Source organism: Streptomyces pacificus (assembly GCF_011766325.1).
Taxonomy (GTDB): Bacteria; Actinomycetota; Actinomycetes; order Streptomycetales; family Streptomycetaceae; genus Streptomyces; species Streptomyces pacificus.
Genome location: NZ_BLLG01000008.1, coordinates 1 through 113941 on the forward strand (window position 1 = coordinate 1; position 113941 = coordinate 113941).

The 113941-nt window shown below is 72.7% G+C and carries 100 protein-coding genes and 5 pseudogenes (1 of these 105 cut by a window edge); 33 read left to right on the forward strand and 72 right to left on the reverse strand.

Annotated elements, in window-relative coordinates:
• The 9 genes and pseudogenes from SCWH03_RS28605 to SCWH03_RS15100 form a co-directional block, all read right to left on the reverse strand.
• Positions 1-2581: pseudogene (locus SCWH03_RS28605) on the reverse strand (nicotinate-nucleotide--dimethylbenzimidazole phosphoribosyltransferase); the annotation flags it as partial.
• Between the two features lie 384 nt (positions 2582-2965).
• Positions 2966-4177 carry a precorrin-6y C5,15-methyltransferase (decarboxylating) subunit CbiE gene (gene cbiE, locus SCWH03_RS15065; protein WP_173264759.1) on the reverse strand — a complete coding sequence of 404 codons (1212 nt, stop codon included), beginning with the start codon at positions 4175-4177 and terminating at the stop codon, positions 2966-2968.
• 232 nt (positions 4178-4409) lie between these two features.
• On the reverse strand, positions 4410-5048 hold the full coding sequence (locus tag SCWH03_RS15070; RefSeq protein ID WP_173264760.1) for a GNAT family N-acetyltransferase: 639 nt from the start codon (positions 5046-5048) through the stop codon (positions 4410-4412).
• Between the two features lie 178 nt (positions 5049-5226).
• Positions 5227-6168 carry a MetQ/NlpA family ABC transporter substrate-binding protein gene (locus SCWH03_RS15075; protein WP_254076770.1) on the reverse strand — a complete coding sequence of 314 codons (942 nt, stop codon included), beginning with the start codon at positions 6166-6168 and terminating at the stop codon, positions 5227-5229.
• A gap of 175 nt (positions 6169-6343) precedes the next feature.
• Positions 6344-7012, reverse strand: coding sequence for a methionine ABC transporter permease (locus SCWH03_RS15080; protein WP_173264761.1), 669 nt, complete (start codon positions 7010-7012; stop codon positions 6344-6346).
• The gene (locus SCWH03_RS15085; protein WP_173264762.1) at positions 7009-8085 is read right to left on the reverse strand and encodes a methionine ABC transporter ATP-binding protein; all 1077 of its coding nucleotides are present in this window, start codon (positions 8083-8085) and stop codon (positions 7009-7011) included. Before SCWH03_RS15085 ends, SCWH03_RS15080 begins: the two co-directional genes overlap by 4 nt.
• Positions 8086-8946: 861 nt before the next feature.
• Positions 8947-9099: a hypothetical protein gene (locus tag SCWH03_RS15090; protein ID WP_173264757.1), complete on the reverse strand. Its 153-nt coding sequence runs from the start codon at positions 9097-9099 to the stop codon at positions 8947-8949.
• Positions 9100-9122: 23 nt separating this feature from the next.
• Positions 9123-9350, reverse strand: a complete 228-nt coding sequence (locus SCWH03_RS15095; protein ID WP_173264763.1) for a hypothetical protein — start codon at positions 9348-9350, stop codon at positions 9123-9125.
• Positions 9347-9550 (reverse strand): hypothetical protein, encoded by a 204-nt coding sequence (locus SCWH03_RS15100; protein ID WP_173264764.1) that lies wholly within the window; start codon positions 9548-9550, stop codon positions 9347-9349. Before SCWH03_RS15100 ends, SCWH03_RS15095 begins: the two co-directional genes overlap by 4 nt.
• 172 nt (positions 9551-9722) lie before the next feature.
• On the opposite strand from SCWH03_RS15100, the gene SCWH03_RS15105 reads away from it, so the two are divergent.
• Together SCWH03_RS15105 and SCWH03_RS15110 are read left to right on the forward strand one after the other, a co-directional pair.
• A complete protein-coding gene (locus tag SCWH03_RS15105) occupies positions 9723-10457 on the forward strand; it encodes a DUF6879 family protein (protein ID WP_173264765.1) in 735 nt (244 codons plus the stop codon).
• A gap of 10 nt (positions 10458-10467) precedes the next feature.
• Positions 10468-11319, forward strand: a complete 852-nt coding sequence (locus SCWH03_RS15110; RefSeq protein WP_173264766.1) for a helix-turn-helix domain-containing protein — start codon at positions 10468-10470, stop codon at positions 11317-11319.
• 147 nt (positions 11320-11466) lie between these two features.
• On the opposite strand, the pseudogene SCWH03_RS15115 reads toward SCWH03_RS15110, so the two are convergent.
• Positions 11467-12117: pseudogene (locus SCWH03_RS15115) on the reverse strand (ISL3 family transposase); the annotation flags it as partial.
• 264 nt (positions 12118-12381) lie between these two features.
• Between SCWH03_RS15115 and SCWH03_RS15120 the strand changes: the two are divergent.
• Together SCWH03_RS15120 and SCWH03_RS15125 are read left to right on the forward strand one after the other, a co-directional pair.
• Positions 12382-12741 carry a hypothetical protein gene (locus tag SCWH03_RS15120; protein ID WP_173264768.1) on the forward strand — a complete coding sequence of 120 codons (360 nt, stop codon included), beginning with the start codon at positions 12382-12384 and terminating at the stop codon, positions 12739-12741.
• Positions 12742-12835: 94 nt separating this feature from the next.
• Positions 12836-13213, forward strand: coding sequence for a hypothetical protein (locus SCWH03_RS15125; RefSeq protein ID WP_173264945.1), 378 nt, complete (start codon positions 12836-12838; stop codon positions 13211-13213).
• 231 nt (positions 13214-13444) lie between these two features.
• On the opposite strand, the gene SCWH03_RS15130 is transcribed toward SCWH03_RS15125, so the two are convergent.
• Positions 13445-13969 carry a GNAT family N-acetyltransferase gene (locus SCWH03_RS15130; protein WP_173264769.1) on the reverse strand — a complete coding sequence of 175 codons (525 nt, stop codon included), beginning with the start codon at positions 13967-13969 and terminating at the stop codon, positions 13445-13447.
• Positions 13970-14917: 948 nt separating this feature from the next.
• The gene (locus SCWH03_RS15135; RefSeq protein WP_173264770.1) at positions 14918-16105 is read right to left on the reverse strand and encodes a glycerophosphodiester phosphodiesterase; all 1188 of its coding nucleotides are present in this window, start codon (positions 16103-16105) and stop codon (positions 14918-14920) included.
• A gap of 467 nt (positions 16106-16572) precedes the next feature.
• Here SCWH03_RS15135 and SCWH03_RS15140 point away from each other — a divergent pair, with 467 nt between their 5' ends.
• Entirely contained in the window at positions 16573-17235 is a 663-nt protein-coding gene (locus SCWH03_RS15140; protein WP_173264771.1) for a lysophospholipid acyltransferase family protein, read from the forward strand.
• A 199-nt stretch (positions 17236-17434) separates the two neighbouring features.
• On the opposite strand, the gene SCWH03_RS15145 is transcribed toward SCWH03_RS15140, so the two are convergent.
• From SCWH03_RS15145 to SCWH03_RS15160, 4 genes are all read right to left on the reverse strand, one after another.
• Positions 17435-18982, reverse strand: coding sequence for an MFS transporter (locus tag SCWH03_RS15145; RefSeq protein ID WP_173264772.1), 1548 nt, complete (start codon positions 18980-18982; stop codon positions 17435-17437).
• Positions 18979-19524, reverse strand: coding sequence for a TetR/AcrR family transcriptional regulator (locus SCWH03_RS15150; protein ID WP_173264773.1), 546 nt, complete (start codon positions 19522-19524; stop codon positions 18979-18981). The genes SCWH03_RS15145 and SCWH03_RS15150 overlap by 4 nt, the downstream gene beginning before the upstream one ends.
• A 218-nt stretch (positions 19525-19742) precedes the next feature.
• Positions 19743-21170, reverse strand: a complete 1428-nt coding sequence (gene argH / locus SCWH03_RS15155) for an argininosuccinate lyase (RefSeq protein ID WP_173264774.1) — start codon at positions 21168-21170, stop codon at positions 19743-19745.
• A gap of 140 nt (positions 21171-21310) precedes the next feature.
• On the reverse strand, positions 21311-22504 hold the full coding sequence (locus tag SCWH03_RS15160; protein ID WP_216854751.1) for an argininosuccinate synthase: 1194 nt from the start codon (positions 22502-22504) through the stop codon (positions 21311-21313).
• A 341-nt stretch (positions 22505-22845) separates the two neighbouring features.
• Here SCWH03_RS15160 and SCWH03_RS15165 point away from each other — a divergent pair, with 341 nt between their 5' ends.
• From SCWH03_RS15165 to SCWH03_RS15175, 3 genes are read left to right on the forward strand one after another with little or no spacing between them, the layout of a single operon-like run.
• Positions 22846-24213 carry a ferredoxin reductase family protein gene (locus tag SCWH03_RS15165; RefSeq protein WP_173264946.1) on the forward strand — a complete coding sequence of 456 codons (1368 nt, stop codon included), beginning with the start codon at positions 22846-22848 and terminating at the stop codon, positions 24211-24213.
• Positions 24214-24221: 8 nt separating this feature from the next.
• Positions 24222-25202: an FMN-binding protein gene (locus SCWH03_RS15170; RefSeq protein ID WP_308788874.1), complete on the forward strand. Its 981-nt coding sequence runs from the start codon at positions 24222-24224 to the stop codon at positions 25200-25202.
• A gap of 38 nt (positions 25203-25240) precedes the next feature.
• Positions 25241-25999, forward strand: coding sequence for an FAD:protein FMN transferase (locus SCWH03_RS15175; protein ID WP_173264948.1), 759 nt, complete (start codon positions 25241-25243; stop codon positions 25997-25999).
• Between the two features lie 29 nt (positions 26000-26028).
• Here SCWH03_RS15175 and SCWH03_RS15180 read toward each other — a convergent pair whose 3' ends face one another.
• The 7 genes from SCWH03_RS15180 to SCWH03_RS15210 all read right to left on the reverse strand — a co-directional run bounded on the left by SCWH03_RS15180 (position 26029) and on the right by SCWH03_RS15210 (position 32420).
• Positions 26029-26592, reverse strand: a complete 564-nt coding sequence (locus tag SCWH03_RS15180) for an arginine repressor (protein ID WP_173264776.1) — start codon at positions 26590-26592, stop codon at positions 26029-26031.
• Positions 26593-26599: 7 nt separating this feature from the next.
• On the reverse strand, positions 26600-27802 hold the full coding sequence (locus SCWH03_RS15185) for an acetylornithine transaminase (protein ID WP_173264777.1): 1203 nt from the start codon (positions 27800-27802) through the stop codon (positions 26600-26602).
• Positions 27799-28704, reverse strand: coding sequence for an acetylglutamate kinase (argB, locus tag SCWH03_RS15190; protein ID WP_173264778.1), 906 nt, complete (start codon positions 28702-28704; stop codon positions 27799-27801). Before argB ends, SCWH03_RS15185 begins: the two co-directional genes overlap by 4 nt.
• 195 nt (positions 28705-28899) lie before the next feature.
• A complete protein-coding gene (gene argJ / locus SCWH03_RS15195; protein ID WP_173264779.1) occupies positions 28900-30054 on the reverse strand; it encodes a bifunctional glutamate N-acetyltransferase/amino-acid acetyltransferase ArgJ in 1155 nt (384 codons plus the stop codon).
• Positions 30051-31079, reverse strand: a complete 1029-nt coding sequence (gene argC, locus SCWH03_RS15200) for an N-acetyl-gamma-glutamyl-phosphate reductase (RefSeq protein ID WP_173264780.1) — start codon at positions 31077-31079, stop codon at positions 30051-30053. Before argC ends, argJ begins: the two co-directional genes overlap by 4 nt.
• A gap of 272 nt (positions 31080-31351) precedes the next feature.
• Positions 31352-31927, reverse strand: coding sequence for a dienelactone hydrolase family protein (locus tag SCWH03_RS15205; RefSeq protein WP_173264781.1), 576 nt, complete (start codon positions 31925-31927; stop codon positions 31352-31354).
• A gap of 247 nt (positions 31928-32174) precedes the next feature.
• Entirely contained in the window at positions 32175-32420 is a 246-nt protein-coding gene (locus SCWH03_RS15210; protein ID WP_254076771.1) for a hypothetical protein, read from the reverse strand.
• Between the two features lie 163 nt (positions 32421-32583).
• Between SCWH03_RS15210 and SCWH03_RS15215 the strand changes: the two genes are divergently transcribed.
• Together SCWH03_RS15215 and SCWH03_RS15220 are read left to right on the forward strand one after the other, a co-directional pair.
• The gene (locus tag SCWH03_RS15215; RefSeq protein ID WP_173264782.1) at positions 32584-33459 is read left to right on the forward strand and encodes a helix-turn-helix domain-containing protein; all 876 of its coding nucleotides are present in this window, start codon (positions 32584-32586) and stop codon (positions 33457-33459) included.
• Positions 33456-33650: pseudogene (locus tag SCWH03_RS15220) on the forward strand (DUF397 domain-containing protein); the annotation flags it as partial. The gene SCWH03_RS15215 and the pseudogene SCWH03_RS15220, both read left to right, overlap by 4 nt.
• 2 nt (positions 33651-33652) lie before the next feature.
• On the opposite strand, the pseudogene SCWH03_RS15225 reads toward SCWH03_RS15220, so the two are convergent.
• Positions 33653-34081, reverse strand: a pseudogene (locus SCWH03_RS15225) (IS701 family transposase); the annotation flags it as partial.
• Between the two features lie 170 nt (positions 34082-34251).
• Between SCWH03_RS15225 and SCWH03_RS15230 the strand changes: the two are divergent.
• Complete coding sequence (locus SCWH03_RS15230) at positions 34252-34716, forward strand: GNAT family N-acetyltransferase (RefSeq protein WP_173264784.1); 465 nt, start codon at positions 34252-34254, stop codon at positions 34714-34716.
• Between the two features lie 173 nt (positions 34717-34889).
• On the opposite strand, the gene SCWH03_RS15235 is transcribed toward SCWH03_RS15230, so the two are convergent.
• Positions 34890-35411 carry a pyridoxamine 5'-phosphate oxidase family protein gene (locus SCWH03_RS15235; protein ID WP_173264785.1) on the reverse strand — a complete coding sequence of 174 codons (522 nt, stop codon included), beginning with the start codon at positions 35409-35411 and terminating at the stop codon, positions 34890-34892.
• Positions 35412-35696: 285 nt separating this feature from the next.
• On the opposite strand from SCWH03_RS15235, the pseudogene SCWH03_RS15240 reads away from it, so the two are divergent.
• A pseudogene (locus SCWH03_RS15240) lies at positions 35697-36100 on the forward strand (IS5/IS1182 family transposase); the annotation flags it as partial.
• A 22-nt stretch (positions 36101-36122) separates the two neighbouring features.
• Positions 36123-36305, forward strand: a complete 183-nt coding sequence (locus SCWH03_RS15245; RefSeq protein WP_254076793.1) for a hypothetical protein — start codon at positions 36123-36125, stop codon at positions 36303-36305.
• A 299-nt stretch (positions 36306-36604) separates the two neighbouring features.
• Here SCWH03_RS15245 and SCWH03_RS15250 read toward each other — a convergent pair whose 3' ends face one another.
• Complete coding sequence (locus tag SCWH03_RS15250) at positions 36605-37060, reverse strand: GNAT family N-acetyltransferase (RefSeq protein WP_371872680.1); 456 nt, start codon at positions 37058-37060, stop codon at positions 36605-36607.
• Positions 37061-37371: 311 nt separating this feature from the next.
• Complete coding sequence (locus SCWH03_RS15255) at positions 37372-38823, reverse strand: aminotransferase-like domain-containing protein (protein WP_173264786.1); 1452 nt, start codon at positions 38821-38823, stop codon at positions 37372-37374.
• Here SCWH03_RS15255 and SCWH03_RS15260 point away from each other — a divergent pair.
• Both SCWH03_RS15260 and SCWH03_RS15265 read left to right on the forward strand, forming a co-directional pair.
• Complete coding sequence (locus tag SCWH03_RS15260) at positions 38822-39817, forward strand: DMT family transporter (protein ID WP_173264787.1); 996 nt, start codon at positions 38822-38824, stop codon at positions 39815-39817. The genes SCWH03_RS15255 and SCWH03_RS15260 overlap by 2 nt on opposite strands.
• A 76-nt stretch (positions 39818-39893) precedes the next feature.
• Positions 39894-40088, forward strand: a complete 195-nt coding sequence (locus tag SCWH03_RS15265; protein WP_173264788.1) for a DUF1918 domain-containing protein — start codon at positions 39894-39896, stop codon at positions 40086-40088.
• A 9-nt stretch (positions 40089-40097) separates the two neighbouring features.
• On the opposite strand, the gene SCWH03_RS15270 is transcribed toward SCWH03_RS15265, so the two are convergent.
• On the reverse strand, positions 40098-41336 hold the full coding sequence (locus tag SCWH03_RS15270; protein ID WP_254076772.1) for a glycoside hydrolase family 10-like protein: 1239 nt from the start codon (positions 41334-41336) through the stop codon (positions 40098-40100).
• A 189-nt stretch (positions 41337-41525) separates the two neighbouring features.
• Here SCWH03_RS15270 and SCWH03_RS15275 point away from each other — a divergent pair, with 189 nt between their 5' ends.
• A complete protein-coding gene (locus SCWH03_RS15275; protein WP_216854755.1) occupies positions 41526-42386 on the forward strand; it encodes a 3-hydroxybutyryl-CoA dehydrogenase in 861 nt (286 codons plus the stop codon).
• Between the two features lie 347 nt (positions 42387-42733).
• The gene (locus tag SCWH03_RS15280; RefSeq protein ID WP_173264791.1) at positions 42734-42991 is read left to right on the forward strand and encodes a hypothetical protein; all 258 of its coding nucleotides are present in this window, start codon (positions 42734-42736) and stop codon (positions 42989-42991) included.
• A gap of 110 nt (positions 42992-43101) precedes the next feature.
• Here the strand turns inward: SCWH03_RS15280 and SCWH03_RS15285 are convergent, their stop codons facing one another.
• From SCWH03_RS15285 to SCWH03_RS15345, 13 genes are all read right to left on the reverse strand, one after another.
• Positions 43102-43632, reverse strand: coding sequence for an NUDIX hydrolase (locus tag SCWH03_RS15285; protein WP_173264792.1), 531 nt, complete (start codon positions 43630-43632; stop codon positions 43102-43104).
• Between the two features lie 86 nt (positions 43633-43718).
• Positions 43719-45059: an NsdA family TPR-like regulatory protein gene (locus SCWH03_RS15290; protein WP_173264793.1), complete on the reverse strand. Its 1341-nt coding sequence runs from the start codon at positions 45057-45059 to the stop codon at positions 43719-43721.
• 352 nt (positions 45060-45411) lie between these two features.
• Positions 45412-47946, reverse strand: coding sequence for a phenylalanine--tRNA ligase subunit beta (gene pheT / locus SCWH03_RS15295; protein ID WP_173264794.1), 2535 nt, complete (start codon positions 47944-47946; stop codon positions 45412-45414).
• Positions 47946-49082, reverse strand: coding sequence for a phenylalanine--tRNA ligase subunit alpha (pheS, locus tag SCWH03_RS15300; RefSeq protein ID WP_173264795.1), 1137 nt, complete (start codon positions 49080-49082; stop codon positions 47946-47948). The genes pheT and pheS overlap by 1 nt, the downstream gene beginning before the upstream one ends.
• Positions 49083-49208: 126 nt before the next feature.
• Positions 49209-50339, reverse strand: a complete 1131-nt coding sequence (locus SCWH03_RS15305; protein WP_173264796.1) for a sensor histidine kinase — start codon at positions 50337-50339, stop codon at positions 49209-49211.
• A gap of 396 nt (positions 50340-50735) precedes the next feature.
• Positions 50736-51593 (reverse strand): TrmH family RNA methyltransferase, encoded by an 858-nt coding sequence (locus SCWH03_RS15310; protein ID WP_173264797.1) that lies wholly within the window; start codon positions 51591-51593, stop codon positions 50736-50738.
• Positions 51594-51782: 189 nt separating this feature from the next.
• Positions 51783-52169 (reverse strand): 50S ribosomal protein L20, encoded by a 387-nt coding sequence (rplT, locus tag SCWH03_RS15315; RefSeq protein ID WP_017945472.1) that lies wholly within the window; start codon positions 52167-52169, stop codon positions 51783-51785.
• A gap of 106 nt (positions 52170-52275) precedes the next feature.
• Entirely contained in the window at positions 52276-52470 is a 195-nt protein-coding gene (rpmI, locus tag SCWH03_RS15320; protein ID WP_017945471.1) for a 50S ribosomal protein L35, read from the reverse strand.
• Positions 52471-52574: 104 nt separating this feature from the next.
• Complete coding sequence (gene infC, locus SCWH03_RS15325; RefSeq protein ID WP_173264949.1) at positions 52575-53198, reverse strand: translation initiation factor IF-3; 624 nt, start codon at positions 53196-53198, stop codon at positions 52575-52577.
• 553 nt (positions 53199-53751) lie between these two features.
• A complete protein-coding gene (locus SCWH03_RS15330) occupies positions 53752-54132 on the reverse strand; it encodes a DUF1844 domain-containing protein (protein ID WP_173264798.1) in 381 nt (126 codons plus the stop codon).
• Between the two features lie 152 nt (positions 54133-54284).
• Complete coding sequence (locus tag SCWH03_RS15335; RefSeq protein ID WP_173264799.1) at positions 54285-55019, reverse strand: SseB family protein; 735 nt, start codon at positions 55017-55019, stop codon at positions 54285-54287.
• Positions 55020-55324: 305 nt separating this feature from the next.
• On the reverse strand, positions 55325-56563 hold the full coding sequence (gene mycP / locus SCWH03_RS15340) for a type VII secretion-associated serine protease mycosin (RefSeq protein WP_254076773.1): 1239 nt from the start codon (positions 56561-56563) through the stop codon (positions 55325-55327).
• Positions 56560-57456 carry a hypothetical protein gene (locus tag SCWH03_RS15345; protein ID WP_173264800.1) on the reverse strand — a complete coding sequence of 299 codons (897 nt, stop codon included), beginning with the start codon at positions 57454-57456 and terminating at the stop codon, positions 56560-56562. The genes mycP and SCWH03_RS15345 overlap by 4 nt, the downstream gene beginning before the upstream one ends.
• Positions 57457-58911: 1455 nt before the next feature.
• Here SCWH03_RS15345 and SCWH03_RS15350 point away from each other — a divergent pair.
• On the forward strand, positions 58912-60114 hold the full coding sequence (locus tag SCWH03_RS15350) for an amino acid deaminase/aldolase (protein ID WP_173264801.1): 1203 nt from the start codon (positions 58912-58914) through the stop codon (positions 60112-60114).
• A gap of 351 nt (positions 60115-60465) precedes the next feature.
• Here the strand turns inward: SCWH03_RS15350 and SCWH03_RS15355 are convergent, their stop codons facing one another.
• From SCWH03_RS15355 to SCWH03_RS15365, 3 genes are read right to left on the reverse strand one after another with little or no spacing between them, the layout of a single operon-like run.
• On the reverse strand, positions 60466-61260 hold the full coding sequence (locus SCWH03_RS15355; RefSeq protein ID WP_173264802.1) for a 3-oxoacyl-ACP reductase: 795 nt from the start codon (positions 61258-61260) through the stop codon (positions 60466-60468).
• A gap of 6 nt (positions 61261-61266) precedes the next feature.
• Positions 61267-62637 (reverse strand): aldehyde dehydrogenase family protein, encoded by a 1371-nt coding sequence (locus SCWH03_RS15360; protein ID WP_173264803.1) that lies wholly within the window; start codon positions 62635-62637, stop codon positions 61267-61269.
• 8 nt (positions 62638-62645) lie between these two features.
• Positions 62646-64010 (reverse strand): glutamine synthetase family protein, encoded by a 1365-nt coding sequence (locus tag SCWH03_RS15365; RefSeq protein WP_173264804.1) that lies wholly within the window; start codon positions 64008-64010, stop codon positions 62646-62648.
• Between the two features lie 79 nt (positions 64011-64089).
• On the opposite strand from SCWH03_RS15365, the gene SCWH03_RS15370 reads away from it, so the two are divergent.
• From SCWH03_RS15370 to SCWH03_RS15380, 3 genes are all read left to right on the forward strand, one after another.
• Positions 64090-64818 (forward strand): FadR/GntR family transcriptional regulator, encoded by a 729-nt coding sequence (locus tag SCWH03_RS15370; protein ID WP_173264805.1) that lies wholly within the window; start codon positions 64090-64092, stop codon positions 64816-64818.
• A gap of 263 nt (positions 64819-65081) precedes the next feature.
• Complete coding sequence (gene eat / locus SCWH03_RS15375) at positions 65082-66533, forward strand: ethanolamine permease (protein WP_173264806.1); 1452 nt, start codon at positions 65082-65084, stop codon at positions 66531-66533.
• 349 nt (positions 66534-66882) lie between these two features.
• Positions 66883-67560 carry a gamma-glutamyl-gamma-aminobutyrate hydrolase family protein gene (locus SCWH03_RS15380; RefSeq protein WP_173264807.1) on the forward strand — a complete coding sequence of 226 codons (678 nt, stop codon included), beginning with the start codon at positions 66883-66885 and terminating at the stop codon, positions 67558-67560.
• A 79-nt stretch (positions 67561-67639) separates the two neighbouring features.
• On the opposite strand, the gene SCWH03_RS15385 is transcribed toward SCWH03_RS15380, so the two are convergent.
• Positions 67640-68563 (reverse strand): LysR family transcriptional regulator, encoded by a 924-nt coding sequence (locus SCWH03_RS15385; RefSeq protein ID WP_173264808.1) that lies wholly within the window; start codon positions 68561-68563, stop codon positions 67640-67642.
• Positions 68564-68633: 70 nt separating this feature from the next.
• Between SCWH03_RS15385 and SCWH03_RS15390 the strand changes: the two genes are divergently transcribed.
• Positions 68634-70004, forward strand: a complete 1371-nt coding sequence (locus tag SCWH03_RS15390) for an SLAC1 family transporter (protein WP_173264809.1) — start codon at positions 68634-68636, stop codon at positions 70002-70004.
• On the opposite strand, the gene SCWH03_RS15395 is transcribed toward SCWH03_RS15390, so the two are convergent.
• From SCWH03_RS15395 to SCWH03_RS15410, 4 genes are all read right to left on the reverse strand, one after another.
• The gene (locus SCWH03_RS15395) at positions 69925-70650 is read right to left on the reverse strand and encodes a helical backbone metal receptor (protein WP_173264810.1); all 726 of its coding nucleotides are present in this window, start codon (positions 70648-70650) and stop codon (positions 69925-69927) included. The genes SCWH03_RS15390 and SCWH03_RS15395 overlap by 80 nt on opposite strands.
• Positions 70647-71198 carry a helix-turn-helix domain-containing protein gene (locus tag SCWH03_RS15400; RefSeq protein WP_173264811.1) on the reverse strand — a complete coding sequence of 184 codons (552 nt, stop codon included), beginning with the start codon at positions 71196-71198 and terminating at the stop codon, positions 70647-70649. The genes SCWH03_RS15395 and SCWH03_RS15400 overlap by 4 nt, the downstream gene beginning before the upstream one ends.
• Before the next feature lie 146 nt (positions 71199-71344).
• The gene (locus SCWH03_RS15405; RefSeq protein ID WP_173264812.1) at positions 71345-73183 is read right to left on the reverse strand and encodes an ABC transporter permease/substrate binding protein; all 1839 of its coding nucleotides are present in this window, start codon (positions 73181-73183) and stop codon (positions 71345-71347) included.
• Complete coding sequence (locus SCWH03_RS15410) at positions 73176-74285, reverse strand: quaternary amine ABC transporter ATP-binding protein (RefSeq protein WP_173264813.1); 1110 nt, start codon at positions 74283-74285, stop codon at positions 73176-73178. Before SCWH03_RS15410 ends, SCWH03_RS15405 begins: the two co-directional genes overlap by 8 nt.
• Positions 74286-74685: 400 nt before the next feature.
• Between SCWH03_RS15410 and SCWH03_RS15415 the strand changes: the two genes are divergently transcribed.
• From SCWH03_RS15415 to SCWH03_RS15430, 4 genes are all read left to right on the forward strand, one after another.
• Positions 74686-75606, forward strand: a complete 921-nt coding sequence (locus tag SCWH03_RS15415) for a 5'-3' exonuclease (protein WP_173264951.1) — start codon at positions 74686-74688, stop codon at positions 75604-75606.
• 47 nt (positions 75607-75653) lie between these two features.
• Positions 75654-76490 (forward strand): siderophore-interacting protein, encoded by an 837-nt coding sequence (locus tag SCWH03_RS15420; RefSeq protein ID WP_173264814.1) that lies wholly within the window; start codon positions 75654-75656, stop codon positions 76488-76490.
• A 431-nt stretch (positions 76491-76921) separates the two neighbouring features.
• Positions 76922-77506 (forward strand): sigma-70 family RNA polymerase sigma factor, encoded by a 585-nt coding sequence (locus SCWH03_RS15425; protein ID WP_173264815.1) that lies wholly within the window; start codon positions 76922-76924, stop codon positions 77504-77506.
• A gap of 220 nt (positions 77507-77726) precedes the next feature.
• A complete protein-coding gene (locus SCWH03_RS15430) occupies positions 77727-78542 on the forward strand; it encodes an anti-sigma factor (protein WP_173264816.1) in 816 nt (271 codons plus the stop codon).
• Positions 78543-78750: 208 nt separating this feature from the next.
• Here the strand turns inward: SCWH03_RS15430 and SCWH03_RS15435 are convergent, their stop codons facing one another.
• The 11 genes from SCWH03_RS15435 to SCWH03_RS15485 form a co-directional block, all read right to left on the reverse strand.
• The gene (locus tag SCWH03_RS15435) at positions 78751-81579 is read right to left on the reverse strand and encodes a DEAD/DEAH box helicase (protein WP_173264817.1); all 2829 of its coding nucleotides are present in this window, start codon (positions 81577-81579) and stop codon (positions 78751-78753) included.
• 524 nt (positions 81580-82103) lie between these two features.
• Positions 82104-83051: a twin-arginine translocase subunit TatC gene (gene tatC / locus SCWH03_RS15440; RefSeq protein WP_173264818.1), complete on the reverse strand. Its 948-nt coding sequence runs from the start codon at positions 83049-83051 to the stop codon at positions 82104-82106.
• Between the two features lie 41 nt (positions 83052-83092).
• Positions 83093-83383 carry a Sec-independent protein translocase subunit TatA gene (gene tatA, locus SCWH03_RS15445; RefSeq protein ID WP_173264819.1) on the reverse strand — a complete coding sequence of 97 codons (291 nt, stop codon included), beginning with the start codon at positions 83381-83383 and terminating at the stop codon, positions 83093-83095.
• Between the two features lie 212 nt (positions 83384-83595).
• Entirely contained in the window at positions 83596-83793 is a 198-nt protein-coding gene (locus SCWH03_RS15450) for a hypothetical protein (protein ID WP_173264820.1), read from the reverse strand.
• A gap of 415 nt (positions 83794-84208) precedes the next feature.
• The gene (locus SCWH03_RS15455; protein ID WP_371872684.1) at positions 84209-84454 is read right to left on the reverse strand and encodes a CpXC domain-containing protein; all 246 of its coding nucleotides are present in this window, start codon (positions 84452-84454) and stop codon (positions 84209-84211) included.
• Between the two features lie 38 nt (positions 84455-84492).
• Positions 84493-85461 carry a helix-turn-helix transcriptional regulator gene (locus SCWH03_RS15460; RefSeq protein WP_173264821.1) on the reverse strand — a complete coding sequence of 323 codons (969 nt, stop codon included), beginning with the start codon at positions 85459-85461 and terminating at the stop codon, positions 84493-84495.
• A gap of 17 nt (positions 85462-85478) precedes the next feature.
• Entirely contained in the window at positions 85479-86435 is a 957-nt protein-coding gene (locus tag SCWH03_RS15465; protein WP_173264822.1) for a helix-turn-helix transcriptional regulator, read from the reverse strand.
• Between the two features lie 115 nt (positions 86436-86550).
• Positions 86551-86922, reverse strand: coding sequence for an FKBP-type peptidyl-prolyl cis-trans isomerase (locus SCWH03_RS15470; RefSeq protein WP_173264823.1), 372 nt, complete (start codon positions 86920-86922; stop codon positions 86551-86553).
• Positions 86923-86965: 43 nt separating this feature from the next.
• Complete coding sequence (locus tag SCWH03_RS15475) at positions 86966-87898, reverse strand: FKBP-type peptidyl-prolyl cis-trans isomerase (RefSeq protein WP_173264824.1); 933 nt, start codon at positions 87896-87898, stop codon at positions 86966-86968.
• A 130-nt stretch (positions 87899-88028) separates the two neighbouring features.
• On the reverse strand, positions 88029-89390 hold the full coding sequence (gene pafA / locus SCWH03_RS15480) for a Pup--protein ligase (protein ID WP_173264825.1): 1362 nt from the start codon (positions 89388-89390) through the stop codon (positions 88029-88031).
• A 9-nt stretch (positions 89391-89399) separates the two neighbouring features.
• A complete protein-coding gene (locus SCWH03_RS15485) occupies positions 89400-90668 on the reverse strand; it encodes an MFS transporter (RefSeq protein WP_173264953.1) in 1269 nt (422 codons plus the stop codon).
• Between the two features lie 141 nt (positions 90669-90809).
• Here SCWH03_RS15485 and SCWH03_RS15490 point away from each other — a divergent pair, with 141 nt between their 5' ends.
• Positions 90810-91838 carry a LacI family DNA-binding transcriptional regulator gene (locus SCWH03_RS15490; protein WP_173264826.1) on the forward strand — a complete coding sequence of 343 codons (1029 nt, stop codon included), beginning with the start codon at positions 90810-90812 and terminating at the stop codon, positions 91836-91838.
• Between the two features lie 434 nt (positions 91839-92272).
• On the opposite strand, the gene prcA is transcribed toward SCWH03_RS15490, so the two are convergent.
• From prcA to arc, 6 genes are all read right to left on the reverse strand, one after another.
• Positions 92273-93034 carry a proteasome subunit alpha gene (prcA, locus tag SCWH03_RS15495; RefSeq protein ID WP_173264827.1) on the reverse strand — a complete coding sequence of 254 codons (762 nt, stop codon included), beginning with the start codon at positions 93032-93034 and terminating at the stop codon, positions 92273-92275.
• A gap of 62 nt (positions 93035-93096) precedes the next feature.
• Entirely contained in the window at positions 93097-93942 is an 846-nt protein-coding gene (prcB, locus tag SCWH03_RS15500; protein ID WP_173264828.1) for a proteasome subunit beta, read from the reverse strand.
• Positions 93894-94568, reverse strand: a complete 675-nt coding sequence (locus SCWH03_RS15505; protein ID WP_308788875.1) for an endonuclease domain-containing protein — start codon at positions 94566-94568, stop codon at positions 93894-93896. Before SCWH03_RS15505 ends, prcB begins: the two co-directional genes overlap by 49 nt.
• A complete protein-coding gene (locus SCWH03_RS15510; RefSeq protein WP_173264954.1) occupies positions 94507-94725 on the reverse strand; it encodes a ubiquitin-like protein Pup in 219 nt (72 codons plus the stop codon). The genes SCWH03_RS15505 and SCWH03_RS15510 overlap by 62 nt, the downstream gene beginning before the upstream one ends.
• Positions 94726-94857: 132 nt before the next feature.
• A complete protein-coding gene (gene dop / locus SCWH03_RS15515) occupies positions 94858-96369 on the reverse strand; it encodes a depupylase/deamidase Dop (protein WP_371872682.1) in 1512 nt (503 codons plus the stop codon).
• Between the two features lie 274 nt (positions 96370-96643).
• A complete protein-coding gene (arc, locus tag SCWH03_RS15520) occupies positions 96644-98410 on the reverse strand; it encodes a proteasome ATPase (protein ID WP_173264829.1) in 1767 nt (588 codons plus the stop codon).
• 256 nt (positions 98411-98666) lie between these two features.
• Here arc and SCWH03_RS15525 point away from each other — a divergent pair, with 256 nt between their 5' ends.
• Positions 98667-98945, forward strand: a complete 279-nt coding sequence (locus tag SCWH03_RS15525) for a ferredoxin (RefSeq protein ID WP_173264830.1) — start codon at positions 98667-98669, stop codon at positions 98943-98945.
• An 82-nt stretch (positions 98946-99027) separates the two neighbouring features.
• On the opposite strand, the gene SCWH03_RS15530 is transcribed toward SCWH03_RS15525, so the two are convergent.
• The 3 genes from SCWH03_RS15530 to SCWH03_RS15540 form a co-directional block, all read right to left on the reverse strand.
• Positions 99028-99597, reverse strand: coding sequence for a hypothetical protein (locus SCWH03_RS15530; RefSeq protein WP_173264831.1), 570 nt, complete (start codon positions 99595-99597; stop codon positions 99028-99030).
• Between the two features lie 334 nt (positions 99598-99931).
• Complete coding sequence (locus tag SCWH03_RS15535) at positions 99932-100819, reverse strand: tRNA (adenine-N1)-methyltransferase (protein ID WP_173264832.1); 888 nt, start codon at positions 100817-100819, stop codon at positions 99932-99934.
• A 43-nt stretch (positions 100820-100862) separates the two neighbouring features.
• Positions 100863-102110, reverse strand: coding sequence for a site-2 protease family protein (locus SCWH03_RS15540; protein ID WP_173264833.1), 1248 nt, complete (start codon positions 102108-102110; stop codon positions 100863-100865).
• Positions 102111-102225: 115 nt separating this feature from the next.
• On the opposite strand from SCWH03_RS15540, the gene SCWH03_RS15545 reads away from it, so the two are divergent.
• Complete coding sequence (locus SCWH03_RS15545) at positions 102226-103263, forward strand: RecB family exonuclease (RefSeq protein ID WP_173264834.1); 1038 nt, start codon at positions 102226-102228, stop codon at positions 103261-103263.
• Positions 103264-103361: 98 nt separating this feature from the next.
• A complete protein-coding gene (locus SCWH03_RS15550) occupies positions 103362-104033 on the forward strand; it encodes a response regulator (RefSeq protein WP_173264835.1) in 672 nt (223 codons plus the stop codon).
• A gap of 422 nt (positions 104034-104455) precedes the next feature.
• Here SCWH03_RS15550 and SCWH03_RS15555 read toward each other — a convergent pair whose 3' ends face one another.
• From SCWH03_RS15555 to metH, 3 genes are all read right to left on the reverse strand, one after another.
• Positions 104456-106042 carry an ABC transporter substrate-binding protein gene (locus SCWH03_RS15555; protein ID WP_173264836.1) on the reverse strand — a complete coding sequence of 529 codons (1587 nt, stop codon included), beginning with the start codon at positions 106040-106042 and terminating at the stop codon, positions 104456-104458.
• Between the two features lie 895 nt (positions 106043-106937).
• A complete protein-coding gene (locus SCWH03_RS15560) occupies positions 106938-107639 on the reverse strand; it encodes an HAD family hydrolase (protein ID WP_173264837.1) in 702 nt (233 codons plus the stop codon).
• Positions 107640-107744: 105 nt separating this feature from the next.
• Positions 107745-111296 carry a methionine synthase gene (gene metH / locus SCWH03_RS15565; RefSeq protein ID WP_254076775.1) on the reverse strand — a complete coding sequence of 1184 codons (3552 nt, stop codon included), beginning with the start codon at positions 111294-111296 and terminating at the stop codon, positions 107745-107747.
• A 241-nt stretch (positions 111297-111537) separates the two neighbouring features.
• Between metH and SCWH03_RS15570 the strand changes: the two genes are divergently transcribed.
• The 3 genes from SCWH03_RS15570 to glpK form a co-directional block, all read left to right on the forward strand.
• Complete coding sequence (locus SCWH03_RS15570; protein WP_173264838.1) at positions 111538-112305, forward strand: IclR family transcriptional regulator; 768 nt, start codon at positions 111538-111540, stop codon at positions 112303-112305.
• Between the two features lie 466 nt (positions 112306-112771).
• Positions 112772-113557, forward strand: a complete 786-nt coding sequence (locus SCWH03_RS15575) for an MIP/aquaporin family protein (RefSeq protein WP_173264839.1) — start codon at positions 112772-112774, stop codon at positions 113555-113557.
• Positions 113558-113594: 37 nt separating this feature from the next.
• Positions 113595-113941: the 5' end (the start) of a glycerol kinase GlpK gene (glpK, locus tag SCWH03_RS15580; protein ID WP_173264840.1), read on the forward strand. It continues 1183 nt past the right edge of the window; only the first 347 of its 1530 coding nucleotides appear in the window; its start codon is at positions 113595-113597; its stop codon lies beyond the right edge, outside the window.

A 113941-nucleotide genomic window follows, 5' to 3' on the forward strand; every position in this document is an offset into this window, starting at 1 on the left:
CCGACAGGGGTCCTGCCTCGGGCTGCTCGACGGCAGGACCGGCGCCGGCCTCGGCCCCCGGCCGAACCGCGGCAGAAGGCCCGGCCGCGGACCCGGTCCGGGCAGCCGATTCCGGCCGAACCGCGGCAGGGGGCTGCTCGGCGACCAACTGCCCGACGGCAGAACCGGCGCCAGGACCGGCCTCAGCGGCGGACCCGGCCCCGGCCTCGCTCTCCACCGCCTGCCCCCCGCCGGAAGCCCCGGCCTCGGTGCCGGAACCGGCTTCGACGTCCGGCGGAGAACCGGCGACCGGCATAGCCTCGGCCCCGGGTTGCCCGACGGCAGCACCGGCCTCAGCGGCGGACCCGGCCCCGGCCGCCGACAGGGGTCCTGCCTCGGGCTGCTCGACGGCAGGACCGGCGCCGGCCTCGGCCCCCGGCCGAACCGCGGCAGAAGGCCCGGCCGCGGACCCGGTCCGGGCAGCCGATTCCGGCCGAACCGCGGCGGAGGGCTGCTCGGCGACCGACTGCCCGACGGCAGGACCGGCGCCAGGACCGACTTGGGGGGCGGTCGGCCCCGCCGGGTCCGGCATGGGCGCGGCGGCCGGGTTGTCGACGTGGGGCGGCACCCCGTGGGTTCCGGGGGCGGTGGAGGCCCCGGCCTCGGGCGCGTGATCGGTGGCCGCGGGGGTCCCGGGTGTGGCACCGCCCGTGGAGAGGTCCCCGGTCTGCGGTGCGGGGGTCCCGGCGGGCTGCGCACCGGCAACGGAGCCGCCCTTCTGCCCGGCAGGCTCGGGCGGTCCGGCAGACTCGGGCGGTCCGGCAGACTCGGGCGCAGCTCCCGCATCGCCCGCCGCCTCCCCCGTCCCGGGCGCCGTCACGGTGACCGCCTGAGCCGCCGCCGGCGGCTCCGAGGTGCCACCAGGGACATCCGCTGCGACGTGCTCCTGAGCGACCGCGGATCCTGCCGCCGCTCCGGCCACGGGTGCCGGTACGGACTCGGACGCGGCGGCGGGCGGCGCATCCGAGGGCGCGGGCTCCGGCTCGGCCCCGGCGGGAGCCTGGGCGGCGGTCCCGGCCGAGGGCGCGGCGGCCCGGGGGCCGGCTTGTTCCGCGTCGGACGCCGGTACCGCCGTCTCGGATGCCGGCACCCCCACCGATCTCGTGGCGCGCCCGGCGTGGAGCCCCGCGGGGGCGGCGCCTTCCGCGGGCACCAGCTGCTGGGTGGCCATGGGCTCAGGGGCCGGGTCGGCAGGCACCCCCGCCGGATAGGGCGGGTCGGGCACCGCTTCGGCGGTGCCGGCAGTCTCGGCGGTGCCGGCCGCCAAGTCGGCGGAGGGAAGCCCGGTCTGCGGAGGGACCGTTTCCTCGGGGGGCGGGACGACCGCCTTCGATGCCGCTCCCCCGGGCACCGTCATGCCGGTAGGGGCCTGAGCCTGCTGCGCGGCACCGGGGTGGCCGCCCGGCGGCGGAATCTCCTCCGGCTGCGGGCCGGGAGGCAGTTCGGTGTCGTCGTGAGGGGTGTCGAGGTACTCCAGACCGCCGGCCGACGAACCCGCGGCGGGTGCCGCCACGGCGCTCCGCAGGCGCACGGGGCCACTTCCGCGGTGTCCGGCGGGGCCGCGGTCCGCCAGAGAACGGACGACACCGCTGTTGGCCTCGGGAACCGGCGGGCCCAGGTGGAGGGGACGGCGGGCCTGAGCGGGGTTCTGAGCGGAGGCTTGAGCGGGGGCCTGAGCGGGGGCGGCCACCGGCTGCGCGCGCACGCCGCCGAGGTCGGGCGACCCGGAGTCCCGGCCGCCGGCCTCATGGGCACCGGCCTCGTGCACCGGCTGCTCGGCCGTGCCCTGGTGTGCCGCGGAGGACCGACCGTGGGAGGCCGCCCTGCCGCCCTGGGCCGCGGGCGGCGCCTGGGCCGACTGCGGGTCCTGGGCCGGCTGCGGGTCCTGGGCGGCGGCCTGTCCGGCCACCACGGCCTGGCCTGCCACGGCCTGCTCCGGCACGGGCGGCCGCGCGGGGACACCCTGGGCGGGGACACCCTGAGCGGCGGGCACGGGGGCGGACGCAACCTGCCCGGAGGGGTTCGGAGCGTGGGCGGTGTGCTGCGCGGCGGTCCGGGGAACCCGGGGCCCGTCCCCCGCGTACTGCTGCTCCTGCGCGACATGGGCGTGCGGCTGTCCGGGCACGGGAGCCGGGGCGGACGTGGGCACGGGCACGGGGGCGGGACCGGGGGCCGCTCCGGCCTCGGCGTACCCGGGCGCGCCCCCCGCCCCGGGAACCGGCTCGTGCTGGACCGCCGTGGCGTCCGGGGCCGGCGGCGCGGACGGGAACGGGCCTGCGCCCGGGGCCGCCGTCGGGACCGTCTCGGGTGCCGGGGCCGGGATCGGGGTCTGACCGGCGGCCTGCGGGGCGGCCTGCGGGTCGCTCCACGCCCCCTGCGCCCCCGGCATCAGCAGGAGGTCGTCGTCCTCGGGGACGGCTCCCGGGGCATCGCCGGAGTGGTCGAGGAAGGTGTACGTGCCGGGAGCGGGGACGCCCGGCTGCTCCACCATGCCTGCGTTCTCCGGCAGTCCCTCGCCCGGGACCTGGCCGGTGTCAGTCATGCGTACCCCTCGCCCATCGGTTGTGCTCCTTCAGACCTTCGCCCGGGGCGCCCGATCGGGGCACGCACCCGTGCCCCTCACTACAAGAACGAGCGTGTGCCCCACGCGGCACGAGAGCCCGCGGACACAAGCATTGTCGTGGGCCCTCGCGTCCATGGCAGCAGGATCCGCCACGGTCGGCTGTGGACTGCGCCACGTTGCGCGTCCCCCCGGTCGCGCCGTACCACAGCAGGGCCCCGGGCAACCCCTCTTCCTGACACCTACCGGGGGTCTCCCGGCGAAGCCAGGAGGAGGGACGGACCAACGGCCGGCTGCGGCACGACGATCCGCCAGCCTACCCCGCCGGGGTTCGGCAACCGGTCCAGGGGGGCGGAAGACGGCCGGTCAGAAGGCCGGGGCCCGACGTCGGCCGGCGAGCAGGAAGACGACCGACCGCTCGCGCTCCGACCAGTCGCCGGGATCGAGCTCCACGGACTGGAGCAGGGCGCATTCGACGGCGTAGCCGCCCGCCGCGAGCGCCGTGCCGATCGACTCCGCCTCGTCCCTGGTGGAGGCGTGGGTGACGATGCGCTCGGGCCTGCGGTCCGCGCATGCGGTGACGACGGGGACGCCGCCACCGCCGATGCGCACCACGTCGGGTTCCGGGAGCCGTTCCAGGACATGCGGTGCCCGGCCGTGCACGGTCTGCAGCAGGACGCCTTGGCGGCGCGCGGCCGCCTCCGTCCTGGTACAGGCGGCCCGGTCGCCGTCGACGGCGATCACCGCGGCGCCGAAGCGGGCCGCGTCGGCGGCCAGTTCCCCGCTGCCGCAGCCGATGTCCCACACCAGGTCGCCGAGGCGGGGCCCGAGCCGGGCGAGTTGGGCGGCGCGCAGGTGCGGCGACTCGCTCTCGGCGGGAGGCGGGTCCTCACCGCCGGGCAGGGCCCAGCCGCGCACCCGCGCGGGGTGGCCGGGTTCCCGGCCGGCCACCCAGCCCGCGCCGCCCCGGGTGCCGGTACCGCCGACGACGATGACCACGTTCGGATCGCGCCAGCTGTGGTCGGCGACCTTGTCGGAGGTCAGCACGGTGACCCGCTCACGCGCGGTGCCGAGTTCCTCGCAGATCACGAAGGTGCGGTGGACGCCTTCGAGGAGCAGGGCGAGTTCGGCGGGGCCCGCACCCGGGCAGGTCAGGACCGCGACCTTGGGATGGGAACGGCAGACGTTGACCGCGCGGCGGAGCGTGCGGCTGTGGGCGACGACGACCTGGGCGTCGTCCCACGGCATCCCCGCACGCGCGAAGGCGGCGGCGACGGCTGAGACGGCGGGGACGACCTCCACCTCCAGCCCGTGCTGCGGGGCGCGGAGGGTGCGTACGACACCGAAGAAGCCCGGGTCGCCGTCGGCGAGGACGACGGGGCTGCCCCGGTGGCCCGCGATCCTGCGTGCGGCGAGATCGACACTGCCGAGGCGGATGAGCTCGGCGCCCGGCGGCACTTCGGGCAGGGCCAGGTGATGGGCCGCCCCGGCGACGAGCGTGGCGGCGGACAGGGCGGACCTGGCGGCCGCGGTCAGCGGCGAGCCGTCCCAGCCGATCACCGTGACCCGGTCGGCCATCGTCGTCGTTCTCCTGGTGTCGTCGCAGGTGAGGACCCGTGCCCACGAGGCCCGGGGCAGGCAGGGCCGAGGGTACCCGGTGACGGTGACAGGCGGTGGCGCCGCCTGTCCGGCGGCCGACCGGCCGGGGCCTGTCCGATGCGGCCTGCCTGATGCCGCGGGGCCGGCCCGCCGTGCCGGTCCACTCGTTCGGTGAGGTACGCGGTGGGGCAGGCCTGCGGACGCCTGCGGTTCAGTTCCAGTCGGCGTAGGCGGCGAACCAGCCCGCCTCGGCCAGCTGGTCGGCGCTGCCGTCGAGGTCGTCGGGAAGGAGGCTCCAGACGATCAGGTCGGTGCGCAGATCGGCCCAGTCCCCGCTCTGGGTGCGGGTGCGGGCTATGCAGGCCCCGCGCAGGACACCCTCGCTGATGCAGCCGATCCGCTGGGCGACCTGCTGGGCGGCCGTGTTGTCGGCGGCCGTGCGCAGTTCGACCCGCTCGAACCGCTGGTCGCGCAGGAGCCATTGGGCGGTGGCGAGGGCCGCCTCGGAGGCATAACCCTCGCCCCGGGCCCAGGGGGCGACGATGTAGGACATCTCGGTGGAGCGCACCCGCCAGTCGGTCCTGCCCAGCCCGACCACACCGACCAGGCGCTGGGTGAGGAACTCGGTGACGGCCAGGTCCATGCCCGCGCCCGAGGCGCGTTCGGCGGGCGCGTGGTCGCTGATCCAGCGGTGCGCGGCGGACTCGTCGTAGGGCTGGGGCACGGCCGTCCAGGCGGCGGTCTGCTCGTCGTTCATCATCTCGGCCAGGGCCGGGGCGTCGGCGGGTTCGAGCGCGCGCAGCACCAGCCGCTCCGTGCTGATGGAGATGTCCGGAAACGTGGTAGTCATACGCAGCTCCATGCCGAAGACCGTCGTAAGGGCCGTAGGGGCACAGCATGCAGCATCAGGTCGGCGCTGTGCTCGGCCGGGTCGCGGGGCTCACCCTACGCCGAGGGCTCCGCGCACCAACGCCGGTGTGCACGGAGCCCCGTCCTTCGACGCGTCCTCAGAAGGCTTGCGTACAGGCTCAGTTGGCCGGAATTCCGAACGCCGGGATGACGGAGCCGTTGTAGGTGTCCTCGATGTACTTCCTCACCTCGGCTGAGTTGAGGAGCTTCGCCAGCTTCTCGACGCGCACGTCCTTCTCGTTGCCCTTCTTGACGGCGAGGAAGTTGGCGTACGGGTTGCCCTCCGCCTTCTCCAGGGCGAGTGCGTCCCGGGCGGGCCTGAGGTCGGCCTCGATCGCGTAGTTGCCGTTGACGACGGCGGCGTCGACGTCGTCCAAGGCGCGCGGGACGGTGGCGGCCTCCAGTTCCTTGAACTCCAGTCCCTTCCGGTCGGCGATGTCGGAGAGGGTGGCGCCGGTGCCGACGCCCGGCTTGAGGGTGATGAGGCCGTTCTCGGCGAGGAGCTGGAGCGCACGGCCCTCGTTGGTGGTGTCGTTGGGGACGGCGACGGTCTGACCGGGCTTGATGTCCTTGACCGACGTGGCCTTCTTCGAGTACAGGCCGAGCGGTTCGAGGTGGACGTCGACCACCGGGACGATGGTGGTGCCGTTCTTCTCGTTGAAGTCGTCCAGGTACGGCTTGTGCTGGAAGAAGTTGGCCCCGACCTGCCCCGACTGGGTGGCGGTGTTCGGCAGGACGTAGTCCGTGAACTCCCTGACCTCCAGCTTGAGACCTGCCTTGTCGGCAAGGTTCTCCTTGACGAAGCCGAGGATGTCGGCGTGGGGAGTCGGGGACGCCGCGACGACGAGCGGCTGGGACTCCGCGGCCTTGTCGCCGGACCCGGCTGCTGCGGGGTCGGAGGAGGTGCCGCAGGCGGTGAGGCCGAGGGCGAGCGCGGCGGTGGCGGCGGCAGCCGTGGCGAGCCTGGCGTTCCTGCGGCGTCCGGGGGCCTTGCTGCTTCCGGGGTTCTCGGGGTTCTCGGGGTTCTCGGGGTGGTTGCGGAGGTTGCGGAGGTTGCGCACGAAGAGTGCCTCTTTCTGATGTTGCGGTGGTGACGCCCGGACAAGGAGTGCGGGCTCGCCGGACGGGCCGGGGCGGAGCGCCGGCTTCCGGGGGTGCGGGTGGGTGGTTTCCGGTGGGTTCGGTGGGCTTAGTGGGCTTAGGGCCTGGAACAGGCCCTGGTGGGTTCCGGTGGGTTCAGTCGGTACGGCCGCGGCGGGCCAGCAGTCGCACGACTCCGTCGCCGATCAGCTGTACGGCCGTGACGAGGGCGATCAGGATGACGACGGTGACGAGCATGAACTCGGTCTCGAACCGCTGGAAGCCGTAGGTCACGGCTTTGGAGCCGAGTCCCTCTCCGCCGACCGCGCCCGCCATGGCCGAGTAGCCGACGAGCACGATCACCGTGGTGGTCACGGCGGCGACGATCGAGGGCAGGGCCTGCGGCAGCAGTACCTTGCGGATGATCGTCGGGATGGATCCGCCCATGGACTGGACGGCCTCGACCAGTCCGTGGTCGACCTCGCGAACCGCCGTCTGAACCAGCCGCGCGAAGAACGGGGTGGCGCCGACGGCGAGCGGCACGATCATGGCGGTGGGGCCGATGAAGGTGCCGACCACGGCCGTGGTGAACGGGATCAGAGCGATCAGCAGGATGATGAAGGGCAGCGAGCGGCCGATGTTCACGACCGCCCCGACGGCCTTGTTCACCGGGGTGTTCTGCAGCAGTCCGCCCTTGTCGGTGAGGACGAGGAGGATACCGAGCGGCAGTCCGCAGATCACGGTGGCCACGGTGGACCACAGGACCATGTAGAGGGTGTCCAGCGTGCCCTGGGCCAGCAGGGGCTGCATCTGCGACCACGTCACTTGACGGTCTCCTTCACCAGTGCGGCACCCGGGGTGCCGTCGCTCCGCGGGGGCGCCGCTGCCGGCGCGTCGTCGTCCACGACGTCGACCTGCAGGCCCTGTTCGCGCAGGAAGCCGACGGGTACGACGTTGGCCTCGTAGTCGCCGGGCAGTTCGATGCGCATCCGGCCGATCTGCCTGCCGCCGACGGTGTCCATCGCGGCCCCGAGGATCGATATATCGATGTTGTAGGTACGGGACAGCTGGGAGATCACCGGCCGGGTGGCCGCGTCGCCGTGGAAGGTGACGTCCAGGACGGTGCGATCCGGTCCCGAGGCGTCCCCGGTGACGGGGAACAGCTCCCGGGCGAGTTCGGAGCCGGGCGTGGCCAGAAGCTCGCTCACCGTGCCGGACTCGACGATCCGGCCCCGGTGCATCAGGGCGGCGGAGTCGCAGACGGTCTTCACGACGTCCATCTCGTGCGTGATGAGCAGCACGGTCAGGCCGAGTTCGCGATTGAGGTCACGCAGCAGCCGGAGCACGGAGCGGGTGGTCTCGGGATCCAGCGCACTGGTGGCCTCGTCGGAGAGGAGCACCCTGGGGTCGCCGGCGAGGGCGCGGGCGATGCCGACACGCTGCTTCTGGCCACCGGAGAGCTGTGCGGGATAGGCCCTGGCCCGGTCGGCGAGGCCGACGAGATCGAGGAGTTCGAGGGAGCGGCGGGAGCGCTCGGCACCGGACATGCCGAGGATCTCCAGCGGCAGTTCGACGTTGTCCTGCACGGTACGCGAGGACAGCAGGTTGAAGTGCTGGAAGACCATGCCGATGCGGCTGCGGGCCCGGCGGAGTTCCCTGCCCGCGCGGTGGCCGCGTCCGGCGAGGGCGGTGAGGTCGGTGCCGTCCACGACGACGCTGCCGGAGGTGGGGCGCTCCAGCAGGTTCACACAGCGGATCAGGGAGGACTTGCCCGCTCCGCTGCGGCCGATGACGCCGAACACCTCGCCCTCGCGGACGTGCAGGTCGACGCCGTCGAGCGCGCTGATGTCGCGGCCTCGCGACTGGTAGACCTTGGTGAGGCCGGTCGTGGTGATCACAGGGGTCTTCCGTCACTGTCGAGTGCGCGGCGCGGGGTTCGCCGCCGGGCACGGTCATGTCGTCTTCGGGGCAGTCGGCGCAGCACGCGGGTGAGCCGGTCGGCGACGTGCGCGGGGCAGACCGGTTCCCTCGCCGTCACGGCGGGACGCGGCAGGACTGCGGGGGGCTCGCTTCGGGGCGCGAGGCTCGGGCGGGGGCCCTCAGCGGGCGCACATTCGACACATACGGCGAGCACCGGGCGTCGTGATCGCCTCGGTCGCAGGGGTGCGGCTGCTCGTCGTGGTCATGCGGCAAGTAAAACAGACGGATGTACGGGCGGAGCGCGGGTGTCCGAATAGCGGAACATGGACCTCCGCCGCCATCCGGATCACCGGCGACGGCCCCGTGCCGGCGTGGCCGTCCAGGGGGCCATGCCGCGCCCCCCGCGCGCCGCCGCCCCGGGCGCCTACACGGCAGGCACGGCAGGCACGGCTCACGGGACGGTGGAGGAGCCGGAGGGCCGGGGCGGGCGCGGCGCGTGCGGTCTGAACGCGGGGTGGGGGCAACGCCACGGCCGCGCTCGGGGTTCAGGGGTGTGGTCAACGCCACGGCCGCACCCCGGCCCGAGGGGCTCCCTGCGACTCCCGGCCACCGTGGCCGGGAGTCGCAGCCCGGCCCGAAGGGCGCCGTCACGGCCGCGGTCACAGCCGTTTCCCGGGGGATCATTCCGTTCCGGATCATGGTCGTCGCGTAGCGTCACCCGGTCAATCAGCACGAGGCCACGGGCGGTGTCTCCCGTGGCCTCTCGTGTGCCCGCTGGGCCCGGTTGCCCGGGGGTGGGATCTCGTGCGCTCCGAGACCCCACGGAAGCCCACGACGCCCTATGCGGGGGTGTAGCGGTGGTGCGGGCAGGTGCAGCGGCGTACGAGCAGGATGCCGCTGCTGTGCGGCAGAGACACGTCCTTGGTCTGTCGGCACTGGCGGTGCAGGTCCTTGTACTCCGGTCGCTGGGCGAGCGCGCATTCAGCAGACATGCCCGAGGCGTCCGGGGTGGTCATCAGAGGATGCCGCCGCTGCTCGCCGCGTTCAGAGCCCGCGTCCGCTCCTGGACGGCTCGCAACCGCTCATCGTTGGTAGCCCGGCGGACGCGAGCGGGGTCGGCGTCCCACTCGCGCCCACCGGCCAGCGGCCGGAGCTGGACATACGGGCCCTCGTGTCCCGTGACGTATCCGAGCTTGTCGCGCTCGGTGTCGATGGCCAGGTCGCCCTCTTCCGGCGCGTTCACTCGCGGCCTCCTTGCTGGAGCGCCTCAGCGAGCCGGGCGGCCACGTCCGAGCGCACCCGCCCCAGCTCCACCAACCGCAGTTCAGGGGACGCGGGATCGACCCTCAGCGAGGGCAGGACGATTCCGGCTTCGGTCAGCGCTGCGCGCAGGGACTCAACAGCCGCGTACGGGTCGATGTCCTGCTGTTCCTTGGTCTCCATGAACGCGACGCTAGAAGTGGGCAGTTGCCCGGCGGTATGGTGTTTTCTCGAATTTGCCCGACGCCTCGCGAGGATTGCTGCTGTTTTCTCCTGGACCCTGCCCGACCCCGTAGAACCGAGCCGGACCCCCGGCCATGCTGTTGGATCAAGACCCCTGGAAGGGAGAGCGCCCATGACTCGTCAGCTTCCCTTCACCGGTACAGACAGCAAGGTCGATGGCTGCCCCGCCCTGCACACCGACGAGGGCACCGGCGAAGTCATCGTTCAGGGCACGCCCGTCACCGACCCGGAAGACCTCGCGCAGCTCAAGCACTTCGGGCCGGGCGATGCAGCGGTGGCCGTGCCCCGCGAACTGCTCGTGAACTGGGGACCGAAGGAGATGGAGCGCGTGCCCGAACTCGTAGACCGGGCCACCTTCCGCCGCTTGTTCGAGACCTTCAAGCACACCGCCTGGCGGCTGGAGACCCGACGCGGCTACGCCTCGGACCGCGAGGACCCCGACTTTCAGGCGTTCTTGGCCACCGGCTCCGCGCCCTGCGACCCCAACGAGCCCTGGTTCGTCAACATCAAGACCCAGACCGAGGCGGGTAAGACGGTCGGCCGGGTGCGCGTCGCGGACCGCCCGATGACCACCGAGCAGCGGTTCTTGCTCGACTACGCCCGGCACAACGCGGCGGTCTGCGAGGACATCCGCTACCTGTGGCGCGAGGACGCCGCCGACCTGCCCGCCGAAGACTTCTGGATCTTCGACTCGCGCTTGGTCGCTGTGCTGCACTTCGACGACACCGACAACATCACGGACATCGAGCTGATCACCGAACCGGCTGAGGTCGTTCGGTACGCCATCGTGCGCGACGCGGCGATGCACCACGCTGTGCCGTTCGACCAGTTCGCCGCGACCGAATGACACGTGACCGGTGAGCACTGACTACCAGCAAGCCAGGGTGGCCCTGGGCGTGCGACTGCGCGAACTCCGGTTCACCTGCCCTGGTGGTCGGCTCACCGGTCAGCAGCTCGCCCAGCGGCTCGGCTGGCCCGGCTCCAAGGTCAGCAAGCTGGAGAACGGCAAGCAGACGGCCACCCCCGAGGATCTGAGGGCGTGGGCCGACGCGACCGAGCAGCCGGGCGTGTACGCCGAGCTTGCCGCCCGGCTGGCAGGGTTCGAGTCCCACATCAGATCATGGCGTCGCGCGCTGGCGAACGGCTTCAAGCCGCTGCACGAGGGCTTGAGTGCCGAGATCGACCGCACCTCGGAAATGTGGCTCTGGGAAGAGTCGGTGATCCCGGGCCTGTTACAGACGCCCGAGTACGCGCGCCACGTCATCCAGCGCTATTCCGAGCTGCTGGGCGGAGCCAGCGACGTTGAGGCCGCCGTGCGCTCCCGGGTGCAGCGGCAAGAGTGGCTGTACCGGCCCGGTCGCAAGCTGCACGTCCTGACGTGGGAAGCCGCCTTGCGGTCGCTGATCTGTCCCCCCTCCGTGCTGGCCGCTCAGCTCGACCGCCTTACCGGGATGCTCGGCATGGACACGGTGGAGCTTGGCGTCATCCCCTTCGCGGCCTCCGTCAAGATCGTGCCCGCCAACGGCTTCTGGGTCCTTGATGACCGCCTGGTGGTGGCCGAGGACTGGCACGCCGAGATGTGGTTGGACGACGCCGACAACGTGGCCTTGTACGCGAAGGTCTGGGCCACCCTGCGCGAGTCGGCCGTGTACGGGTCTGACGCCCACAACGTCATCAACGCCGCTCGCCGTGCCCTGAACCCGCGTTGACGGGTCGCCAGGCCCGGGGCCCGGGACGGTGTCTCCCGTGGCTTCGTGCTGGCGGGTACGGCCGGACGCCCCGGGCGGGGGCTCCGGGCCGCCGGAGACCCCACGGGAGGCCGGGACGATATATGGCTCTCCTGCCGTATGTGTGGGTCATTCTGTCTGGGGTTGGCGGCCGGGGAGGGTGGGTTTGTCTCCGGCGAGGGTGAGCATGGCGAGGGCGGTGATGGCTTCGGCGGTGTGGAAGCCGAAGCCTCGGCGGATGATCAGGCGGGTCTTGGTGTTGGTGGACTCGATCAGTCCGTTGGACATGCAGGTGGTCAGGGCGGCGCGGATGGCGTCGTAGTGCCGGCGGATCCTGCGCTGGAGGTCGACGAAGGTGTCGATGCGGCAGCGGCGGGCCCAGCCGATCCAGCGGTCCAGGGCTTTCAGGGCGGCCCTGGGCCGGGTGCGGGCGAGGGTGAACACGGCGCGCAGGGCTTCCTTCAGGCGCCAGGCGCGGTGCAGGCGGGGGTCGGTGGCGGCGATCCAGGCGAGCTTGGCCGCCTGGCGGTCGGTGAGGTCGGCCTCGTTCTTCCACAGCGCGAAGCGGGAGTCCTTCAGAGCCCGTGCCCGCTCGGCGTCGCCCGCCTCCCGGCGGGCCCGGTTCCAGGACGCGCGGCGTTCGGCATCCAGGGCCTCGGTGGCCCGGGCGATGACGTGGAAGGGGTCCATCACCCGCAGCGCGTGCGGGGCGCGCTCGGCCAGGACCTCGGCGATCCAGGCGGCGCCGTCGGCGCCCTCCGGCACGAGGGCAGGGGCCCGGAAACGCCTATGGTCGCCCCCGGCCCCCGGCCCCCGGCCCCCGGCCCCCGGCCCCCGGCCCCCGGCCCCCGGTCCCCGGTCGACGGTCGACGGTCGACGGTCGACGGTCAGGGCCGGCGGTCCGCACCCGCGGGCGCGCCCTCGTGGACCGCACACGGGCCGGGGAGGCCCCGAGCACCCGGTCCCCGCGGGGGAGCGGCCCGCGCAGTGGCTCCTCCGGGGCCGCGCGCATGGTGCCTTTTGGCCCGTAATACGCTCTCACCCATGCTTGACGCCCTGACGGTCGCGGTGTCCGCGACCGCTCTCGCCCTCGCCGCCTGGTGCGGTTTCGCAGCGTTCCGGGACCAACCGACCAAGGACTGGCACTTCGCCGGGATGGCCGTGGTCACGCTGCTGGCGCTGGCCCAGCTGGTGGTGGGCGTGGTGCAGCTGGCGAGGGGCGAGAAGGCGGACGAGGGGACGACGATCTTCGTGGCCTATCTGGTCGGCGCGTTCGCAGCGGTCCCCGCCGCCGGGTTCCTTTCGCTGGCCGAGCGGACCCGCTGGGGTTCGGCGACGGTCGCGGCCGGAGCGGTGGTGCTCGCGGTGCTGGAGGTACGGCTCCACGACATCTGGGGAGGCTGAGGTGGCCGGTGAGACCGGGGCGACAAGAGCGACGGGGACGACGGGGACGACGGGGACGACGGGAGCCGCCGCGCAGGCGGCGCCGGGCGCCCGGCTGGTCAGCGGTCCCGGACTGCTGCTGGTCTGGCTGTACGGGGTGATGTCGGTGGGTGCCGTGTCGCGTTCGGTGTACCAGATCGCCACCGAGTACGACCGCGCCCCCCTGGCGTACACGCTCTCGGCGATCGCCGCGGTGGTGTACGCGTTCATCACGTACACCCTGTTCCGCGGCGGGGAGAAGGCCCGCAGGGCGGCTCTGGTCTGCTGCGCCGCGGAGCTGGTGGGGGTCCTGACCGTGGGAACGTGGACGCTGATGGACCCCTCCGCGTTCCCGGACGCCACGGTGTGGTCGGACTACGGCATGGGGTACCTCTTCATTCCGGTGCTGCTGCCCGTGACCGGAATGCTCTGGCTGCGCCGGGCCCGGCGCTGAACCGGGTCCGTTCACGCAACGGGCCACTCAGCGAAAACACCGAAAGCACCGAAAGCACCGGAGACACCGGAGGAAGGCGCCACCCGGGCCGATAGGCCGCACCGCTCACCGAGGACGCCTGGCACGGTTCGCCGAAGGGGGCACCCCTCGCCGGCGGCTCGGACCGACCGCCGGCGGAACCGGCCACGCGCCGCATCCGCCTCTCGCCGCACCTCGCCGCACCTCGCGGGACTACGCGCTGGCGGCGAACGCCCCCTCGGCCGGGGCCGAGCGCACCGCGGCCGCGTCCTTCTCCATCGTGACGAGCGTCAGCCCCGGGTTCACCACACGGGTGGACACGGGCGCGTAGCCGTGGCCGCGGTACAGGCGCAGATTCCGCTCGCTGCGGTGACCGGAGAGCAGTTGGAAGCGGCGGGCCGCGGACTGGCCCGCGAAGTGCGCCTCGATGGCGTCGAGCAGCCGGCCGCCCAGTCCGTGGCGCTGCATCCGGGGGTGGACCATGAGCTTGCCGATCGTGGCGGTCCCCTGGCCGTCGGCCTCGCCCCGTACGGACGCGACGACCTCGTCGCCGAGGCGGGCCACCAGGGCGTGGCCCCGGTCGAGTTCGGCGCGGAGTTCGCCGAGCGTCTGGGTGAGCGGTTCCATGCGGTAGTCGCCGTAGAGTTGGGCCTCGCTCTGGTAGCACAGGTACTGCAGCTTGAGGATCTGCTCGGCGTCCTCCGCCACTGCCGCTGAGATGGTCACGCTCATACCCATGTGCGCATGCCTCCCGCTCAACCCCGCCCGGTTGTCACCGCCCCTTCTCCCGGAGTTCAGGAGCCGTGACCTCTGTCGTGAGCATTCTGCGCAAGAATCCGAGGCAACGGGAACGCATCGGCCCCGGACTTCCTTGTGAGATTCCCGACTCTCCTGCGATGTCGCGGTACGTGGGGCCCGCCGGCGCCGGCATCGCCGTCAGCAGCCGACCTCTCTGTCAAGTTTCGTACGGACCAATGTCACGCGCTGAGAAGGGGTGCAGGTCAGCGGCCCGAATGAGGCGGCGCCCCGCCCGGCGGTGCCAGACGGGGCGCGCGGTGGCTGGTGCTGAGGCTCGGCGGGGACCGTGTGCATCCTCGGGGGTCGGCCCGGGCGTCAAGGCGCGGCGCGCAGTCCGGGCAGGCGTAGCGTAAGAGCATTGTTCCCGGGCCGCTGGTGCTTTGGATCCAGCGCACGGTGATGGGGGCGGAGGTGTTGCGATGGCAGTGGACGCAGAGCGCCACCTGAACGGCGGGCAGGGGCGGGAACGGCTCGGCGACGGTCATGCGCTCGCCCCCGGCGCGGCGAACTGGTCGCCGGGGTAGCGGTAGGGATACCCGATGCCGCGCTCGGCGAATGCTGTCGCGAAGAACCGTTCCCGGCGTACAGGGGTGAGCCGCAGCGTTTCCTCGGCCCGGAAGATGGGGCGTGCTTCCTCGGCGCTCGGACCGGTCCACGGTTTGGCCCGTGGGCTCACGGGGCCGTTCCGGGCGGCTGGCTCGGAGCGGGTGCGGCAGAGTCCTCTTCGGACGGTGCCGCGCCGTGCGGGGCGCACCGTCGGGAGCCTCGGTCTCCGTCGAGGCCCGCTCCCACCCGGCCGTATGACGGCCGCTCGGTCGCTCGGCCGCTGACGCGTACCGGCCGGGCGACGGAGCCCGCCGCCCGGCCGGTACGTCCGCCGCCCGGGCGTCAGCCGTCGACGAAGTCCGCGTGGGCCAGCAGGCCGGTGTCCGGGTTGTCGGTGAAGATCCCGTCGATGCCCTGCTCGAAGTACACCGTGAACGCGCCGAAGGCGTCGCCGTACGCGTGCGGGTCCGTGCCGCGCCGGAAGTCGGCGGGCAGGAAGGAGTTCTCGTTCCGCATGGTGTACGGGTGCAGGATCAGCCCCTCGGCGTGCGCGTCGCGGACGAGTGTGGTGGGCGTGCCCAGCTTGCCGCTCGCGTCCTTCGGCACGACGAGGTCGAGGGTGGGGCCGATGCCCTGCGCGAACGAGGCGATCCACTTCAGTCCCTCGGGCGTGACCAGGTCCCCGACCGTGCGCGGGTCACCGGCCTGGGCGAAGTCCCAGGGTCTGGTGATCGCGCCGGCGAGCAGCACGACGCGCGGAGTGTCCACCAGCTTCGCCAGCCGCTGGATGCTGCTCGGCTCGAACGACTGGAGGAAGACCGGTGAGTTCCTGCGGTGCCGGCCGTAGCGGCGCAGCAGCTTCGCCAGGGGCTCCTCCAGGCCGAGGCCGATGCTGCGGAAGTAGGTGGGGTGCTTGGTCTCGACATGCAGCCAGACCGGCCGACCGCGACGGCGGCCTTCCTCGTCGGCCCAGCGCAGCACCTCCTCGAAGGTGGGGATCGCCCAGCGGCCGTCGTAGAGGGTGTTGTGCCCGCGGCTCGCCGGTATCCGCTCCTTGGCCCGCAGCGTCTTCAGTTCGGCGAGGGTGAAGTCCTCGGTGAACCAGCCCGTGGCACCGGTGCCGTCCACCGATCTGGTGGTCCGGCGGGAGGCGAACTCGGGACGGGAGGCGACATCCGTGGTGCCCGAGATGTCGTTCTCGTGGCGGCACACCAGATGCCCGTCCTTGGTGGGCACCAGGTCCTGCTCGATGACGTGCGCGCCCATGTCCAGGGCCAGCTGGTAGGAGCCGAGGGTGTGCTCGGGCCGGTAGCCGCTCGCTCCGCGGTGGGCGATGACGGTGGGCACCGGCAGCGAGCGGTAGCCGGGGCCCCCGCCGTGCCGCTCCTCTCGGGCCTCGCCGTCGCCGGCGGCGGCCCGCTCCACGGCGTGCGCCGCCGGCGCGGCCGCCATACCGAGCGCAGCCGACCCGAGGACCGCCGCCCCGAGGACGGTCCGCCGGCCGGGGGTGTTCTCCGCACCATGTGTCATTGACACTCCTTCGTCGAAATGGGCATGTCACTGTTACCCGGTCGCGCTGGCCTCGCGGCGCACCGGCCAGGGCCGCACGAGGCGACGTTCACCCCGCCGCGACGCACGGCACGGCCGGCACGGCGACTCGCTGCGCTGCCGGATCGACCGAGCAGACCCCACGGCGCGGCCGATCCGGCGCCATGCGATCCACCGCGCCGCGCGCCACGCCGCTCGCCGACGGGCACACCCTGTCCGACGCGACACCGGGCACCAGGCACCAGGCACCAGGCACCAGGCACCAGGCACCAGGCCATCGTGCCCGAGAGCCGGGGCAGGCACAGGCCAAACCCCGGTCAACACTGCGTATCCACTCGGTGTACCCGACGTGCGATCGGGCGGCACCCGCGAGTATCGTCCTCACCTGCAGAGACTTCGCCGGCCGTACCACCGTCCCGCTTCTGACACCGGAGGACCCGTTGTCCCGCTTGTCGCTCATCAAGGCCGTGCTCGGACCGATCCTGCGCCTGATGTTCCGCCCGCGCGTGGAAGGTGCGGAGAACATCCCCGGGGACGGCCCTGTCATCCTCGCCGGCAACCACCTCACCTTCATCGACTCGATGGTTCTGCCGATCGTGTGCGACCGCCCGGTCTACTTCATCGGCAAGGACGAGTACGTCACCGGCAAGGGGCTCAAGGGCCGGCTGATGGCGTGGTTCTTCACCGGCGTCGGCATGATCCCCGTGGACCGGGACGGCGCCAACGGCGGTGTGGCGGCTCTGATGACGGGCCGCCGGGTGCTGGAGGAGGGGAAGTGCTTCGGCATCTACCCGGAGGGCACCCGCTCCCCCGACGGCCGCCTCTACCGCGGACGTACGGGTATCGCGCGGCTCACCCTGATGACGGGGGCGCCCGTCGTCCCGTTCGCCATGATCGGCACCGACAAGCTCCAGCCGGGTGGTGCGGGCCTGCCGCGTCCCGGCCGGGTGACGGTCCGCTTCGGCACGCCGATGGAGTTCTCGCGGTACGAGGGCATGGACCGCGACCGCTATGTGCTGCGCGCCGTGACGGACTCGGTGATGACCGAGGTGATGCGGCTGTCCGGTCAGGAATATGTGGACATGTACGCGACCAAGGCGAAGGCTGCCTGAGTCTCCCCCGAACGGCTGGATTCGTGCGGCCGCTCTCTTGCGGTGCGCGGCCGCTCTTCCGGTGTGCGGAGGCTCCCGGTGCGCGGAGGCTCCCGGTGCGCGGGGGCGGGCACCGGCCCGGAGCCCTGGGGGCCCCGGAGCGCGGGAGCACCGGGGCCCGGGAGGAGGCGGTGCGGGAGGAAGCCTGCGCACCCGGGCGTCAGTGTTCGACGCCGTCCGCCAGCCGCTGGCCGCGCAGGAGGAACCACGCGGCCGCGGCGGCGGCGAGCAGCACCGCCGCACCCACGCCCGACGCGAGCCGCAGCCCCTCGACGAACGCCTCCTGTGCCGCGCCGACCAGCTCGGCCCGCTGGTGCGCCGGCAGCACGGTCGCGGCCTCCACCGCCCCGCCGAGCGACTCCCGGGCGGCGGACGCCACGTCGGCGGGAACCCCTGCCGGTGCCGCGAAGTCCCGGTACACCCCGGTCACGACCGATCCCAGCAGCGCGATACCGAGCGCGGCACCGAGTTCGTAGGCGGTCTCGGAGACCGCCGAGGCCGAGCCTGCCTGCTCCTTCGGCACACTGGACAGGATGACGTCGGCCGTGACGGTGAACGAGAAGCCGGCACCGACGCCGACGGCGAGCAGGGCGGCGCCGAGCAGCGGATAGCCCGTGGAGCTGCCGATGAAGGCCAGCACGGCGAGCGCGGCGCCCATGGCGGCGAGTCCCCCCGCGACGACGGACCGGACGGAGAACCGGCGGGCGAAGCGGCCGGCGACCAGCCCGGTGGCCACCGCGCCGATCGCGGCGGGCAGTTCCGCGAGCCCGGCCTCGAACGGCGGTCGGCCCTGGACCAGTTGGAGGAACTGGGAGAGGAAGAAGACCAGCCCCGACAGGCCCAGGATGGTCAGCAGGTCGGCGAGGACCGCGCCGAAGAAGCCGCGGTTCCTGAACAGCCGCATGTCCAGCAGCGGGGAGGGCAGGGTCAGCTGCCTCCTGGCGAATCCGTAGAGCGCGAGGGCGCCGATGAGGGCGGCGGCGCCGGACTCCCAGCTCACACCGTGGCTGGCGGCCTCCTTGATCGCGTAGACCACGCCGATCATGCCGATCAGCGACAGGGCGACGCTGGTCAGGTCCCAGGGGCCGGCGACCGGGTTCTTCGACTCCGGCAGCAGCTTGACCCCGACCACGACGAGGACGGCCATCACGGGGAGGTTGATGAGGAAGACGGAGCCCCACCAGAAGTGCTCCAGCAGGAAGCCTCCGACGACCGGTCCGACGGCGGCGCCGGCCGAGGCCATGGCACCCCAGATGCCGATGGCGACGCTGCGTTCGCGCGGGTCGTGGAAGATGTTGCGGATCAGTGCCAGCGTGGAGGGCATCAGCGTGGCCCCGGCCACGCCGAGCAGGGCCCGGGCGAGGATCATCATCTCGGGCGTGGTGGCGTAGGCGTTGAGCACGGACACCGCGCCGAAGGCGACGGACCCGGCCAGCAGCAGCTTCTTGCGTCCGATCCGGTCGCCGAGGCTGCCCATGGAGACCAGCAGGCCCGCGATGACGAACGAGTAGACGTCGCCGATCCAGAGCAGCTGGGTGCCGGTGGGCTGGAGGTCCTCGCTGAGGAAGGGCGTCGCGAGGCCGAGCACGGTGGCGTCCACGGCCACCAGCAGCACGGCGAGGACCAGTACCGCCAGGGCCAGCCAGCGCCCGGGGCGGTACAGGGTCTCGTCCGCCCCGCTCGTGTGCTGGACGGTGCCGCTGGTCATTTCTCCACACTCCGTCGTGCTCCGCCGAGCAGCAGCTCGGTGATCATGTACTGGAACTCGTTCTTGGCGACCCGGCCGTCCATGACGGTCCAGGCGCAGGTGCCGATGAGGCCGTAGAGGGCTTCGGTGAGCCAGATGGGCGAGAGGTCGATGCGGAAGTCCCCCTGCTCCTGCCCCCGCCGGAACAGGGCGCTGACCCGGGCGTCGAGCCGTGCCCATCCCTCGTCGACCTGGTCGCCCTCGAAGAGCTGGTTCTCGGTGACGAGGAACGCGAGAAGCTCCGCGGCGGGCTCCATCTCGGCGATCAGCCGGCGCAGTGCGTCGCCTGCGGGGCCGCTCTCGATCGCGGCGCGGTCGACGGCCGCCTCGAACTCCTCGAGACCGAAGGCCTCCAGCGCCTTCACCAGCGCTTCCCGCCCGGCGAAGTGCCGGTGCAGCGTGGCGCGGCCGATGCCCGCCGCGCGGGCGACTTCGTCCATCGTCGCGGTCGACTTGCGGGCAAGGAGGGCTGCGGCGGCGCGCAGCACCTGTTCACGATCCATGAACCATGAGACAACCATAGACCGAATGAGACGTCAACGTCTCATTCGGTCTATGGTGCCTCCCCTGGGGCACGGCAGCGACGCCGCACATCTGAAGCCACCGCCGCCGAGCGGCAGTGCGGGCGCCCCGCCCCCGCACGCGCGGAACTCCTCGCGTGCGGGGACGGGTGCGCACCGGCGCGGGCGAAGGCCCGGCGGCCCGGGCGCCCCCGCGGGGGTCACTCCCTGGTGCCGGCCCAGGCGAACTGCGCGGCCAGGTCTGCCTTGACCTCGGCGAGCTGGACGGCGACGGCCGACGGGGCCGTACCGCCGCGGCCGCTGCGGGAGGCAAGCGCACCGGGGACGTCGAGCACGCTCCTGACCTCGGGCCTGAGGTGCGGAGAGATCTTCGCGAACTGCTCGTCCGTGAGCTGGTCCAGCTCGATCCCGCGCGCCTCGCACTCCTTGACGCACTCGCCCGCGACCTCGTGCGCGACCCGGAACGGCACTCCCTGCTTGACCAGCCACTCCGCGATGTCCGTGGCCAGCGAGAAACCGGCGGGCGCGAGTTCCGCCATCCGCTCGCGGTTGACGGTCAGGGTGGCCATCATCCCGGTGAAGGCGGGCAGCAGCACCTCCAGCTGGTCGCAGGAGTCGAAGACCGGCTCCTTGTCCTCCTGGAGGTCGCGGTTGTAGGCGAGCGGCAGCGCCTTCAGCGTGGCGAGCAGACCGGTCAGATTGCCGATGAGCCGGCCCGACTTGCCGCGCGCCAGCTCGGCGATGTCGGGGTTCTTCTTCTGCGGCATGATCGACGAGCCGGTGGAGAAGGCGTCGTGGAGGGTCACGAAGGAGAACTCCTTCGTGTTCCAGATGATGACCTCCTCCGCGATCCGGGAGAGGTCCACCCCGACCATCGCGGTGATGAAGGCGAACTCGGCGACGAAGTCCCGGGAGGCCGTGCCGTCGATGGAGTTCGCCGCGCTGCCGCGCTCGAAGCCGAGGTCCCGCGCGACCGCCTCCGGGTCCAGCCCGAGGGAGGACCCGGCGAGTGCGCCGGAGCCGTACGGGGAGACGGCGGTCCGCTCGTCCCACTGGCGGAGCCGTTCGGCGTCCCGGGACAGCGCCTGGACATGGGCGAGCACATGGTGGGCGAAGAGCACGGGCTGGGCGTGCTGGAGGTGCGTGCGGCCCGGCATGGCGACGTCGGGGTGGGCCTCCGCCAGCCCCACCAGCGCGTCCTGGAGTTCGGCGATCAGTCCGCCGATGATCCGCGCGTGGTCGCGCAGATACATCCGGAAGAGCGTGGCGACCTGGTCGTTGCGGGACCGGCCGGCGCGCAGCTTGCCCCCGAGGTCCGGGCCGAGGCGCTCCAGGAGGCCGCGTTCCAGGGCGGTGTGGACGTCCTCGTCGGCGACGGTGCCGGTGAAGCTGCCGTCGGCGACGTCGGCCTCCAGCCGGTCGAGCCCGGCGAGCATCCGCTCCAGCTCGCCGGCGGTGAGCAGGTCGGCCTGGTGCAGCACCCGGGCGTGGGCGCGGGAGCCGGCGATGTCGTACGGCGCGAGCCGCCAGTCGAAGTGGACCGACGCCGACAGCTTCGCCAGCGCCTGTGCGGGGCCGTCGGCGAACCGGCCGCCCCAGAGCCTGACGTCACCGCTGTTGCTGCTCACAGCACTTGCTCCTCAATAATTGCCGGGCTTCTGATGTGCCGCCGCCTCCCCTGCGCCGGGCCCGCGCCTCCCCCGCGGCCCGGCGGGCCGCAGGGGAGGCGGCGGCGGTGGACCTGCGCCAGGGCGGTGGCCCCGGTGGATCAGGCGAGGTCGCGCTTCGCCGCGATCTTCGAGGAGAGGCCGAAGATGTCGATGAAGCCCTGGGCCTTCGACTGGTCGAAGGTGTCGCCCGTGTCGTACGTCGCGAGGTGGAAGTCGTACAGCGACTGCTCGGAGCGCCGGCCGGTGACGACGGCGCGGCCGCCGTGCAGCGTCATCCGGATGTCGCCGGTGACGTGCCGGCTGGCCTCGTCGACGAAGCCGTCCAGGGCCCGCTTGAGCGGGGAGAACCACAGGCCGTCGTAGACCAGCTCGCCCCAGCGCTGCTCGACCTGCCGCTTGTACCGGGCCAGCTCGCGCTCGACGGTGACGTTCTCCAGCTCCTGGTGGGCGGTGATCAGCGCGATCGCACCCGGGGCCTCGTACACCTCGCGGGACTTGATGCCGACCAGCCGGTCCTCGACCATGTCGATCCGGCCGACGCCCTGGGCACCGGCCCGCTCGTTGAGCTGCTGGATCGCCTGCAGGACGGTGACGGGCCTGCCGTCGACGGCGACCGGGACGCCCGCCTCGAAGGAGATGATCACCTCGTCGGCCTCGCGGGCCTCGGCCGGGTTGGAGGTGTACTCGTAGACGTCCTCGATCGGGCCGTTCCAGATGTCTTCCAGGAAGCCGGTCTCCACGGCCCGCCCGAAGACGTTCTGGTCGATGGAGTACGGCGACTTCTTGGTGGTCGCGATCGGGAGCTGCTTCTCCTCGCAGAACGCGATGGCCTTGTCCCTGGTCATCGCGTAGTCACGGACCGGCGCGATGCACTTCAGGTCGGGGGCGAGAGAGGCGATGCCGGCCTCGAACCGCACCTGGTCGTTGCCCTTGCCGGTGCAGCCGTGCGCCACGGTCGAGGCGCCGTGCTTCTTCGCGGCGGCCACCAGGTGCTTGACGATCGTGGGCCGGGAGAGGGCGGAGACCAGCGGGTAGCGGTCCATGTACAGGGCGTTGGCCTTGATCGCCGGGAGGCAGTACTCCTCGGCGAACTCGTCCCTGGCGTCCGAGACCTCGGCCTCGACGGCACCGCAGGCGAGGGCACGCTTGCGGATGACGTCCAGGTCCTCGCCGCCCTGGCCGACGTCCACGGCAACGGCGATGACCTCGGCGCCCGTCTCCTCGGCGATCCAGCCGATGGCGACGGAGGTGTCCAGACCGCCCGAGTAGGCGAGTACGACGCGCTCGGTCACGGGTTTCTCCTTACGGTGCATGCGGTGATGGGTATAACTATGCAGTTCTCCGTATGTTTTGTCAAAAGCGGCGGCGGCGGTCCCGGGCCCCGGACGCGCAGCGGTGCCAGAGCACGCCGGAAGCGCCCGAAAGAGCCGGAAAACGGCCAGGGCCGGACGGAAGCGGACGGAAGGGGCCGCCATACGTCATCCCGCCGCCCTCGTGTCACCCCGACACACCACTGCGGCACCGACCGACGCACGCCATCCCGGCGCACCACCACCACCGGGCGATTGAACTCCTCGGAGCTCCTCTCCGTATCCACCTGCGCGACAGGGATGACCGAGGAGCAGCGGTGACGATGATTCAGAGCGGTCGGGCCGCCAGACGCCTGACCATGCGGGCGATCCGGCCGCGCCGCAATCCGGCGGCGGTGCTGCTGGCCGCCGCCTGGGCCGGGGCCGCCGCCGTCCTGTGGCTGTGGTGGGACAGCACCGCGGTCGTCCGCATGGACACCGCGGAGTGGCTGGTCGGCGCCGGCCGGATCACGGGGCTGCTCGGCGGCTACCTGATCGCCCTCGTGGTGCTTCAGATGGCACGCGTCCCCGCGCTGGAGCGGCGGGTGGGCTCCGACCGGGCGGCGCGCTGGCACGCGATGAGCGGCCGGTACGCGGTCAGCCTGGTCGCCGCCCATGTCGTCCTCACCGTCTGGGGGTACTCCGTCCAGGCCCGCACCGGCCTGGTCGAGCAGAGCGTCACCCTCGTCGCCGACTTCCCCGAGATGGTCGAGGCGACGATCGGTACGGCGCTGCTGCTGCTGGTCGGCTTCGCCTCGGCGGGCGCGGTGCGCCGCCGGATGCGCTACGAGACCTGGTACTACCTGCATCTGCTGACCTACGTCGCCGTGTACCTGACGTTCTGGCACCAGCTGGCCACGGGCTCGGAGTTCGTGGCGAGCGCGGCCGCCCGCACGATCTGGTACGTGCTCTACGGCACGGTCGGCGCACTGCTCCTCTGGTACCGGATCCTGGCTCCGGTACGGCTCAACCTCCGGCACCGGATGCGCGTGGAGTCCGTCGTGGACGAGTCCCCGGGCGTGGTGTCCGTGCTGATCACGGGGCGCCGGCTGCATCGGATCGGCGCGGAGGCCGGCCAGTTCTTCCGCTGGCGGTTCCTGACCGGCGGGCTGCGCTGGAGCTCCAATCCGTACTCCCTGTCCGCGCCGCCCCGCCCCGACCTGCTGCGCATCACCGTCAAGGCGGCCGGCGAGCACAGCGGCGCGCTCAGCAGGCTTGAGCCGGGGACCCGGGTCTGGGCCGAGGGCCCCTACGGGGCGATGACCGCGGGCCGGCGCAGCCGGAACAAGGTGCTGCTGATCGCCGGAGGCGCCGGGATCACCCCGTTGCGGGCGCTGTTCGAGACGCTGCCCGCCGAACCCGGGGACCTGTCCCTGCTCTACCGGGCCGGTTCGACGGACGACCTGGCGCTGTGGACCGAGCTGCAGGAGATCGCCGAAGCCCGTCGGGCGAAGCTGCTGTACGCCGTGAACGGGCCCGACGGGGCGCGTCCGGAGATCAGCACCGAGCGGCTCAAGGAGGTGTTCCCCGACATCGACGAGCACGACGTGTACCTGTGCGGGCCGCCCGGTCTCGCGGAGGAGTCCTACCACGCACTTCGGGCGGCAGGAGTGCCGTCGCGCCGTATCCATCACGAGTCGTTCCAGATGTGAGGCCCTACGTGAAGAGGAAGCATCCACTGCGCCGGATGATGCTGGCGGCCGCCGGCACCGCGTCGGCCGTCGCGCTGCTGCTGACGCTGAAGCAGCCCATAACCTCGGTGGCGGGGGCGGCGTCCCAGGCCGGCGGCGCCCCGCCCGCTGCCTCGGCACCTGCGGGCAGCGGCGCCGTACCCGCGGGCGGGTCGACCGTGCTCGGGGACGAGGCGGACACGCAGTTCGGTCCGGTGCAGGTCGAACTCACCCTGAGCGGCGGCCTGATCACGGGGGCACGGGCCGTCAAGGTGCCCAGCACCGACGCCAACAGCCGCAGGATCGCCGAAGGCTCCGTACCGACGCTCAACCAGGCGGCCGTCGCCGCCCAGAGCGCCGGGATCGACACCGTCTCCGGCGCCACCTACACCAGCCAGGGCTACATCCGCTCCCTGCAGAGCGCCCTCGACAAGGCCGGGGTGGCGGCCGCCGGTGGCGGTACGGGACAGGGCTCCGCACCGGGGCCGGGCAGCGGTGCGGAAACCCCGGGCGGGGGCGTGCCGGGCGGGGACGCCGGGCCCGGGGGCGTGCCGGGCGGGGACGCCGGGCCCGGGGGCGTGCCGGGCGGGGACGCCGGATCCGGGGGCGGCAGCTCGGCTTCCGGCTCGGGCGACGGCTCGGGCGACGGCTCGGCACCAGACGGCGGCACGGGCCGGGCATCGGGCTCGGGCGCCGCGGAGACCGTGCTCGGAGACGTCGCGGGCACCCAGTACGGCGATGTGCAGGTGCGGCTCACCGTCAGCGGCGGCCGGATCACCGGCGCCGAGGCCGTGAAGACCCCCGGCTCCGACGCCAACAGCCGCAGGATCGCGGCCGACGCGGTACCCAAGCTCAACCAGGCGGCCGTCGCCGCCCAGAGCGCCGGGATCGACACCGTCTCCGGCGCCACCTACACCAGCCAGGGCTACATCCGCTCCCTGCAGAGCGCCCTCGACAAGGCGGGCCTGTGAGCGGGGACCGGGCGCGGATGCGCCACGTCGAGCATGCGATGGGCACGGTGTTCTCGTTCGACATCCGGATGGACGGCGATGCCGACCGCGACCGCGACCGCGTGCGCGCCGGGCTCGCCGCCGCCGTGGCCGGGCTGCACCATGTGGACGAGGTGTTCTCGCCCTATCGCCAGGACAGCCAGATCAGCAGGCTCGCCGCGGGGGGGCTCGATCTCGCCGACTGCGAGCAGGACGTCGCCGAGGTCTTCCGGCACTGCGAGGCCGAGGAACGCCTGAGCGAGGGCTGGTTCACCCCCCGCTATGCGGGCGGGCTCGACCCCACCGGCCTGGTGAAGGGGTGGGCGGTGCAGCGGGCGGTGGAGATGATCGCCTCCTCCGGGGCGGCGGCGGTCTGCCTCAACGGCGGGGGCGACGTCCAGCTGCACGGCGGGCCCTGGCGGGTGGGCATCTGCGACCCGCGGCACCCGGGCGGGCTCGCCGCGGTCGTTCAGGCGCACGGTGCACTCGCCGTCGCCACGTCCGGACCGGCCGAACGAGGCTGCCACGTCATCGACCCGCGCTCCGGCGAGGCACCGGTCGAGGGCGTGGCGTCCCTGACCGTGGTCAGCCGGGGGCTGACCCAGGCGGACGCGAGGGCGACGGCCGCATACGCCATGGGTTCGGGGGCACGCGCCTGGCTGGAGCGGCTGCCCGACACGGAGGGCTTCGCCGTGGCCGCGGACGGCAGCACCTGGCAGACCAGCGGATTCGCCCGGCATCTGGCCGGGCGCGGCGACGGTGCGGACCGGGCCGCCTGAGGCCGGGCCGGCCGCTGCGGCCCCCGCCGTCAGCGGGCCCGCTGCGCCAGACGCAGCAGATGGTCGGCGAGGGCCTGGCCGCCCGCCGGATCACGGGAGATGAGCAGCAGGGTGTCGTCGCCGGCGATCGTGCCGAGGATCGCGCGGAGTTCGGCCTGGTCGATCGCCGACGCGAGGAACTGGGCCGCGCCCGGGGGGGTACGCAGGACCACCAGGTTGGCCGAGGCCTCCGCGGAGATCAGCAGCTCGCCGGAGAGGCGGCGCATCCGCTCCTCCTTGGCGGACTCCCCCAGCGGGGCCTGCGGGGTGCGGAACCCGCCCTCGCTGGGCACCGCGTAGATGAGTTCCCCGCCGGTGTTCCGGATCTTCACCGCCCCGAGTTCGTCGAGGTCGCGGCTGAGGGTCGCCTGGGTGACGTTCAGTCCGTCGTCCGCGAGCAGCTTCGCCAGCTGGCTCTGGGAGCGCACCGGCTGCCGGTTGAGGATGTCCACGATCCGGCGGTGGCGGGCCGTGCGCGTCTGCGGCACGGACGGCCCTCCACCGGACTCCGTCTGGGAGGCTCCCCAGTTCTCGGTGTCCTGCGCGTCGGTCATCGTCGTCTCATTCTCCGGATCGTCCGTCCCCGTGTGTCGCGTCGAGGATGCCGGGCAGCGCCCCGAGGAAGACGTCCACCTCCGCGTCGCCGACGACCAGCGGCGGCATGATCCGTACGACGTCGGGGGCGGGCGCGTTGACCAGGAGGCCGGCACCCTGAGCCACCTGCTGCACCTGGGCGGCGAGGGGCTCGGTGAGCACGATACCCAGCAGCAGGCCCGCCCCGCGGACATGGGAGACCAGCGGGTGGCCCAGGGACTCGATCCCGTTCCTCAGCTTCTCCCCGGTCCGCTTGACCTCGTCGAGGGCGCCGTCGAGGGTTTCCAGGACGGCGAGCCCGGCGGCACAGGCGACCGGATTGCCGCCGAACGTGGTGCCGTGCTGTCCGGGGCGGAGCAGTTCGGCGGCCGGGCCGAAGGCGAGGGCCGCGCCGAGCGGCAGACCGCCGCCGAGGCCCTTGGCGAGGGTGACGACATCGGGGTCGACGCCCTCGTGCGCCTGGTGGGCGAACCAGTGGCCGGTGCGGCCGATGCCGGTCTGCACCTCGTCGAGCACGAGCAGCGTCCCGGTGGCGCGGGTGATCTCGCGTGCGGCCGGGAGGTAGCCGGGGGGCGGGACGACCACGCCGTTCTCGCCCTGCACCGGTTCCACGATCACCAGGGCGGTGTCCTCGGTGACGGCGGCCCGCAGTGCTTCCGCGTCCCCGTAGGGCACATGCGTGACCTCTCCGGGCAGCGGCAGGAAGGGCTGCTGCTTGGCCGGCTGGCCGGTGAGGGCGAGCGCGCCCATCGTCCGGCCGTGGAAGCCGCCATGGGTGGCGACCATGTGGCGACGGCCCGTCAGCCGGCCGATCTTGAAGGCGGCCTCGTTGGCCTCGGCTCCGGAGTTGCAGAAGAAGACGCGGCCGGGGCGGCCGGAGAGCCGGAGCAGCCGCTCGGCGAGCGCGACGGGCGGTTCGGCGACGAACAGGTTCGACACATGGCCCAGCGTGCCGATCTGGCGGCTGACGGCCTCGACGACGGCCGGGTGGGCGTGGCCGAGCGCGTTGACGGCGATGCCGCCGACGAAGTCCAGGTACCGGGTGCCCTCGGCGTCCCACACCGTGGCGCCCTGGCCGCGGACGAGTGCGAGTCCCGGTGTCCCGTAGTTGTCCATCATCGCGCCCTGCCAGCGCTGGGTGAGCCGCTGGTTGGCGGTGGCGCCGGTCATACCGGTCCTCCTTCGGTCCCGTCCGGCACGACCATCGTGCCGATGCCCTCGTCGGTGAAGATCTCCAGCAGGATGGAGTGCTCCACCCGGCCGTCGATGACGCGTGCGGTGTTCACGCCGTTGCGTACGGCGTGCAGGCAGCCGCGCATCTTGGGGACCATGCCGCTGGACAGCTCGGGCAGCAGCTTCTCCAGTTCGGTGGCGGTGAGCCGGCTGATCACCTCGTCGCTGTCGGGCCAGTTCTCGTAGAGGCCCTCGACGTCGGTGAGGACCATCAGCGTCTCCGCGCCGAGCGCCGCGGCCAGCGCCGCCGCCGCGGTGTCCGCGTTGACGTTGTAGACGTGGCCGTCGTCGGCCGAGCGGGCGATGGAGGAGACGACCGGGATGCGGCCGTCGTCCAGGAGGGCCCTGATCGCTCCGGTGTCGATCGCGGTGATCTCACCGACCCGGCCGAGGTCGACGAGCTCGCCGTCGATGGTGGGCCGGTGCCGGGTGGCGGTGATGGTGTGGGCGTCCTCGCCGGTGAGGCCGACGGCGAGGGGGCCGTGCTGGTTGAGCAGCCCCACCAGTTCGCGCTGGACCTGTCCGGCGAGCACCATGCGGACGACGTCCATGGCCTCGGGCGTGGTCACGCGCAGTCCGGCCTTGAACTCGCTGACCAGGCCGTGCCTGTCCAGCTGGGCGCTGATCTGCGGTCCGCCTCCGTGCACGACGACCGGCTTCAGGCCCGCGTGCCGCAGGAACACCACGTCCTGGGCGAAGGCGGCCTTGAGGTCCTCGTCGACCATGGCGTTGCCGCCGAACTTGATGACGACGGTCCGGCCGTGGTGGCGGGTCAGCCACGGCAAAGCCTCGATCAGCGTCTGCGCCTTGGGCAGTGCGGTGTGCTTTCGGGTGCTCATCGGCTCCGGATCTCTCGGGACTCGCTCGGACTCGTAGGGGGGCTCGCTCGCCCGCTCGGGTCCGGGGCCCGCTCGGTCAGTAGGTCAGTCGGTCGGACTCGCCCGGGCTCCCGGCCCGTTGGCCCCCGGGCCGGTCCCCGGGCCAGGTCTCCCCGACCGGGAGGTGCGGACCGGTGCGGGCCGGCCCCGGCTCGTTCAGGAGGAGTAGGCGCTGTTCTCGTGGACGTAGTCGGCGGTGAGGTCGTTGGCCCAGATGACGGCGGACTCCGGCCCTGCGGCGAGGTCGGCGGTGATCCGTACCTCCCGGTAGCGCATGTCGACCAGTTCCCGGTCCTCGCCGACGGAGCCGTCGCGGCACACCCAGACGCCGTTGATGGCGACGTTGAGCCGGTCCGGTTCGAAGGCCGCCCGGGTGGTGCCGATGGCGGACAGGACGCGGCCCCAGTTCGGGTCCTCACCGTGGATGGCGCACTTGAGGAGGTTGTTGCGGGCGATGGACCGGCCCACCTCGACGGCGTCGTCCTCGCTCGCGGCGTTGACCACCTCGATGCGGATGTCCTTGCTGGCGCCCTCGGCGTCGCCGATGAGCTGCCGGGCGAGGTCGTCGCAGACGGTGCGCACGGCGTCGGCGAACTCGTCGTGCGCCGGGGTGACGCCCGAGGCGCCGGAGGCGAGGAGCAGCACGGTGTCGTTGGTGGACATGCAGCCGTCGGAGTCGACCCGGTCGAAGGTGACGCGGGTGGCGTCGCGCAGGGCCTTGTCGAGGCCGGGGCCGTCCACGTCGGCGTCGGTGGTGAGGACGACGAGCATGGTGGCGAGGCCGGGGGCGAGCATGCCCGCGCCCTTGGCCATGCCGCCGACGGTCCAGCCGTCCCCGGTCGCGACGGCCGTCTTGTGCACGGTGTCGGTGGTCTTGATGGCGATGGCGGCCTTCTCGCCGCCGTACGGGCTGAGTTCGGCGGCGGCCTTGCCGATGCCGGGCAGCAGCCTGTCCATGGGCAGCAGGACACCGATCAGCCCGGTGGACGCGACGGCGATCTCCCCGGCGCTGTGGCCCGGAAGGACCTGGGCGGCCTTCTCGGCGGTGGCGTGGGTGTCCTGGAAGCCCTTGGGGCCGGTGCAGGCGTTGGCCCCGCCGGAGTTGAGGACGACCGCGGAGACCTCGCCGCCCTTGAGGACCTGCTCGGACCAGAGGACGGGGGCGGCCTTGACGCGGTTGGAGGTGAAGACGCCGGCGGCGGCGTGGCGGGGTCCGTTGTTGACCACGAGGGCGAGGTCCGGGTTGCCGTTCTCCTTGATCCCGGCGGCGATCCCGGCCGCCGTGAATCCCTGTGCAGCGGTGACGCTCAAGGTGCCACTCCGATCGTGGGAAGGCCCGTGGTCTGGTCGAGGCCGAGGGCGATGTTCATACTCTGGACCGCGCCGCCCGCCGTGCCCTTGGTCAGGTTGTCGATGGCGCTGATCGCGATGATCCGGCCGGCGGCCGTGTCGAGCGCGACCTGGACCTGAACGGCGTTGGACCCCTGGACGGACGCCGTCGCCGGCCACTGCCCCTCGGGGAGCAGCCGGACAAACGGCTCGTCCGCGTAGGCCTTGTCGTAGGCGGCCCGCACGGCCTCGGCGGTGGCGCCCGGCCGGGCCTTGGCACTGCAGGTGGCGAGGATGCCGCGGGGCATGGGTGCGAGGGTGGGGGTGAAGGACACGGTGACGGGCTCGCCCGCCACGGCGCTGAGGTTCTGGACCATCTCCGGGGTGTGCCGGTGGCCGCCGCCGACGCCGTACGGGCTCATGGAGCCCATGACCTCGGAGCCGAGCAGCTGCGGCTTGAGCGTCCTGCCGGCTCCTGAGGTGCCGCTGGCGGCGGTGATCACGGCCTCGGGTCCGGCGAGTCCGCCCGCGTACGCGGGGAACAGCGCGAGCGAGACGGCGGTGGGATAGCAGCCGGGCACCGCGATGCGCCTGGACCCCTCCAGCGCGTCGCGGGCACCCGGCAGTTCGGGGAGTCCGTAGGGCCAGGTCCCGGCGTGCGGGGAGCCGTAGAACCTCTCCCAGTCGGCGGCGCTGCGCAGCCGGAAGTCGGCACCCAGGTCGACGACCAGCACCTCCTCGCCGAGCTGCTCGGCGACCGCGGCGGACTGGCCGTGCGGCAGCGCCAGGAACACCACGTCGTGCCCCGAGAGCGCGTCGGCGGTGGTGGCCGTGAGCACCCGGTCGGCGAGCGGATGCAGATGGGGCTGGAGCTCCCCGAGCCGCCGGCCGGCGTTCGAGTTGGCCGTCAGGGCCCCGACCTCGACTCCGGGGTGTGCGAGGAGCAGCCGGAGCAGTTCCCCGCCCGCGTAGCCGCTCGCTCCCGCGACTGCTGCGCGTAGTGCCATCGATTCCTCCCTACGTGATGGCATGACTATACGTAGAGCCGCAGCTTTATGCAATGGAGCGGCTTCCCTCCCGGCCCGCCCCTGCCGGGTGAGCCCGGCCGGACGACGACCCGGACCTCGCGACGCTGCCCCGGCGCCGCCACGCGAGGGCCCCGGAAGACGGTGGCGACACCCTCCGTCCGGAGGCGGTCCGGCTCGGCCCGCAGCACCTGAGCCGCCGGACGCCGGAGCGTCTGTCGGGACCGGCGGGCACCCGTCTCCTTCCGGCCTGACTACGTGATGCGGTCGAGGAAACCGAGCACCCGACGGCCGACCTGCCGTGCGGCCTTTTCGTCGTGGGACGGCAGACTACTGTCGGTGAACAGGTGGCCCTCGCCCGGGTAGAGGAACAGCTCGGCATCCGTCGCCGTCTCGACGAGCACGCGGGCGGCGTCCGCATCACCCTCCCCGGCGAAGAAGGGATCTGCGTCCATGCCGTGGATCTGGACCGGGACGCCCTCGGGCCAAGCGCCGCCGAACTCCGAGATCGGGACGCACGCCTCGAACAGCAGTGCGCCCCGTGCGCCGGGGCGGGTCTGGGCCAGCATCTGCGCCGGCAGGACGCCGAGCGAGAAGCCGACGTAGACGAGTTCCGCAGGCAGCCCCTCGGCGGCGGTTCCGCGCGCGGTGATCGTGTCGAACCCGGCGCTCTCGGCGTAGCCGGCTCCCTCCTCGGGGGTGCCGAATACCCGCCCCTCGTAGAGGTCCGGGGCGTGGATGGTGTGTCCGGCCCGTCGCAGCTGCTCGGCGAACTCGCGAACGCCGGAGGTCAGCCCGTGTCCATGGTGGAAGACCACCACCTCGGCCATCTCGCCCCCTCGTCCGCGGCGCCCGGGCGGCGCCGCGGCACGAGTATGGCCCGCAGCACGGACATCCACTGGCCACGGCTGGACAGGACCAGGCCGCTGTTCCGGAGTCCCGTCTCGCCTGTGCCGGCGAGCACCGCGAACGGGTCGATCACCCCTGCGGCCCGCCGGTGACGCCTCGGAGTTCGACCGGCCTCGAACTCGGCCACTGCCTGTGGGCACCAGCCGAAGGCCCCTGCAGGTGCGACCTCTACCTCCGCCCCCGTACCCGGCCGTGCAGGACGGCGTTCGTGGTGAGTTCCGCGATGAGGAAGGAGGACGTGGCCACGTCCTCGTCTCCGGCCGCGGCTTCCGGGCGGTCCCGCTGGTCGGCGAGCCAGCGTTCGGCGGCGTGGCGGACGGTGTGGGCGCCGCGCCTGCTGGTGGGGAACATGAGGCGGAAGTGGCGGGAGGTAGCGGTCGGTTCACCGCTGACGGTGACGGCTCGCTGGATCACCTCACCGAGGGTGACGGAATGGCCCTACCGTGTGGAAGACATGGGACGGTACGGCAGGCGACTGTCCCGGCGCGGAGGGCGGGATGTCCGGGCGTACTCCCGTGACCTGACCGGGCATTCCGCGGTTCGCCCCAGGTACGACAGAACTGGGCGGTGGCAGCAGATGGTGGCACAGGCAGGCGGTCCGGAGACCCCCACCGGCAGCGAGGCAGACGGCACGGACGAAGTGGCCGACCTGTTCCGCGCGCTCGGACGACAGATCAAGGTCGCACGGACACGAGCCGGGATGAGCCAGAAGGAACTGGGCGACCGGCTCGGGTACGGGGAGGAGACCATCTCGTCCGTGGAGCGGGGACGCCGAACCCCGCAGCCCGAACTACTGCTCGCGGTCGATGAACTGCTGGAGTGCAGGGGCCTGCTGGCCTCGGCCGCGGAAGACGTCCAGCGGGCCCGGGCACGGAGGAGAGTACGGCACCCGGAATGGTTCAAGGACTATGCGCGACTGGAGGGGGAAGCGGTTGAACTCCACTACTACGGCGCGCTGTCGTTGCCTGGCCTGCTTCAGACCGAGGGACACGCCCGCGCCGTCTTCACCGCGCGCAGACCCCTGCTCGACGAGGAGACGATCGGGCAGCGGTTGACCGCCCGGCTGGACCGACAGGAGATCCTGATGCGGTGGCCACCGCCTCTCGTGACGTTCACGGTGGAGGAGTCCGTCCTGCAACGGCCGATCGGCAGTCGGGACGTGCATCGGGAGCAGTTGAAGCACCTGCTGGAGGTCGCCCCACTGCGGAACGTGGAGCTTCAGGTGATGCCGACCGACCGTTCGGACCACCCGAGTCTGGGCGGCCCGTTCACACTGCTCACTCCAAAGGGGAGGCCTCAAGTCGGCTACCTGGAAGTCCAGAACGTCAGCAGGCTGGTGACCGATGCCGAAGAGGTACGTATGCTTGCGGCGCGCTACGGCAGCATCCGCGCCCAGGCCCTCACTCCACGAGAGTCTCTGGCCCTGATCGAAAGGTTGCTGGGAAATCCATGATCACCGAACAGCCCATACGCCTCATCTGGTTCAAGAGCACGTACAGCAGCGGCGAAGGCGGCGAGTGCGTCGAGGTCGCCGCCGACGGGACGGCCGTCCGCGTACGGGACTCCAAGGAACAGGGCACCGGTCCGCAGCTCGCCTTCACCCACGATGCGTGGGCCGGGTTCGTCACGGACCTCGGACGGGACTACCTCTCGCATGTCCAGGAGCGCGGGATGTACAGCTCCGGGTCCACCGCCGCGTGCCCGCGCATCCCGGCGTAGACCAGGTAGACCGCTACCTGGGAGTTCTCGATCCGCCCGGCCGTTCCGGTGTACTGGCGCTGGACCCCGACCGTGTGGGTGCCCTTCTTCACGTCGCCGGTCTCGTCGACCACCAGCACCGCGGCCTCGTCATGGAGGTGCTCGACGACATATTCGCGCACGTCGTCACGGACGCCATCGGCATCCCAGACGGCCCGGGACAGTAGATGCTGCATGCCGTGCGGGGCGGCCTCCCCGGCCCACTCCGCGATCGTCCAGCAGTTCTTGCGCGGCAGGTCCGACAGCAGGCCCAGTACCAGCCGCCCGGCCCGCAGCCGGGGTTCGACCCGGGTGAACCGGCCCGCGATCCGGCCCATGGCCACCTCGAACGCCTCCCGCCAACGGACGGGATCTATGCTGTGACCTGCGGCCACCGTCTCATCGTTACTCCACACAAGTCACGATGATCAACGGTGGCCGCACCCGTCTCCGCACCGGCCCCGACCAGCAAGATCACGAACTACAGCTGGAGTATTAGAGTGCGGACATGCCAATTTCGCTGCACCTGCAAGAGATCACTCCTGACAACTTCGAGAGCGCTATCGACCTGAGAGTCCGCCCCGACCAGGAACACCTGGTGGCACCCGTGGTGAAGTCACTCGCCGAGGCATACGTCCACCCCGGCATCGCATGGCCCCGGCTCATCTGCGACGACGACGAAGTCGTCGGGTTCCTCATGGCCTTCTTCGACATCGACTGGACCGGCAAAGGCACCGACTTCCGCTCCGGACTCTGGCGTCTCAACATCGCTGATGGAAAGCAAGGCCGAGGCTTCGGACGCTTCGCAGTGCAGTCCGTTGCCAACGAGATCCGGCGCCGAGGAGGCACGCGGCTGACGACCACCTGGCATCCCGGAACGGATGGCCCAGCGGGTTTCTATCTGACACTCGGCTTCCGCCCAACCGGAGAGACCAGCGGAGACCAAACGGTGGGCGTGCTGGAACTGAGCTGAACCCGCGTCTCTGCCGCACCGGCACATCACGCACGACGGTCTCCCTGCCGCTGGAAATCCCGTTGATGGCTCCACCAGCAGCACTGCAAGCAGGGGGAATAGCCCCGGCCGCAGCCTCGCGGGTGCCGTCCGCCGGCGCGAAGGGCCCGGGCAGCCGGACCGCGGGCCCGGCGTCACGTGCCGGTGAGCTTGTCGAGGTCGGGGGCGTAGACGGTCATCCAGTGCGGGTTCAGCCGGTAGTAGACGACCTCGCGGTTCCAGTCGAAGGCGTCGTCGTCGCCGTAGAAGTCCTGCAAGTAGGCGAGGAGTTCCTGCCAGTCGGCCGTGGTATCGGCGTCCTCGGGGTTCAGCTCCTCCACCGTGCCGTGGGTGAACACGCCGAGGTCCTCGCCGCGCATGTGCGCGACGCTGGCGGCCGGACGGGCTGCGAGATGACGGGCCTTGGCGGCGTTGCGCGCCGTGCCGAAGTGCCACCGGCCGTGCAGGAAGTGCCCGTCGACGCCGCTGATCCGCGGTTCGCCCTTTGCGGTCACCGTGGAGAGGGCGAGCGTGCACATGCCGGTGAGGACCCCCGTGAGCTGCGCCGCCGTGATGGTGCGGCCCTCGACGATCGAGCGGAGGTGTGCGGTCGAACCGGAGAGGGATGTGCCGAGGAGGGACTGGAGCTTGTTGAGTTCTTCTGGGGTTTCGCGCATACGTCCATCGTCGGCCGTAATCCCGACACCCTCTGTCGTCATTGATGAAGCAGCGGTGAGGCTTCTCCGCGTGGGTTGCGCTCGGTACTGCGTGGATGGCAACAGGCGGGGGACGAGCACCGGGACACATTGGGGTCTTCTCGGCAACATGACGATTACTTTGGGTGACGACGGGAGAGTACGGCGGAGCTGACCCGGGCTCAGAAAGACGTGCAACCCCTGGTTAAGAAAAGGTCTGCGAAGATCATGTTCCGGATACCAAGAGGCTCCACGCGTTGACCAGATATCACCTACACCGCTGTGCTCGATGTCCGCCGGGAGACCGCTGAGGCCCTGGCCCGGCTCCCGCGAGCACACCGCGACCGGGTCGGCGCCCGCAAGAACACCCGCGCCCTGGGCGCCTTCAAGCAGGCGGTGCCGGTGCTGGTCCTGCGGTGGTTCGCCGACGGAACCCGCCTTGCCCAACTTGCTCGGGACAAAGGCTTTCGGTACCCGCCGCCTACCGTTACCTGTACGAGGGGCTGACCGTGCTCGCCGAGCATGCCCCGGACCTGCGCACCGCGCTGGAACGGGCAGCCGCCACCGGGTACACCCACCTCAACCTGGACGGCACCGCCGTCCGCACCGACCTCGTCGCCGTACCCGGCCCGAACGGAGCCGACTCGTGGTGGTCCGGAAAGCACAAGCACCGGCCGCGCGGCCGACCTCGGCGTGGACGAGGTCGCCGAGCACGGCGCGCCGCGCCGCGCCACCGGATACCGTGCCGCGAACGTGGTGCTGCGCGCCCGGGACGGAAGAGAGATGGACACGGCCGTCGCCACGGTCGCGGTCGAGATCTCCGCGCTGTTCGCTGCTGACGGACTGCTCGAGGCCGACTGGATCGAGAACTTCTGAGGGCGCCGTCGGGTCACCGGCTTCGGTCTGCGGGGATGGTCCTTCCCGAGGTCCGCGCCGAGCCCCCGGGGCGGTGGTCGTGGGTCCCGGCGCAGGAGGTGCACCCCGGGGCGGCCGAGCCCCCGGGGCCGGCACCTGCACCGGGAGGCGCGGTGACCGCACCGGCGCCGATCCCCTGCCCCGGTGGGGCGAGCCACTCGTCCACCGCGTCCGGCCGCACCGCCGCCGCCTCGGCGAGCGTACGGCCGCGGCACCCCGGCACCGGCCTGGTCAAGGGAGTACTCAGCGCCCGGCACCGGTCACCCGGTCGTCAGGACCATCAACTTCTCCGGGTCGGTGACCGGGACGAAGCCGGCCTTCCCGTACACCCCGTGCGCGTCGTCCGTGGCGAGGAGGACCCGGCACAGTCCCAGCGGCGCGAGACGGTCGCGCACCGCTGCCGCCAGGGTGGTGCCGAGTCCCCGTCCGCGTACGGCCCTGTCGACGTAGACGTCGCACACCCACGCGAAGGTGGCGTGGTCCGTCACCACGCGGGCGTAGGCGACGAGCAGGCCCGAAGCCCGCTCGTAGGCCCCGAAGTTGAGTGAGCCAGCGATGGCCCGGTCCTGCTGCTCCCGGCTGCGGCCGAGGGCCCAGTAGGCGTCGGTGGAGAGCCAGTGGTGGATGCGGACGGGATCCAGGGGTGCGGGTCGCAGGAGATCTCGTAGTCGGCGCAGGTGCCGGTCGGGTCGCTCATCCCCGTACCTTCGCAGCACCGGGGCGGGTTGTCAGCGGGGTTTCGGGCGCACCCCGGACGGCTGCGCCGCTCTCCCGGGTGCGTGCCGTGCCGCGCTCGGCTGCCGCGCGCCGGTGACCGGGCGCGGCACGTGCGCCGCGGTGCCGGGCCCGGCCCGGCGGTACCGGCGGTGCGGTCGGCCGGGCGGTACGGCCGGCCCGGCGGTACGGCCGGCCGCGGTCCCGGCAGGGAAGGCCGTGCCGCGCGCCCGCTCAGGCCCGTCGGCTTCCCCGCCCACGGCACCCGATCCCGGCCTCCGCGCCGCACCGGGCCGGCGTGCCGCGGTCGCGGTCAGTGCGCGCCGCGGCCCAGCACCTCGTCGCAGGAGGTGCGCAGCCGCCGCACCCCCTCGGTGATCTCGGCCCGCCCGGCGACCCCGGCGAAACTCAGCCGCAGATGCCCGGCCGGCGGCTCGGCACTGAAGTACGGGCGGCCGGGGGCGACGGCGACGCCGGCGCGGAGGGCCGCGGAGACGAGGGCCGTCTCGTCGGTGCCGTCGGGCAGGCGGACCCAGAGGTGGTGGCCGCCGGCCGGGATGTGCGGCAGGGCGAGTTCGGGCAGCCGGAGCCGCACGGCGGCGGTCATGGCGTCGCGGCGGGCCTTCAACTCGGCGGCGACTGACCTGAGGTGGCGGCTCCAGGCGGGGGCGCCGACCAGTTCGAGCGCGGCCTCCTGCAGGGGCCGGGAGACGAAGAAGGTGTCGACCACGTGGATGGCGCGCAGGCGCTCCAGCACCGGTCCGCGGGCGGCGAGGGCGCCCACCCGCAGGCTCGGGGAGGTGACCTTGGTGAGGGAGCAGACGTGCACGACGACGCCGTCGGGGTCGTCGGCGGCGAGCGTGGCGGGCAGCGGCCCGGCGTCGGCGTGGACGAGGCGGCGGGCGAAGTCGTCCTCGATGACGAACGCCCCGGCGGCGCGGGCGATCCGCAGCACCTGGGCGCGGTGTTCGGGGGTGAGCACGGCCCCGGTCGGGTTCTGGAAGAGCGGCTGGGCGACGAAGACCCGGGCACCGGTCGCGCGGAAGGCCGCGGCGAGGAGGTCGGGGCGCACCCCGTGGGCGGGGTCCGCCGGCACCGGTACGGGCCGCAGTCCCGCGGCCCGGGCGATGGCGAGCATCCCCGGGTAGGTGGGCGACTCCACGAGCACCGGTGCGCCCGGCGGGGCGAGGGCGCGCAGGGCGGTGGTGAGCGCGGACTGGCCGCCCGCGGTCACCAGGACCTCCGCTGCGGTGAAGCCCGGGCCGATACCGCGGGCGAACCAGTCGCGGAGTTCCGGCAGCCCGTCCGCGGGCGGGCGGTTCCAGGCGCCGGGGCGCCTGCCGGCGCGGGCGAGCGCGGCGGCCATCGCCTGCTCGGGCTGGAGCGAGGGGTGCAGATAGCCGCCGTTGAACTCGATCACGCCCGGCGGGGGTGCGGCGAGCGTGACGAGGACCCCGGAGGCGTCCACGGCGCGCGGAACGGCCTCCGGGGCGGCGGCGGCGCTGAGCGCGACCTCCTGCCAGGAGGTGTCGGCGGCGGCGCCGGGGTCCGTTCCCGGCCGCGCGCGGAAGGCTCCGGCTCCGGGGCGGGTGACGACGAGCCCCTCAGCGGCGAGCCGGGCCAGGGCGCGGGAGACGGTGACGGGGGAGACCCGGTGCCGTTCGACCAGCGCCCTGCTCGATGGCAGCTTCTTGCCTGGGGAGTAGCGCTTGACCTCCTCTCGCAGGAGGTCCGCCAGATTGCCCACACTGCTACTCTCTTGCATGAGAACCAAGAATAGCGCTATCCCTTCGGGGCCGATAGCGGCCGGCGACACCGCCCGCTGCGGCGCAGCGGTCTCCGCGGAGCGGACCGGCACCCCGCGGGCCGCTGCCGCGACCCCGGCGGCCCGGTCCGGATCCCCGCACGGCACCCTGCTCGCGTCGCTCGGCGTCGTCGCCTTCTCGCTCACCTTCCCGTCCACCGTCTGGGGGCTGGAGTCGTTCGGACCGTGGTCGCTGGTCGCCGCGCGCAGCGTCCTCGCTGCGGTGATCGCGGGAGGGTTCCTGCTCGCCCTGCGGACACCGCTGCCCGAGCGGCGGCACCTGGGTCCGCTGCTCGTGGTCGCGGGCGGGGTGGTGGTCGGCTTCCCCCTGCTGACCACCCTCGCGCTGCGGACGTCGACCGCGTCGCACGCCGCGGTGGTCGTCGGCCTGCTGCCGTTGACGACCGCCGCCTTCGCCGCCGTGCGCACCGGCCGGCGGCCGTCCCGGACGTTCTGGGCGGCGGCGCTCGCCGGGGCGGCGGTCGTGCTCGGCTTCACCTTGGGCAGCAACGGCGGCGCCCCGTCGGCAGGGGACCTGTATCTCTTCGCGGCGCTGCTGGTCTGCGCCGCCGGCTACACCGAGGGCGGCCGGCTGGCCGGGCTGATGCCCGGCTGGCAGGTGATCGGCTGGGCCCTGGTCCTGTGCCTGCCGCTCACCGTCCCCGGAGCGGTGTTCGCCCTGATGGCCGAACCGGTCCGGCCGGGTGCGCAGGGTGTGGCCGGGCTTCTCTGGGTGGCCGCCGGATCGACCTTCTTCGGGCTCTACGTCTGGTACCGCGGGATGGCGGCGATCGGCATCGCCAGGGCCAGCCAGCTGCAACTGGCGCAGCCGCTGCTCACCCTGCTGTGGTCGGTGCTGCTGCTGGAGGAGCCCCTCTCCCCCGCCGCTCCCGCGGCCGCCGCGGCCGTCCTCGTCTGCATCGCCGTCACCCAGCGGGCGAGCACCCGAGGGTGACACGCGTCACGTATCGGGACGTAGACTCAGATTGACCCTGATGACCGTCAAACCCCTTCAAAGGAGGTCAGGCGCGATGGAAGCGAGTGTGGGAGACAAGCTGCTCGTGCACGGCCGCGTCGTCGGCCAGCACGACCGGACGGCCGAAGTCGTGGAAGTGCTGGGGGACAGGGGCAACCCGCCCTACCGCGTCCGGTTCGAGGACGACGGCCGCGAGTGCCTGATGTCACCCGGCCCCGACTGCGTCGTACGCCACCGCCGGGAGTCCTGAGCAGGAGGATCAGCGCGGCGGCCGGACCCGGGTCGGATAGTGGTCGGCCACCACTTCGGCCATGGCACCGATCCGGTCCGCGACGACTTCCTCCGCCGCGAAGAAGCAGTGGCCGCGCACCTCCGGGTAGCGGCGGGCCAGGGTCAGGTGACGGGACAGTTCGGCCGGGTCCCCCCAGGGTGCGGGCTGCCCGGGGGCACCGGCCTTGTAGAGCGCCTCGCCGATGAACAGGTCCACGCCGGTGCCCCGGGCCACCCCGGCCCACCAGGGCACCAGCTCCGCGTAGTCGGCGGCGCCGAACCCGATGTTCCAGTACAGCTGCGGGATCACATAGTCGATCCAGCCCTGGCGGACCCAGGTCCGGGTGTCGGCGTACAGGTCGTCATAGGTCTCCACACCCGCCCGCGTGGCGGAGCCGAGCGGGTCGGTGGAGGAGTTCCGCCAGACCCCGAAGGGGCTGATGCCGAAGCGGATCCCTGGATCGATGCCCTTGATGCGGGCGGCGGTCTCCCGCACCAGCAGGTCGACGTTGCCGCGCCGCCACGCGCCCTTGTCCGCGAACCCTCCGCCGTAGCGCCGGTACGCCGCGTCGTCGCCGAAGTCTTCCCCGGCCACCGGATAGGGGTAGAAGTAGTCGTCCCAGTGGACGGCGTCGACCGGGTAGCGCGCGACCGCGTCCAGCATCGCGTCCTGGACGAAGGCCCTGACCTCGGGCAGGCCGGGGTTGTAGTACAGCTTTCCCCCGTACGGAAGCACCCATTCGGGGTGCTGCCGCGCCGGATGGTCCGCCGCCAGGCGGCCCGGGTCGGTATGGCCGGCGACACGGTACGGGTTGAACCAGGCGTGCAGCTCCAGTCCGCGCGCGTGCGCCTCCGTCACCGCGGTGCCCAGCGGGTCCCAGCCCGGATCCCGCCCCTGGGTGCCCGTCAGGTAGGCGGACCACGGCTCGTACGGGGACGGCCACAGCGCGTCGGCGGTCGGCCGCACCTGGAGGATCACCGTGTTCAGCCGGCGGTCCACCGCGCGGTCGAGGTAGGCCAGCAGCTCGGCACGCTGCCGCTCCGCGGTCAGTCCGGGCCGGGAAGGCCAGTCCCGGTTGGCGACCGTGGCCACCCACACCCCGCGGAGCTCCCGGGGGCAGCCTGCCCCCCGGTGGCGGGCGGGGGACGCCGCCGACTCCCCCGCCGCGCCCAGCGCGGCGAGCGCGCCGGCAGCCGCGACGAACCCCCGCCGTGTGATCTGCCTCATGTGCCGGGCCATACCGGGATCCTCCGCACCGCCGTGCGCCGCGCCTTCGCGGTCGTCAGCGCACAGCATGCCCGCCCCGGGCACCCGCGCACACGCACCGGCGAGTAACGTCGTGGGGTCGAGGCGGGCGCGGCAACCCTGCGGACCCGCCGCAGCGAGATCAGCGAAAGGCACGATGTGACCGACACTGTGGCCGGCGTATCCCGCGTCGGAGTGGTGGGCTGTGGCCAGATGGGCGCGGGCATCGCGGAGGTGTGCGCCCGCAGCGGCCTCGAGGTCAAGGTCGCCGAGACCACCGGCGAGGCCCTGGAGATCGGCCGTACGCGGCTCTGCAACTCGCTCGCGAAGGCCGCCGAGCGCGGCAAGGTCGGCGAGGAGGAACTCCAGGCGACGCTGGAGCGGCTGAGCTTCACCACCGACCTCGGGGAGTTCGCCGACCGCGACCTCGTCATCGAGGCGGTCGTGGAGAACGAGCAGGTCAAGACCGAGATCTTCCAGGTGCTCGACCAGGTGGTGACCAGCCGTGACGCCATCCTCGCCTCCAACACCTCGTCCATCCCGCTGGTGAAGCTGGCCGTCGCGACCTCCCGGCCCGACCAGGTGGTCGGCATCCACTTCTTCAACCCCGCACCGGTGCAGCGCCTCGTCGAGCTGGTTCCCGCGCTGACCACGTCGGAGGAGACGATCACGCGCTCGGAGGCCGTGGTCGAGCAGGTGCTGGGCAAGCACGCCATCCGCGCCCGGGACCGCTCGGGCTTCGTGGTGAACGCGTTGCTCATCCCGTACCTGCTCTCGGCCATCCGGATGCTCGAGTCGGGGATCGCCGGCCGCGACGACATCGACAACGGCATGGAGCTGGGCTGCGCCCACCCGATGGGCCCGCTGAAGCTCTCGGACCTGATCGGCCTGGACACGGTCGCCTCGGTGGCCGACTCCATGTACACCGAGTTCAAGGAGCCGCTGTACGCGGCTCCGCCGCTGCTGCAGCGGATGGTGGACGCGGGGCGGCTGGGCCGCAAGACGGGCTCGGGCTTCTACACGTACTCCTGAACCCGCCCCGCGTATCCGGACGGGTCGCCTTCGCCGTGTCGCACGGCGCCCCCACGGCGTCCCCGCGGCCGTCCCCGCGCGCCCTCCGCGCACCGTCGCCCGGGCCCTCCCGCCGGGCCGCTCCCAGGGCCGCACCCGGGCTTGCTTCCGGGCCCGCACTCCCGGGCCCGTCATCCCGCGCCGCAGGGGCCGCGGCGAACGATGCACACAGGTGCTTCACACGGGGTGTGAGGAGCGTGTCCGCATATGCCGTGCGTACACGCTCCCCTGCCCCCGGCGGGGAGTGTTGACTCGGGATCACCCGGCCGGGGAATTACCGGACCACCATCTTGAACAGGAGCTGACAGGTGACCACCGACTCCGACCACTTAGCCGCCGTCGAGGAGTTCGCCGAGCTGCGCCGCTCCCTCGACGTCGGCCTCGCCCGAATCGACGGGCACCTCGCCCTGCTGGCCCAGCGGCACGACCGGATGGACCGGGACCTGGACGATCTGGCCGCCCGGGTGGGTGCCCTGGAGCACGGCAGATGGCCCCTGCCCGCGGTGGCCGCACTCACGGCGGCCGGCGCGCTGGCGGTGGCGGTCTGGCAGGTCATCGGGGGCTGAGGACCGCCCCGCCTCCGGCCTGGCCCGTCACCGGCCACGGCCGTGGCGCCGCAGCCGCAGCCGCAGCCACAGCCACAGCCACAGCCACAGCCACAGCCACAGCCCGAGTGTCACCCCAGGCGCAGATGGTGCAGCAGCAGCAGCCCGGCCGCCGTGTTGGCGGCCGGGACCTCGCCGCGGGCGATCATGTCGGGGACCAGCTTCAGCGGTATCCACTCACGACGCGAGGACTCGAAGCCGTCCTCGGGAGGGCCGATCCGGGTGGCACCCTCCGACCAGTAGAGATGGTGCCGCGCGTCGGTGAGCCCGTTGGACGGTTCCACGGTCAGCAGATGCCGCAGCGGTCCGGGGCGCCAGCCGGTCTCCTCCTCCATCTCCCGCGCCGCGGCGGACACGATGTCCTCGCCGTCCTCCACGACGCCCGCGGCGAGCTCCCAGCCCCAGCTGTCGGTGATGAACCGGTGCCGCCACAGCATCAGCACCTCGTTGGCCTCGTTGACGGCGGTCGCCACGGCGACCGGGCGGAGCCGGATCAGGAAGTGGTCGAGATGCCGGCCGTCCGGCAACGCGACATCCGCCAGATTGACCCTGAACCAGCGGTTCTCATAGATGGTTTGCTCACTCAGCTTCGTCCACTGCACGGTTCTGCCACCTTCCGACACGTAGGTGGCAATATCGCAGCAGGACCTCAGGGCGAGGGGAACGGCAGCAGGAGGCACGGGAGGGCTCACAGAGGCACGCGCAGGGCCCCCTCGATGAGGTCGGCCGCCTCGGCGGCCGGGCCGGAGCCGTTCGCCGCCAGCCTCGCCCGCACCCTCCGGAGCCGGTCCCTGAGCCGTTGCGACTCCATGCCCCTGGCCCGCTCGGTCATTTCGACGGCGGTTCGCGCGGCGCGTTCGGCCTCGCCCTGGCACAGCTCGATCTGGCTGAGCACGGCCAGCCGGTGCACCCGTCCCCGGTCGTGGGACGGCACGGCGGCCGCGGCTGCCGCGTGCTCCCGGGCCGCCCCCAGCTCCCCCAGGGACAGCAGCGCCTCGGCGACCTGGACGTTCACCAGTCCCGGCTGCACATAGCCGGTCTCGTCCGGCTCGCACCCCGGCAGGATCCGCTCCGCCTCCTCCTCGGCCCGCCGGATCCTCCCCAATGCCGCTTCTCCGTCACCGAGATGGGCATAGGCCTTCGCCTGCATCGCGTACAGGTCGGTGGCCAGTGCCGGGGTGATCTGCCGGCCCGCGGTCCGCAGCGCCGCCTCGGCGAACGCGACCGCCTGCCGGTACTCCCCCATGAACAGCGACTGGTTGACGAGCAGCGCGATCACATAGGCTCCCAGCCCCCGGTCGCCGCTCGCCTTGGCGAGCCGGAGCGCCTGGTGGAAGTACCGCTGCGCGAGTCCGTGGGCGTCCGAGTCGTAGGCGCAGATGCCGGCGACGGCCACCAGTCCGCCGGTCGCCCGGTGCAGCTGACGGCCGAGTGCGTCGTCGTAGGAACCCCGCAGCAGCGGCGCCGCCTCGCTGTTGAGGAAGCCGACGATCCGGGAGCGGGTGGCGATGCCCCCGGCCTTGCGGTACATCAGCTCGTAGTGGGCCCGGGCCGCGCGGAGCAGCTTGATGTCGGCCATGCCGACCCGGGTGCGCCCTTCGCGTGAGACGTCCGCGTCCTCCGGGGGGTTCTCCCACTCCCAGACGGGCATCACGGCGGGGGTGCCGGTGACGGCGGGCGCACCGAGGACATGGGGGCGCTGCTGCTCGTCGCAGCGCCACAGCGCCGTGGCGCGCTCGACGAAGCCGGAGAGCGGGGAGCCGTGCCGGGCCGCCGTCTCCCCCGGCACACCGAGACCGATGTCATCGAGGGTGACCGGGCGCCGCAGCCTGCCCGCGAGCACCTCGCAGATGACGTCCGGGACCTGACCGCGGGGACGCTGGCCCTTCAGCCAGCGCGCCACGGCGGTGTGCTCGTAGCGGAGCGCGAGGCCTCTGGCCCGCCCCGCCTGGTTCACATGGGCGGCCAGACCGGCGTGCGAGATGCCCGCCTCGTCGAGCAGCGCGTCGAGCAGGGTGTTGGGCTGCATGGGGCCCTCCGTTGGCTCGGTGTGGCCCACAGTAGTGGAGGGGACTTCGCACGGGGTGTGAAACGAGTGCATATATCCGCGCCGTGCGCGCTCTGCCGCCGTCCCGCTCACCCCGGTTGACTGTTCCTCCTCTCAAGGAGGCGGTCGGGCCGCCGGCTCCCCCTCGTTCAGTGCGGCGGCCCGTATCCGCGCCGTCCGCCCTGCTGATCTGCCCGACACTCCGCGGCAGGGCGGACGGCGCCGGCCGCGAACGGCCCCACGTGGGCACCGGGAGGGGCGGCGGCACACACGGACGAGGGGCGCGTCCGGACCCTGGTCCTGACGCGCCCCCCGTGCCGTCGGCGGCGTGCGCTCAGGCGCCGCGCAGCACCGCGCCGGTGCGCTCGCCGGCGAGCGCGACGGCTGCGTCACGGGCGGCCGACGCCTCCTCGACGGTCAGCGTGCGGTCGGGGGCGCGGAACCGCAGCGCGTACGCCAGCGACTTCCTGCCCCCGCCGATCTGCTCCCCCTCGAAGACATCGAACAGCCGGATGGACTCCAGCAGTTCGCCGGCACCTTCGTGCAGCGCCCGCTCCACGTCGGCGGCGGGCACGTCCGAGGCGACGACCAGCGCGACGTCCTGGGTGGCCACCGGGAAGGTGGAGATCCGCGGTGCCCGAAGGGCGCCGTCACCGGCCCGCTCCAGCAGGTCCAGCTCCACCTCCATCGCGCAGCTGCGCTCCGGCAGCCCGAGCGCCTTGACGACGCGCGGGTGCAGCTCGCCCGCGTGACCGACGAGGGTCTCCTCGCCGTCCACCGTCGCGTACAGCGCGGCGCAGCGGCCCGGGTGCCACGGCGCGTGCCGGTCGGCGCGGACGGTGAGTTCGGCACCGGCCTCACGGGCGATCGTACGGGCGGACTCGATCGCGTCCGCCCAGTCGGCGGGACGGCCCCCGCCCCACCAGCCGGCCTGCTCGCGCGCGCCGGCCAGGACGGTGGCGGCCCGGCGCGGCTGGTGCGGCAGGGCCGCGTCCAGCATCGCGATCTCCTCGTCGGTGGGACGGCGGTCCACCGGCAGCACGCCGGGGGCCGTCTCCTCGCCGGTGGGCCGGAAGACCAGCCCGGTCTCGAACAGCGCCAGGTCGTGCGAGCCCCGGCCGACGTTGCGGCGCAGCGCGGACAGCAGTCCCGGCAGCAGCGTGGTGCGCAGCGCCGGCTCCTCGTCGGAGATCGGGTTGACCAGGGTGACCACCGTGCGCCGGGGGTCGTCGGCGTCCAGGCCGAACTGGTCCAGCACCGCCTCGCCGAGGAACGGGTAGTTCAGGGCCTCGACATAGTCGGCCCCGGCGAGCGCCCGGCCGACGCGCCGGTGCAGGCGGCGGCGGCGGGTGAGCCCGCGGCCGGACGGCGGGGTGGGCAGCGTGGAGGGGAGGTTCTCGTACCCCTCCAGCCGGATGACCTCCTCCGCCAGGTCGTTGGGCGCGCGCAGGTCGGGGCGCCACGACGGGGCAGTCACCAGGAGTTCGTCCTGGCCGTGGACGTCGCAGCCGACCTCCTGGAGCCGGCGGACCACGGTCTCGCGGCCGTAGGCGACACCGGCGACCCGGTCCGGGTGGTCGGCGCGCATCCTGATGGTGCGCGGCGCGGAGGGGGCGGCGACCTCGGTGACTCCCGCCTCGGCGGTGCCGCCGGCCAGCAGCACCAGGAGGTCGGCCGTGCGCTGCGCGGCCGCCGCGGCGGCCTGCGGGTCGACTCCGCGCTCGAAGCGCCGGGACGCCTCCGAGGACAGCTTGTGGCGGCGGGCGGTGCGGGCGACGGAGACCGGGTCGAAGTGCGCGGCCTCGACGACGATCTCGGTGGTGCCGCGGACCTCGCCCGTCTCCGGGTCGGTCTCGGAGTCGGCGATCTCGGTGTTCGCTCCGCCCATCACGCCGGCGAGGCCGATCGGCCCGCGGCTGTCGGTGATGACCAGGTCCTCGGCGTCCAGGACGCGCTTGACCCCGTCGAGGGTGGTGAACTTCTCGCCCGCCTCGGCGCGGCGCACCCCGATGGGGCCTTGGAGCCGGTTGCGGTCGTAGGCGTGCAGCGGCTGGCCGAGTTCGAGCATCACGTAGTTGGTGATGTCGACGGCGAGCGAGATCGGCCGCATACCGGCCTTCTGCAGCCGCCGCTGCATCCAGATCGGGGAGCGGGCCTCGGGGTCGAGGCCGACGACGGTGCGCGCGGTGAAGCGGTCGCAGCCGGCCGGGTCGGCGATCCGCACCCGGTAGCCGTACGAGTTCGGCGCGGGGACGTCGAGCAGGGCCGGGTCGCGCAGCGGCAGCCGGTAGGCGGTGGCGGTCTCGCGGGCGACCCCGCGCATCGACAGGCAGTAGCCGCGGTCGGGCGTGACGGCGATGTCGAGGACCTCGTCGTACAGCTCCAGCAGTTCGGTGGCGTCGGTGCCGACCTCGATCTCCGGGGGCAGCACGATGATGCCGTGTGCCGACCCGCCGAGGTCGCCCATGCCCAGCTCGTCGGCCGAGCAGATCATCCCGCGGGACATCCGGCCGTACGTCTTGCGCTCGGCGATGCGGAAGTCCCCCGGCAGGACGGAGCCGGGCAGTGCCACGACGACCTTGTCGCCGACGGCGAAGTTGCGGGCGCCGCAGACGATCTCCTGGGGCTCGCCGGTCCCGTTGGACCGGCCCACGTCGACCGTGCAGAAGCGGATGGGCTTCTTGAACCCGGTCAGTTCCTCGATGGTCAGCACCCGGCCGACGACCAGCGGGCCGGTGAGGCCGGCGCCGAGCTGCTCGACGGTCTCGACCTCGAGGCCGGCCGAGACGAGTCTGGCCTGTACGTCACGGCCGGTCTCCGTCGCCGGCAGGTCGACGTACTCCCGCAGCCAGGAAAGCGGGACCCGCATCAGATCTCCATCCCGAAGGGCCGGGTGAACCGGACGTCACCCTCGACCATGTCTCGCATGTCTTCGACGTTGTGGCGGAACATCAGCATCCGCTCGATTCCGAACCCGAAGGCGAATCCGCTGTACTTCCCGGGGTCCACGCCGCAGGCGGTGAGCACCTTCGGGTTGACCATGCCGCAGCCGCCGAGCTCGATCCAGCCCTCGCTGGAGCAGGTGCGGCAGGGCCGGTCCGGGTTGCCGACGGACTCGCCGCGGCAGACGTAGCAGACCATGTCCATCTCGGCGGACGGCTCGGTGAAGGGGAAGAAGTTCGGCCGGAGCCGGGTCTGCATGCCCTCGCCGCCGAACAGCGCGCGGACCATATGGTCCAGGGTGCCCTTGAGGTCGGCCATGGTGAGGCCCTCGTCCACGGCGAGCAGCTCGACCTGGTGGAACACCGGGGTGTGGGTGGCGTCCAGGTCGTCCGTGCGGTACACGCGGCCGGGGCAGATCACATAGAGCGGCGGCTCGCGGTCGAGCATCGAGCGGACCTGCACGGGCGAGGTGTGGGTGCGCAGCACCACACCGGACCCGGCCGCCTCGCCCCCGGGGCGCCGGGCGCCCCGCACGAAGAACGTGTCGTGCTCACCGCGGGCCGGGTGGTCGGCCGCGATGTTCAGGGCGTCGAAGTTCAGCCATTCGGTCTCGGCCTCGGGGCCCTCGGCGACCTCGTAGCCCATGGCCGTGAAGACGTCCTCGATGCGCTCGGAGAGCGTGGTCAGCGGGTGGCGGGCGCCGGACGGGGTGCGGTCGTACGGCAGCGTGACGTCCACCGCCTCCTCGACCAGCACCCGGGCGTCGCGCTCGGCCTCCAGCTCGGCCTGGCGGGCGGCCAGGGACCTGTTCACGGCACCGCGGGCCTGGCCCACGCGCTTGCCGGCCTCGGCCTTGGCGTGCGGGGGCAGGGCGCCGATCTCGCGGTTGGCGAGCGCGAGCGGCGAGGCGGGGCCGGTGTGCGCGATCTTCGCCTCGTGGAGCGCGTCGAGGCCGCCCGCGGCGGCGAAGGCGGCGAGCGCCTCGTCCCGCATGCGCTCGATCTCTTCCGGTTTCAGTGCCTCGACCTCGACCGGGTCGTACGACTTGTTGGGTGCCGACATCTCTTCCCGTGCTTCCGATGGGGTGGCTGGTGCCCCCGCTCGACGACCGAGGACGCAAAGGTGCCAAAGGACGAGTCTAACGGGGTGACGGTACGCGAACGCGCCCGCGGGCTGCCGGTGCGCTTGTCAGATGAGATAGGCGGGCGTTCCGACGGGCAGGGTGAAGCGGAACTCCGCACCGCCGCCCGGTCCCCGGCCGACGCTGATCGTCCCGCCGTGCGCCTCGACGATGCCCTTCACGATGTACAGGCCGAGGCCGGTGCCGCCGCGCTTGCTCCCCCGCCAGAAGCGGGTGAAGACACGGCTCATCGACTGCTCGGGGATACCGGGGCCTTCGTCGCTCACGGTGACGGCCGTTCCCTTCTCGTCGTTCACGCCGCACGCCGGCGCCACCTCGATGGTGACGGTTCCCCCGCCGTGGCGCACCGCGTTTTCGAGGAGGTTGCCCAGCACCTGGTCGATCTTGTCGGGATCCGCCCACAGGTCGGGCAGATGGTGGTGGACGCGGACGAAGAACCGGTCCGGGGACAGGCCCCCGGCCGTGTACGCCTGGACATGGCGGCCCACGGCCGCCGCGAGGTCCACGGGCTGGCGCCGCACCTCCAGCCTTCCGGAGTCGATGCGCGAGATGTCCAGGAGCTCGGCGATGAGCCGGGTCACGCGGTTGGCGTCGGCGTCGACGGTCTCCAGCATCAGCCGCTTCTGGTCGTCGGTGAAGCGCTCCCACTTGGCGAGGAGGGTGGCGGTGAAGCCCTTGACGGAGGTCAGCGGCGAGCGCAGCTCATGGGCGACGGTGGCGATCAGCTCGGCGTGGCTGCGCTCGGTGCGGCGGCGCGCTTCGGTGCCGCGGAGGCTGACGACGACGCGCCGCACGGGACCGGTGGGCGCCTGGCGCACATAGCGGACGGAGACCAGGACCTCCCGGCCGCCGGGCAGCAGCAGATTGCGCTCGGGCTGGCCGACCCTGGTGGCGAGGCCTCCGTACGGGTCGGTGAGCGGCCACCAGCGGCGGCCCTTGAGGTCCTCCAGGGGCAGCGCGTGGTCCAGCGGGCGGCCGAGGGCGCGGTCCGCGGGGACGGCCGTGATGCGCGCGGCCGCGGCGTTGAAGCAGATGATCCGGCCGTGCTCGTCGGCGACGACGAGGCCGTCGGGGAGGTCGTCCGGGCCGATGCCGATGCCCACGCCCGTGCCCTCCTCGGCGCACGCCGACGCCGGGAGCGCGCCCGACGGCCCGGGCCCGCTCGTGCCGACAGTCATCCGCAGTACCCCACCTCTCGAACCGGTGCAGTGGGTCCCCGAGTCCGCCACCCTACTAGTCGGAGCTGACGGAGCGACACCCTGCGTCCCGGGCGACGGCCCCAGCCGGCGGTCCCGGGCAGGAGGACCCGGCAGGAGGACCCGGGCCGGCGGGGCGGCGCAGGCCCTGACCGCAGATACGGACCGCATGCCCCGGGCGCTCCCGTGCCCGCGGGGGTGCCCGTGCCGGGACGGGGCTCGCGGGCGGAGCCGGGGGCCGGGCGCGGTACCGCCGCGGACGGGGCGCTGACTGCGGCGGACGGCGGGTGTGCCGGCGGCGGACGGCCGGTGGTCACCGGTGGTCACCGGTGACGGCAGTGCGGGCGCCAGGCACCCCACGGCCGGGACGGACCGGCCTCAGCAGGCAGGCACGGCGGCGCGACCGCCCGGGGAGCGCTGGGCGCGGGCCGAGGCGTAGAGGCAGACCGCGGCGGCGGTGGCGAGGTTGAGGCTCTCCGCCCTGCCGTGGATCGGCACGCGCACGACGGCGTCGGCGAGCGCCCGGGTCTCCTCGGGAAGGCCCCATGCCTCGTTGCCGAAGATCCATGCGGTGGGCCCGGACATGTTCCCGGCGTCGAGTTCGCCGTCCAGGTCGTCCGCTCCTGCGCCGTCGGCGGCGAGGACGCGCACCCCGGCGCCCCTCAGTCCGCTCACCGCCCGCTCGACGGGAACCCCGACCGCCACCGGGAGGTGGAACAGCGAGCCGACCGAGGCCCTGACCGACTTGGGGTTGTACAGGTCCACCGAGGCGTCGGTGAGCACGACGGCGTCGGCACCGGCCGCGTCGGCGCACCGCAGCACCGTGCCGGCGTTCCCGGGGTCGCGCACATGCGCGAGCACGGCCACGAGCCGCGGGCCCGCCGCGAGGATCTCCTCGAACGGCGCGTCGAGGAAACGGCAGACCCCGACGAGGCCCTGCGGCGTGACGGTCTGGGAGACCTCCGCCAGTACCGGGTCGGGGGCGTGGTGGATACGGGCGCCGGAGGCGCGGGCTGCCTCCACGATGTCCGCGTACCGCTCGGCGGCCTCGACGGTGGTGAACAGCTCGACGAGCGCCGCCCGGCCGTCGCCGCCCCGGTGCCCGACCGCCTCCCGCACGGCCTGCGGCCCCTCGGCGAGGAACAGCCGCTCCTTGGAACGGAAGTTCCGCTTGGCGAGCCGCCGCGCGGCGACGACCCGCGGAGACCGCGGGGAGATCAGCTCGGGGGTCCCCATGGGGGCTCTCACTTCCTTGCGCTGCCCGGCGGTGCGCGGTCGGCGCGGTACTCGCCGGGTGGTACGGGCTCGCGCGCGGATGCTCGCGCGGGGATCGGTCCGCAACACACGCGGACCCGCAGACCGTGGGCCTGCGGGTCCGGGCGTGGTCCGGGCTTGGTCCGGGCTTGGTCCGGTGGGACGCGACCGTCAGGCCGCGGCCTTCGGGGCGTTGACGTCGCTCGGGAGCGCCTTCTGGGCGACCTCGACGAGCGCGGCGAACGCGTTGGCGTCGTTGACCGCGAGCTCGGCCAGGATCTTGCGGTCCACCTCGACGTTGGCGGCCTTCAGACCCTGGATGAAGCGGTTGTAGGTGATGCCGTTCGCGCGGGCGGCGGCGTTGATGCGCTGGATCCACAGCTGCCGGAAGTCGCCCTTGCGCTTCTTGCGGTCGTTGTAGTTGTAGACGAGGGAGTGGGTGACCTGCTCCTTCGCCTTGCGGTACAGACGAGAGCGCTGACCGCGGTAGCCGCTGGCCTGCTCGAGGATCGCCCGGCGCTTCTTGTGGGCGTTGACTGCCCGCTTGACGCGTGCCACTTGTTGACTCCTTGTAGCGGGGCCGTGGTTGTCCTCACACGGCCCGGAAACGAATTGGTCCCGGTTCTGCCCGGAAGCCCCCGCTCGTACGGAGGCGGGAGGTCAGTCAGATGCCGAGCATCTTCTTGATCTTGGCGGCGTCACCCGGGGCCATCTCGGCGTTGCCGGTGAGGCGACGCGTCAGCTTGGACGACTTGCGCTCGAGCAGGTGGCGCTTGCCGGCGCGCTCGCGGAGCACCTTGCCGGAGCCGGTGATCTTGAAGCGCTTCTTGGCACCGCTGTGCGTCTTGTTCTTCGGCATCGCGCCGTTCTCTCCTCGTCAGTGGCGCTTTCGTCGCCGGTCGGTGGACCGGCGGCCGAAAGCGTCAGATGTATCGGTTCGTGTCCGGGACGGCCGTCCCGGAATCAGGCCTCGGCGGGCTCTTCGGAAGCGGACCCGGCCTGGGCGGACCGGTCCCCCTGGCGCTCCGCCTTGCGGGCGGCCTGCGCCTCACGGGCCTCGGCCATCGCCTCGGTCTTCTTCTTGTGCGGACCGAGAACCATGATCATGTTTCGGCCGTCCTGCTTCGGGTTCGACTCCACGAAACCGAGGTCCTGGACGTCCTCCGCCAGCCGCTGCAGCAGCCGGTAGCCCAGCTCCGGCCGCGACTGCTCACGGCCTCGGAACATGATCGTGATCTTGACCTTGTCGCCCTGCTTGAGGAACCGGACGACATGACCCTTCTTGGTGTCGTAGTCGTGCGGGTCGATCTTCGGCCGGAGCTTCATCTCCTTGATGACCGTGTGCGCCTGGTTCTTGCGCGCCTCACGGGCCTTCATGGCCGACTCGTATTTGAACTTCCCGTAGTCCATGAGCTTGCAGACCGGCGGACGGGCGTTGGCCGCCACCTCGACGAGGTCGAGGTCGTACTCCTGCGCAAGCTCCAGGGCCTTGGCAAGCGGGACAATCCCGACCTGCTCGCCGCTGGGACCGACAAGTCGCACCTCGGGAACGCGAATCCGGTCGTTGATGCGGGGCTCGGCGCTGATGGATCCTCCTCGGTAGCACCACGCGACGGTCTGGCGGACAGCCGCGCAACGTCTGTTTCTGTACGGACCAACCGCGCCGGCGAAAGAAAAATGCCCCGACGGGTCACAGACGGGGCTCCTCGCACTACCGGAGCACCGCCGCGTCGACCGCGGGGCGCGTTTCGGACGGCTCCATCGTCCGTACGGAACGATGGGCGCCGCCTGACCGGTGACCCGCCGCCCGTGAGAGCGGCCAGGTGGGAGATCGGAGCCTCCACTTGTGGGCCGGACACATCCGTGTCCGGCCGGTCGTCACACAAGGTTAGCAGCTACGGCCCGCAGGGGCGAACCGCGGTGCGGGCGGGCTGCCCGGTGGGTACCCGGCTCGGCCGGACGGGACGGACGGAATGCCCCGCTCGCCCGGGCCGGACGGGCTCATCAGGACGCCCGGCCGCTCGGGCCGGGCGGAGGGGCGGCGCGCTCAGCCGCGGCGGCGTGCGCGGCTCCGGCAGGCTACGCGGCGGGCCGGCCCCCGGGCAGAGCGAGCGGGCCGGCCCGCACCGCACCGCACCGGTCAGCCGTAGACCGGCCCGGTGTACTTCTCTCCCGGGCCCCGGCCCGGCTCGTCGGGTACGACGGAGGCCTCGCGGAAGGCCAACTGGAGGGACTTCAGGCCGTCCCGCAGCGGTGCCGCGTGGAAGGAGCTGATCTCGGTGGCACCCGCGTCCAGCAGCCCGGCGAGCGCGTGGACCAGCTTCCGGGCCTCGTCGAGGTCCTTGTGCTCGTCGCCCTCCTCGGTGAGTCCCAGCTTCACCGCGGCGGCGCTCATGAGATTCACCGCGACCGTGACGATCACCTCGACGGCGGGGACCTCCGCGATGTCGCGGGCCATGGCGGCGAAGTCGGGAGCCTGTTCGCCCGCGGGCTGCTCGGGGGTAGGGGTCGCGTCACTCATGGGGCACACGATATGCGGTGCCCCCGACCCGGTACGCAGGGGGTTCCACCGCACTCCCGCCACGGGGGCGTCACCCCGGGCCCGTCCCCACCGCCCCCACCGCCCCCGTCCTCGTCCCCTTCCCCCTTCCCGCCCCTCAGCCCCTCAGCCCCTCAGCGTTCCCGTACATAGAGGGGTTCTCCGGGCGGCAGCGCCGACGCGGGCAGCAGGGCGAGGTCCAGTCCGCGCACCAGCCGGGCCCTGAGTGTCTCGTCCGCCGCGAGGGCGCCGGCCACGCGCTGGGCGGCCCCGGCCGGGGAGGCGTCCGCGTCGAGCACGAGGGCCAGCGTGCCGTCGGCGGCACCGGGGCCGAGGTGGGCGCGGAGCACGGCCGGTTCGGCGGCCACCACCGCCCGTACCGCCCCGGTGACGGAAGGGTCGGCCAGCGGATCGGTGCTGGTGCGCCCCTCGGCCAGGGCCAGCAGAGCGGCGCCGGTCAGCTCGTACGGCACCGGGCCTGCGAGGTCCAGGACCACCGTGTCGGCCTTCTCGTGGGCGGCTGCCTGGAGGGCCTGGTGCAGAGGGACGGCGACGGGCCGGGCCTGCGGATCCCACAGGGCGAGCGACGCGGTCGAGGTGAACGCGGGCAGCGCGCGGCGGCTGCCCGCCGTCAGGGTGGGTACCGCCATATCGCTGGTCTTCTCGCGGCGCAGCCCCTTCTCGTCCTCCTCGACCTCGCCGAGCACGGCGACCACGGGCACCAGGAGCCGGGCACCCCTGAGCGCCTCCAGCACGGGCCGCTCCGCGCTCCGGTCCTGTGCCCAGGCGGCGAGTGCCGCAGCCAGGGCCGGGTCGGCGGTCCCGTCGTCGTCGGAGTAGCCGGGGTCGGGAATGTTCTTGAGCGCCACGCGACGAGCCTAGTTCGTCGGCTGCGGTGCCCGGAGGCGGGGGCATGGGGGGCGCGGACACGCAGAGTGCGCGGGGGCGCGGGGGCGCGGGGGCGCGGAGGCGCGGAGGCGCGGACAGGCGCGGAACGGATCCGGGGGGGTACGGGCCCGGGTGGGACGAGGGCCGGGCCACGGGCCTGGGCCGGACCGGTGCGCCCCGACCGAGCCGCACCCGCCCCCCGCTACGAGGCCGACTCCGGCGCTCCGGGGCGGGACTACCGGGCCGTGTCCGTCCGGCGTCGCCCGGCATGCCCCGCGGTGCGCGGTCATGTCCGGCGGCCTCCGCGCCACAGCACGATCGCCGCCGCCAGCAGCAGCGCTCCGAGGCCGCCGGAGACCGGGCCGAGCCAGCCGCCGCGCGACCGCGCCGAGGGGTCGTCCGGGCCGGTGCCGAAGTACTGCCCGCGGTGGCCCTGACCGGGCGCGGCCTTCGCGTCGGTGTCGCCCGGGACCGGCCCCCCGCCCTGCTGGATCGCGGCGACGGGGTCGACGATGCCGTACCCCCTGGCGTCGTCGCGTCCGCTCTTCGGGCCGTCGCGGGCGGTGGCGGCGAGGAGCCGCTTGATCTGGGCGGGGGTGAGCCGGGGGTGGGCCGCCCGGACGAGCGCGACGGCACCGGAGACGAAGGCGGACGCCGCACTGGTGCCCCACCCCTCGTAGTACCTGCCGTCGGGGTCGGCGATGACGACGTCGACGCCCGGGGCGCTGACGGTGGCGTACCAGCGCCGGGTGGAGAAGGAGGCATGGGTGCCGTAGCGGTCGACGGCCGTGACGGCGATCACACCGGGATAGGCCGCCGGGTAGGAGATGTGGTCGCCCTTCTCGCCCCCGTTGCCCGCCGATGCGACGACGACCGCGCCCTTGTCGAGGGCGTACTGGACGGCAGCGTCCTCACCCGCGTCAGGATGAGCGGACTCGCTGTCGTCGCCGAGGGAGAGGTTGATGACGTCGGCGCCGTTGTCCGCGGCCCAGCGGATGCCCTGGGCGAGCGCGGTGCCGCGCGTCTTGCGGGCCCTGGTGCGGGCGGGGTCGGCGCCTTCGAGGATCACCCGCACGGGGAGGATCTTCGCCTCGGGTGCGATGCCGAGCACTCCCTCGTCACGGTCGGTGCCATGGCCGTGCCCCGCGATGATCCCGGCCATCGCGGTGCCGTGGCGGGCCCAGGCGCGGTCGCCCCGCTCCGCCCCGAACCCGACGAGGTCCTTGGTGGGAAGGACGCTGCCCGCCAGATCCGGATGGCTGTCGTCGACGCCGGTGTCGAGCACGGCGACGGTGATGCCCGCGCCCTTGGTCGTGCGCCACGCTTCCTCGGTGTGCAGGGTGTCCAGGGCCCACTGCCGGGCCCGGATTCCGTCGGCCTGTGCGGGTGCGGTGGAGACGAGCGAGAAGGCGACGGCCGCCGCGACGGCTCCCAGGAACCGCCTGGGCCACCCAACGGTGTTGAGGCGTACGGCTCCCGGGAGCCGCCGTGACCCGGCGCCGATGCCGAGGCGGGCGGCCGTCATTCGGGGCGCTCCGGTGAGGTGGCGGACTCGCGCAGGGCGCCTTCGACGCGGTCCGCGATTCCCCTGGCCTCGTGGCCCAGGCCGGCCTGGGCGGCGGCGGAGGTCTCGCCGGGCACCGTCGCCTCGGCGGCCGGCACGGGTTCGGCCACGGGGCGGCCGTCCGCGAACCCGGACACGGCGAAGACCACGACGGGCGCGTCGGTGAGCACACGGACGGTCCAGCTGGCCCGCTGGCGGTCCCCGAAGCCCGCTGCGACGGTGCCGGGCACCGGGTAGGTGCGGGGCATCAGGTCGGCCCGCTCGTCGAGGTCCTCCTGGGAGAACCTTCGGGACAGGTCCACCATGGCGCTCCGGTCGGCCTCGGTGACCACCATGCCGACGGTCGTGACACCGGAGGCGGTGGCGTCGGTGTAGGTGGCGCGGAGGACCCGCAGGCAGCCGACCGGCCGGAGCGCCTTCAGCAGCAGCGGGTCGAAGGCGCCGGCGCAGGGGCCGTCGGGCGCGACCGCCACTCGGGTCCACACCCGGTCCGCGCCACCGGGCCCCGCTCCCTCGCCCTTGATCGTGCGGGGGAAGAGCGTGTCGACGGGAACGCTGTGCCACAGGGCGCGTACGTCGGCGTAGCGGGACGGAGAGGCGGGTGACGCGGCCGGATCGTCCACGAGCCAGCTCCCGGCGACCGCTCCACCGATCAGCCCGAGTCCGAGGACGACGCAGACGAGGGCGGCCACGGCTCTCGCGGGGCGACGCTCCCGGACGCGGCGGAGCCGCGCGGAGGGCTCGGCGAGGGTCTCGGCGAAAGCCCCGGCGGGGGCGCCGGGAAGAGCCGCGCCGGGGTGGGGGCTGAGAGGGAAGCCGGGGGGATGGGAGCCGGGGGGCGCATCGTGCGTCATCCAGGGCCAGGGGCTGCCGGGGCTGCCGGGGCTGCCGGGGCTGCCCAAGGTTCCCGGGGTTGCCGGGGTTCCCGTGAGTCCTGCGGCAAGACCGCCCCCCGGAGTCCGCGGAGGGGGTGGCGGAGCGGCGGAGGCGGGTGCACCGGGTATGGGGGGTGGGGGTGCCGTGCGGGGAGCACCGGGTGCGGTCGCCGCCGATGGGGCCGCGGGCACCGGGGACGCCGCAGGTCCCGCGGCTGCGGCGGGCACGGCGCCGACACGCGGAGGCAGGAGGGGGCGCGGGGGTATCTCCTCCGGGACGCGGGGTGCGGGCGCACCGGCGGTGCTCCCGTAACCCGGAGGTTGCGGTACGGGCCGCCCCTGAGCGGATGGCGCATACGCACCGGGAAGGCCCGGCTCCGCGGCCACGCCGGGACGGACGCCCGAGGCGCCCGAGGGCGAGGGCGCAGAACCGGCGGAACGGCCGGGACCCGAAGGGCTGACGGGAGCGGAAGGGCCCGGACTCGCCGAGGCGCCCGGCCCCGAAGGGGCGCCCGGAACCCGTTGGGGGCCCGAGACGGTGCGCTGCCCGGAGGAGCACTGCGCACCGGAGGAAGGGCGCACGGCGGAGGAAGGGTGCGTGCCGGTGGAAGGGGGCACGGCGGAGGAAGGGGGCGGCGCCGGTGCCGGGGGCGGACCGGGGCGCCCGGCCGGTCCGCCCGGCCGCGCTCCCCAGGGCCCGGGGGCCTCCGTACGCCGGCCGGCGCCCGCCGGAGCCGAGGGGCGGGACGGCCCTCCCTTCGCACCGCCCGGTCGCGCACCGCCGGGCGGGGGAGCGATCGGGCTGCTCACCGCTGCCCGAGGGGCCGGCGACCGCGGCGGGAGGGCGGCTTCCGGGCCGGGGGCCGCGGCCGTCGCGCCGGCTCCCGAGCCGGACGGGCCGTTCCGGGCACCCGCGGGTCCGCCGCGGGAACCGACCGACTCACCACGGGGGCGGACGGCCTCCCCCGAGGCGCTGACCGGTTCGCTCGCGGCGCGGGGCGCGGGCACCGGGACCGTCTGGCCCGGGGGGCTGTCCGGGCGTGGCTCCGTTCGGGGGGCTGAGCGGGCGCCGGGGTACGCGGCGCGAGGGCGGGGCACCGGAGGGGCGGAGATGCGGGGGTCCGGGGTGGAGTCGGTGATCGGGCGGAGACGGGTCGTCGTCTCGGCGGAGGTGGGCGCGTGGGCCGGCGGAGCCGGCGGGCCCTGGGGCGGGCGGGGCGGGACGCGTGGGCGCTGCGCCTCGGTGCTCATCCGCCCCCCGTTTCCTGGTCCTTCTACCCTCGCCGGATCGCCTTTCGGGGCAGGCCCGTTCGTCGTCGCGGCCCCTCACTCTACGGGTTGGAGAGCGCCGGGAGGGAGCGGGTTCGGCGTCCCGGGGGATCTGCGCAGAAGGTCCTACTACCCTCCGCCTGACCGGTCTGGCAGGCTCTGCGCATGACTCCCCGTGCCGCTCTCGGGACCCGGTACGACCGGGCCACCGCACACCTCGACGCGCCGCTGGCCGTCGTGGACCTGGAGGCGTTCGACGCCAACGCGGCGGACCTGGTCAGGCGAGCGGCCGGGAAGCCGGTCCGCGTGGCCAGCAAGTCCCTGCGGTGCAGGGCGCTGCTGGAGCGGGTACTGGCGAAGGACGGGTTCGCCGGGGTCCTGTCGTACACGCTGGAGGAGTCGATCTGGCTCGCCAGGGCGGGTTTCCCCGACGTGCTGCTGGCGTATCCGTCCGCCGACCGCGCCGGGTTCGCCGAACTGGCGGGCGACGCCGGGCTCGCGTCCGCCGTGACGGTCGTGGTCGACGATCCCGCGCAGCTGGACCTGGTCGACCGCGCCCGGGGTGGTGGTACGCAGGAGATCCGGGTCTGTCTGGACCTGGACACCTCGCTGCATCTGCTGGGCGGCCGGATCCGTTTCGGCGCCCGGCGTTCGCCGCTGCGCACACCCGAGGACCTGGCCGCGCTCGCCCGCGCGGTCGCCGCCCGGCCCGGCTTCCGGCCGGTGGGGCTGATGGCGTACGAGGGGCATGTCGCGGGAGTCGCCGACGCGGTCCCGGGGAGTGCGCTGCGCTCGCGGATGGTCCGCCTGATGCAGTCCGCGGCCCGGCGCGAGCTCGCGCAGCGGCGAGCGGCGGCCGTACGGGCGGTGCGGGCGGTGGCACCGGAGTTGGAGTTCGTGAACGGCGGCGGCACCGGCAGTGTGCAGCACACCGCGGCGGAGGACGCGGTCACGGAGATAGCCGCGGGCTCCGGGCTGTTCGTGCCGGGGCTCTTCGACCACTACACGTCGTTCACCGGACGGCCCGCGGCGCTGTTCGCCCAGCCCGTCGTGCGGCGGCCCGGCGTCGGCGTGGTGACGGTGCTCGGCGGCGGCTATCCGGCCTCGGGCACCGCCGGCCGGGACCGGCTGCCGGTGCCGTGTCTGCCGGAAGGGCTGCGCTACGACCCGATGGAGGGGCCGGGCGAGGTGCAGACGCCGCTGCTGGGGCCGGCGGCGGACGATCTGCTCATCGGCGACAAGGTGTGGTTCCGGCACGCGAAGGCCGGGGAGTTGTGCGAGCGCTTCGACTCGCTGCACCTGGTCGAGGACGGGCGGGTGACGGCCGCGGTCCCGACCTACCGGGGCGAGGGCCGTACCTTCCTGTGATCCACCGGCTCCGGGAGCCGGCTTGCCCACGGCGGCCCCGGCGGGGGCCTGCTCTCGCCGGTGACCACCACCGTCACGGGAGCCGCCCCTCCGCCGACGCCACCGCCGACGCCACCGCCGACGCCTCCGCCGACGCCCCGCCCCGTTCCGGCACCCGGGCCGCCCGGGCTTCCTCCCACCGCAGGCCTGCCCGGGCCGCCTCCCGCCCGAGGGGAGGCATAGCGGCGGATCCCGCCGCCCGGGGCGGGCGCCCGGCGGCGCCCGTCCGGTGTCCGCGCGGGGCGCGGCGGAGCGCGCCTCTCCACGGGGTGGCGGCCTGCCCCCTTTACACACCTGGGCACCTGGGCACCCCTACACAGGAGTGACGTACGCGCCCGAGATACCGCCGTCGACCAGGAAGTCGGTGGCGTTGACGAAGGACGAGTCGTCGCTGGCGAGGAACGCCACGGCCGCGGCCATCTCCTCCGCTTCGGCGAACCGGCCGACGGGGATGTGCACCAGACGGCGGGCCGCCCGCTCGGGGTCCTTGGCGAACAGCTCCTGCAGCAGCGGGGTGTTGACCGGCCCCGGGCAGAGCGCGTTGACCCTGATGCCCTCGCGGGCGAACTGCACGCCCAGCTCCCGGGACATGGCGAGGACGCCGCCCTTGCTCGCGGTGTACGAGATCTGGGAGGTCGCGGCGCCCATCCGGGCCACGAACGAGGCCGTGTTGATGATGGAGCCCCGGCCCTGGCGCCGCATGTAGGGGATGGCGGCCTTGCAGCACAGGTAGACGGAGGTGAGGTTGACCTCCTGGACCCGCTTCCAGGCCTCCAGTCCCGTGTCCAGGATGGAGTCGTCGTCGGGGGGCGAGATGCCGGCGTTGTTGAAGGCGATGTCGACGCTGCCGTAGGTGTCGAAGGCGGTCCGGAACAGCGCCTCCACCTGCTCGGCGTCGGTGACGTCCACCTTCACGAACGTCCCGCCGGCCTCCTCGGCCGCGGCCTTGCCCGCGGTCTCGTCGATGTCGCCGCAGACGACGTGGGCCCCTTCCGAGGCGAGACGGCGCGCGGTGGCCAGTCCGATGCCGCTGCCGGCACCGGTGATGACGGCGGTGCGGCCGACGAGCCGGCGGCAGACGGGGGTGTCGTTGTGGGCGGTGCTCATGGGTTCTCAGGCCTCCGTGCTGATGAAGACGTTCTTGGTCTCGGTGAAAGCGGTGAGGGCGTCGGGGCCGAGTTCGCGGCCGAGGCCGGACTGCCCGTATCCGCCGAAGGGGGTCCAGTAGCGGACGCTGGAGTGGGAGTTGACGGACAGGTTGCCTGCGGCGACGGCGCCGGTGACCCGCAGGGCCCGGCCCACGTCGCGGGTCCAGACGGAGCCGGAGAGCCCGTACTCGGTGGCGTTGGCGAGGCGTACGGCGTCCTCCTCGTCGTCGAAGGGCAGGACGACGGCGACCGGGCCGAACACCTCGTCGGTGGCGACGGGGGCCTCGGGCGGGACGCCGGTGACGAGGGTGGGCGGGAACCAGAAGCCCGGACCGGTGGGCGCGCTGCCCCGTACCGTCGCGAGGTCGTCGGTGACGTAGGAGCGGACGCGGTCCAGCTGGGCGCGGGAGATGAGCGGGCCCATCTGGGTGGCCTCGTCCGCGGGGTCGCCCACCACGACCGACTTCAGCGCGGGGGCGAGGCGGTCGAGGAAGTCGTCGTAGACGGGGCGCTGCACCAGGATGCGGGTGCGGGCGCAGCAGTCCTGTCCGCTGTTGTCCAGGAAGGCCGTCGGTGCCGCGGCGGCCGCGGCCTCGATGTCGGCGTCGGCGAAGACGATGTTGGGGCTCTTGCCGCCGAGTTCGAGGGTGACGCGCTTCACGCGCTCGGCGCAGAGCGCCATGATCTGCTTGCCGATCCGGGTGGAGCCGGTGAAGACGATCTTCGCGACGCCGGGGTGGCGCACCAGCGCGTCGCCCGCGACCGCGCCACGGCCGGGCAGCACCTGGAAGAGGTGCTCGGGGAGGCCGGCTTCCAGGGCGAGTTCGGCCAGTCGCAGCGCGGTCAGCGGGGTGGCCTCGGCGGGTTTGAGGAGGACGGCGTTGCCGGCGGCGAGCGCGGGCGCGGTGCCCCAGGCGGCGATGGGCATGGGGAAGTTCCAGGGGGCGATGACCCCCACCACGCCGAGCGGTTCGAGGATGGTCAGGTTGATGCCGCCGGGGACGGGGATCTGCCGGCCGGTGAGGCGTTCCACTCCCCCGGCGGAGTAGTCGAGGAGGTCGCGGACGTTGCCGGCCTCCCAGCGGGCGTTGCCGAGGGTGTGCCCGGCCTCGCGGACCTCGAGCAGGGCGAGTTCCTCGATGTGGTCGTCGACGGCGGCCGCGAAGCGGCGCAGCAGCCTGGCGCGGTCGGCGGGGGCCGCGGCCGCCCAGGCCCGCTGGGCCCGTGCCGCGCGGCGCACGGCGGCGTCGACGGCGGCGGCGTCCGCGCCGGGGACGCTGGCGATGACTTCCTCGGTGGCCGGGTTGAGCACATCGAGTGCGTACGGTTGCGACACGGGGTGCCTCACATGCGTTCGAAGGAGCGGCGGAGCTCCCAGTCGGTGACCGCGGCGTCGAACGCGTCGAGTTCGACCCGCGCCATGTTGCGGTAGTGGGCGACGACCTCGTCCCCGAAGGCGGCCTTGGCGATGGTGCTGTTGTCCCAGAGTTCGGCGGCCTCGCGGAGGGTGGCCGGGACGTGCTCGTAGCCGGCGCTGTAGGCGTTGCCCGCGCAGGCCTCGGGCAGCTCCAGCTTCTGCTCGATCCCGTGCAGTCCTGCGGCGATCAGTGCGGCGACGGCGAGATGGGGGTTGACGTCGCCGCCGGGCAGCCGGTTCTCGAAGCGCGTCGAGCGGCCGTGGCCGACGACGCGCAGCGCGCAGGTCCGGTTGTCGTGGCCCCAGGCGACGGCGGTCGGGGCGAAGGAGCCGGGTTGGAACCGCTTGTAGGAGTTGATGTTCGGCGCGTACAGCAGGGAGAAGTCGCGCAGGGCGGCGAGCTGGCCGGCGAGGAAGTGCCGCATGACGTCCGACATGCCGCCGGGTCCGTCGCCCGCCATGGCGTTGCGGCCGTCGGCGTCGGTGAGCGAGAGGTGGATGTGGCAGGAGTTGCCCTCGCGCTCGTTGTACTTGGCCATGAAGGTGACGGAGACGCCTTCCTGGGCGGCGATCTCCTTGGTGCCGGTCTTGTAGATCGCGTGCTGGTCGCAGGTGACGAGGGCCTCGTCGTAGCGGAACACGATCTCGTGCTGGCCGGGGTTGCACTCGCCCTTGGCCGACTCGACGGTCAGCCCTGCGGCGGCCATCTCGTTGCGGATCCGGCGCAGCAGGGGCTCGATGCGGCCGGTGCCGAGGATCGAGTAGTCGATGTTGTACTGGTTGGCCGGGGTGAGGCCCTGGTATCCGCGGTCCCAGGCCTGCTCGTAGCTGTCCTTGAAGACGATGAACTCCAGCTCGGTGCCGACCTGCGCGGTCCAGCCGTGCTCGGCCAGGCGCTCCAGCTGGCGGCGCAGGATCTGGCGGGGGGCGGCGGCGACCGGGGTGCCGTCGTTCCACGCGAGGTCGGCGACGAGCATGGCCGTGCCCTCGTTCCAGGGGACGCGGCGCAGGGTGGCCGGGTCGGGGTGCATGGCGAAGTCTCCGTAGCCGCGCTCCCAGGAGGACATCGCGTAGCCGTCCACGGTGTTCATCTCGGTGTCGACGGCGAGCAGGTAGTTGCAGCCCTCCGTGCCGTGTTCCAGGACCTCGTCGAGGAAGAACCGGGCGGCGAACCGCTTGCCCTGGAGCCTGCCCTGCATATCGGGGAAGGCCAGGACTACGGTGTCGATCTCACCGCTCGCGACGAGGGACCTGAGCTCCTCGACGGTCAGCGGGGGTGTGCGGTCTGCCACGGGATTGCGCCTCCTAAGGTCAACCGGGAGCCATAAGGTATTGCTGAATACCATTGCTTGGGAAGGGGGAACCGCGAACATGCCGGAGAAGAGCGAGCCCGGGGACCGCCTCACGTCCGTGCTGCGGCCGGTGCGCGGGGGCAACGGCTTCGAGGAGGCCCTGGAGCAGATCCTGCAGGTCGTACGGCTGGGCCTGGTGGCCGGCGGCGAGCGGCTGCCCGCGGAACGGGAACTCGCCGAGCGCATGGGCATCAGCCGGGTCACCCTGCGCGAGGTACTCAAGGTCCTCCAGGAGGAAGGCCTGGTGGAGAGCCGCCGCGGCCGCTACGGGGGGACGTTCGTGCTGCACCGCCCGCGCACCGAGGGCGAGGACGAACTGCGGCGCCGGATCGCGGCCGTCGACGTCGAGGACACCCTGCGCTTCCGGGAGGTCCTTGAGGTCGGCGCGGCGGGGCTGTGCGCGGCGCACGGGCTCCCCGACGAGGGCGCCCGGCGGTTGCGCACGGCGCTGACGGCCACCCACGACGCACCCCTGGACGACTACCGGCGGTGCGACACCCTGCTCCATCTCACCCTGGCGGAGCTGTCCGGCTCGCCCATGCTGACCACGCAGTACGCGGCGGTCCGGGCGGCCCTCAACGACCTGCTCGACTGCATCCCGCTGCTGGTGCGCAACCTGGAGCACTCCCAGCAGCAGCACATCGCGCTGGTGGAGGCGGTCCTGGCGGGCGACGCGGGCGCGGCGCGCGAGGCGATGCGCGAGCACTGCGAGGGAACGGCGGCCCTGCTGCGCGGCTTCCTCGCATAAGCGTCCCCCACGCGGCCCGCCCGAGGCCGCGGGGCCGCGGGGCACGGGGCCGCGGGGGTGCTTCGCCCCCGGGCGGCGCCGGGGGACAGCGGGCCGGGGCACGGCGGGCCTGGGCACGGCGGACGCGGCCCCGGGCAGGCCGCCGCGCACCGCCGGAGACCGGACGGCCGTCATCCGAAAGTAACGCACGGGTCTTGCGCTACCCCCAGGACCACCGCAAAGGTATGGCTTCATTCCATTGGGTCCGACGCGGGAGCTCTGCCATGACACTGGAAGACACCGAGACCACGGGGAGCGGCAGCGCCGCACCGGACGACTACCTCGAACGCCGGACCCTGCGCCGCGGCAGCGCCGGCTGGCTGCTGCTCACCGGGCTCGGCGTCGCCTACGTCGTCTCCGGCGACTTCTCCGGCTGGAACATCGGACTGTCCAAGGGCGGCTTCGGCGGTCTCGCGGCCGCCACCGTGCTGATGGGCGTGATGTACGCCTGCCTCGTCTTCGCGCTCGCAGAGCTGTCGGCCATCCTGCCGACCGCAGGCGGCGGCTACGGGTTCGCCCGGCGGGCCCTGGGCACCTGGGGCGGCTTCCTCACCGGCACGGCCATCCTCATCGAGTACATCCTCGCCCCCGCCGCTATTTCGATCTTCATCGGTGACTACGTCGAATCGCTCGGGCTCTTCGGGCTGGAGTCCGGCTGGCCGGTGTACCTCGCCTGCTTCGCGGTCTTCATCGGCATCCATCTGTGGGGCGTGGGCGAGGCCCTGCGCTTCAGTCTCGTCGTCACCGCGATCGCGGTCGCGGCGCTGCTGATCTTCGCCCTGGGCGCGTTGACGGACTTCCAGGTGAGCGGGCTGAACGACATCCCGGTCGACGAGAGCGCGCTGGGCTCCAACTCCTGGCTGCCGTTCGGGCTGCTCGGCATCTGGGCCGCCTTCCCGTTCGGCATGTGGTTCTTCCTCGGCGTCGAGGGCGTACCGCTGGCCGCCGAGGAGGCCAAGGACCCGGTCAGATCCATGCCCAAGGCACTCGCGCTGTCGATGTCGATCCTGGTGCTGCTCGCCCTGATCACGTTCTTCGCCGCCACCGGCGCCCGCGGCTCCGCCGCGATCCAGGAGGCCGGCAACCCGCTGGTCGTGGCACTCCAGGGCGACGGCGACCCGACCGCGCTGAGCCGCTTCGTCAACTACGCAGGACTCGCCGGCCTGGTCGCCTCGTTCTTCTCGCTGATCTACGCCGGTTCACGCCAGTTGTTCGCCCTCTCCCGGGCCGGCTACCTGCCCCGCTTCCTCTCGCTGACGAGCCGCCGCAAGTCGCCGTACCTCGGTCTGCTGATCCCCGGCGCCATCGGCTTCGCACTGGCCGCCGGAACCGGGGACGGGGCCCGGATGCTCAACATCGCCGTCTTCGGAGCGACGATCAGCTACGCGATGATGGCGCTGTCCCACATCGTCCTGCGTCGGCGCGAGCCGGATCTGGCACGCCCGTACCGCACCCCCGGCGGCGTGGCGACCTCGTCCGCCGCCTTCGCCCTCGCGCTGTCCGCGCTGGTGGCGACCTTCCTGGTGGACAAGGACGCGGCGTTCATCGCGCTTGCCGTGTACGGGGTCGCCCTCGCCTACTTCGCCTTCTACAGCCGGCACCGCCTGGTGGCCCGTGCCCCGGAGGAGGAGTTCGCGGCCCTCGCCGCAGCCGAGGCGGAGCTGGCCCGCGACTGATCGGCCGGTCCGGTGTCCGGGTCCCTCGAACCCGGGCACCGGACACCAGACACCAGACACCAGACACCGATTATCGGACGCCAGCCACGGATACCAGCTGCCGGCCATCGGATCAGGTACCGGATCGGACGCCGGCACCGGACACCGACACCGGATTCCGGCTACGAGACACCGGGGTGCCGGACACCGGACCATGGACAGCCGAGCCCGCGCATCCGCCACCGCCGACCACCGACCGCAGCGGCAGCGGCGGCAGCAGCAGCAGCAGCAAGCGCACACCCGGGGCCTGGGGCGCCGCGCGCGACCGGGCACCCGTCACCCCCTCACCACGACCGGAGGAACCCCGACCGTGACCCAGCCACTCATCGGCGTCAGCACCTACCTGGAGGACGCCTCGTGGGGCGTGTGGCGGCTGCCCGCCGCACTGCTGCCCGCAGGCTATCCGCGCCTCGTCCAGTCGTCCGGCGGCATCGCCGCGATGCTGCCCCCGGACGCACCCGGCCGGGCCGCGGCGGCGGTGGCACGACTGGACGGGCTGGTCGTCGCGGGCGGGCCCGACGTGGAGCCCGTGCGGTACGGGGCCGACCCGGATCCGCGCACCGGACCGCCGGCCCGCGAACGGGACGCCTGGGAACTCGCCCTGATCCGCGCGGCACTCGACACCGGCACCCCGCTGCTGGGGATCTGCCGGGGCATGCAGCTGCTGAACGTCGCCCTCGGCGGCACGCTCGTCCAGCACCTCGACGGGCACGTGGACGCCGTCGGCGCCTTCGGCCGACACGCCGTGACGCCCGTCGCGGGCACGCGCTACGCCGCGCTGGTACCCGAGGAGTCGTCGGTGCCGACGTACCACCACCAGTCGGTGGACCGGCTCGGCACCGGCCTCGTCGTCTCCGCGCACGCCCACGACGGCACCGTGGAGGCCGTCGAACTCCCGGACCCCGTCTGGGTACTGGGGGTGCAATGGCACCCGGAGATGGCCGAGGACACCCGCGTGATGGCGGGCCTCGTCCGCGCCGCGTCCTGATCCCCGCCCCGGCGGCAGGAGGCCGTCCGGCGCAGCGCTCGCGCAGATCCCCGCCGACGGCGCGCCCCGTCGGCGGACCTCAGCCTCCGGACCGGGTCAGCGACAAGAGGTCGCGGGCCGGGCCCGCCGGTCGATGGCCGTGGGGCCAGACCGCACGGAGGTCCCGGCGGAGACGGACCCCCTCGACGGGGACGCGGACGAGGCGGCGGGACCCCAGTTCCTCCGTCAACGCGAGTTCGCTGAGGACCGCGGGACCCGCGCCGCTGACCGCCGCGGCCTTCACCGCCGTGGTGGAGGAGAGTTCCAGCAGGGGCTCGGCCAGACCGCCGTGGGCGGCGAGCGCCGCGTCGAGGACCTGCCGGGTGCCCGAACCCCGCTCGCGCAGCACCAGCGGGGCCGCGGCGAGCTGCTCCGGCGGCAGCGGAGAGCGGCGCCGCGTCCACTCGTGCCCCGGTGCCGCGACGACGACGAGCCGGTCGTGGCCGACGATCACCCCGTCGAGGCCCTCCGGTACGGAGAGTCCCTCGACGAAGCCGAGATCGGCCTCGCCGCGCAGCAGACGCCGGGCGACCGCCGCCGAGTTGCCGGCGAGCAGGGAGACCGCCGTGCCCGGGCGCTGCCGGCGGAGTGCGATCAGCCAGCCGGGCAGCAGGTATTCGGCGATGGTCATGCTGGCGGCGACCCTGAGCCGGGAGTCGCGCCGGTCCCGCAGCGCCTGCGCCCCGGCGTCGAACGCCTCGGCCGCCTCCACGATCCGGCGCGCCCAGTCCGTGACGAGCGCCCCCGCATCGGTCAACCGGGAGCCGCGCGGTGAGCGGTCCACCAGCGCGACGCCCAGCTGCCGCTCCATGGAACGGATCCGGCTGCTCGCCGCGGGCTGGCTCACACCGAGTTCCCGGGCGGCGCGCCCGAGGCTGCCGAGGCGGGCCACCGCGAGCAGCAGTTCCAGCGCGGCCAGGTCGGGCACCCGGTGGGCGACCGGCCCGCGTTCCCCCTTGCTCATAAACCCAGCTTATGGGGACAGAGCGAGGGAGTGCCTGGTGGGCCGCCGAACGGGGCCGGACAGTGGGGCCATGGTCACCGCCGCCCATCCCCACTCCACCTCCCCCACCGCCTCCACCGCCTCCACCGCCTCCACCGCCTCCACCGCCCCCACCTCCTCCACTGCCCCCACCGCCTCCCCGTCCGCCGCCACAGCCACCGCTGACGTCGCTGCCGCACACCCCGCCGCCTGCTCCGACCCGCTCCGGCGCGTCACCCGCGTCCCGCTGCTGCGCCGGCTCGGACCGAACTGGTATTCCGCCGTCATGGGCACGGCATCGGTGGCCATCGCGGGTGCGTCCCTGCCCGCGGCTTCCGTCACCCCTGCACCCCCCGTTGCTCCCGTCGCTCCCGTTGCTCCCGCGGCCGTGACGTCCGCGGCTCCCCTGGCCGCAGCGGCTGCGGAGGGCCTGCGAGACGTACTGGAGGCGATATGGGCCCTGTCCGCGCTGGCCCTCGTGGCCCTGCTCGCCGCGAGGGCCGGGCACTGGCTGCGCCACCGCGACCAGGCGCGTGCCGGCCTCCTCGACCCGGCCGTCGCCCCGTTCCAGGGCTGTATGGCGATGGCGCTCCTCGCCGTCGGCATCGGCTCGCTCTCGGTCGGCGGAGGCGTCATCGGCGAGCGGGCGGCCGTCGCCACGGCGTGGACCCTGTTCGCCACGGGCACCGCGGCCGGACTCACGGCCGCGGTCGCCGTCCCGTACCTGCTGCTGACCCGGCGCCGGGTCACGGTGGGGGAAGCGTCCCCGGTGTGGCTGCTCCCCGTGGTGGCCCCGATGGTGGCGGCGACCCTCGGCGCGCTGCTCGCGGGCCGGGTGCCCGCCGGAGGCTGGCGCAGAACCGCCCTGCTGGGCTGCTACGGGCTGTTCGCCCTGAGCCTGCTCGCCGTGCTCGTCATCCTGCCGCTGGTGACGACGAGGCTTCTCACCGAGGGTCCTCCACCGCTCGCCCTGACGCCTGCCCTGTTCCTGGTGCTCGGCCCACTGGGCCAGTCGACCACCGCCGTGCACCGGCTCGCCGACGCGGCTCCCGGGACGGTCGGCGAGGCGGACGCGGCGGCTCTGGGGACCTTCGCGACCGTCTACGGGACCGCCGCCCTCGGCCTCGCCCTGCTGTGGCTCGTGCCGGCCGCGGCCATGGTGGTGCGGGCGGCGCGCCGGGGCATGCCGTTCACGATGACCTGGTGGGCGTTCACCTTCCCGGTCGGCACATGCGTCACGGGGGCCGCGGCGCTGTCCGCCCGCACCGGTGCGGAGGCTCCCGCGTGGGCGGCGGCAGGACTCTACCTGTTCCTGGTCGTGGCGTGGGCCACGGCCGGGACCCTCACCCTGCGCGGTCTCGTGGGCGGAGCGCTGCCCGCAGCGCCCCCGGAGCCGCCGCCAGCGACGGGCCGTACCAGGTGAGCAGGCGCCCGTCGACGAGAGCGGCGGGGACCGCCGGGAACGCCTCAGGGCCGTCGTCCGCGCCGAAGCGGTAGGGCTCGTCAGGGAGCACCACGAGGTCCGCGCCCGCGGCGTTCAGTTCGTCGAGCGGGATCCGGGGATAGCGCTCCGGGTGTGCGGCGTAGACGTTGTCGACGCCGAGCCGGGCCAGCAGATCGCCGGCGAAGGTGTCGCGGCCCAGGACCATCCAGGGCCGCCGCCAGACCGGCACCACGGCGCGGCGCCGCTCCGCGCACGGTTCGACGGCGTCCCAGGCGGCCTCGGCGTCATCGAGCCAGCCGGGGCGGGGAATCCCGCAGGCGTCCAGCACCCGCTGCAGCTCGGCGAACGCCTGCGGCAGGGTCCGCACCTCGGTGACGAGCACCTCCAGCCCCACGGCGCGCAGCGCGGCGAGATCCGGCTCCCGGTTCTCCTCCTCGTTGGCGACGACCAGATCGGGCCGCAGCGCGGCCACCGCCGCCACGTCGGGATTCTTGGTGCCGCCGATCCTGGCCGCCTCGAGGTCCCCGGGGCGGGTGCACCAGTCGGTGGCACCGGCTAGCAGTCCGGGCGCGCTGACCGCGATGGCCTCGGTGAGGGAGGGCACCAGCGAGACGACCCTCGTCACGGTGCGACGGCCTCGATGTGGTCGGCGACGGCGACGACGAGGAGCCGGGTGCCCGGGCGGGTGGCGCGCCAGCGGTGGAGCACCCCGCCGGAGAGGAAGAGCGTGTCGCCCTTCTCCAGCCGGTGGGCGCGTCCCTCGGCCTCGACCTCGGCGGCGCCGTCGGCCACGTACATCAACTCGTCGTTGCGGTGCTGGTGCTCGCCCCCCGCGTCCTGCTCGCCGGTGAACTCCACCGCGTGGAGCTGGTGGTGGCCGCGTACCAGATGGCGCACGCCCGGCCGGGCGGCGAGCGAGGCGTCGTCCGCCCGGACGACATCGACGACCCGGCAGGAGTCGGCGGCGGCGAGGAGTTCGGCGGCGGTGGTCTCCAGCGCGTCCGCGACGCGGTGGAGCGAGCGCATGCTGGGCCGTGCCCGCTCGTTCTCGATCTGGCTGAGGAAGGGCACGGACAGGCCGCTGCGCCCCGCGACGGCGGCGAGCGTGAGATCCAGGGCCCGGCGCCTTCGGCGGATGGCGGAGCCGACACGGAGCGCTTCCTTGTCTCCCATGGCTGAGGTCCCTCCCTCCTCTCTGTACCTTACGCACGTTCCGGCCCGCGCAACTCACCGTCGCACCACGGCGGCGGGGAGGGCCGGGCCCGGCAACGGCACGGCCCCGCCACGTTATGTGACGGGGCCCTCACCGTGTGGGGGATTCAGCCGCTCCGATGCGACTGTGAGACGTTCGACGCCTCGGCCGGGACCGGCGTCCATGTGTCGGCGAGGCCGGGGTTGTCCTTCAGCCAGGCCCGGACGGCCTCCTGCTCCTTGCCCTTGCCCGTCTCCTGGATCCTCTCCTCCAGGCCCGTGAGCTGCTCCTCGGTCATCTCGAAGTCCTGGAGCCACTCGCCGACCAGGGGGTTCTGAGCGGAGAAGCCCTTGCGGGCGAGGGTGTGGATGCCGTCGCCCGTGCCCCAGGTGCCCTTGGGGTCCTCGAGCTTCCTGAGGTCATAGGCGCTGTAGGCCCAGTGCGGCGACCACAGGGTGGTGACGATGGGCTCCTTCTTGTCGTAGGCCCGCTTCAGCTCGGCGAGCATGCCGGGGGTGGAGCCGTCGACGATGTCGTACTCGCCCTCCAGACCGTACTCCTTGAGGACCTTGTCCTTGAGGATCCCCATCATTCCGGCGCTCGGCTCGATGCCGACGATGCGGCCCTTGAACTCGCCGGCCCTGCCCTTCAGGTCCGCGAGGGAGTCGACGCCCTTGACGTACGCGGGCACCGACAGCTCCAGGGAGGTGGGGCCGTACCAGGAGCCCTTGTCCTCCAGCTTGTCGCGGTACTTGTCCCAGTACTGGGCGTGGGTGACCGGGAGCCAGGAGTCCGTCTGGAAGTCGATCTGCCCGCCGGCGAGACCGGTGTAGAGCGCGCCGGCCTCCAGCTGCCTGGTCTCGACCTCGAAGCCGCGGCGCTCCAGCAGCTCCTTCCACAGGAAGGTGGAGGCGATGCCCTCGTCCCACGGGATGTAGCCCACGGAGATCTTCTTGCCCCGGCCCACGTCGCCGGCGCCGCCGGCCTCGGCGGACGTGGTACCGCCGAACACGCCCATGCCGCCCGCGACCAGCGCCAGGACCACGGCACCGACCACGGCGACGACGGGCTGGGGGCGGTGGTTCCAGATCCTCGACCCGCCGGCCCCGGCCCCGGCGCGGGCCAGCGCCCGGCGCCCGAGGGGCGAGACCTGGCGGCCGAGCGCGCCGGTCATCCGGTCCAGGTACATGGCGAGGATGACGATGGAGACGCCGGCCTCGAAGCCGAGCCCGATGTCGACGTTGCCGATGGCGCGGTAGACGGCACCGCCGAGGCCGCCGCCGCCGACCATGCCGGCGATCACCACCATGGACAGGCCCAGCATGATCACCTGGTTGACGCCGGCCATGATCGTGGGCAGGGCGAGCGGCAGCTGCACGCGCACCAGCGTGTCGCGCGGTGCGGTGCCGAACGCCTCCGCGGCCTCCACCAGCTCCTTGTCGACCTGGCGGATGCCGAGCTCGGTCATCCGCACACCCGGTGGCAGGGCGAAGACGATGGTGGCGATGATGCCGGGGACCACGCCGACGCCGAAGAAGATGATGCCGGGGATCAGGTAGACCATGGCGGGCATCGTCTGCATGAAGTCGAGGACCGGCCGGATCACGGCGCTGACGGCCTTGGAGCGCGACGCCCAGATGCCCAGCGGCACCGCGATCAGCAGCGTGACGACGGTGGCGACCAGCACCAGCGACAGGGTCGACATGGCCTCGTCCCACAGCTCGACGGAGTCGATCACCGCGAAGCCGGCGAAGGCCAGACCACCCGCGAGCAGACCGCGCAGCCACCACGCGGCGACGGCGAGAATGCCGGCGAAGAGCAGCGGCTCGGGTGCGGACAGCACCGCGTCGATGCCGTCGTACATGCCGGTGACGGCCGAGCTGATGCCGTCGAACAGCCAGGAGAGGCCGGACTGGAGCCGGTCGACGCCGCCGTCGACCCACTCACCGAGGGGAATCCTAAGCACCCGCACGCACCCCCTGCTGAGCCTGCTGCGCCTGCTGAGCCGGCAGGCGGCGGGCCGGTGCGTCACAGGGCACCGGCTCGGCCCGCTCGTCGCCGAGGAAGCCGACCAGCCGGGACTGCGGGACGACTCCGACCACGTCGCCGGAGGCGTCCCTGACGGCCACCGGATGCGGGACGCGCGCGCTCACGGCGCACACGTCCGCGACGAGGGTGCCGGGTGCGACGGTCTCGCAGCCGCACCCGTCGGCGTCGCCGCTCCGCGGTTCGGCCATGACGGCGGAAGCCGTCAGCACCCGGGAGCGGTCCACGTCCTGGATGAACGACGCCACATAGTCGTCGGCGGGCCGGAGCAGGATGTCCTCGGCGGTGCCGAGCTGGACGATCCGCCCGTCGCGCATCACGGCGATGCGGTCGCCCAGGCGCATGGCCTCGTTGAGGTCGTGGGTGATGAAGACGATGGTCTTCTTCAGGCGCTTCTGGAGTTCGAGCAGCTGATCCTGCATATCGCGGCGGATGAGCGGATCGAGGGCGCTGAAGGACTCGTCCATCAGCAGCAGGTCGGCGTCCGTGGCGAGGGCGCGGGCCAGGCCGACGCGCTGCTGCATACCGCCGGACAGCTCGTCCGGCCAGGACTGCTCCCATCCGGCGAGACCGGCCAGCTCCAGCGCCTCGGTCGCGCGGCGCTCGCGCTCGGCGCGGGCGACGCCCTGGACCGCGAGGCCGTAGGCGGCGTTCTCCAGCACGCTGCGGTGGGGGAACAGCGCGAAGTGCTGGAAGACCATGCTGATCCTGGATGCACGCACCTCGCGGAGCCCGCGGGCGCCCAGGGCGGTCAGGTCCCGGCCGTCGAAGAGGACGCGTCCGGCGGTCGGCTCCAGCAGTCCGTTGAGCATGCGCAGCAGGGTGGACTTGCCGGACCCGGACAGGCCCATGACGACGAAGATCTGACCCGGCTCGACGGAGAACGAGGCGTCGATCACCGCGGCCGTCGCTCCTTCGGCGCGGAGCTCGTCGCGGCCGGAGCCGTTCTCGAGCCTGCCCACCGCCTCGTCGGGTCGTCTGCCGAACACCTTGTACAGGTGTTCCGCCTGCAGCCTGGACACATACACCTCACGCGTCGAACCGGAAACGGCCCGCCTCCCCCGCCGGCGGGCCGTGGAGCGGGCGGACTCTTCCCGCCTCCCCGCATCGTCACCGGTCGAAGGCACGGCGGGGTCCACTCCGGCGCCGCACCTGCCCCGGTCTTCGCGCGGGCAAACGTAAAAGTGAGCCAGTTCACGGCAGGGTGGCCGGTCCGCGGCGGGCCGACGGGCCTGGTGACCGGCCGGTGCGGTGCGATGCCGCGCAATGCGATGCGGTGCGGTGCGATGCGGTGCAGTGCGATGAGGTGCGGTGCGGTGCGGTGCGGTGCGATGCGGTGCGGTGCGGTGCAGTGCGATGCGCCTGACGCAGAGGCGCTGTCCGAGGTGTACGGCATGATGGCGGACTGTGACGCGACGCCTGATGCTCCTCGACACCGCTTCCCTGTACTTCCGCGCCTACTACGGGGTGCCGGACTCCGTGCGCGCCCCCGACGGCACCCCCGTCAACGCCGTCCGCGGACTCCTGGAGTTCATCACCCGGCTGGTCCAGGACCACCGCCCGGACGAGCTGGTGGCCTGTATGGACGCGGACTGGCGACCGCACTGGCGGGTCGAGCTGATCCCCTCCTACAAGGCGCACCGGGTAGCGGTGGAGACCCCGGCGGGGCCGGACGAGGAGGAGGTGCCGGACACCCTGTCGCCGCAGGTCCCCGTCATCGAGGACGTGCTGGACGCCTTCGGCATCGCGCGGGTCGGCGTCGCGGGCTACGAGGCGGACGACGTGATCGGCACGCTCACGGCACGGGCGAGCGGCCCGGTCGACATCGTCACCGGCGACCGGGACCTCTACCAGCTCGTGGACGACGCCCGCGGGATCCGCGTGCTCTACCCGCTGAAGGGCGTCGGCACGATGCAGTCGACCGACGAGGCGGTGCTCCGCGGGAAGTACGGCGTGGACGGCCCGGGTTACGCCGATCTGGCCCTGCTGCGCGGCGACCCGAGCGACGGGCTGCCGGGGGTGCCGGGCATCGGTGAGAAGACGGCGGCGAAGCTGCTGGCCGCCCACGGGGACCTGGCCGGGATCATGGCGGCGGTGGACGATCCGGCGTCCGGGCTGACGCCGGCCCAGCGCAGGCGGCTGGACGAGGCACGGCCCTATCTGGCGGTCGCCCCGAAGGTCGTCCGGGTCGCGGACGACGTGCCCCTTCCCGGCTTCGATCCGGCCCTGCCGAGAGAGCCCCGCGACCCGGCCGGACTCGACGGACTCGCCGCACGCTGGGGTCTGGGCAGGGCGGTGGGCCGGCTGCGCACCGGGCTGGCGGGCGCGAATCCCCCGCTCTGAGGTGTTAGCTTAGGTAAGCCTAAGCATCTACGTCAGGGGAGACGGCCGTGGCAGAGACAGCCGCACGCAGGGCACCGCAGGTCCACCAGGCGCGGGTGCTGCGCACGGAACGGATCACCCCGCACATGGTCCGTCTCGTGCTCGGCGGCGAGGGGCTGGCCTCGTTCGCCCTGGACGGGTTCACCGACCCCTATGTGAAGGTCGTCTTCCCGGTACCCGGTGTGGCCTACCCCGAGCCGTTCGACATGGCCCGGATCCGCGAGGAGTTGCCGCGCGGCCTGTGGCCGGCCAATCGCACCTACACCGCCCGCTCCTGGGACCCGGTCCACCGGGAACTCGTCATCGACTTCGTGGTCCACGGCGACCGCGGTCTCGCCGGGCCGTGGGCGGCACGGGTGCGGCCCGGCGAGACCGTGCGGCTGCTGGGCCCCGGGGGCGGATACGCACCGGACCCGGCGGCGGACTGGCACCTGCTCGCGGGGGACGAGAGCGCGCTCCCGGCCATCGCCACCTCGCTGGAGCAGATGCCGCGTGGCGCACGGGTCCGTGCCTTCGTCGAGATCGCCGGCCCCGAGGAGGAGCAGAAGATCGCCACCCCGGACGGGGTCACCGTCAGCTGGCTGCACCGGGGCGCACGCCCCGTCGGCGAAGCCCTGATCGCCGCGGTACGCGCACTGGACTTCCCGGCGGGAGACGTGCACGCCTTCGTGCACGGCGAGGCCGGCGCGGTGCGCGAACTGCGCCGCCACCTCCGGCTGGAGCGCGGCATCCCGCGGGAGCGGCTGTCCGCGTCGGGCTACTGGCGGCTGGGCAAGTCCGACGAGGCATGGCGGGCCGTCAAGCGCGACTGGAACGCGGAAGTGGAACGCGAGCAGGAGGCGTAGCGTCCGGGCCGGCCTCAGGCGGCCTCAGGGGGCCTCAGGGGGCCTGTGCGGGAACGCGGGACCGGCGAGGACCTGCCCCCGCGAACGCCCCGGGCGCCTCCTCGTCCCGCTGCCGCATGCCTGCCCTGTCCCTGCCGTGTAGCCGCCGTGTACCCGCCGCCGTCCCCGGCTCCGGCACCCTCCCCGCCTCAGTCACCGCCGGTGCCGCAACCCCGCCGGCCGCGGGGCCGTCTTCCCCCTCGGCGCCCCCGGCCCCGGTGCCGGACCGGCGCGTGAGCAGTAGGGGGTCCGCTCGGGACGCGGGCGTGAAAAAGATCGGCGCCACGGCAGTCAGGAGCCGTCTCCGCTCCGTATAGGGGAGGTGACACCCGCGGCGACGCAGGTCCGGGGAAGAGGGACCGACCGGAGCGGGCCGCGGTGAGGGGAGAGCGGTGAAGGAAGCGATACACATCACAGGGGCACCATCGGCGGGGCCGGGTCTCGACGAACTGCTCGTCCGGGTCGCGCGCGGCGATCAGCAGGCCTTCTCCCGTGTGTACGACGCGGTCTGCGGACCCGTACTCGGCGTCGTGCGCGGGGTGCTGCGCGATCCGGCGCAGTCCGAGGAGGTCGCCCAGGAGGTGCTGGTCGAGCTGTGGGTGACCGCCGCGCGCTACCAGCCGTCGCGTGGCTCCGCCCTCACCTGGACCCTGACCCTCGCCCACCGCCGCGCCGTCGACCGCGTACGCTCCGCCCAGGCCGCCGTCGAGCGCGAGCGGAAAGCCGCCCGCCTCGGCGGCACACCGGCGTTCGACGACGTCGTCGAACAGGTCGAGGCCCGGCTGGAACGGGAGCAGGTGCGGCGCTGTCTGCGCACCCTGACCGAACTCCAACGCCAGTCGGTGACCCTGGCCTACTACCGCGGCCTCGCCTACCGGGAGGTCGCCGAACTGCTCGCGGTGCCGCTGGGCACCGTGAAGACACGGATGCGCGACGGGTTGATCCGCCTGCGCGACTGCCTGGGGGTGAACGCATGAGTCCGGGCAAGGAGCAGCGCTCGGTGGAGAACGCCTCCCCGGGGTTCGCCGGCCGGCCCCAGCGGGGGCGTGCTCCCGATCCGGCACGTCCGTGCCGGGCCCGGCACGGACGTGCCGGATCGGCCCGGCCGGGGACCGGCACGCGCCCCTGGCCGTGCTGCCGCCGGGACCCGGCGGCAGCGGCGCCGCCCGCGACGGCCGGGGAAGGGACGGTCCCGCGATGAGCGCTGCGGCGAAGGGGGCGGCGGGCCGGGACGCCGAACTGCACACGCTGACGGGCGCGTACGCGCTCAACGCGCTGGGCGACCGGGAACGCGTCCGGTTCGAACAGCATCTGGCCGTGTGCCCGGCGTGCGCACAGGAGGTACGGGAACTCGGGGCGACCGCGGTGCGCCTCGGCCTCGCCTCCTCCGAGGTCCCGCCGTCCGCGATGAAGTCCCGGGTGATGGCGCGGATCTCGGCCGTGCGCCAGGAGCCGCCGAAGGTCGCCGCCGCGGAGGCCGGCCGCATCCCGCCCGCGGTGCACAGGGCCCGCCCGCCCGCCCGGCGCAGGCTCGCCGGGTTCGTCCTCGCCGCGTGCGCCGCGGGGCTCGCGGCGCTCGGTGGCGTGGCGGTCGTCCAGCAGCGGGCCGCCGACGAGGCGCGGGCGGAGGCCCGCGAGGCGGCCGAACTGGCACGGCGGAGCACCCGGGCGCTCGCGGAGGTGCTCACCGCGCCCGATGTGCGCACGCGAAGCACGGAGCTGGGTCAGGGGGCGGCCGGCACCGTCGCCCTCTCCCGTGAGCGGGACCGCGCCGTCTTCCTCGCGTCCGGGCTGCCGCGGCCGGACGGCGGCCGGGTGTACCAGCTCTGGTTCGCGGACGGCGATGCGATGCGCCCGGCCGGGCTGCTCGCCTCGACGGGCGGTGCGGAGGCGTTCCTCATGGAGGGTGCGGTCGGCCGGGCAACGGGCGTGGGCGTCACCGTCGAGCCGGCCGGCGGCTCCCCCGCGCCCACCTCCGAGCCGTTGGGCCTGCTGAGCTTCCCGTCCGGGTAGGGCCCCGGCACGACAACCGCCCCGCGCCACTGGTACGGGCCGCGCCGCTCCCACCTGCCGGGCGGGGCGGCTGGATCCGATCGGGCCCCACCGGGGCTCGGCCGGGTCCGGGCACGGGCGCTCTGCCGGAGCTGCTCGCCCCCGGCCGGGCCCGGCCGGGGGGCGTCGGGCCGGGCCGGCGCGTCCGGGCACAGCGGCCCCCGTTCGGTCAGCCGACCGAGCTGTAGGCCACCACGCCGCGCAGCACCTCGTCCACGGCCTTGCGGGCGTTGCGCGCCACCGTGGAGTTCCCGCCGGGCGCCGCGGCCGCGATCTGGCCGAGGACGTCGATGACCTGCTTGGTCCAGCGCACGAAGTCGCCCGCGGGCATCTCCGCCTCGCGCAGCACCTCGTCCAGGCCCTTGCCCGAGGCCCACTGGTACACCGCCCAGGCGAATCCGAGGTCGGGCTCGCGCTGACCCACGCCTTCGGCCTGGCTGATGCGGAACTCCTCCTCCAGCGCGTCCAGCCGGCCCCAGATCCGCACCATCTCGCCGAGCGCGGTCTTCGCCTTGCCGGAGGGCAGCTTCGGCGCCACCGCGTCGTCGGCCTGGCGCGCCTCGTACACCAGCGCCGAGACGCAGGAGGCCAGTTCGGCCGGGTTCAGCCCCTCCCACACCCCCTCGCGCAGGCACTCACTGGCCAGCAGGTCCAGCTCGCCGTAGAGCCGGGCGAGCCGGCGGCCGTGCTCGGTGACCTCATCGCCGCGGAGGTAGTCCATCTCGGTGAGCAGGGCGACGATGCGGTCGAAGGTGCGGGCGATGGTGTTCGTCCGGCCCTCGATGCGGCGCTCCAGCTGGCGGGTGTCGCGCTGGAGCCGGTGATGACGCTCGGCCCAGCGTGCGTGGTCCTCGCGTTCGTCGCAGCCGTGGCAGGGGTGGGCGCGGATCTCCCCGCGCAGCCGGGCGATCTCGCGGTCGTCCGCGGCCGCTGCGCGCGGCCTGCGGTGCCGGTCGGGCGCGATGTGCCCGGCCTTGGTCCGCAGGGCGGAGGCGAGGTCGCGCCGGGACTGGGGCGAACGGGGGTTGAAGGACTTGGGGATCCGCATCCGCTCCAGCGGTTCCACGGGGACCGGGAAGTCCACCGAGGCGAGGCGCTTGACCTGGCGTTCGGCCGTCAGCACCAGGGGGCGCGGCCCGTCGTGGTACTCGTATCCCCGGTGGCCGTTGGACCTGCCGGCCGGCAGCCCGGGGTCGATGACGAGTGCGAGTCCGGCGAACTTGCCGGTGGGCACGTGGATGACATCACCCGGCTTGAGCTTCTCCAGCGAGTCCGCGGCGGCCGCCCGGCGCTGGGCGGCGCCCTGCCTGGCCAGGTCGGTCTCGCGGTCCTTCAGTTCGCGGCGCAGGCGCGCGTACTCCTCGAAGTCCCCCAGGTGGCAGGTCATGCCCTCCTGGTAGCCGGCGAGCCCCTCCTCGTTGCGCTGCACCTGGCGTGCGATGCCGACGACCGACTTGTCCGCCTGGAACTGGGCGAACGAGGTCTCCAGCAGCTCCCTCGAGCGGTGCCGCCCGAACTGCTGCACGAGGTTGACGGCCATGTTGTACGACGGCCTGAAGCTGGAGCGCAGCGGATAGGTGCGGGTGCCGGCGAGTCCGGCGAGCGCGCCCGGGTCCATGCCGCGCTGCCAGAGCACGACGGCGTGGCCCTCCACGTCGATGCCGCGCCGTCCCGCGCGTCCGGTCAACTGCGTGTACTCGCCGGGGGTGATGTCGGCGTGCTGCTCGCCGTTCCACTTGACGAGCTTCTCCAGCACCACGGACCTGGCGGGCATATTGATGCCGAGGGCCAGGGTCTCGGTGGCGAAGACCGCCTTGACGAGGCCGCGGACGAAGAGTTCCTCGACGACCTCCTTGAACGTGGGGAGCATTCCGGCGTGGTGCGCGGCTATGCCCCGCTCCAGCCCCTCCAGCCACTCGTAGTACCCGAGGACATGGAGGTCCTCGCGGGGGATGGAGTCCGTGCGCGCCTCGACGATCGACCGCACCTCCAGGCGGGCCTCCTCGCCGTTGAGCCGCAGTCCGGCGAACAGGCACTGCTGGACGGCGGCTTCGCACGCGGCTCGGCTGAAGATGAACGTGATGGCGGGCAGCAGCCCTTCCGCGTCCAGCCGGTCGATGACCTCGGGCCGCCCCGGGGTCCAGATGCGGCCGCGCTGCCGGCGCTCGCGCTCCCGGTCGGCCTCGCGGACCATCTTGCCGCGGCGGCGGTCGCGCGGGTTGTACATGCGCGAGTTCTCCGTCCTGGCCAGGCGGACCAGGTCGGGGTTGACCTCGCGCCGGGTGGCGCCGCGGCCGCCGTGGTCGGTCTCCTCCTCGAAGAGGTCGTACATCCGGCGTCCGGCCAGCACGTGCTGCCACAGGGGCACGGGGCGCGACTCCGAGACGATCACCTCGGTGTCGCCGCGGACGGTGTCGAGCCAGTCGCCGAACTCCTCCGCGTTGGACACCGTCGCGGAGAGCGAGACCAGGGTCACCGACTCGGGGAGATGGATGATCACTTCCTCCCAGACGGCGCCTCTGAAGCGGTCGGAGAGGTAGTGCACCTCATCCATCACCACGTATCCGAGACCGCTCAGCGACCGGGAGCCCGCGTACAGCATGTTCCGGAGTACCTCGGTGGTCATGACGACCACCGGCGCATCGGAGTTGACGCTGTTGTCGCCGGTGAGGAGGCCGACCCTGCCGGGGCCGTACCGCTTCGCCAGATCCGCGTACTTCTGGTTGGACAGCGCCTTGATGGGGGTCGTGTAGAAGCACTTGCGGCCCTGGGAGAGGGCCAGGTGCACGGCGAACTCGCCGACGATCGTCTTTCCGGAACCCGTGGGGGCCGCCACCAGCACGCCCTTGCCCGCCTCCAGCGCCTCGCAGGCCTCGACCTGGAACGGGTCCAGCCCGAAGTCGTACATCTCGCGGAAGGGAGCGAGCGCGGTGGCCTGCTCGGCGGCGCGGATCCGGGCGGCCGCGTATCGCTCGGCTGGGGAGAGGTCCTGTGTCATCTTGCGGTCGAGCCTACCCGCAGGGTCCGACAGCGGGCGCGCGCTTATGCGCGGCGGCGGGGTCCGGGGCGGGCGCGGACCAGGACTTCACCGCGATTCCGGTGAGCCGGTCGCACCAGGCGGCGCCCAGGGGGCGGGCGGGCGGCGAGCGAAGGGAGCGGCGCAGGGAATGCCGCGCGGGGGCACCGGGCGGCGCTGCCGTGCCGCGCGGATGACCCGGCGTGATGGCACCGGGCCCGTCCCGGGCTCCGGAGCGCGTCGCGGAAGGCAGCCGCGCCCCCGCCGCGGCCGGGGCCCTGGAGGCACGGCGCGTGACCGCCGGCCGGACTGCGCAGCGCAGTCGCGGGCGGAGGGGGTCGCGCACCGGTCCCCGGGGGGAGGGCCGCCCCCGTCGGGCGGGGGCGCCCTCTCCGGGCGGGCGGCGCGCCGGTGCCCCGGGTACGGGCGCTCCCGCCTTCCGTCCAGGATCAGCGCGGCCGGCATGCGCCCGCCCTCGGGAGCCCGGGCGCCCTCGGGAGCCCCGGTCAGGTGATGTCGTCGTACCCGTTGATCCGGTCCCGGTCGCCGCTCTGCTGCCCGGGAAGCGCGCGGGCGGCCGGGACGTCCTCGGCCGCGCCGACGGCCTCCGGGGTGAGGTCCAGCCGGGAGGCCTCGTCGTCGCTCAGGCCGGCGTCCGGGTCCCTGCGGCGGCGGCGGGTGTCGTTGAGGAAGGAGAAGCCCACGGCGATGAAGTAGAGGACGGCCAGCGGGCCGGCCAGGAGGAGCATCGAGATCGGCTCGCCGCCGGGCGTGGCGATCGCGGCGAACGCCGTGAGGCCGACGATCATTCCGCGCCACCAGCGCAGCATCCGCCTGCCGGTCAGCACGCCGGTCATATTGAGCAGGATCAGCAGCAGCGGGAGCTCGAAGGCGATACCGAAGACGATCACCATGCGGGTGATCAGGTCGAGGTAGTCGTCCAGCGGCAGCAGGGGCCGGGCGCCCGACGGTGCGAAGCCGAGCATGATCTCGGCGGTCTGCGGCAGGATCGAGTACGCGAGGTAGGCACCGCCGAGGAACAGCGGTACGCCGACGGCCACGAAGCTCAGCGCGTAGCGCCTCTCGTGGTGGTGCAGCCCGGGAGCGACGAAGGCCCAGAGCTGGTGGAGCCAGACCGGGGTCGCCGCCAGCACACCCGCCATCAGGGCGACCTTCAGCGCGATGGTGAACGGCGACAGAAGTCCCTGTGTCGTCATCTCGGCGCAGAGCTGGCCGTTGCGCATGACGACCTGACCGTTCGCGCAGCCGACGGACTCCAGGATCGGCCGCATCAGGAACGCGAAGATCTCCTTCTGGAAGAAGGCCGCGGCGATCGTGGCCACCGCGATCGCCAGCACCGACTTCAGCAGCCGGTTGCGCAGCTCACGCAGATGTTCGCCGAGAGGCATCCGCCCCTCGGCGTCCTTGTCCTGCTTGCGGGCGGACTTGAGCAACCCACTTCCTCGTCTCGTGCGGGAACCTTGGGGGAACCGGGTCAGCTCTGGGTCGTACGGTTCGGCTCCGAGACCGGGCGGCTGCTCGTCACATCGCCGGGGGCGGCCCGGATGGTGCGGGGCACGTCCTTCTGGGCGTCGGGGTCGGTGCCCGGCGCGGACTGGGCGCGCGAGGACTCGTCGTCCTTCTTCATCGCCTTCGCCTCGCTCTTCAGAATGCGGGCGGACTTGCCCAGCGAGCGGGCCATGTCGGGCAGCTTCTTCGCGCCGAACAGCAACAGGATCACCACGATGATCAGAATGATCTCAAGGGGCTTCAGATTGCCGATCATGTGCGGATTCCCTCTCACTGGGGCGGCTGAAGGGCGGGCTGCCCGGTGGACGGTCGGGCAGGAGTCCGAGCGCCGACGTGCCTGCGATCGTAACCCGCCGGGGTAAACGCCGGGCAATGCCTGTGGACAAGGGCCATTGCGGCCCGAACGGACAGCGGGCACATCACAGGCAGGGTACCTCCGGGCCGTCTCCTTGGAGGAGACCGCCGGCGCTACCGCAGGGCCTCGCCGGTGCTCGCCAGCCGCGCCGCTGCTCTCTCCAAGTCCTCCGCGGCCCGGTTGACGCGTTCCGCTGTGGCGGCCACCTGCCGGCCCAGTCGCCGGGCCTCCAGGAAGACGCGGACACCGAGGACGCCGAGGACGGCGATCCCGAGGAACCCCAGGGCGACGGCGAGCATGGGCCAGAACATGGAGCAGAGCCTACTGCCGCGTGAGGCGGCGTTCGCCCCGTCCTGCCGCCCCCTCCCCCGGCGGGCGTCTTTCGCGGATGTGTCCCCGCGGACATCCCCGCGCACGTCCGGCCGCCCTCGCTGACGCCCGCGCACGTCCGCAGGCATCCCGGCAGCCGTCCCTGCAGGCCGGCCGGTGCCGGCCGCCGCGGCACCTCGGGAGGGTGCGGCGGCGTGGCCCGCACCGCGGTGCCGGCGATCGAGCGCTCTGCGTCCCGGTCCGAGGACCAGCGCGAACCCCGTGGAGGCGGCCCCCCACGAAGCGTCCCGCGGAAGCGGGCCGGACGCCCGATCCGACCGGTTCACCGCCTCCGGCCCGCGGGGTCCGCCGCCTTGACCCGCTGAACCACCCGGCGGGACGCCATCGGTACGCGGATCAGACGGTGGAGTGCAGACGCAGTGTCCTTACCCCGCCGCCGGTGAGCAGTTCGACGATCCGCTCCCCCGCCGGCTTGCGCACGGCGGCCCCGCACTCGGGGCAGGTGAAGGAGTAGAAGGTGGTCCGCCTGCTCGCGCCGATCGCGAGGCACAGCGCGCCCGCCGCCAGTTCGAAGCGGGCGCGGCAGTCGGGGCAGCCGGCCTTGAAGACGATCGGGTCCCGCGCTGCCGGGATTCCCACCAGAGCGGGTATGTCCGTCCCGTTCCCGCTCACTTCCCCGTTCACCCGGTCCGCCGATCCCGGCTGTCGTAGGCGGCGAGCGCCTCGCGCGCCGCCTGCCGCGCGCTGTCCGCCAGGCAGGGCGGCGACACGATCCGCCCGTCCCGCCCCAGCCGGAGCGCGAGCCGCCGCAGGGACGCCGGGTCGGGGGTGCGCAGGCTGATCCGCAGGCCGCCGTCGGGCTGCTCCTCCGCGCTGTCGTGGGGGTAGTACTCGGCCACCCAGCGACCGCCCGGGCCGACCTCGACCACGACCTCGGGGTCCTCGGCCGAGGGCTGCACCAGCCCCTCCGACAGATCGCGCAGCTCCGTCTCGGGCGGCGCCGACGGCTCGTCCAGCAGCCGGATCTCGGCCACCCGGTCGAGCCGGAACGTCCGGCGCGCCTCGGAGAGGTAGCACCAGCCCTCCATATAGGTGTGGCCGACGGCGAAGAGGCGGATCGGGTCGACCTCGCGCTCGGTGAGCTCGTCCCGCGCCGGGGAGTAGTACCGCAGCCACAGTCTGCGGCGCTCCGAGATGGCGCGGTCGACGTCGGCGAAGACGCCCCCCTCCGACTCGAAGGTGACGGAGAGCCGGGAGCTGGCTCCGGCGGACTCGCCCGCGGCGGCCTCCAGTTTGGCGGTCGCCCGGACCAGCGCCTCGCGGTCGCCCTCCCGCAGCCCGGGCAGCGTGGCGACGGCCCGCGCGGCGACCAGGAGCGCCGTCGCCTCGTCGGCCGCCAGCCGGAGCGGCTCGGCGACATCGTCGGGGTTGTGCCACCAGATGCGTTCACCGTCGGTGTCGATGTCGAGGAGATCGCCGCCGCGGAAGCTGGTCCCGCACATGGGCAGCACGTCGAGGTCGGAGATCAGCTCGTCCTCGGTGATCCCGAAGGCCCGGGCGACGTCCCCGACGCGCGCTCCGGGGCGTTCGCGCAGATACGTCACCAGCGACAGCATCCGCCGGGTCTGGTCGATGGCGTTGGCGGCCATGCCTGTACGCGTCCCCCTCAGCCCTTGGCCACGGCACGCAGCCGGTCCACCACATCGGCCCGCAGGTCCGCGGGCTCGAGCACGACGACATCCGGTCCGAACTCCACCAGCCAGGCGTCCAGGCCGTGTCCGTACGGAATCTCCAACTCGTCCCAGCCGTCGCCGAGTTCCCGCACGGAGCCGGCGCGGGCGCGCAGCGGGTAGCCGGAGCCCGCCCTCAGCCTGATCCGCGCGGACCTCGTGGCGGTCTCGCCGGCCCAGCTCTCCACCGTCTCGCGCACGGTGACCACGTCGGGTACCGGCGCGGTGAAGGAGCCGGCGCGGGAGCGGACCCGTCCGGTGATGCGGGAGAGGCGGAAGACGCGTTCGGCGCCGCGGTCGCGGTCCCAGCCGGCGAGGTACCAGTGCCCTCGCCAGCACTCCAGCGTCCAGGGCTCCACATGGCGGGCCCCGGGGCGGGCGGCGTTGGACTTGCGGTAGTCGAAGACGACGGGGCGCCGGTCCCGGCAGGCGAGCATCAGCGGCTCGAAGGCCGCCTCGTGGACGGGGATACGCGGTTCGAGCGCACTGTGCTGGGCCTCGTAGGGGTCCCGCGCCTCGGGCATGCCGGCGGCACGCAGCTTCTGCAGGGCGCCACTGGCCGCTCCGGCGAGGCGGGCCTGCTGCCAGACCTTGGCGGCGAGGCCGAGCGCCGCGGCCTCTTCGGCGTCGAGGGTGATCGGCGGCAGCCGGTTGGAGTCGCGGCGGGCGAGATAGCCGGTGTCGCCGTCGAGGTTGTCCACGGTGGCGATGACCAGCCCGAGTTCGCGCAGATCGTCCTTGTCCCGTTCGAACATCCGGTTGAAGGCTTCGTCGGAGGCCGCTTCCAGATAGGCCTCGATGGAGCCGCGCAGCTCCCGCTTGCTGAGCGGCCGCCGTGTCCCCAGCAGACACAGCGCCAGGTTCATCAGCCGCTCGGCCTTGGCAATGGCCATCGACGCCCTTCCTCACCCGTTCTTCTGATCGTCGAACCTACCGCTACGGAGCGTCGTGGCAAAAGCGCGGGGCCCATGCCCTTGGCGGCATGGGCCCCGAGGAGACCGGTAGCGGTCAGACCGCGACCAGGTCGCAGACGAAGATCAGCGCCTCGCCCGGGGCGATACGGCCACCGGCCCCGCGGTCGCCGTAGGCGAGGTGCGCGGGGATGGTCAGCTGACGGCGGCCGCCGACCTTCATGCCCTGCACTCCCTGGTCCCAGCCCTTGATGACCTGGCCGATGCCGAGCTGGAACTGCAGCGGGGTGCCGCGGTTCCAGGAGGCGTCGAACTCCTCGCCGGTGGAGAAGGCCACGCCCACGTAGTGGACGGAGACGGTGTCGCCCGCCTTGGCCTCGGGCCCGTCGCCCTCCCAGATGTCCTTGATCTCAAGGTCGGCCGGCGGCTCGCCGCCGGGGAAGTCGATCTCGGGCTTGTCGATGCTCACGTGTTGCTCCTTGTGCTCTCTGTGCGAGTCAACGCGGACAGTCTTACAGAACCGCCAGGATGTCCACGGAGAACACCAGCGTCGACTTCGCCGGGATCGGGCCCTGGGCCTGGTCTCCGTAGGCCATGTCCGGCGGCACGACGAGCAGCACCCGGCTGCCGGCCTTCTTGCCCTCCAGGCCCTTGGACCAGCCCTCGATCACGCCGGAGAGCGGGAAGGTGACGGGGGCGCCCTTGGAGTAGCTGCTGTCGAACTCCTTGCCGTCGCTCCACAGGACGCCCTTGTACTGGACGGCCACCGTGTCGCCGGCCTTGACGGCGGGGCCGCTGCCCTCGATGACGTAGTCGGAGACCAGCGCGGTGGGCGCGGTCTTCTTCGGGACGGTGATCGAGGGCGCCTTGCCGTCGGTGTTCGTGCCGACCTCGGGCAGGTCGGCGTCGTCCTGGGCGACCTCGGTGCCCTCGGCGGACACGGGGAGGGTGGTGCCCTTGACGATGTCCATGACGAACACCAGCGTCGCGTTCGGCGGAATGTCGCCCTGGCCGCTGCTGCCGTAGCCGAGTGACGGCGGGATGGACACCTCCAGTCGGCTGCCGACCTTCTTGCCGGTGAGGGCCTTCTGCCAGCCCTCGATGACGCCGCCGCCGCCGATGGTCACGGCGAACGGCTCGCCCCGGTCGAAGCTGTTGTCGAACGGCTTGTCGCCGTCCCACACCTGGCCGAGGTAGTCGACCTGGGCCTGGTCGCCCTTCTTGAGCACCTGTCCCTTGCCCTCGCTGACGACCTCCACCTCGAGGTCCTCGGGGGGCTCGCCCTCGCCCTTGGCGAGCGTGGGCTTCTCACCGAACTTCGCACCCGCGGTGATGGCGGGCAGTCCGTTCGACGTCTGGGCGGAGTCGGAGCCCCCGTCGTCGCCGCACGCCGCTGTGGAGAGCAGCAGCAGGGGCACGACGAGCAGGCCGGCAAGTCGGCGCACGTGTTCCTCAGATCTCAGACGGCACATCGGTCGCTCGACACTCTAAGGGCTGCGCCGAGAGGCCGTGCGCTTCTCGCGCCGGGGCGGCGTCCGCTCCGCCCGCCGCGGACCGGCGGGCGGAGCGGGACCCCTACATGCCGGCGATCAGCTTCTCCACCCGGTCGTCCACGGAGCGGAACGGGTCCTTGCACAGCACCGTGCGCTGCGCCTGGTCGTTGAGCTTGAGGTGCACCCAGTCGACGGTGAAGTCGCGCCGCTGCTCCTGAGCCCGGCGGATGAAGTCGCCGCGCAGCCTCGCCCTGGTGGTCTGCGGGGGCACGGACTTGCCCTCGAAGATCTTGAGGTCGTCGCAGATCCGGGCGGCCTGCCCCTTCTTCTCCAGCAGGTAGTAGAGGCCGCGCCTGCGGTGGATGTCGTGGTAGGCGAGGTCTATCTGCGCGACCCTGGGGTGCGACATCGTCATGTTGTGCTTGGCCCGGTACCGCTCGATGAGCTTGTACTTCATCACCCAGTCGATCTCGGTACCGATGCTGTCGAGGTCCTCCTGCTCGACGGCGTCGAGGGTGCGCCCCCACAGCTTTAGGACCTGCGCCACCGTGCCGCTGCGGATGCCGCGGCGGTCGACGAAGTCCACCGCCTTCTCGTAGTACTCGCGCTGGACCTCCAGGGCGGAGGCCTCGCGGCCGCTGGCCAGGCGCACCTTGCGCCGGCCGGTGATGTCGTGGCTGACCTCGCGGATGGCCCGGATCGGGTTCTCCAGCGTCAGGTCGCGCATGACCGTGCCCGCCTCGATCATGCGCAGCACCAGGTCGGTCGCCCCGACCTTGAGCAGCATCGTCGTCTCCGACATGTTGGAGTCGCCGACGATGACGTGCAGGCGGCGGTAGCGCTCGGCATCCGCGTGCGGTTCGTCGCGGGTGTTGATGATGGGCCGGGAGCGGGTCGTCGCGGAGCTGACGCCCTCCCAGATGTGTTCGGCGCGCTGGCTGACGCAGAACACCGCGCCGCGAGGGGTCTGGAGCACTTTTCCCGCGCCGCAGAGCAGCTGCCGGGTGACGAGGAACGGGATCAGGATGTCCGCGAGACGGGAGAACTCCCCGTGCCGGGCCACAAGGTAGTTCTCGTGGCACCCGTAGGAGTTTCCCGCCGAATCGGTGTTGTTCTTGAAGAGGTAGACGTCGCCCGCGATCCCCTCCTCGTGCAGGCGGCGTTCGGCGTCGACGAGCAGGCCCTCGAGGATGCGCTCTCCGGCCTTGTCGTGGGTGACCAGTTCGGTCACGTTGTCACATTCGGGAGTTGCGTATTCCGGATGCGAGCCCACGTCGAGGTAGAGGCGGGCCCCGTTGCGCAGGAAGACATTGCTGCTGCGGCCCCATGACACGACTCGGCGGAAGAGGTAGCGCGCCACTTCGTCAGGTGACAGTCGGCGCTGTCCCCTGAACGTGCACGTGACGCCGTACTCGTTCTCCAGCCCGAAAATGCGGCGGTCCATGAGGGAACATTACGCCCGATGGACTGAGCTGAAACCGGGTTCGGCAGCACCGCTTCGATCATTTTCCTCCGCCGGTGCGACATCCGCACCGCCGCCGGGAGCTGCGAGGACCCGTCCGGTGGCCAGCAGCACCAGCAGGGCGGCGAGTCCGCCGCAGCCGGCGACGGCGAAGCCCGCGGCGGTCCCCGCGAACTCCACGGCGGGGCCGGCCGCGGCCGTGCCGACGGCGGCACCGACGCCGAAGGTGGTCACCAGCCAGGAGAACGCCTCGGTCACGGTGCCCCGCGGGGCGTGCCGGTCGACGACGAGGAAGGCGCAGGCGATCGCGGGTGCGAGGAACAGTCCGGCGACGGCGCCGAGCGCGGTCATCGCGGGAACGCCGGGGGTGAGCATCAGCGGCAGATAGCCCAGGGCGAGCAGCCCGGTGATCACCCGCAGCCGGCGCTCGGGCGCGCCTGCCCAGTCGCGCGCGCCGTAGGCGACGCCGCCGACGAGGGCGCCGAGGCCCAGGGCTGCCATGAACCAGCCGTAGACGGCGTCGCCGCCCCGGCCCTCCGCATAGGAGAGGGCGGCGACCGTGATGGAGCCGAGGGCGAGGCCGACGAAGAAGAAGCAGCCGAGCAGGGCGAGCAGCCCGGCCGAGCGCAGGGCGCCCAGCCAGTGGGCCTCACGCGGCGCGGACCGCCAAGCGCGGGAGGGTTCGGAGACCACCACCGAGAGGGCGCCGAGGACACCGACCGCGTTGACGGCGAGCAGCGCGGCCGCAGGCGACATCAGCCAGACCAGCAGGGTGACCAGCAGCGGTCCGACCGTGAACATGACTTCCTGGGCTATCGCGTCCATGGCGTAGGCGCGGTGCACCCGGTCCTGGCGGCCGAGGACGTCGGGCCACAGGGCGCGCAGCCCGCCTTCCAGGGGCGGGGTGAAGAACCCGGCGACGGCGACGGCGGTGTAGGCCACGGCGAGCGACCCGATGCCCGAGACGGCGAGTGCCGCCATGCCGAGGGCCGACAGGACGGCGGCCGGGAGCTGGACGCGGGGCTGCCCGTACAGGTCGACCATGCGGCCCAGGAGGGGCTGTCCGGCGGCCGTGGTCAGCCCGTAGACGGCCGCCAGGGCGCCGGCGAGGGTGTAGCTGCCGCCCTCGGCGCGGGCGAAGAGCACGATGGCGATGTGCGCCACGCCGTTGGGCAGCCGGCCCACCAGCGTGCCCGCCAGCAGGCGGGCGGCATGGGGGGCCTTGAGGATGTCCCTGTACCCGGCGAGTCCGGTGCCCATCGCTTCCGCCTCTTCGCTGCCGCCCGGCGGGTCGCGCCCCACTCGGGAAGTTTTACGTATAACTAGCCGCGTCATACGTATCATGTCGGATGCCGCGAGTCCACTCCCGCGGCGCACGGGGACCGAGTGCGGGAGGCGCGTGTGCAGACCCGGGAGCCGACCGGTGGAGCGCGGCCGACGAGCAGGGACGTGGCGCGGGCCGCCGGGGTGTCCCAGGCCACCGTGTCGCTGGTGCTGGGCGGCAAGTGGCGCGGCCGGGTGTCCGAGCGCACCGCGGCACTGGTGCGCGACGCGGCGGCCGAACTGGGCTACCGGCCGAACCTCGCCGCCCGCAACCTGAGGCTCGGCAGGACCCGGACGGCGCTGCTGGTGGTCCCCGCCCTGACCAACGAGTTCTTCGCACGTGTGTACGGGGGTGCGGCGGCGGTCGCCGGGGAGCACGGTTTCGGCGTGGTGCTGTACCCCTCCCCCGAAGGGACGGGCCCGGCGCGGGACCCCTTCCCGTCCGCGCGGGCCGCCCTGGACGGGGTGATCGCCTCGTCGATGGCGGCAGGGGCGCTGGACGCGATCCGCGGGACCGATCTGCCGCTGGTGATGCTGGACAGCGATCCGGCCGACCCGGCGTCCGCGGCCCAGGTGAACCTGGACGTGGCGGACGGCATGCGGCAGGTGGTGGACCATCTGCGCGCCCTCGGGCACCGGCGCTTCGTCCACCTCGCCTCCGCCGTGCCGTCCTGGACCTTCGCGGTGCGGGCCCGTGCCCTGGAGGAAGCCCTGGGGGCGGCCGGGGAGGCGGAACTCCGTACGGTCGCGTCGCCCCTGGACGTGGCCGGCGCGGCGGAGGCGGCGGCCCGCGCGCTCGCTGCTCCGGGTCCGCGGCCCACCGCCCTGGTCTGCGACGACGACATCGTCGCCGCCGGCGCCTGCAAGGCGGTCCGCCGCATGGGCCTGCGGGTGCCGGAGGACGTGTCGGTGACCGGCTTCGACGACCTGGCCCTGGCCACGGCGGTGGAGCCGGAACTCACCACGGTCCGCCTCCCGGCCGAGCGGATCGGCGAGGCCGGCATGACCGCGCTCCTCGATGTCCTCTCGTCGCGCCCACCGGCCTCCGAAGCCCTCCCGGTCACTCTGATCCCGAGGAGCTCCACGGGCCCCGCACCGGCGGCCTGAGGCCGATCCCGGAGCGCCTTCCCCGGGGTCCGTCCGTGCTTCCCGGGTGCGCCCGCCCTCCGCACCCGGGAAGCACGGACGGGGCCCGCGCGTTGCCCCGCCGCACCACGGGACGGGGTGGATGCGATGAGGCCGCTCGGGAGGCCGCCGGCCGATCCCCCCGTCGGGGCGGTCGGGCCCGGTCCCCCGCCCGGGCTCGACTCCCCGTCCGGCGGGACCGCACGGGGGGGCGCCTCCCGGCCTCCCGGAGGGTGCCCGGGCAGGGAAACGCCACCCGTCCGCCGGGCGGCTCCGAGGGCTCCGGTGCGCGGGAGCGCAACGGACACCTCCGCCGCCTCCGCGCCCCGCCCGCCGCGTCCTCGCCCGCGCACACCGGCGCCCCGCACACGGGTCGCGTGCGGGGCGCCGCGGACGAACTGCGAACGGACTGCCGACTACGTCTCGTCGTCCGGGGTCTCCTCGTCCGACGGGGCCTCCGTCGGAGCGGAGGCAGCGTCGGAGGCCTCCAGCAGGCGGGAGAGCTGGCGGCCCACGATCCGCTTGAACTTGCGCTGCTGGGGACGGGTGCGGTCCAGGACCGCGACCTCGAGGCGCTCAGCGGGGATCTCCCGCTCGCCGCCGTTGGTGTCGCGGGACAGGGCCTGCACGGCGAGCTTCAGGGCCTCGGCGAGCGACATCCCGTCGCGGTGCCGCTGGTCGAGGAAGGAGCTGATCTGCTCCGCGTTGCCGCCGACCGCGACCGAGCCGTGTTCGTCCACGATCGAGCCGTCGTGCGGCAGCCGGTAGATCTGGTCGCCCTCGGGCGAGGTGCCGACCTCGGCCACGACCAGCTCGACCTCGTACGGCTTCTCGCCGGCACTGGAGAAGATCGTGCCCAGTGTCTGCGCGTAGACGTTCGCCAGGCCGCGGGCCGTCACATCGTCGCGGTCGTAGGTGTAGCCGCGCAGGTCGGCGTAGCGGACACCGCCGATGCGCAGGTTCTCGTACTCGTTGTACTTGCCGGCCGCGGCGAAGCCGATCCGGTCGTAGATCTCGCTGAACTTGTGCAGCGCGCGGGACGGGTTCTCGCCGACGAACACGATGCCGTCGGCGTACTGCATCACGACCAGGCTGCGGCCGCGCGCGATGCCCTTGCGGGCGTATTCCGCCCGGTCGGCCATCGCCTGCTGTGGTGAGACATAGAACGGCGTCGACACCGGCTATCCGTCCCTTTCTGTCAGTGGGGAGGAGCCACCGCCCAGCGGTGTCCCGGGGAACATCAGAGCAGCGAGGCCCTCGGGCCTTCCGGCTGCTCCCTCCGGCGCTCCAGGACCGCGTGGGCGATCTCGGAGGATTCGGCATCGGTCAGCTTGCGGAAGCCCTCGTCGGTGATGACGGTGATGATCGGGTAGATGCGCCGGCCCACGTCGGGTCCGCCGGTGGCGGAGTCCTCGTCGGCGGCGTCGTACAGCGCCTGGACGACCAGGGTGAGCGCCTGCTCCTCGGTCAGGTCCTCGCGGTAGAGCTTCTTCATCGACCCCCGGGCGAAGATCGACCCGGAACCGGTGGCGGCGTACCCCTGCTCCTCGGAGCGGCCACCGGTCACGTCGTAGGAGAAGATGCGGCCCTTCTCCCGGTCGACGTCCCAGCCGGCGAAGAGCGGGACCACCGCGAGGCCCTGCATGGCCATGCCCAGATTGCTCCGGATCATCGTGGACAGGCGGTTCGCCTTGCCCTCCAGGGAGAGCTGGGCACCCTCCACCTTCTCGAAGTGCTCCAACTCGAGCTGGAACAGTTTGACCATCTCCACCGCCAGGCCGGCGGTGCCCGCGATACCCACGGCGGAGTACTCGTCCGCCGGGAAGACCTTCTCCATGTCGCGCTGGGCGATCATGTTGCCCATCGTGGCCCGCCGGTCTCCGGCGAGCACCGCGCCACCGGGGAAGGACACGGCGACGATCGTCGTGCCGTGGGGCGCCTCGAACACGCCTTGCACGGGCGGCAGGACACGCTTGCCCGGGAGCAGTTCGGGGGAGTGCTCGCCGAGGAAATCCATGAACGACGACGAGCCGGGTGTCAGGAAGGCAGCCGGCAGACGCCCGGTGCTACGAGGGTTGGCTTCCACGAGGTTCCTTCCGAGTAGGCGGCAGCCCGCCGGACGGTGTCGGGATCGTCTCCCAACTTGCCGATGGCCGAATTGCAGTTGAAGCACGGTACGCCACGGATCCTACCCGTCCCATGACGGTGATCCACATGCGCTAGAGGGACGGACGGGCCGATCACGCGGATATCCGGCCGCAACGGGAGCATGGCGTCGCGCCCGGCCCCGGTGATGCCGTACCGGCGCTCCAGATGCCCCTGACGGCCCTTGACGACCCTGGCGGCCCTGGCGGCCCTGCACGCTCTGCTGCGCATCGAGAGGCCGTCGGATGCGTCGCGTCGCGATGCCCTTCGCCGGGGGCCACCTGGCCGCAGGTCCGGCACCGCCTGCCCCCGGCAGGGACGCCGGCCCTCCACGCGCACCGACCCACCCTGAACTGCCCGACGGCGCCTGCAGTGCTCGGCAGCGCATCCGCGGCATGCGGTCCGGGGCCCGTCGGGCCCCGGCTCGTCCGACGCGAATGCGCTGGCCGGAAGTACCTTCTGGCAGGTCGAGCACTTCCTCTCGATGCCCCTGGTGGACATGTGCCTACTGGCCGCCCTTTTGCACAAAGCTCCGGACGAAGTCCTCTGCGTTTTCCTCCAGGACATCGTCGATCTCGTCCAGCACGGAGTCGACGTCGTCGGACAGCTTCTCCTGGCGCTCCTTGAGGTCCTCCGAGGCCTGCGCGTCCTGCGCCTGCTCCTCGGCCTCCTCGGTGGAACGCGTGGCCCGCTGCTGCCCGCCGCCGGTGTCCTTGGTCGCCATATCCCTCACCCCGCTCGGTTTGCCCGCATGGTTCGCACTCAAGATCAGACCCTACAAGGAGGGTCCGACATCGGCCCGGCGCTTTCCGCAACGTCCGGGGTCCGCCCTCATGATTCCCGGACCCGGGGCATTTCAGCCCCCGGAGAGGACGCGGACCAGGTCCTCCGCCGTCCGGCACCGGTCAAGGAGCTCCTTGACATGATTGCGTGTGCCACGCAACGGCTCCAGCGTGGGGACGCGCTGCAGGGAGTCCCGCCCCGGCAGGTCGAAGATCACCGAGTCCCAGGAGGCGGCGGCCACGTCGTCCGCGTACTGCTCCAGGCAGCGGCCGCGGAAATAGGCCCTGGTGTCCTCCGGGGGCTTGGTCTCGGCGCGCTCGACGTCGGCCTCGTCCAGCAGCCGCTTCATCCTGCCCCGGGCCGCCAGACGGTTGTACAGCCCCTTCTCGGGGCGCACGTCCGCGTACTGCAGGTCGACCAGGTGCAGCCGGGCCGCGTCCCAGTCCAGGTCGTCCCGCCTGCGGTAGCCCTGGAGGATCTCCAGTTTGGCGATCCAGTCGAGCTCTCCCGACAGGCTCATCGGATCGTTCTCCAGCCGGTTGAGGGTGTCCTCCCAGCGCACCAGGACGTCCTCGGTCTGCTCGTCCGCGTCCACGCCGAAGCGGTCCTCGACGTACTTGCGGGCCAGCTCGAAGTACTCCATCTGCAGCTGGACCGCGGTGAGTGTCCGGCCGCTGCGCAGCGTGACCAGCCGCTGCAGGGACGGGTCGTGGGACACCTGGTGCAGGGTCCGCACCGGCTGGTCGACGGCCAGGTCGACGTTGACGAAGCCGTCCTCGATCATCGACAGCACCAGTGCGGTCGTGCCGAGCTTGAGGTAGGTGGAGACCTCGGACAGGTTGGCGTCACCGATGATCACGTGCAGCCGGCGGTACTTCTCCGCGTCGGCGTGCGGCTCGTCCCTGGTGTTGATGATGGGCCGCTTCAGGGTGGTCTCCAGGCCCACCTCCACCTCGAAGTAGTCGGCCCGCTGGCTGATCTGGAAGCCGTGCTCGTGTCCGTCCTGGCCGATCCCGACCCGGCCGGCGCCGGTCACGACCTGCCGGGACACAAAGAACGGCGTGAGGTGCCGCACGATGTCCGAGAAGGGCGTCTCCCGCTTCATCAGGTAGTTCTCGTGCGTGCCGTAGGACGCGCCCTTGTTGTCGGTGTTGTTCTTGTAGAGGTGGATGGGCTGGGCTCCGGGCAGCAGGGCGGCACGCTCGGCGGCCTCCGCCATGATCCGCTCACCGGCCTTGTCCCAGAGCACGGCGTCGCGGGGATTGGTCACCTCGGGGGCGCTGTACTCGGGGTGGGCGTGGTCCACGTAGAGCCGGGCGCCGTTGGTGAGGATCACATTGGCCAGGCCGATGTCCTCGTCGGTGAGCTGGCTGGAGTCGGCGGCCTCCCTGGCCAGGTCGAAGCCCCGGGCGTCCCGCAGCGGGTTCTCCTCCTCGAAGTCCCAGCGGGCGCGCCGTGCCCGGTGCATCGCCGCCGCGTAGGCGTTGACGATCTGGGACGAGGTGAGCATGGCATTGGCGTTGGGGTGGCCGGGGACGGAGATCCCGTACTCCGTCTCGATGCCCATTACTCGCCGTACGGTCATGCGGCCCTCCTTGCCCGGCGGCGCTCCCCTCCGGGAGCGGCGCTCAAGTACCGCTCGTTCTGCGTCGCCTGTGCGGTGCCCGTCCCCGCACGGCGCGACGCGGCGGTACGGACGAGCCTAGAACGCCTCTGCGCTGGTGGGGAGATCGATTCGGTCATTGCCCTGTGTGGTGCGATTACCCGTCCGGAAACCCTCGGAAAGCAGTCGGCTGCGGATGCCCTCCCCCTTGCCTCTCCCAGGGGGAGACCCGGGACATCCGCAGCCGGGCTGCGCTCTACAGGTACTGGCCGGTGTTCGCCACCGTGTCGATGGAGCGTCCGGTGTCCGCGCCCTGCTTTCCGGTGACGAGCGTGCGGATGAAGACGATCCGCTCGCCCTTCTTTCCGGAGATCCGGGCCCAGTCGTCCGGGTTCGTGGTGTTCGGCAGGTCCTCGTTCTCCTTGAATTCGTCGACGCAGGCCTGGAGCAGGTGCGCGACGCGAAGACCCTTCTGGTTGTGGTCCAGGAAGGCCTTGATGGCCATCTTCTTCGCCCGGTCCACAATGTTCTGGATCATGGCACCGGAATTGAAGTCCTTGAAGTACAGGACTTCCTTGTCGCCGTTGGCGTACGTGACCTCCAGGAAACGGTTCTCCTCGGATTCCGCGTACATCTGCTCGACGACCGACTGGATCATGCCCTGGACGGCCGCCTCCTTGGAGCCGGTGTGCTCCGAGAGGTCGTCGGCGTGCAGCGGCAGCGACGGCGTGAGGTACTTCGCGAAGATGTCCTTCGCCGCCTCGGCGTCCGGGCGCTCGATCTTGATCTTGACGTCGAGCCGGCCGGGTCGCAGGATCGCGGGGTCGATCATGTCCTCCCGGTTGGAGGCGCCGATCACGATGACGTTCTCCAGCCCCTCCACACCGTCGATCTCGGCGAGCAGCTGCGGGACGATCGTGTTCTCGACATCCGAGCTGACGCCGGAGCCGCGGGTGCGGAAGAGGGACTCCATCTCGTCGAAGAAGACGATCACGGGCGTCCCCTCGCCGGCCTTCTCCCGCGCACGCTGGAAGACCAGGCGGATGTGCCGCTCGGTCTCGCCGACGTACTTGTTGAGGAGTTCAGGGCCCTTGATGTTGAGGAAGTAGCTCTTCCCCGCGGGCTGGCCGGTCACCTCGGCGACCTTCTTGGCAAGGGAGTTGGCGACGGCCTTCGCGATCAGCGTCTTGCCGCATCCGGGCGGGCCGTAGAGCAGGATGCCCTTCGGCGGCCGCAGTTCGTGCTCCTTGAAGAGGTCCGGGTACAGATACGGGAGCTCGACGGCGTCCCGGATCATCTCGATCTGGCCGCCGAGACCGCCGATCTTGCCGTAGTCGACGTCCGGGACCTCCTCGAGGACCAGCTCCTCGACCTCGCTCTTGGGCACGACCTCGTACACGTACCCGGACCTGGGCTCGAGCAGCAGGGCGTCGCCGGGGCGGATGGTGATGTCCAGCAGCGGCTCGGCGAGCCGCACCAGCCGCTCCTCGTCGGTGTGCCCGATCACCAGGGCGCGCTCGCCGTCCTCGAGGATCTCCTTGAGGGTGACGATGTCCCCGGTGCGCTCGAACGCCATGGCCTCGACCACGTTGAGCGCCTCGTTGAGCATGACCTCCTGGCCGCGCCGGAGCTCCCCGGCCTCGACGCCGGGGCTGACGTTCACCCGGAGCTTGCGGCCCCCGGTGAAGATGTCGGCGGTGCCGTCCTCGTTGAGCTGCAGGAAGACACCGAAGCCTGCCGGCGGCTGCGCGAGCCGGTCGACCTCCTCCTTGAGGGCCACGATCTGGTCTCGGGCCTCACGGAGCGTGTTCGCCAACCGCTCGTTCTGCGCGGACACGCCGGCCAGATTCGTCTGCAGCTCGACGATCCGCTCTTCGAGAATCCTCGTATGGCGCGGAGAGTCGGCGAGCTTGCGGCGCAGGACGGCGATCTCCTGCTCGAGATAGGCGACCTGGCCGGCGGGGTCTTCAGACCCCCGCCCCGGCCGGAAGCCGCGGTTGTTGTCGTCGTCGTGGGCTGCCACGGTCCTCACCTCCTCCAAGGGGAGCTGGACGCTTCCTGACCCTACCTGGGCTGGTGGTGATTGAAACCCCTAGATCACAAAGACGGTAGGGGTGTGTCCGATCTTCACCCTTGCGCTCTCCCTCACGCCAGGGGAATACCCACCCATCAACATCGGAAAGCGACCGGTTGTATGGTCGGAACGGTCAACACCCGTCAGGGGTGGCCGGTATTGATACAAACGGCTCGATGCACACCGCGCAGGAACGGCAGGCGACATGAACGAGGCTCTCGAAGTCTGGATCGACCAGGGGCTGTGCACCGGCGACGGTATCTGCGCCCAGTACGCGCCCGAGGTGTTCGAGCTGGACATCGACGGCCTGGCCTATGTCAAGAGCGCCGACGACGAGCTGCTGCAGGAACCGGGCGCCACAACGCCCGTACCGCTGCCGCTGCTGACCGATGTCATCGACTCGGCCAAGGAGTGCCCGGGCGACTGCATCCACGTACGCCGCGTCGCGGACGGCGTCGAGGTGTACGGGCCCGACGCCGGGTAGGGCGCCGAGCGGCCGCCGACCGCCCCTCACCCACCGAGATCACCCGCCGATGACCCGCCGATCAACCCTCCGGGGTGACGCCTCACACCGGGCCGGTGCCGACCGCGTCGGGCGCGGACTCGGTGAACTTCCCGCCCTCCCACCGCCACTTGGCCGTCCGCCGCCGGTCCGGGCAGCAGCGCGGCACGTCCGGCGAGGAGTAGCCGAGAAGGACGGCCGTGACGGCTCCGTCACGGACGGCGAGATCGACGGCGCTCTGCCGGCGCGCGGGCTCCAGCAGGGTGGCGACGACACGGGACTCCCCGGTGCGGGAGCGGGCCAGTACGTAGATCCCGCTGGGCGGGGTGCCGGAGCCGGCCGCACAGCGCGCCGCCACCACCGACTCCGGTCCGCCGTCGCCGTCCAGGTCCCCCGTCGCCCGTTCCCCCACCACGGCGGGCGCCCCGCCGCACTCCAGGGGCAGGCGCACTCCGGTGATTGCGGGCGCGGTCGCGGCGGCGGCCTCCCGGCCCCCCGTCTGACCTGCTCTGGCGCGGTCCGGCTGGAGCAGGCCCGCAGCGGCGACGACAGCCGCCATCGCCGTCGCGGTGACCAGCCAGTGGACCGGGCGGGCGTGGTTGTGCGCGAGATCCGGGACGGCGGAGGTCTGCACCGAGGCGTCTCCTGTGAGCGGCGGTTCCGGTGGGGTGCCCCGCATGGTGCCACACGTCACAGGGCACCGGAACGGCGGGGTGCCGGACCGGTGGAGAACCGGTGAGGGAAGCACCGCGGGAGACGCCGGGGAAGCGCCGACGCCGACGCCCGGGGGCAGAGCCCGGGGCGGGGTGCGCGAGCGGGCACCCGGGCGAACCGCGCGGCGGTCCAACGGGGCGGGGCCACCGCGGAGTTCCGCGGCCCCGGCCCGAACCGGACGGCGGTCCGGCCACGTTGCGCAGACGCGTCCGCCCCGCACCCGGGGCGGGTGCGGGGCGGACCGCGGCGGGCACTCAGCCCTTGTTCGGGCCCTCGTAGTCCTCGCCGTAGGCGCCCTTGGCGGGCCGGCGGCGGCGCATCGGCGGCTCCACGCCGTCCGCGAGCCGCCGGGCGGTGACCAGGAAGCCGGTGTGGCCGATCATCCGGTGGTCCGGGCGCACGGCCAGTCCTTCGACGTGCCAGTTGCGGATCATGGACTCCCACGGCTGGGGCTCGGCGTAGCACCCGGTCTCGCGGATGGACTCGACGGTCCGCGCCAGCTGTGTGGTCGTCGCCACGTAGCAGCACAGGATGCCGCCCGGGACGAGGGCCTTGGAGACGGCCTCCAGGCACTCCCAGGGCGCGAGCATGTCCAGGATGGCGCGGTCGACGTCGGCGTCGGCGAGGTTGTCCTGGAGGTCCCCGACCGTGAGCGTCCAGGCCGGGTGCGGTCCGCCGAAGTAGCGCTCGACGTTGCCCCTGGCGATCTCCGCGAAGTCCTCGCGGCGCTCGTAGGAGTGCAGCATGCCGTCGTCGCCGACGGCGCGCAGCAGGAAGGCGCTCAGCGAGCCGGAACCGACCCCCGCTTCCACGACGCGCGCCCCGGGGAAGATGTCGGCGAAGGCCAGGATCTGCCCCGCGTCCTTGGGGTAGACCACGGCTGCGCCGCGGGGCATGGACAGGACGTAGTCGGGGAGCAGGGGGCGCAGCGCGAGGTAGGCGACGTTTCCCGTGGTACGGACCACACTGCCCTCGGGGGCGCCGATCAGCTCGTCGTGCGGGAAGGAACCCTTGTGGGTGTGGAAGTTCTTCCCGGCCTCGAGCGTGAACGTGTAGTGGCGTCCCTTGGGATCGGTGAGCTGGACCTGGTCCCCGACCTCGAAGGGCCCGCGACGGCGGGCGGCACCGGTCGGTTCGGACATGTGACCAGTGTATGGGGTGCCGGAACCCGCCGGTGCCACGCGGTCAGGTGCCCGGGCGGGCCATCGCCGCCACGAAGGCGCGCTCGACGTCCGCCGTCGAGAGCACTCCGTAGATCTCGCCGGTCTCCTCCACCACCAGGTACTCGGATGCCGGGTTCGCGCGCAGCCGGTCCAGGAGCGCCTCGCCGGCGAGCTCGGCCGGGACCCTCATGCCGTCGGTGAGGTCCTGGGCCAGGCCGCCGACGGCGACCCAGGGGCGGCGGTGCTCGGGTACGCCGACGATCCCGGCCTCGCGCACGAGGGCCGTCGGGTCGCCGTGCCCGTCGACCACGACGAGGGCGCGGGCACCGGCCTCGTTGGCGCGTCGCAGCGCCTCGGACAGCGGCGTGTCCGAGGCCACGGGGACGGCCCGCCGGGTGAGGGCCCGGGCGCGCAGTTCGGGCAGGTGCTCCCGCAGGCGCGCCATGCGCAGGCTGTTGCCGGCCCCGGTCCAGATGATCGCGGCGAGGATGGCGGCGAGCAGGGCGTCGGTGACGGTCTCCATGCCGCCGATGTCCTCGGTGGAGTTGCCGAGCGCACCGGTGTGGGTGAGCAGCGGCAGGCCGACCAGTACGGCGACGGCGAGGGCGCGGCCCACCCAGGCGGCGGCGACGGTGCCGCTCATCGGCTTGCCGGTGATCTTCCACACGACGGCACGCAGCATCCGGCCGCCGTCCAGCGGCAGACCGGGGAGGAGGTTGAAGGCGGCGACGATGAGGTTGGAGATCATCAGACCGGCGAGCAGCACGCCGGGGACGGTGCCGGGCTCCACGGCCCGCATGCCGGCGTAGAAGACGGCGGCGAGCACCAGGGACAGCAGCGGTCCGACGAAGGCGAGCACGAACTCCCGGCCCGGGGTCTCCGACTCCTTCTCGATCTCCGACACACCGCCGAAGAACTGGAGCTGGATGCGCCGCACGGGCAGCTTGTAGCGCAGCGCAGCGACGGTGTGGGCGAGTTCGTGGACCAGCACGGAGGCGTAGAAGGCGACCGCGAAGAACAGCGACACGAGGTAGCGGGCGCCACCGAGCTCCGGCAGGACCCGGTCGAGCTGCCCGCCGAACACCCAGGTGATGAGGGCGGCGACCAGGAACCAGCTCGGGGCGACGTACACCGGCACCCCGAAGGGGCGGCCCATGAGGATGCCGCCGCCCGGCTCCGCCGGGCGGCCCCGCTTTCCGCCGCCGGGGTCCGCTGTCCCCGTGCCGGGCCGCGCGCGCTCACGCTCGCCGCTCTCCTCGTCCTTCTTCACGGGTTCCCGGGTTCCCTTCGTCGCGAGGCGTCGCTCGCTCGATCATGCAGTGCGGCAGGGTCTGCCGTCGATGGTATGCCGCTCGCTGTCGGCGGCGGGCCGTAGGGTCGGGGTCATGAGCACGAGTCAGCCGCCCGTTCCGGAAGGCCCGCCGCGTCCGGACCGGTCGCCGCCGCCCGCCGGGCAGACGCCCGCCCCCGCAGCAGTGGCATCGGCGGGGGGCGCCGGGGTTCCCGCGGGGGCCGCCGGGGTTCCGTCCCCGGCCGCTCCGGTGGACCCGCCGGGCTCCTCGGACGGGCGTCCGGCCCCGCCGGAGGATCCGGCCGCCGTGCGGAAGGGGCGGCCGCCGGTGTCGCTGTCGCCCTCGCGTGCGAGCGACTTCATGCAGTGCCCGCTGCTCTACCGCTTCCGGGTGATCGATCGGCTGCCGGAGAAGCCGAGCGAGGCGGCCACCAGGGGCACGCTGGTGCACGCGGTGCTCGAGCGGCTCTTCGACGCACCGGCCGCGGAGCGCACGCCGCTTCGGGCCAGGTCGCTCGTCTCCGGTCAGTGGGACCGGCTGCTGGAGTCGCGGCCGGAGCTGGCCGAGCTGTTCGCGCAGGACGAGGGCGGCGAGCGGCTGGCCCGCTGGATGTCGGAGGCGGAGGCGCTCGTCGAGCGCTGGTTCTCGCTGGAGGACCCGACCCGGCTGGAGCCGGCCGAGCGCGAGCTGTTCGTGGAGACGGAGCTGGAGTCGGGGCTGCGGCTGCGCGGGGTGATCGACCGGGTGGACGTCGCTCCCTCCGGCGAGGTGCGGATCGTCGACTACAAGACGGGCAAGGCGCCCCGCCCCGAGTACAGCGAGGGCGCGCTGTTCCAGATGACGTTCTACGCCCTGGTGGTCTGGCGGCTCAAAGGCGTGGTGCCGCGGCGGCTGCAACTGGTGTATCTGGGCAGCGGGGAGGTCCTCACGTACGACCCGGTCCCGGCGGACCTCGAGCGGGTCGAGCGCAAGCTGCTGGCGCTGTGGGACGCCATCGTGCGGGCGACGGCGACCGGCGAGTGGCGTCCGCGTCCGACGAAGCTCTGCGGCTGGTGCGACCACCGGGCCCGCTGCCCGGAGTTCGGCGGGACGCCGCCGGTGTACCCGCTGCCGGTGGTCCCCGGGAGGTGACCGGCAAGGCAACCGGAGGGGCCCGGACCGGGCGGGCCGCCGGGAGCGGGCAGGGCAGAATGGTCCCGGTCCCGTACTGCACTGCGTGAGGAGATTCCGTGGCTGTCCGCGTCCTGCTCGTCGACGACCAACCGCTGCTGCGCACGGGCTTCCGGATGATTCTGGAGGCCGAGCAGGACATCGCCGTGGTCGGTGAGGCGGGGGACGGCCTGCAGGCTCTGGACCAGGTGCGGGCGCTGCAACCCGATGTGGTGCTGATGGACATCCGGATGCCGCGGATGGACGGTGTGGAGGCGACGCGCCGGATCACCGGCCCGGAACGGGACGGGCCGGCCAAGGTGCTGGTGCTGACCACGTTCGACCTCGACGAGTACGTCGTGGAGGCGCTGCGGGCGGGTGCGAGCGGCTTCCTGCTGAAGGACGCCCCCGCGAACGAGCTGGTGCAGGCGATCAGGGTGGTCGCGGCGGGCGAGGCGATGCTCGCTCCGAGCATCACCCGCCGGCTGCTGGACAAGTACGCGAGCCATCTGCCCTCCGGCGAGGAGCCGATGCCGGACACGCTGCGCACCCTGACCGAGCGCGAGCTGGAGGTGCTGAAGCTGGTGGCCCGCGGCCTGTCGAACGCGGAGATCGCGGCGGACCTCTTCGTCAGCGAGACGACGGTGAAGACGCATGTGGGCCATGTCCTGACCAAGCTCGGCCTGCGCGACCGGGTCCAGGCGGCGGTGTACGCGTACGAGAGCGGACTGGTGCGCCCCGGGGCGCAGTAGGGCGGGTGGCGCAGGCCTCGGGCCCCGTCCTCCGGGGGCGAGGCCTGCGGCGTCCGCTGCGTGCGCGCGGTGGAGGACCGCCCTCACACTCGGACACACCCTGACGTACCGGGGTGTACCGGGGTGTACCGGGACGCACTCCCCTGTGGATGAGAGCTGCACCAACCCGCGGAAACGTACCGGCACATACCGGAACGCAGGTGGCGCGCCCGAATGCATCCGGGCGCACCGGCAATGCGGCGCGGGCCACCTGCCGTGCCCCAAGGGCGATGGGAGGGCGCGGCGTTGTGCGCACCTGCGGCCGGGCGAAGAGGTCCGCACCCGGTCTTTCAGGGACGCCGTGCTCGGCGGACTGCGGACCGGGTGCGGACAGCTCAGCGGCATGACCCGCGAAAGCACAGGTCAGGCCGCTGAGCGGGAGATCAGGCCTTCTTGATCTCCCAGAAGCGGAAGACCGCGGACGCGTCGAGCGTCCACTCCAGGCCCGTGATGTCGCCCTTGTAGACGGCGTACTGCTTGCCCTGCCACAGCGGGAGGATCGGCAGTTCCTCGGCGACGATGTCCTGGAGCCGGGCGAACTCGTCGCCGGTGGCGGAGCGGTCGGCCACGGCCGCGGTCTCCGGGATGATCTTCTCGGTGATCTGCTTGTTCTCGTAGCCGTTGCCGAGGACGTTGCCGTCGCCGAAGAACGGCTGGGTGAAGTTGTCGGCGTCCGCGTAGTCCGGCACCCAGCCCTTGACGTAGACGCCGTACTCGCCCGCCTGGATGCCCTTCTCGTACTCCTCGAACTCTACGGACTCGACATCGGCCTCGAACAGCCCGCTCTGGTTGAGCTGCTGGGCGATCGCGGCCATCTCCAGGTCGGTGGCCGGGCCGTAGCGGCTCGGCGTGGACCACAGGGTGATCCTCACCTTCTCCTCGATGCCCGCCTCGCGGAGGGCCTCGCGGGCCTTCTCCGGCTGCGGGTGGCCGCCGTAGCGGTCGAAGAACGCGGTGTTGTGCCCGGGGATACCGGCCGGGACGATCGAGTGCAGGGGCTCGGCGGTGGCCTTGTAGACGTCGCGGACCAGGGCGTCCCGGTCGACGAGGTAGGCGAACGCCTGACGGACGGCGAGGTTGCCGGCGACCGGGTCGGCCATGTTGAAGACCAGGTGCTGGACCTCCGCGCTGTTGCCCTCGACCACCTCGATGCCCTGCTGGCCGGCCTCCACCGAGGCCTGGAGCCCGTCGATGTCCTGGGCGGTGAGGCCTCGGTAGGCGACGTCGACGTCGCCCTGCTTCAGGGCCGTGCCGAGGCCCTTCTGGTCACCGCGGAAGAACGTCAGGGTGACCCCGCTGTTGCGTATCTCGGCGGTGCCCTGGTACTCGGGGTTGACCGAGAAGACGGCGCGCTCCTTGCTGAAGGAGTCGAGCCGGTACGGGCCGGAGCCGACGGCCTCGCCGTCCGTGCGCAGGGAGTCGGCCTCGTACTCGCGGTGGTCCACGATGGAACCCGCACCCGAGGCGATCTTGCTCGGGAAGGTGGCGTCGGGCACCTTCAGGGTGAAGACGACCGTGCGGTCGTCGGGGGTCTCGATACCGGCGATGGTGGAGAGCAGCGGGCCGGGGCCGGAGTCACTGGCGATCCTCAGCGCACGCTCGAAGGAGAACTTCACGTCCTTCGAGGTCAGGTCGTTGCCGTTGCTGAACTTGAGGCCCTCGCGCAGCGTGCACCGGTAGACGGTGCTGCCGCTCTCGAAGCCGCACTCCTCCGCGGCATCGGGCCGGGGGGTGGATCCGCCCTTGGGGAAGCTCAGCAGGGACTGGAAGACGTTGTTGAACAGCAGCCAGGATCCGGGGTCGTAACCGTCGGCGGGGTCCGTGGCAAGGACGTCGTCGGAGATGCCGACGGCGACGCGGAGTCCGTCTCCGCCGGAACCGTCGCCCTGCTCCGAGCCGCAGCCCGCCAGCAGTACGGCGGACAGCCCCGCGGCGAGCGGCGCCGTCGTGCGCTTGAATCGTGCCTTCACAGAACCTTGCCTCTTGCTCTCGTTTCCGGCCGCGCCCTTCGCGACCGGTTCATGAAGGGTCAGGCGGTGCCGCGCCCGGCTTCCCGCGACCTGAGGCCAGGGGAGGCGTTCGGCGTCCGCCCGACTCCGTCGGCGTCCGTACGGGCGGCGACGTACCGTCTGCCCTGCCGCGGCGGCGTTTGCGGGACGCCGCCGGCGGCGATGTCCCCGGGTGCGGCGAACGGAAGGGCTGCGGCACTGCGGCCGGCCGTGCGGCGGGACTCCGGGAGCGGCTGATTGCGCGCGGCGGTGCTCGCATGGGGGGTGGCGGGGAAGCCGTCCCCGTCCGGGAGGGGGGCGGTGCGGTCCTCCGGCGCACCGGGCGTCGCGGCGCGGCAGGCGAGCGGACCGGCGGAGGCCGGCGGCACCGGTGGCGTGCGGTCCATCCTGGGTCTTCTCCCTCGGTCCCTCACTGGGGTACAGCGGTTGCGGGATGCTCCGCCGCGGCCGCCCGTGAGGGGCGGGGCCATCGGGCCGGAACGGGGGCGATCGGCCCTGCGGGCACGGCGACGAGGGTGGCCGTCGTGACACGCCGGCGGTGCGGCGAAGCTCTCGCGACGAGATTAATGGCTGCGCCAGGAACGCTGGACCGCGCCGGAGTTGGGGACCGTTCCGCGGATGAGCGGGCATGGCGGGGAGTCGATATCCACGCGCCGGAATGATTCGTACACGCATTAACCAATACGGACACTTGGGCCCACCCGAATCACCGCAGATCGGACCTGCCCTGTCATGGCCGCGCTATTTATACAGAGGCCTGCGTGACGAACATCACGAATGATGGATGGTCACGGAAACTACACGGTTCACTGCCCTTGGTTCCCATGGATATTCCCCTGCACGCTCGGTGAGAGTTTCAGTTCATCCGCGTCATCAGTGTGCGCAGAAAAGAGACGTCCACTTCCTCGAGTGAGCCCACGACGATCCGGCCGCCGGCGGCCGCGATCGGCGCCACGGACGGCACCGCCACGACCCGGCAGCCGGCCGCCTCGGCCGAGGCCACTCCGGTGGCCGTGTCCTCGATGACGGCGCACTGGGAGGGGTCGGCACCCACCCCCCGGGCCGCGTGCAGATACGGGTCGGGGTGCGGCTTGGTACGGAGCACCTCGTCCCCCGCCACACTCAGCGCGAAGCGGTCGCGGCCCAGGGAGGCGAGGACCCGGTCGATGATGCGCCGATGGGAGGCGGAGACCAGGGCCGTGGGCACGTTGTGCGCGGCCAGCTCGGCCAGCAGGCGCTCGGCCCCGGGCATCAGGGGCACACCGCGGGCGATGCGGTGCTCGAAGCGCTCGTTGAGCAGCACGGTCAGCTCGGCGAGGGTGATGTCGGCACCGGTCGCCTCGATGAGGTAGCCGGCGCTCCGGGCCATCGGGCCGCCCACGACCACGTCGCGCCATGCCTCGGGCAGCTCGTGCCCGAGGTCGGCGAAGACCTCGCGCTCTGCGTCCCACCAGAAGCCCTCCGTGTCGACGAGGGTGCCGTCCATGTCCAGGAAGACGGCCTGGAGGGCGGAGCCGCCCGCCGAGCGAGCCGGGGACGCGGGGACCGTGCTGGTCATCCGGACACCTCCATCGGGGGACGCGCAGGCCGGCCGCCAATCCGGGCGACCGGCCTGTATGGGACCGACCAGTGTACGTGGCGCGCGAGACGGGCGCGCGGGGCGTCACCGTGCGTTGAAGTACTTCGCCTCCGGGTGATGGATCACGATGGCGTCGGTGGACTGCTCGGGATGGAGCTGGAACTCCTCCGAGAGCCGCACCCCGATGCGCTCGGGCTGCAGCAACTCGGCGATCTTGGCGCGGTCCTCGAGGTCGGGGCAGGCGCCGTAGCCCAGGGAGAAGCGGGCCCCGCGGTACTTCAGGGCGAACATGTCCTCGATCTGTGCCGGATCCTCCCCGCCGAAGCCGAGTTCGGCACGCACCCTGGCGTGCCAGTACTCGGCGAGAGCCTCGGCGAGCTGGACGGACAGGCCGTGCAGCTCGAGGTAGTCGCGGTAGGAGTCGGAGGCGAAGAGCTCGGCGGTGGCCTCGCCGATCCTGGAGCCGACGGTGACGACCTGGAGGCCGACGACATCGGTCTCGCCGGACTCCTCGGGGCGGAAGAAGTCGGCGAGGCACAGCCGGCGGCCGCGGCGCTGGCGGGGGAAGGTGAAGCGGGTGCGCTCGTTGCCCGCCTCGTCGAGCAGGATCAGGTCGTCGCCCTTGGACACGCAGGGGAAGTAGCCGTAGACGACGGCGGCTTCGAGCAGGTTCCGGGTGTGCAGCCGGTCGAGCCAGCCCCGCAGCCGCGGGCGGCCCTCGGTCTCCGCGAGCTCCTCGTAGGAGGGCCCGTCCCCGCTGCGGGCCTGCTTCAGGCCCCACTGGCCCTTGAAGAGCGCGCCCTCGTCCAGCCAGGAGGCGTACTCCTTGAGCGGGATGCCCTTGACGACCCGGGTGCCGAAGAACGGGGGCTTCGGCACCCGGTTGTCGGCTGCGACATCGCTGCGCACGGCGCCCTGCTCCTCGGGCCGCTCCTCGGCGACGGCGGTGGCGGCACCGCGCACCCGGCGCTGCTTCAGCTCGGGAAGGGTGGCGCCGGGGACACCGCGCTTGACCGCGATCAGGGCGTCCATCAGGCGCAGGCCCTCGAAGGCGTCGCGGGCGTAGCGGACCTCGCCCTCGTAGATCTCGTGGAGATCCTGCTCGACGTAGGCGCGGGTGAGGGCGGCGCCGCCGAGGATGACGGGATAGTCGGCGGCGAGCTTGCGCTGGTTGAGCTCCTCCAGGTTCTCCTTCATGATCACGGTGGACTTCACCAGGAGCCCGGACATGCCGATCACGTCGGCACGGTGCTCCTCGGCGGCCTCCAGGATCGCCGAAACGGGCTGCTTGATACCGAGATTGACGACGTGGTAGCCGTTGTTGGAGAGGATGATGTCGACCAGGTTCTTGCCGATGTCGTGGACGTCGCCACGCACGGTGGCCAGCACAATCGTGCCCTTGCCCTCGGCGTCCGACTTCTCCATGTGCGGCTCCAGATGGGCGACCGCGGACTTCATCACCTCGGCCGACTGCAGCACGAACGGCAGCTGCATCTGCCCGGAGCCGAACAGGTCCCCGACCACCTTCATCCCGTCCAGCAGGGTGTCGTTGACGATGTCCAGCGCGGCCCGCTCCCGCAGGGCCTCGTCCAGGTCCGCCTCCAGGCCGTTGCGCTCCCCGTCGATGATCCGCCGCTTCAGCCGCTCCTCCAGCGGCAGCGCGGCCAGCTCCTCGGCCTTGCCCGCCCGCAGCGACTTCGCGGTCGCGCCCTCGAACAGCGCCATCAGCTTCTGCAGCGGGTCGTACCCCTCACCGCGGCGGTCGTAGATGAGGTCAAGCGCCGTGGCGACCTGCTCCTCCTCGAAGCGCGCGATCGGCAGGATCTTGCTCGCGTGCACGATCGCCGAGTCCAGCCCCGCCTTCACGCACTCGTCCAGGAACACCGAGTTCAGCAGGATCCGCGCGGCCGGGTTGAGCCCGAAGGAGATGTTCGACAGGCCCAGCGTGGTCTGCACCTCCGGACGGCGGCGCTTCAGCTCGCGGATCGCCTCGATGGTGGCGATGCCGTCCCCGCGCGACTCCTCCTGCCCGGTGCAGATGGTGAAGGTGAGCGTGTCGATGAGGATGTCCGACTCCTGGACGCCCCAGTTGCCGGTGAGGTCCGCGATCAGCCGCTCCGCGATCTCGACCTTCTTCTCCGCGGTGCGGGCCTGGCCCTCCTCGTCGATGGTGAGCGCGATCAGCGCGGCACCGTGCTCCCGCGCCAGCGCCGTGACCTTCGCGAACCGCGACTCCGGCCCGTCGCCGTCCTCGTAGTTCACCGAGTTGATCACGGCGCGGCCACCCAGCTTCTCCAGACCGGCCCGGATGACCTCCACCTCGGTGGAGTCCAGCACGATCGGCAGCGTCGAGGCCGTGGCGAACCGGCCCGCCAGCTCCTCCATGTCCGCCACACCGTCGCGGCCCACGTAGTCGACGCACAGGTCGAGCAGGTGCGCGCCCTCGCGGATCTGCTCCCGGGCCAGCTCGACGCAGTCGTCCCACCGGCCCTCCAGCATGGCCTCGCGGAACTTCTTCGACCCGTTGGCGTTCGTCCGCTCCCCGATCGCCAGATAGGAGGTGTCCTGGCGGAACGGAACCGTCTGGTACAGCGACGCCGCGCCGGGCTCGGGACGCGGGCGGCGCTCGCCCGGGGCCAGCTCCCGCACCCGCTCCACCACCTGCCGCAGATGCTCGGGCGTCGTACCGCAGCAGCCGCCGACCAGGGACAGCCCGTACTCGCGCACGAACGTCTCCTGGGCATCGGCCAGCTCGGCGGCGGTCAGCGGATAGTGCGCGCCGTCCCTGCCCAGCACCGGCAGGCCCGCGTTGGGCATACACGACAGCGGCACCCGTGCGTGCCGGGCCAGATAGCGCAGGTGCTCGCTCATCTCCGCCGGGCCGGTGGCGCAGTTCAGCCCGATCATGTCGATTCCGAGCGGCTCCAGCACCGTCAGCGCCGCGCCGATCTCCGACCCCAGCAGCATGGTCCCCGTCGTCTCCACGGTGACCGAGCAGATCAGCGGCAGTTCGGCGCCGACGGCGTCCATGGCGCGGCGGGCCCCGAGGACGGCGGCCTTGGTCTGCAGCAGGTCCTGGGTCGTCTCCACCAGCAGCGCATCGGCACCCCCCGCGATCATCCCCTCCGCGTTCTGCTGGTAGGCGTCGCGCAGGACGGCGTACGGGGCGTGGCCGAGCGTGGGCAGCTTGGTCCCCGGGCCCATCGAACCGAGCACCCACCGCTGCTGCCCGGTGGCGGCCGTGAACTCGTCCGCCGCCTCGCGGGCGATCCTGGCGCCGGCCTCGGAGAGCTCGTGGACCCGGTCGGCGATCTCGTACTCGCCCAGCGCGGCGAAGTTCGCCCCGAACGTGTTGGTCTCCACGCAGTCCACGCCCACCTCGAAGTAGGCGGCGTGGACCGAACGGACGATGTCCGGACGGGTCACGTTCAGGATCTCGTTGCAGCCCTCGAGGTTCTCGAAGTCCTCCAGACTCGGGTCCTGCGCCTGCAGCATGGTGCCCATCGCGCCGTCCGCGACCACCACTCGCGTCGCCAGCGCATGGCGCAGCGCCTCGGAGCGGGTCCGGCTGTCCTGGGACGCAAGCCTGCCCGGAGGGGCCTGGCTGTCGGCGGAGGGGGTCGGCAACGAGTCCATGAAGGTGCTCCCTGGAGTGCGACGGCTGTCGGCTTTGCGACCTCCCATGGAAGCCGCACCCGGCCAGCGTAGCCGTGCCGGTCCCGGCGCGTCGGGGCGGTCCAGCGGCTGGACTCCGTGTGTCCCTGGTGATGGCCGCGTGAGCACGGTGTTGCCACACTGTTCGCGCAGTAACACTGATTCGGCATCGGCCGATAGTGTTCAGCATTGTCGAACGAGGTTGTGCAGAAGGGCCGGAACGATGGCGAAGAACATCCAGTCACTGGAACGGGCCGCGGCGATGCTGCGCCTGCTCGCGGGTGGCGAGCGCCGGCTCGGCCTCTCGGACATCGCCTCCTCCCTCGAACTGGCCAAGGGCACCGCCCACGGCATCCTGCGCACCCTCCAGGCGGAGGGGTTCGTCGAGCAGGACCCCGCCTCCGGGCGCTACCAGCTCGGCGCGGAGCTGCTGCGGCTCGGCAACAGCTACCTGGACGTCCACGAACTGCGGGCCCGTGCGCTGGTCTGGACGGACGACCTGGCCCGCTCGAGCGGCGAGAGCGTCCATCTGGGGGTGCTGCACCAGCAGGGCGTCCTGATCGTCCACCATGTGTTCCGCCCGGACGACAGCCGTCAGGTGCTCGAGGTGGGCGCGATGCAGCCGCTCCACTCCACGGCCCTGGGCAAGGTGCTCTCCGCCTACGACCCCGTCGCGCACAGCGAGGCACTGGAGATCGAACGGGAGGCGTTCACCCCGCGCACGGTGACCGCGCTGCAGGCCTTCGAGGGCGAACTCGACCTGGCCCGGGCACGGGGGTGGGCCTGCGACGTGGAGGAGACCTGGGCGGGCGTCGCGGCGGTGGCGGCGCCCATCCACGACCGGCGGCGGATGCCGGTCGGCGCGGTCGCCGTCACCGGCGCGATCGAACGCGTATGCGATGCCGGAAAGGAGCTGCGGGCCGAGCTGATCGCCGCGGTGCGGGACTGCGCCCGCGCGGTCTCCCGGGACCTGGGCGCCGGCCGCTTCTGACCCTCCCACCGCCTCCCACCCCCTCCCACCGCCACCGGACGCCCCGGCCCCGGACCCCGCCCCCCGGACCCCGGAAGCAGGGGCGCCGCCACCCCCGGCACCCCTCCCCGCCCCCTCCCCCTTCGCATTCCCTTCGCACTCCCTCCGCACCCGCCGTGACCCCGCCGTGACCCCGCCGCAGCCCCGCCGTCACCGGCAGCTCACGACCGGGGCCCCACAGCGGGCGATTTCGCCCGCCCGGGCGCACCATCGATAACGAAACGGTTTTCGGCCACGCAGCCCTTGACGCCGTCTTGACCAGAGGACAAAACTGCCGTGCATCGGTCGGCATTGTCGAACACCTACCGGCAATAAGCGCTAGAGTGTGGCAACGCCAAGGGCCGGTATCGCTCTCACCCCGAGGGCGCGGACCACGGAGGGACCCGTTGGTCCGCCTTCCCCTGGACGAAGGACAAAGGAGTCGCGGGTGTCCAGCTCCGACATCTTCATCGGCGAGATCATTGGTACCGCCGTACTCATCCTGCTCGGCGCCGGCGTCGTCGCCGCCGTCGTGCTGAAGCGCTCCAAGGCGCAGGGCGCCGGCTGGGTCGCCATCGCACTGGGCTGGGGCTTCGCGGTCATGACCGCGGTCTACATCGCCACCCCCATGTCCGGCGCACACATCAACCCGGCGGTCACGCTCGGCATCGCGATCACCAGCGGCGAGTGGGGCAACGTCCCGATCTACTTCGCGGGCCAGCTCATCGGCGCCATGCTCGGTGCCTTCCTCGCCTGGCTCACGTACTACGGCCAGTTCAAGGCCCATCTGACGGATCCGGAACTCGTTCCGCCGCCGCTCGAGGAGGGCCTGGTCGACGAGCGGTCCGCCCCGAACGCCGGCCCCGTGCTCGGTATCTTCTCCACCGGCCCCGAGATCCGGGTCTACTGGCAGAACCTGGTCACCGAGATCATCGGCACGGTCGTGCTGGTGCTCGCGGTGCTCACCATGGGCCTCAACGACAGCGGCAAGGGCCTCGGCACCCTCGGCGGGCTGATCGTGGCGTTCGTCGTGGTCTCCATCGGCTTCTCCCTCGGCGGTCCGACCGGCTACGCCATCAACCCGGCCCGCGACCTCGGCCCGCGCATCGTGCACGCGCTGGTCCCGATGCCGAACAAGGGCGGCTCCGACTGGGGCTACGCCTGGGTGCCGGTCGTGGGCCCGCTGATCGGCGCGGCCATCGCCGCGGGTATCTACAACATCGCGTTCGCGTGAGCCGTACGCCTCCCCTCAGAACCCCCAGGAGCACACAGTGACCGACGCACACACCGCCGGCCCGTTCATCGCGGCCATCGACCAGGGCACCACCTCGTCCCGCTGCATCGTCTTCGACAAGGACGGCCGGATCGTCTCCGTCGACCAGAAGGAGCACGAGCAGATCTTCCCGAAGCCGGGCTGGGTCGAGCACGACGCCACCGAGATCTGGAACAACGTCCAGGAGGTGGTCGCCGGGGCCATCGAGAAGGGCGGCATCACCGCGGCGGACGTCAAGGCCGTCGGCATCACCAACCAGCGCGAGACGACGCTCCTCTGGGACAGGAACACCGGCGAGCCGGTGCACAACGCCATCGTCTGGCAGGACACCCGCACCGACGCGCT

Bases quoted from the DNA above. Each gene is read 5' to 3' on its own strand.
- SCWH03_RS15185 (WP_173264777.1), bottom strand. From the start codon at position 27,802: ATGACCGGCGCCACCGCCAACCAGCGGCTCACCCAGCGCTGGCAGGGC.
- SCWH03_RS15105 (WP_173264765.1), top strand. From the start codon at position 9,723: ATGACTCGTCAGCTTCCCTTCACCGGTACAGACAGCAAGGTCGATGGC.
- SCWH03_RS15345 (WP_173264800.1), bottom strand. From the start codon at position 57,456: ATGACGCACGATGCGCCCCCCGGCTCCCATCCCCCCGGCTTCCCTCTC.
- dop (WP_371872682.1), bottom strand. From the start codon at position 96,369: ATGACCGTACGGCGAGTAATGGGCATCGAGACGGAGTACGGGATCTCC.
- SCWH03_RS15310 (WP_173264797.1), bottom strand. From the start codon at position 51,593: ATGGGGACCCCCGAGCTGATCTCCCCGCGGTCTCCGCGGGTCGTCGCC.
- SCWH03_RS15330 (WP_173264798.1), bottom strand. From the start codon at position 54,132: ATGAGTGACGCGACCCCTACCCCCGAGCAGCCCGCGGGCGAACAGGCT.
- SCWH03_RS15180 (WP_173264776.1), bottom strand. From the start codon at position 26,592: ATGACCGACGCGCAGGACACCGAGAACTGGGGAGCCTCCCAGACGGAG.
- SCWH03_RS15070 (WP_173264760.1), bottom strand. From the start codon at position 5,048: ATGACTACCACGTTTCCGGACATCTCCATCAGCACGGAGCGGCTGGTG.
- SCWH03_RS15525 (WP_173264830.1), top strand. From the start codon at position 98,667: ATGAACGAGGCTCTCGAAGTCTGGATCGACCAGGGGCTGTGCACCGGC.
- SCWH03_RS15260 (WP_173264787.1), top strand. From the start codon at position 38,822: ATGAGAACCAAGAATAGCGCTATCCCTTCGGGGCCGATAGCGGCCGGC.
- SCWH03_RS15265 (WP_173264788.1), top strand. From the start codon at position 39,894: ATGGAAGCGAGTGTGGGAGACAAGCTGCTCGTGCACGGCCGCGTCGTC.
- cbiE (WP_173264759.1), bottom strand. From the start codon at position 4,177: ATGGCCGACCGGGTCACGGTGATCGGCTGGGACGGCTCGCCGCTGACC.
- SCWH03_RS15255 (WP_173264786.1), bottom strand. From the start codon at position 38,823: ATGCAAGAGAGTAGCAGTGTGGGCAATCTGGCGGACCTCCTGCGAGAG.
- eat (WP_173264806.1), top strand. From the start codon at position 65,082: ATGACACTGGAAGACACCGAGACCACGGGGAGCGGCAGCGCCGCACCG.
- metH (WP_254076775.1), bottom strand. From the start codon at position 111,296: ATGGACTCGTTGCCGACCCCCTCCGCCGACAGCCAGGCCCCTCCGGGC.
- SCWH03_RS15270 (WP_254076772.1), bottom strand. From the start codon at position 41,336: ATGAGGCAGATCACACGGCGGGGGTTCGTCGCGGCTGCCGGCGCGCTC.
- tatA (WP_173264819.1), bottom strand. From the start codon at position 83,383: ATGATCGGCAATCTGAAGCCCCTTGAGATCATTCTGATCATCGTGGTG.
- SCWH03_RS15390 (WP_173264809.1), top strand. From the start codon at position 68,634: ATGGTCACCGCCGCCCATCCCCACTCCACCTCCCCCACCGCCTCCACC.
- SCWH03_RS15230 (WP_173264784.1), top strand. From the start codon at position 34,252: ATGCCAATTTCGCTGCACCTGCAAGAGATCACTCCTGACAACTTCGAG.
- SCWH03_RS15460 (WP_173264821.1), bottom strand. From the start codon at position 85,461: ATGGCCGCCAACGCCATCGACCAGACCCGGCGGATGCTGTCGCTGGTG.
- SCWH03_RS15370 (WP_173264805.1), top strand. From the start codon at position 64,090: ATGCCGGAGAAGAGCGAGCCCGGGGACCGCCTCACGTCCGTGCTGCGG.
- SCWH03_RS15570 (WP_173264838.1), top strand. From the start codon at position 111,538: ATGGCGAAGAACATCCAGTCACTGGAACGGGCCGCGGCGATGCTGCGC.
- SCWH03_RS15290 (WP_173264793.1), bottom strand. From the start codon at position 45,059: ATGCAGCCCAACACCCTGCTCGACGCGCTGCTCGACGAGGCGGGCATC.
- SCWH03_RS15120 (WP_173264768.1), top strand. From the start codon at position 12,382: ATGCTTGACGCCCTGACGGTCGCGGTGTCCGCGACCGCTCTCGCCCTC.
- SCWH03_RS15545 (WP_173264834.1), top strand. From the start codon at position 102,226: ATGAGCACGAGTCAGCCGCCCGTTCCGGAAGGCCCGCCGCGTCCGGAC.
- SCWH03_RS15305 (WP_173264796.1), bottom strand. From the start codon at position 50,339: ATGACTGTCGGCACGAGCGGGCCCGGGCCGTCGGGCGCGCTCCCGGCG.
- SCWH03_RS15205 (WP_173264781.1), bottom strand. From the start codon at position 31,927: ATGGCCGAGGTGGTGGTCTTCCACCATGGACACGGGCTGACCTCCGGC.
- SCWH03_RS15465 (WP_173264822.1), bottom strand. From the start codon at position 86,435: ATGGCCATTGCCAAGGCCGAGCGGCTGATGAACCTGGCGCTGTGTCTG.
- SCWH03_RS15175 (WP_173264948.1), top strand. From the start codon at position 25,241: ATGGGCACGGTGTTCTCGTTCGACATCCGGATGGACGGCGATGCCGAC.
- argC (WP_173264780.1), bottom strand. From the start codon at position 31,079: ATGGCACTACGCGCAGCAGTCGCGGGAGCGAGCGGCTACGCGGGCGGG.
- SCWH03_RS15165 (WP_173264946.1), top strand. From the start codon at position 22,846: ATGATTCAGAGCGGTCGGGCCGCCAGACGCCTGACCATGCGGGCGATC.
- pafA (WP_173264825.1), bottom strand. From the start codon at position 89,390: ATGGACCGCCGCATTTTCGGGCTGGAGAACGAGTACGGCGTCACGTGC.
- SCWH03_RS15235 (WP_173264785.1), bottom strand. From the start codon at position 35,411: ATGCGCGAAACCCCAGAAGAACTCAACAAGCTCCAGTCCCTCCTCGGC.
- SCWH03_RS15090 (WP_173264757.1), bottom strand. From the start codon at position 9,099: ATGTCTGCTGAATGCGCGCTCGCCCAGCGACCGGAGTACAAGGACCTG.
- SCWH03_RS15145 (WP_173264772.1), bottom strand. From the start codon at position 18,982: ATGACCAGCGGCACCGTCCAGCACACGAGCGGGGCGGACGAGACCCTG.
- SCWH03_RS15215 (WP_173264782.1), top strand. From the start codon at position 32,584: ATGGTGGCACAGGCAGGCGGTCCGGAGACCCCCACCGGCAGCGAGGCA.
- rpmI (WP_017945471.1), bottom strand. From the start codon at position 52,470: ATGCCGAAGAACAAGACGCACAGCGGTGCCAAGAAGCGCTTCAAGATC.
- SCWH03_RS15130 (WP_173264769.1), bottom strand. From the start codon at position 13,969: ATGGGTATGAGCGTGACCATCTCAGCGGCAGTGGCGGAGGACGCCGAG.
- pheS (WP_173264795.1), bottom strand. From the start codon at position 49,082: ATGTCGGCACCCAACAAGTCGTACGACCCGGTCGAGGTCGAGGCACTG.
- SCWH03_RS15485 (WP_173264953.1), bottom strand. From the start codon at position 90,668: ATGGGCACCGGACTCGCCGGGTACAGGGACATCCTCAAGGCCCCCCAT.
- SCWH03_RS15385 (WP_173264808.1), bottom strand. From the start codon at position 68,563: ATGAGCAAGGGGGAACGCGGGCCGGTCGCCCACCGGGTGCCCGACCTG.
- SCWH03_RS15435 (WP_173264817.1), bottom strand. From the start codon at position 81,579: ATGACACAGGACCTCTCCCCAGCCGAGCGATACGCGGCCGCCCGGATC.
- SCWH03_RS15355 (WP_173264802.1), bottom strand. From the start codon at position 61,260: ATGAGCACCGCCCACAACGACACCCCCGTCTGCCGCCGGCTCGTCGGC.
- SCWH03_RS15450 (WP_173264820.1), bottom strand. From the start codon at position 83,793: ATGTTCTGGCCCATGCTCGCCGTCGCCCTGGGGTTCCTCGGGATCGCC.
- SCWH03_RS15135 (WP_173264770.1), bottom strand. From the start codon at position 16,105: ATGACACATGGTGCGGAGAACACCCCCGGCCGGCGGACCGTCCTCGGG.
- SCWH03_RS15535 (WP_173264832.1), bottom strand. From the start codon at position 100,819: ATGTCCGAACCGACCGGTGCCGCCCGCCGTCGCGGGCCCTTCGAGGTC.
- pheT (WP_173264794.1), bottom strand. From the start codon at position 47,946: ATGCGGGTCCCGCTTTCCTGGCTGCGGGAGTACGTCGACCTGCCGGCG.
- SCWH03_RS15430 (WP_173264816.1), top strand. From the start codon at position 77,727: ATGAGCGCTGCGGCGAAGGGGGCGGCGGGCCGGGACGCCGAACTGCAC.
- SCWH03_RS15415 (WP_173264951.1), top strand. From the start codon at position 74,686: ATGCTCCTCGACACCGCTTCCCTGTACTTCCGCGCCTACTACGGGGTG.
- SCWH03_RS15100 (WP_173264764.1), bottom strand. From the start codon at position 9,550: ATGGAGACCAAGGAACAGCAGGACATCGACCCGTACGCGGCTGTTGAG.
- SCWH03_RS15560 (WP_173264837.1), bottom strand. From the start codon at position 107,639: ATGACCAGCACGGTCCCCGCGTCCCCGGCTCGCTCGGCGGGCGGCTCC.
- argB (WP_173264778.1), bottom strand. From the start codon at position 28,704: ATGAGCACCCGAAAGCACACCGCACTGCCCAAGGCGCAGACGCTGATC.
- SCWH03_RS15505 (WP_308788875.1), bottom strand. From the start codon at position 94,568: ATGTCCTGGAGGAAAACGCAGAGGACTTCGTCCGGAGCTTTGTGCAAA.
- mycP (WP_254076773.1), bottom strand. From the start codon at position 56,563: ATGACGGCCGCCCGCCTCGGCATCGGCGCCGGGTCACGGCGGCTCCCG.
- SCWH03_RS15350 (WP_173264801.1), top strand. From the start codon at position 58,912: ATGACTCCCCGTGCCGCTCTCGGGACCCGGTACGACCGGGCCACCGCA.
- SCWH03_RS15400 (WP_173264811.1), bottom strand. From the start codon at position 71,198: ATGGGAGACAAGGAAGCGCTCCGTGTCGGCTCCGCCATCCGCCGAAGG.
- SCWH03_RS15150 (WP_173264773.1), bottom strand. From the start codon at position 19,524: ATGGATCGTGAACAGGTGCTGCGCGCCGCCGCAGCCCTCCTTGCCCGC.
- SCWH03_RS15510 (WP_173264954.1), bottom strand. From the start codon at position 94,725: ATGGCGACCAAGGACACCGGCGGCGGGCAGCAGCGGGCCACGCGTTCC.